Origin of the sequence: Vibrio sp. 10N.222.52.C12 (assembly GCF_041474215.1) — a bacterium.
GTDB classification, from domain to species: Bacteria; Pseudomonadota; Gammaproteobacteria; order Enterobacterales; family Vibrionaceae; genus Vibrio; species Vibrio crassostreae_C.
Genome location: NZ_JBFRTR010000049.1, coordinates 1 through 96,621, shown reverse-complemented (window position 1 = coordinate 96,621; position 96,621 = coordinate 1). Strand labels below are relative to the sequence as shown.

At 45.9% G+C, this 96,621-nt stretch carries 75 protein-coding genes and 2 pseudogenes; 59 read left to right on the top strand and 18 right to left on the bottom strand.

Annotated features, from left to right (window positions below):
* The 33 genes and pseudogenes from fliI to AB4623_RS09585 form a co-directional block, all read left to right on the top strand.
* Nucleotides 1–308: pseudogene (gene fliI / locus AB4623_RS09745) on the top strand (flagellum-specific ATP synthase FliI); the annotation flags it as partial.
* Between the two features lie 19 nt (nt 309–327).
* Nucleotides 328–765, top strand: coding sequence for a flagellar export protein FliJ (fliJ, locus tag AB4623_RS09740; protein ID WP_017060679.1), 438 nt, complete (start codon nt 328–330; stop codon nt 763–765).
* A gap of 182 nt (nt 766–947) precedes the next feature.
* The gene (locus tag AB4623_RS09735; RefSeq protein ID WP_372146282.1) at nt 948–3,077 is read left to right on the top strand and encodes a flagellar hook-length control protein FliK; all 2,130 of its coding nucleotides are present in this window, start codon (nt 948–950) and stop codon (nt 3,075–3,077) included.
* Nucleotides 3,078–3,167: 90 nt separating this feature from the next.
* Complete coding sequence (gene fliL, locus AB4623_RS09730) at nt 3,168–3,656, top strand: flagellar basal body-associated protein FliL (protein ID WP_017060677.1); 489 nt, start codon at nt 3,168–3,170, stop codon at nt 3,654–3,656.
* 7 nt (nt 3,657–3,663) lie between these two features.
* Nucleotides 3,664–4,710, top strand: a complete 1,047-nt coding sequence (gene fliM, locus AB4623_RS09725; protein ID WP_017060676.1) for a flagellar motor switch protein FliM — start codon at nt 3,664–3,666, stop codon at nt 4,708–4,710.
* A 29-nt stretch (nt 4,711–4,739) separates the two neighbouring features.
* A complete protein-coding gene (gene fliN / locus AB4623_RS09720; RefSeq protein WP_004739851.1) occupies nt 4,740–5,150 on the top strand; it encodes a flagellar motor switch protein FliN in 411 nt (136 codons plus the stop codon).
* Entirely contained in the window at nt 5,150–5,590 is a 441-nt protein-coding gene (fliO, locus tag AB4623_RS09715) for a flagellar biosynthetic protein FliO (RefSeq protein ID WP_017060675.1), read from the top strand. The genes fliN and fliO overlap by 1 nt, the downstream gene beginning before the upstream one ends.
* Nucleotides 5,577–6,506, top strand: a complete 930-nt coding sequence (gene fliP, locus AB4623_RS09710) for a flagellar type III secretion system pore protein FliP (protein ID WP_372146280.1) — start codon at nt 5,577–5,579, stop codon at nt 6,504–6,506. Before fliO ends, fliP begins: the two co-directional genes overlap by 14 nt.
* An 11-nt stretch (nt 6,507–6,517) precedes the next feature.
* Nucleotides 6,518–6,787, top strand: coding sequence for a flagellar biosynthesis protein FliQ (gene fliQ / locus AB4623_RS09705; protein WP_029235191.1), 270 nt, complete (start codon nt 6,518–6,520; stop codon nt 6,785–6,787).
* Between the two features lie 6 nt (nt 6,788–6,793).
* Nucleotides 6,794–7,576 (top strand): flagellar biosynthetic protein FliR, encoded by a 783-nt coding sequence (fliR, locus tag AB4623_RS09700; protein WP_017060672.1) that lies wholly within the window; start codon nt 6,794–6,796, stop codon nt 7,574–7,576.
* A gap of 9 nt (nt 7,577–7,585) precedes the next feature.
* A complete protein-coding gene (gene flhB, locus AB4623_RS09695) occupies nt 7,586–8,716 on the top strand; it encodes a flagellar biosynthesis protein FlhB (protein ID WP_017060671.1) in 1,131 nt (376 codons plus the stop codon).
* Nucleotides 8,717–8,926: 210 nt separating this feature from the next.
* The gene (gene flhA, locus AB4623_RS09690; protein WP_372146278.1) at nt 8,927–11,026 is read left to right on the top strand and encodes a flagellar biosynthesis protein FlhA; all 2,100 of its coding nucleotides are present in this window, start codon (nt 8,927–8,929) and stop codon (nt 11,024–11,026) included.
* 27 nt (nt 11,027–11,053) lie between these two features.
* Nucleotides 11,054–12,616, top strand: a complete 1,563-nt coding sequence (gene flhF, locus AB4623_RS09685; protein ID WP_029235190.1) for a flagellar biosynthesis protein FlhF — start codon at nt 11,054–11,056, stop codon at nt 12,614–12,616.
* A 13-nt stretch (nt 12,617–12,629) separates the two neighbouring features.
* The gene (locus AB4623_RS09680) at nt 12,630–13,517 is read left to right on the top strand and encodes a MinD/ParA family protein (protein WP_017060668.1); all 888 of its coding nucleotides are present in this window, start codon (nt 12,630–12,632) and stop codon (nt 13,515–13,517) included.
* Complete coding sequence (locus AB4623_RS09675; RefSeq protein ID WP_017060667.1) at nt 13,510–14,244, top strand: RNA polymerase sigma factor FliA; 735 nt, start codon at nt 13,510–13,512, stop codon at nt 14,242–14,244. Before AB4623_RS09680 ends, AB4623_RS09675 begins: the two co-directional genes overlap by 8 nt.
* Before the next feature lie 42 nt (nt 14,245–14,286).
* A complete protein-coding gene (gene cheY / locus AB4623_RS09670; protein WP_016767062.1) occupies nt 14,287–14,655 on the top strand; it encodes a chemotaxis response regulator CheY in 369 nt (122 codons plus the stop codon).
* A 105-nt stretch (nt 14,656–14,760) separates the two neighbouring features.
* Entirely contained in the window at nt 14,761–15,492 is a 732-nt protein-coding gene (locus tag AB4623_RS09665; protein WP_017064113.1) for a protein phosphatase CheZ, read from the top strand.
* Between the two features lie 9 nt (nt 15,493–15,501).
* Nucleotides 15,502–17,694, top strand: a complete 2,193-nt coding sequence (locus tag AB4623_RS09660; RefSeq protein ID WP_372146276.1) for a chemotaxis protein CheA — start codon at nt 15,502–15,504, stop codon at nt 17,692–17,694.
* 13 nt (nt 17,695–17,707) lie between these two features.
* On the top strand, nt 17,708–18,832 hold the full coding sequence (locus AB4623_RS09655) for a chemotaxis response regulator protein-glutamate methylesterase (RefSeq protein WP_017060664.1): 1,125 nt from the start codon (nt 17,708–17,710) through the stop codon (nt 18,830–18,832).
* Nucleotides 18,833–18,842: 10 nt separating this feature from the next.
* Nucleotides 18,843–19,625, top strand: coding sequence for a ParA family protein (locus tag AB4623_RS09650; protein ID WP_017071206.1), 783 nt, complete (start codon nt 18,843–18,845; stop codon nt 19,623–19,625).
* Entirely contained in the window at nt 19,612–20,742 is a 1,131-nt protein-coding gene (locus AB4623_RS09645; RefSeq protein ID WP_372146275.1) for a chemotaxis protein CheW, read from the top strand. The genes AB4623_RS09650 and AB4623_RS09645 overlap by 14 nt, the downstream gene beginning before the upstream one ends.
* Before the next feature lie 72 nt (nt 20,743–20,814).
* The gene (locus AB4623_RS09640; RefSeq protein WP_017064109.1) at nt 20,815–21,309 is read left to right on the top strand and encodes a chemotaxis protein CheW; all 495 of its coding nucleotides are present in this window, start codon (nt 20,815–20,817) and stop codon (nt 21,307–21,309) included.
* Nucleotides 21,309–21,821 carry a DUF2802 domain-containing protein gene (locus tag AB4623_RS09635; protein ID WP_017071208.1) on the top strand — a complete coding sequence of 171 codons (513 nt, stop codon included), beginning with the start codon at nt 21,309–21,311 and terminating at the stop codon, nt 21,819–21,821. The genes AB4623_RS09640 and AB4623_RS09635 overlap by 1 nt, the downstream gene beginning before the upstream one ends.
* Before the next feature lie 278 nt (nt 21,822–22,099).
* On the top strand, nt 22,100–22,717 hold the full coding sequence (gene ccmA / locus AB4623_RS09630) for a cytochrome c biogenesis heme-transporting ATPase CcmA (RefSeq protein ID WP_017060659.1): 618 nt from the start codon (nt 22,100–22,102) through the stop codon (nt 22,715–22,717).
* A gap of 1 nt (nt 22,718) precedes the next feature.
* A complete protein-coding gene (ccmB, locus tag AB4623_RS09625; protein WP_017060658.1) occupies nt 22,719–23,387 on the top strand; it encodes a heme exporter protein CcmB in 669 nt (222 codons plus the stop codon).
* A gap of 148 nt (nt 23,388–23,535) precedes the next feature.
* Nucleotides 23,536–24,276: a heme ABC transporter permease gene (locus AB4623_RS09620; RefSeq protein WP_372146273.1), complete on the top strand. Its 741-nt coding sequence runs from the start codon at nt 23,536–23,538 to the stop codon at nt 24,274–24,276.
* A 14-nt stretch (nt 24,277–24,290) separates the two neighbouring features.
* Nucleotides 24,291–24,497, top strand: a complete 207-nt coding sequence (gene ccmD / locus AB4623_RS09615) for a heme exporter protein CcmD (RefSeq protein WP_009848525.1) — start codon at nt 24,291–24,293, stop codon at nt 24,495–24,497.
* The gene (ccmE, locus tag AB4623_RS09610) at nt 24,494–24,976 is read left to right on the top strand and encodes a cytochrome c maturation protein CcmE (RefSeq protein WP_017064106.1); all 483 of its coding nucleotides are present in this window, start codon (nt 24,494–24,496) and stop codon (nt 24,974–24,976) included. Before ccmD ends, ccmE begins: the two co-directional genes overlap by 4 nt.
* Nucleotides 24,973–26,943 carry a heme lyase CcmF/NrfE family subunit gene (locus AB4623_RS09605; protein ID WP_017060654.1) on the top strand — a complete coding sequence of 657 codons (1,971 nt, stop codon included), beginning with the start codon at nt 24,973–24,975 and terminating at the stop codon, nt 26,941–26,943. Before ccmE ends, AB4623_RS09605 begins: the two co-directional genes overlap by 4 nt.
* 5 nt (nt 26,944–26,948) lie before the next feature.
* The gene (locus AB4623_RS09600; protein WP_017060653.1) at nt 26,949–27,500 is read left to right on the top strand and encodes a DsbE family thiol:disulfide interchange protein; all 552 of its coding nucleotides are present in this window, start codon (nt 26,949–26,951) and stop codon (nt 27,498–27,500) included.
* Nucleotides 27,497–27,988: a cytochrome c-type biogenesis protein gene (locus AB4623_RS09595; protein ID WP_065583667.1), complete on the top strand. Its 492-nt coding sequence runs from the start codon at nt 27,497–27,499 to the stop codon at nt 27,986–27,988. The genes AB4623_RS09600 and AB4623_RS09595 overlap by 4 nt, the downstream gene beginning before the upstream one ends.
* Complete coding sequence (ccmI, locus tag AB4623_RS09590; RefSeq protein WP_017071950.1) at nt 27,988–29,208, top strand: c-type cytochrome biogenesis protein CcmI; 1,221 nt, start codon at nt 27,988–27,990, stop codon at nt 29,206–29,208. The genes AB4623_RS09595 and ccmI overlap by 1 nt, the downstream gene beginning before the upstream one ends.
* A 124-nt stretch (nt 29,209–29,332) precedes the next feature.
* The gene (locus AB4623_RS09585; RefSeq protein WP_372146271.1) at nt 29,333–30,118 is read left to right on the top strand and encodes a VacJ family lipoprotein; all 786 of its coding nucleotides are present in this window, start codon (nt 29,333–29,335) and stop codon (nt 30,116–30,118) included.
* Between the two features lie 89 nt (nt 30,119–30,207).
* Here AB4623_RS09585 and AB4623_RS09580 read toward each other — a convergent pair whose 3' ends face one another.
* From AB4623_RS09580 to AB4623_RS09565, 4 genes are all read right to left on the bottom strand, one after another.
* A complete protein-coding gene (locus AB4623_RS09580; protein WP_372146269.1) occupies nt 30,208–31,485 on the bottom strand; it encodes an outer membrane protein transport protein in 1,278 nt (425 codons plus the stop codon).
* Between the two features lie 296 nt (nt 31,486–31,781).
* On the bottom strand, nt 31,782–33,077 hold the full coding sequence (locus tag AB4623_RS09575; protein ID WP_372146267.1) for an outer membrane protein transport protein: 1,296 nt from the start codon (nt 33,075–33,077) through the stop codon (nt 31,782–31,784).
* Nucleotides 33,078–33,374: 297 nt separating this feature from the next.
* Nucleotides 33,375–34,103, bottom strand: a complete 729-nt coding sequence (locus AB4623_RS09570; protein WP_017060647.1) for a DUF3379 domain-containing protein — start codon at nt 34,101–34,103, stop codon at nt 33,375–33,377.
* A complete protein-coding gene (locus AB4623_RS09565) occupies nt 34,096–34,644 on the bottom strand; it encodes a sigma-70 family RNA polymerase sigma factor (protein WP_017060646.1) in 549 nt (182 codons plus the stop codon). Before AB4623_RS09565 ends, AB4623_RS09570 begins: the two co-directional genes overlap by 8 nt.
* A gap of 571 nt (nt 34,645–35,215) precedes the next feature.
* Here AB4623_RS09565 and fadI point away from each other — a divergent pair.
* Both fadI and fadJ read left to right on the top strand, forming a co-directional pair.
* Nucleotides 35,216–36,523, top strand: coding sequence for an acetyl-CoA C-acyltransferase FadI (fadI, locus tag AB4623_RS09560; RefSeq protein WP_372146265.1), 1,308 nt, complete (start codon nt 35,216–35,218; stop codon nt 36,521–36,523).
* Nucleotides 36,523–38,739: a fatty acid oxidation complex subunit alpha FadJ gene (gene fadJ, locus AB4623_RS09555; RefSeq protein ID WP_102332825.1), complete on the top strand. Its 2,217-nt coding sequence runs from the start codon at nt 36,523–36,525 to the stop codon at nt 38,737–38,739. Before fadI ends, fadJ begins: the two co-directional genes overlap by 1 nt.
* Before the next feature lie 303 nt (nt 38,740–39,042).
* On the opposite strand, the gene AB4623_RS09550 is transcribed toward fadJ, so the two are convergent.
* Entirely contained in the window at nt 39,043–41,820 is a 2,778-nt protein-coding gene (locus tag AB4623_RS09550; protein ID WP_372146263.1) for an insulinase family protein, read from the bottom strand.
* Nucleotides 41,821–42,125: 305 nt separating this feature from the next.
* Here AB4623_RS09550 and sixA point away from each other — a divergent pair, with 305 nt between their 5' ends.
* The gene (gene sixA / locus AB4623_RS09545; protein WP_372146261.1) at nt 42,126–42,590 is read left to right on the top strand and encodes a phosphohistidine phosphatase SixA; all 465 of its coding nucleotides are present in this window, start codon (nt 42,126–42,128) and stop codon (nt 42,588–42,590) included.
* 111 nt (nt 42,591–42,701) lie between these two features.
* On the opposite strand, the gene smrB is transcribed toward sixA, so the two are convergent.
* Nucleotides 42,702–43,232, bottom strand: coding sequence for an endonuclease SmrB (smrB, locus tag AB4623_RS09540; RefSeq protein ID WP_017064096.1), 531 nt, complete (start codon nt 43,230–43,232; stop codon nt 42,702–42,704).
* A 62-nt stretch (nt 43,233–43,294) separates the two neighbouring features.
* Between smrB and prmB the strand changes: the two genes are divergently transcribed.
* The 10 genes from prmB to hflX all read left to right on the top strand — a co-directional run bounded on the left by prmB (nt 43,295) and on the right by hflX (nt 55,584).
* On the top strand, nt 43,295–44,227 hold the full coding sequence (gene prmB, locus AB4623_RS09535; protein ID WP_017060640.1) for a 50S ribosomal protein L3 N(5)-glutamine methyltransferase: 933 nt from the start codon (nt 43,295–43,297) through the stop codon (nt 44,225–44,227).
* 253 nt (nt 44,228–44,480) lie between these two features.
* On the top strand, nt 44,481–45,122 hold the full coding sequence (locus AB4623_RS09530) for a LysE family translocator (protein ID WP_017060639.1): 642 nt from the start codon (nt 44,481–44,483) through the stop codon (nt 45,120–45,122).
* Between the two features lie 535 nt (nt 45,123–45,657).
* Entirely contained in the window at nt 45,658–47,115 is a 1,458-nt protein-coding gene (locus AB4623_RS09525) for a protein adenylyltransferase SelO (protein ID WP_065583674.1), read from the top strand.
* A gap of 159 nt (nt 47,116–47,274) precedes the next feature.
* On the top strand, nt 47,275–48,003 hold the full coding sequence (locus AB4623_RS09520; protein WP_017060637.1) for a response regulator: 729 nt from the start codon (nt 47,275–47,277) through the stop codon (nt 48,001–48,003).
* 45 nt (nt 48,004–48,048) lie between these two features.
* Nucleotides 48,049–49,494 carry an ATP-binding protein gene (locus AB4623_RS09515; RefSeq protein ID WP_372146259.1) on the top strand — a complete coding sequence of 482 codons (1,446 nt, stop codon included), beginning with the start codon at nt 48,049–48,051 and terminating at the stop codon, nt 49,492–49,494.
* 111 nt (nt 49,495–49,605) lie between these two features.
* On the top strand, nt 49,606–50,853 hold the full coding sequence (locus AB4623_RS09510; RefSeq protein WP_017066147.1) for an ABC transporter substrate-binding protein: 1,248 nt from the start codon (nt 49,606–49,608) through the stop codon (nt 50,851–50,853).
* A 181-nt stretch (nt 50,854–51,034) separates the two neighbouring features.
* Nucleotides 51,035–51,973: a carbohydrate ABC transporter permease gene (locus tag AB4623_RS09505; protein WP_372146257.1), complete on the top strand. Its 939-nt coding sequence runs from the start codon at nt 51,035–51,037 to the stop codon at nt 51,971–51,973.
* The gene (locus AB4623_RS09500) at nt 51,970–52,827 is read left to right on the top strand and encodes a carbohydrate ABC transporter permease (protein ID WP_009848502.1); all 858 of its coding nucleotides are present in this window, start codon (nt 51,970–51,972) and stop codon (nt 52,825–52,827) included. The genes AB4623_RS09505 and AB4623_RS09500 overlap by 4 nt, the downstream gene beginning before the upstream one ends.
* A gap of 6 nt (nt 52,828–52,833) precedes the next feature.
* Nucleotides 52,834–53,946 (top strand): ABC transporter ATP-binding protein, encoded by a 1,113-nt coding sequence (locus AB4623_RS09495; RefSeq protein WP_372146255.1) that lies wholly within the window; start codon nt 52,834–52,836, stop codon nt 53,944–53,946.
* 270 nt (nt 53,947–54,216) lie between these two features.
* Nucleotides 54,217–55,584 carry a GTPase HflX gene (gene hflX / locus AB4623_RS09490; RefSeq protein ID WP_017064091.1) on the top strand — a complete coding sequence of 456 codons (1,368 nt, stop codon included), beginning with the start codon at nt 54,217–54,219 and terminating at the stop codon, nt 55,582–55,584.
* Nucleotides 55,585–55,697: 113 nt separating this feature from the next.
* Here the strand turns inward: hflX and pfaD are convergent, their stop codons facing one another.
* The 4 genes from pfaD to AB4623_RS09470 are packed head-to-tail and all read right to left on the bottom strand — an operon-like array spanning nt 55,698 to nt 73,206.
* Nucleotides 55,698–57,335, bottom strand: coding sequence for an eicosapentaenoate synthase subunit PfaD (gene pfaD, locus AB4623_RS09485; RefSeq protein WP_136974228.1), 1,638 nt, complete (start codon nt 57,333–57,335; stop codon nt 55,698–55,700).
* 30 nt (nt 57,336–57,365) lie between these two features.
* Nucleotides 57,366–63,308 (bottom strand): beta-ketoacyl synthase N-terminal-like domain-containing protein, encoded by a 5,943-nt coding sequence (locus AB4623_RS09480; protein ID WP_372146252.1) that lies wholly within the window; start codon nt 63,306–63,308, stop codon nt 57,366–57,368.
* Nucleotides 63,305–65,353, bottom strand: coding sequence for a PfaB family protein (locus tag AB4623_RS09475; RefSeq protein WP_372146250.1), 2,049 nt, complete (start codon nt 65,351–65,353; stop codon nt 63,305–63,307). The genes AB4623_RS09480 and AB4623_RS09475 overlap by 4 nt, the downstream gene beginning before the upstream one ends.
* The gene (locus AB4623_RS09470; RefSeq protein ID WP_372146249.1) at nt 65,353–73,206 is read right to left on the bottom strand and encodes a phosphopantetheine-binding protein; all 7,854 of its coding nucleotides are present in this window, start codon (nt 73,204–73,206) and stop codon (nt 65,353–65,355) included. The genes AB4623_RS09475 and AB4623_RS09470 overlap by 1 nt, the downstream gene beginning before the upstream one ends.
* A 721-nt stretch (nt 73,207–73,927) precedes the next feature.
* Here AB4623_RS09470 and AB4623_RS09465 point away from each other — a divergent pair.
* A complete protein-coding gene (locus AB4623_RS09465) occupies nt 73,928–74,740 on the top strand; it encodes a 4'-phosphopantetheinyl transferase superfamily protein (RefSeq protein ID WP_017060627.1) in 813 nt (270 codons plus the stop codon).
* 75 nt (nt 74,741–74,815) lie between these two features.
* Here the strand turns inward: AB4623_RS09465 and AB4623_RS09460 are convergent, their stop codons facing one another.
* Nucleotides 74,816–75,223, bottom strand: coding sequence for a thioesterase family protein (locus AB4623_RS09460; protein ID WP_004736070.1), 408 nt, complete (start codon nt 75,221–75,223; stop codon nt 74,816–74,818).
* A gap of 346 nt (nt 75,224–75,569) precedes the next feature.
* Here AB4623_RS09460 and AB4623_RS09455 point away from each other — a divergent pair, with 346 nt between their 5' ends.
* The 3 genes from AB4623_RS09455 to AB4623_RS09445 all read left to right on the top strand — a co-directional run bounded on the left by AB4623_RS09455 (nt 75,570) and on the right by AB4623_RS09445 (nt 78,749).
* Complete coding sequence (locus AB4623_RS09455) at nt 75,570–76,565, top strand: TRAP transporter substrate-binding protein (protein WP_017071719.1); 996 nt, start codon at nt 75,570–75,572, stop codon at nt 76,563–76,565.
* 64 nt (nt 76,566–76,629) lie between these two features.
* Entirely contained in the window at nt 76,630–77,385 is a 756-nt protein-coding gene (locus AB4623_RS09450) for a TRAP transporter small permease (protein WP_372146247.1), read from the top strand.
* 2 nt (nt 77,386–77,387) lie between these two features.
* Complete coding sequence (locus AB4623_RS09445; RefSeq protein WP_017060625.1) at nt 77,388–78,749, top strand: TRAP transporter large permease; 1,362 nt, start codon at nt 77,388–77,390, stop codon at nt 78,747–78,749.
* 54 nt (nt 78,750–78,803) lie between these two features.
* On the opposite strand, the gene AB4623_RS09440 is transcribed toward AB4623_RS09445, so the two are convergent.
* The 3 genes from AB4623_RS09440 to AB4623_RS09430 form a co-directional block, all read right to left on the bottom strand.
* A complete protein-coding gene (locus AB4623_RS09440; RefSeq protein ID WP_017060624.1) occupies nt 78,804–78,977 on the bottom strand; it encodes a hypothetical protein in 174 nt (57 codons plus the stop codon).
* A gap of 78 nt (nt 78,978–79,055) precedes the next feature.
* Nucleotides 79,056–80,405 carry a sigma-54-dependent transcriptional regulator gene (locus tag AB4623_RS09435; protein WP_372146245.1) on the bottom strand — a complete coding sequence of 450 codons (1,350 nt, stop codon included), beginning with the start codon at nt 80,403–80,405 and terminating at the stop codon, nt 79,056–79,058.
* 29 nt (nt 80,406–80,434) lie between these two features.
* Entirely contained in the window at nt 80,435–82,255 is a 1,821-nt protein-coding gene (locus AB4623_RS09430) for an ATP-binding protein (RefSeq protein ID WP_372111867.1), read from the bottom strand.
* A 163-nt stretch (nt 82,256–82,418) separates the two neighbouring features.
* Between AB4623_RS09430 and AB4623_RS09425 the strand changes: the two are divergent.
* From AB4623_RS09425 to AB4623_RS09390, 8 genes and pseudogenes are all read left to right on the top strand, one after another.
* Nucleotides 82,419–82,601 (top strand): annotated as a pseudogene (locus tag AB4623_RS09425) (hypothetical protein); the annotation flags it as partial.
* Nucleotides 82,602–82,895: 294 nt separating this feature from the next.
* The gene (gene tig, locus AB4623_RS09420; RefSeq protein WP_017065881.1) at nt 82,896–84,194 is read left to right on the top strand and encodes a trigger factor; all 1,299 of its coding nucleotides are present in this window, start codon (nt 82,896–82,898) and stop codon (nt 84,192–84,194) included.
* 105 nt (nt 84,195–84,299) lie between these two features.
* Entirely contained in the window at nt 84,300–84,926 is a 627-nt protein-coding gene (gene clpP / locus AB4623_RS09415) for an ATP-dependent Clp endopeptidase proteolytic subunit ClpP (protein WP_004736080.1), read from the top strand.
* Between the two features lie 81 nt (nt 84,927–85,007).
* Nucleotides 85,008–86,288 (top strand): ATP-dependent protease ATP-binding subunit ClpX, encoded by a 1,281-nt coding sequence (gene clpX / locus AB4623_RS09410; RefSeq protein ID WP_009847283.1) that lies wholly within the window; start codon nt 85,008–85,010, stop codon nt 86,286–86,288.
* A gap of 132 nt (nt 86,289–86,420) precedes the next feature.
* Nucleotides 86,421–88,772 carry an endopeptidase La gene (gene lon, locus AB4623_RS09405; RefSeq protein WP_229647710.1) on the top strand — a complete coding sequence of 784 codons (2,352 nt, stop codon included), beginning with the start codon at nt 86,421–86,423 and terminating at the stop codon, nt 88,770–88,772.
* A gap of 168 nt (nt 88,773–88,940) precedes the next feature.
* Complete coding sequence (locus tag AB4623_RS09400) at nt 88,941–89,234, top strand: HU family DNA-binding protein (protein WP_012604504.1); 294 nt, start codon at nt 88,941–88,943, stop codon at nt 89,232–89,234.
* Nucleotides 89,235–89,452: 218 nt separating this feature from the next.
* Nucleotides 89,453–91,318 carry a peptidylprolyl isomerase gene (ppiD, locus tag AB4623_RS09395; RefSeq protein WP_017060618.1) on the top strand — a complete coding sequence of 622 codons (1,866 nt, stop codon included), beginning with the start codon at nt 89,453–89,455 and terminating at the stop codon, nt 91,316–91,318.
* Between the two features lie 224 nt (nt 91,319–91,542).
* Nucleotides 91,543–91,842: a ComEA family DNA-binding protein gene (locus AB4623_RS09390; protein WP_372146243.1), complete on the top strand. Its 300-nt coding sequence runs from the start codon at nt 91,543–91,545 to the stop codon at nt 91,840–91,842.
* Here AB4623_RS09390 and rrtA read toward each other — a convergent pair.
* Complete coding sequence (gene rrtA / locus AB4623_RS09385; protein ID WP_017060616.1) at nt 91,833–92,381, bottom strand: rhombosortase; 549 nt, start codon at nt 92,379–92,381, stop codon at nt 91,833–91,835. The two genes, AB4623_RS09390 and rrtA, sit on opposite strands and share 10 nt — an antisense overlap.
* Nucleotides 92,382–92,390: 9 nt before the next feature.
* Here rrtA and AB4623_RS09380 point away from each other — a divergent pair, with 9 nt between their 5' ends.
* Nucleotides 92,391–92,990 (top strand): tRNA-uridine aminocarboxypropyltransferase, encoded by a 600-nt coding sequence (locus tag AB4623_RS09380; protein ID WP_017060615.1) that lies wholly within the window; start codon nt 92,391–92,393, stop codon nt 92,988–92,990.
* Nucleotides 92,991–93,016: 26 nt separating this feature from the next.
* Here the strand turns inward: AB4623_RS09380 and AB4623_RS09375 are convergent, their stop codons facing one another.
* The 3 genes from AB4623_RS09375 to AB4623_RS09365 all read right to left on the bottom strand — a co-directional run bounded on the left by AB4623_RS09375 (nt 93,017) and on the right by AB4623_RS09365 (nt 96,576).
* On the bottom strand, nt 93,017–94,360 hold the full coding sequence (locus tag AB4623_RS09375; protein ID WP_017060614.1) for an anti-phage deoxyguanosine triphosphatase: 1,344 nt from the start codon (nt 94,358–94,360) through the stop codon (nt 93,017–93,019).
* Nucleotides 94,361–94,414: 54 nt separating this feature from the next.
* On the bottom strand, nt 94,415–94,999 hold the full coding sequence (yfbR, locus tag AB4623_RS09370; protein ID WP_372146241.1) for a 5'-deoxynucleotidase: 585 nt from the start codon (nt 94,997–94,999) through the stop codon (nt 94,415–94,417).
* A gap of 344 nt (nt 95,000–95,343) precedes the next feature.
* Nucleotides 95,344–96,576 carry a pyridoxal phosphate-dependent aminotransferase gene (locus AB4623_RS09365; protein WP_017060166.1) on the bottom strand — a complete coding sequence of 411 codons (1,233 nt, stop codon included), beginning with the start codon at nt 96,574–96,576 and terminating at the stop codon, nt 95,344–95,346.
* Nucleotides 96,577–96,621: the final 45 nt, after the last annotated feature.

The following is a 96,621-nucleotide window of genomic DNA, read 5'->3' as shown; positions in this document are numbered from 1 at the left end:
CTCGTGAGATGGCCGATGCCGGTCACTACCCAGCGATTGACGTTGAGAAATCCGTCAGTCGTGTTATGCCGCAAATCACCACTGAAGAACATGTCTTGATGTCGAAAGCGGTAAGGCAAGTGCTGTCTATCTGCCGTAAAAACCAAGATTTGGTGTCGATTGGTGCTTACAAGCCAGGAACGGATCCAGCAATCGATAGTGCCTTCACGTTGAAACCAAAACTGGATGAGTACTTGCAGCAGAAGATGAAAGAGACCGTCCCATACGACATGTGCGTCAACATGTTGAAACATGTATTGGGTGGCTAACGGGTGAATAAGGTTAGTCATGGATAACGCATTAGAATTTTTGCTCGATCAAGCCAAAGATCAAGAGAACCAAGCGGTACTTGCGCTCAACAAAGCGAACTCTGAGCTGCAAGGCTACTATGAGCAGGTTGCGCAGATTGAAAAGTATCGACTGGATTACTGTCAGCAGCTCGTTGACCGCGGCAAGGCAGGCTTAACGGCGAGCCAATATGGTCACTTGAACCGCTTCTTAACTCAGTTGGATGAAACATTATCCAAACAGAGAGAAGCCGAGCACCACTTTAAAAATCAAGTCGACAACTGCCAAAGCTACTGGATGGAGTTACGCAAAAAACGTAAATCCTACGAGTGGTTGATGGAGAAAAAGCAGAAAGAGAAAGCAAAGCTGCAAGATCGAAGAGAACAAAAGCAAATGGATGAGTTTTCGACTCTGTTATACAGCCGAAAGAAGATGTGATCCTAAGCCACGAATGACGTCAGTGCTGTTCTCTATATTGTGAAAACCGAACTTATAGGCATGTTTCTTGCTACGTTTTATATAAAATTGCGCGTTATGCCCACCAAAGGCATGAAAAGCATCCGACTTTCTTTTTGTTGCCTGATTCATGGCAGCAAAGCTAGTAGATAGAGCTTGTATATATGAATGTTAGTCTTTCCTCAAATTCAGCGACCAACAAAATGTCATCGTTGTTGGACACCGGTTCTGCCTCTTCCAAGGTAGAAGAAACCGGCGACTCTAAAGGTTTCTTTGAGTCCTTTAAAGAAGCGCTCGGCTTTGAAGAAAGTGACAGTAAAGTCGCAGCAAAAGACACAGAAAGCACTGCGAAACCTGATACTAAACAGACATCTACCGAAGGTGAAGCGTCAGCCGAAGAGAACAAAGGTGATTCCGCTGAATCAAAGGCTACTGACGAAGTGAGCGAAGCGCAAAGCAAGCAAGCAGCTTCAGAAGTAGAAGGCGAGAAAGCTGCTGATAAAACATCAGCAGAGGCTGCGTCTGGATCTGAGGCTCAGCTCAAAGCCAATTCGGGCACTGATAGCACTGTCGCTGATAAGACTGTTGCAGATAAGGCAGATGGTAAAGATGCGCAGGATACGACTAACGAATCTAAAGAACATATTGCTCAATCCCAAACTCAGGGTCCATCAGCGGTAGATGGTGCTACGCAGGCATCGCAAGCCAATGCAGCGATGAGCGAAGGCAATAAATTGCTTGGTCAATTGGATGAGGCAAACAAAACCCTAAATCAAGCGCCAAACGGCAAAGGCTTGCCTCAGCAAGGTCAGGTAGAACAAGCCCAAGGTAATATCACCGGTGCTTCTGTTGCAGGAGTTTCCGTTACGGATAAGGCGACACAACAAGCTAAGGCTGCAAATCAGGAGAAGAGCCTTGAAGTCGATTCTGAAATCGCTGTACTTACCGGAGGTAAGGGTGTTTCTCAGCTAACTGATACTGAAATTCGACAGTTGATGGATAAAGGCGTCACTCCAGAACAAATTGAAGCCAGTATGAGCCGAGAGCTGAGCCAAAAGAATGCAGCTAGTGCGGTTGCTGCCGAGCAGAGCCAAGCATTGTCAGCCGTGGATATTGAACTGGCAAAGCAAGTAGATACCCATACCAAAGCGCTAAACCAATTGAATGGACAAATCGAATCAGAGCAGTCTGTTGTCGATAGCTTGCTTGATAAGCAACAAAGTGGCGCTAAGTTGACGGTTGATGAGCAAGCCGCTTTGGCTAAAGCGACCTCTAACCTAGACCTGTTGAATCAACAGCTCGCTAACGTTCAACAACAAGTAACAGCTTTGCTAAGTCAAGCTCCGGCTGCGAACAGTGCGTCTGGTGAACCCACTGCTATCGATTGGGATAATACGGATTCAAGCGAAACTAAAGCCTTAGCTGCGGCAGCATCAACAGCAGCTGTAGCGACGGCTACACAACAAGTGTCAGCGCAGGCCGCTTCTCAATCAGCAAACAATGCTCTTACGGACAAGGCGGCAATGCTGCACGCCAATAATGCACATGCAGCCCAACAGGCCGCAGCTCAACAAGCTAATGTGGCTTCACCTCAGCAGCAAGCAACGTTGGATCCAGCTTTAACCGCGCAAGGAATGGCGATGAATGCAACGCCAGCTGCCACAAAAGCAGGCTCGACTGATACGCTTCTTAAAGCGGGCGCCGGTGCAGCAGCACTGTCTGGTTTGGGTAAAGCGGGTGCTAAAGAAGATTCTAAAGATTCGACCTTTGCTCAGCAGATCGCTTCTGCGGCTGGTGCACAAGGTACGGCAACGGTGGGTTCAGCACCTACGCGAGCTGAAATCCAAGCTGCTCAACAAGCGCCCTTACAGCTCACCAAAGAGCTAGCCAATGAGCAAGTGGCTGAAAAAGTACAAATGATGATGTCTAAGAACCTTAAGAACTTGGACATTCGTCTCGACCCACCAGAATTGGGCCAAATGAAAATCCGCATAACCATGAATAATGACGTGGCAAACGTGCACTTTACGGTGAGTAATCAGCAAGCGAGAGATGTGATTGAACAAACCTTACCTCGCTTGAGAGAGATGCTTGCTCAGCAAGGTCTGCAGCTTGCCGATTCGTCTGTTCAACAACAGAACTCCGGTCAGGGACAAGATAGATACAACAATGGTGAGCAACAATCCGGCGCTAACCGCACAAATGATACGCAAGGTGATGAAAACCTTGATAGTGGCAGCAATCTTGAATTGAATGTCGCATCAAAGCGTGATGGAATTAGTTATTATGCCTAATATCAGGCTAAGAACGCTTGGTTAATAGAAAAAAACAGTTAATAAAAAGAACCATCAGTTAATCGCAAGAACAGGAAGTTAGAGTAAGATATGGCCGAAGAACAAGATGCACCTAAAGGGAAGAGCAAGCTCCTTATAATTATTATTGCCGTAGTTGTGTTACTGCTTGGTATAGGTGGTGCGCTGTACTTTTTCTTAGGTTCTGACGATAGCGCCTCTGAATCTCAGTCTCAGCCAGCAACGGCTGTGGTCGCTGCAGAGCCGGTTATGTATGTTAATATTCCTCAGCCCTTCTTGTTTAATGTGACAGGTGACAAAAAAGATCGCCTAGTTCAGATAAAAGCACAGCTCATGGTACGTGGCAGTAAGAATGAAGACCTGGCTCGTTACCACTCTCCACTTGTAGAAAGTACGCTACTGGCCACGTTCGCTTCGGCAACGGTTGATCAATTGCGCTCACCAACAGGCCGCGTGGAACTGCGTAATAAGGCAACAGAAGATATTAAAGCAAGCCTGGCTCAAGCTGTTGGCCAGCCTGTGATTGAAAAAGTGTTATTCACTGACTTCGTAATTCAATAGGTAATTTGTGACCGATTTATTAAGCCAAGACGAAATTGATGCGCTGTTACATGGCGTTGATGATGTTGAAGAAGTTGAAGATGTCTTAGAAACCGAAAATGACAATGCGGTCAATTTCGACTTCTCATCTCAAGATCGAATCGTCCGTGGTCGAATGCCGACCCTTGAACTTATTAACGAGCGCTTCGCACGTCATATGCGTATCAGCTTGTTTAATATGTTACGTAAAACGGCTGAAGTGTCGATCAACGGCGTACAGATGATGAAGTTTGGTGAGTACCAAAACACATTGTATGTACCCACCAGTTTAAACATGGTTCGTTTCCGTCCATTGAAAGGTACGGCACTCATCACCATGGAAGCTCGTCTGGTTTTCATTCTCGTAGAGAACTTTTTTGGCGGTGATGGTCGTTTCCACGCCAAGATTGAAGGTCGTGAATTCACGCCTACTGAAAGACGAATCATTCAGTTACTGCTGAAAATTGTTTTTGAAGATTACAAAGAAGCTTGGTCGCCAGTGATGGGGGTTGAGTTTGAATACTTGGATTCCGAAGTGAACCCAAGTATGGCGAACATTGTGAGCCCAACCGAAGTGATTGTTGTGAGTTCGTTCCACATTGAAGTGGATGGCGGTGGTGGTGACTTCCACGTTGTCATGCCTTACTCCATGGTTGAGCCGATCCGTGAACTGCTTGATGCGGGTGTTCAATCAGACAAGATGGAAACCGATGTTCGTTGGAGTACCGCACTGCGTGATGAGATCATGGATGTGCCCGTCAATTTCCGCGTGAATTTGCTAGAGCAAGATATTTCCCTTCGTGATCTGATGGAGCTGCGCCCTGGTGATGTTATCCCAATGAACATGCCTGAGCATGCAACCATGTTTGTCGAAGAACTGCCGACTTATCGTGTGAAAATGGGCCGTTCTGGTGAGAAGCTTGCAGTACAGATTTCGGAAAAAATTCAAAGACCACATGTGGTTAAAACTGATCTCGCTTTTCTAGGTAAAGACTTATTGTCTGAGCTCGAAAACAGTGATGATGACGACGAATAGTAAAATAGATAAAAGTATAGGAATTGGTAATGGAACCTAGTGAAGATCAAAAGCTAGCAGACGAATGGGCTGCAGCACTTGGTGAAGATCCTTCAGCGCCGTCAATTGATGTTGATGATGTGCTTGCGGCACCACTTGATGAGCTAACCGATTCATCATCTCCGATTTCTGAAGATGAGCGTCGTAAGCTGGATACCATTATGGATATCCCCGTGACTATTTCGATGGAAGTTGGCCGCTCTCAGATCAGTATCCGTAATTTACTTCAGTTGAACCAAGGTTCGGTTGTTGAGCTAGATCGAATCGCTGGTGAGTCACTAGACGTGATGGTCAACGGAACTCTGATTGCTCACGGTGAAGTGGTTGTAGTAAACGACAAGTTTGGTATTCGTTTGACTGACGTTATTAGCCAGACAGAACGAATTAAGAAGCTGCGTTAATGAGCTTTTTGTCTCAAAGACTTGCGGGCTCTTTTCTCGGAATGACAGGTTTGTTACGAGGAATCTTGGGAGTAGGGCTATTAACGGCTCCTTCCATTGCCTTTGCAGCAACACCGCCTTCTCTCGATTTAGCGACCACCTTTGGGTCGCTAATTTTCGTTATAGCCTTCATTTTATTTATTGCTTGGCTACTCAAGCGAATGCAAGTACCTGCGATGTCGAATCAACAAGGTTTGGCGATTGTTAGGCAAATCCCTGTTGGTACTAAAGAGCGTATCGCTATTGTGCAAGCGGGTGATGAACAGTTCTTGGTAGGGATTACCACACAATCGATTCAGCTGATCTCTAAGCTCGATAAACCTCTTACTCAGGAGATGCTGGAAAAAAGTACATTTTCAAGTCAGCTTTCCCAGCTAATAAAAAAAGATGCAAACAAGTAACGGACTTTTGAACTCCTCTTACTTTCACCAAGCCGGAGCTTTCCGAGCGGTGAAAGTGTGGTTGGTTCAGCTTATTCTCCTATGCTCAATCGTATTCAGTGTGTCGGTATTTGCACAAGCTGAAGACGGCACCGTCATTCCTGCGAATATCGCTGGCTCGGAATCGGTCACTATCAGCACGATGGAACAAGACCAAGCCAAATCGACAACCATGACCACGGGCAGCTTGACTGGCAATGGTGGCGGCATACCTGCCTTTACCATGACAACCAATGCCAATGGCGGTGAAGACTACTCGATTAACCTGCAAATTCTCGCGTTAATGACCATGCTTGGCTTCTTGCCGGCGATGGTGATTTTGATGACATCGTTCACTCGTATTGTGGTTGTGATGTCTATCTTGCGTCAGGCGATGGGTCTACAACAAACACCGTCTAACCAAGTCATTATTGGTATCGCGATATTCTTGACCTTCTTCATCATGTCGCCAGTGATTAATCAAGTTAACGAACAAGCAGTTCAGCCTTATCTTAATGAACAGATATCGGCACGACAGGCATTTGATGTTGCCCAAAAACCGATTAAATCCTTCATGCTCAAGCAGACTCGAATCAAAGATCTTGAAACCTTTGTTGAGATTTCTGGCGCGGAAGTGACTAACCCTGAAGATGTTTCGATGGCGGTTCTGATTCCAGCATTTATCACATCGGAATTAAAAACGGCTTTCCAAATCGGATTTATGCTGTTCTTGCCTTTCCTAATCATCGACTTGGTGGTGGCATCGGTATTGATGGCTATGGGTATGATGATGTTGTCACCGATGATTGTATCGCTGCCGTTTAAGTTGATGCTGTTTGTTCTTGTTGATGGCTGGAACTTGATACTCTCCACACTCGCCGGCAGTTTTGCCTTGTAGCTGGGGGAATAATGAATCCTGAAATATTCGTAGAGTTGTTCCGAGATGCCCTTTGGATGGTATTAATCATGGTTTGCGCCATCATTATTCCTAGCCTGCTGATCGGTTTGGTTGTGGCTGTTTTCCAAGCTGCGACCTCAATCAACGAACAAACCCTGAGTTTCCTGCCGCGTTTGATCGTAACTTTGTTGGCGTTGATGCTATTCGCACACTGGATGACCCAGATGATGATGGAGTTCTTTTTTGAGCTCATCGAACGCTTGCCGCAAGTTCTGTATTAAACCGATATGGAATACCCAACGAGCCTTGTACTAGAGTGGTTAGCCAATTATTTTTGGCCATACACTCGCATCTCAGCGATGCTGATGGTGATGACGGTAACAGGGGCACGCTTCGTGTCGCCGCGTATTCGTCTGTATTTAGGCTTGGCGATCACTTTTGCGGTGATGCCTGCGATTCCGGCCGTTCCCAAAGAGATTGAACTTCTGTCCTTTCAAGGCTTCCTGACTGTCTTCGAGCAAATTGTGATTGGCGTGGCCATGGGTTTTGTTACCCAGTTCATGATTCAAACCTTTGTTATGCTGGGTCAGATCCTCGGTATGCAATCGAGCTTGGGTTTTGCATCAATGGTCGACCCGGCTAACGGGCAAAACACGCCGGTACTTGGTCAGCTGTTCATGCTGCTAGCGACCATGTTTTTTTTGGCGACCGATGGTCACTTGAAAATGCTGCAGCTGGTGGTGTTTAGTTTTAAGACCTTGCCGATTGGCAGTGGCTCTCTAACCTCTGTGGATTTTCGAGAGCTCGCGTTGTGGCTCGGCATCATGTTCAAAACGGCATTAGCGATGTCATTGTCGGGGATTATTGCGCTGCTAACGATTAACCTTTCTTTTGGTGTAATGACGCGTGCGGCACCTCAATTAAACATCTTTTCTTTGGGTTTTGCATTTGCGCTACTCGTGGGTCTGTTACTTTGTTGGTACATCCTTGGCGGCTTGTATAGTCACTATGAGCTATTCTGGATGCAGGGCGAACAACAGATATGTCGTCTAATCCGGTTAGATTGCTAGGAGACTGAAATGGCAGAGTCAGACGGTCAAGAACGCACAGAAGACGCCACGCCCAAACGCTTGCAACAGGCCAAAGAGAAAGGGCAGGTTGCAAGGTCAAAAGAGCTAGCGTCAGCATCGGTATTAATTGTCGGTGCGATTGCTTTAATGTGGTTTGGCGAATCGATGGCGAAGGCTTTGTTCGAGGCGATGCAACGCCTGTTCTCTTTGAGTCGCGACGAGATCTTTGACACTAACAAACTCCTAGAAATCGCTGGTGGTGCACTGGTGAACCTGCTGTTCCCGCTGTTTTTGATACTGATAACTTTGTTTGTTGCTGCCGTCATCGGCGCTGCGGGTGTCGGTGGGATTAACTTCTCAATGCAAGCGGCGATGCCAAAGGCGTCTAAGCTCAACCCGCTCAGTGGTATCAAGCGTATGTTTGGCCTGCAAAGTTGGGTTGAACTGCTCAAGTCTATTCTTAAAGTAGCGCTCGTATCGGGGATGGCGATTTATCTGATTCAAGCCTCTCAGCATGATTTAATGCAGCTGAGTATGGATGTGTACCCACAGAACATCTTCCATGCCTTGGATATCTTGCTCAATTTCATCCTGTTGATCAGTTGCTCGCTGCTTATTGTGGTGGCGATTGATATCCCGTTCCAGATCTGGCAACACGCCGATCAATTGAAGATGACCAAACAAGAAGTCAAAGACGAATTCAAAGACACTGAAGGTAAGCCGGAAGTGAAAGGCCGAATTCGTATGCTTCAAAGGGAAGCGGCTCAGCGTCGCATGATGGCAGATGTTCCTCAAGCGGATGTGATTGTGACCAACCCGGAACACTTTTCAGTGGCGCTGCGCTATAAGCAGAATCAAGACAAAGCACCAATTGTGGTTGCTAAAGGTGTCGACCACATGGCGATGAAGATCCGAGAGATTGCGCGTGCAAACGACATCTATATAGTTCCAGCGCCGCCATTGGCGAGGGCGCTTTATCATACCACTGAGCTAGAACAACAAATTCCTGACGGTCTGTTTACAGCAGTTGCACAAGTGCTTGCATATGTTTTCCAGCTTAAACAGTACCGAAAACGAGGTGGTGAGCGACCAAAGCTGCAAGATTCTAATATGCCGATCCCACCTGATTTACGTCATTAGATCAATTGCTTGAGCTCTGCGTGATGAACCCTGATAATAGCGAGCTAGCTAATCTTCCTTTTATAGAGGTGATGGCGATAATTTGACGTGAGATGTTGGTACAGTGTTTGCTGTAGTAGCCTGAACATTATAAGCCCATAGCAAACAGCCCTGACTAAGACCTAATCCACTTGTTCAGAGAGCTACAACATAGCGAAACTGTCTAGATTTATGAAATTCTCCCTGCCTTTTGTGGACAAGCTACCTAAAATCCCTAACCGTGCCATGCCTGCGATTGGTGCACCTGTTATGGTACTTGCAACGCTTGCTATGGTGGTGTTGCCCATTCCAGCTTTCTTGTTGGATATGTTCTTCACCTTCAATATTGCACTGTCTATGGTTGTGCTATTGGTATCGGTTTATACCCGCAGGCCTTTAGATTTCGCTGCATTCCCGACCGTCCTGCTGATTGCGACTCTACTTCGATTGGCCTTGAACGTTGCTTCGACACGTGTGGTATTGCTCCATGGTCACGAAGGTGGCGACGCGGCAGGTAACGTGATTGAAGCCTTCGGTAACGTGGTTATCGGTGGTAACTACGCGGTTGGTTTAGTGGTGTTCTTGATTCTTATGATCATCAACTTCATGGTTGTAACCAAAGGTGCGGGTCGTATCTCGGAAGTAAGCGCGCGTTTCACGTTAGACGCCTTACCGGGTAAACAGATGGCAATCGATGCCGACTTGAACGCAGGTTTGATCGACCAAGACCAAGCGCGTCTGAGACGTTTTGAAGTCACCAAAGAAGCTGACTTCTACGGTTCGATGGACGGTGCTTCTAAGTTTGTTAAAGGCGATGCGATCGCTGGTATCTTAATCTTATTCATCAACATCATTGGTGGCTTGAGCATTGGTATGGCTCAGTTTGATCTTGGTTTTGGTGAAGCAATCGAAATCTACACGCTACTGACTATCGGTGATGGTCTGGTTGCACAAATTCCATCTCTATTACTGTCTATTGCAGCTGCGATGATGGTAACGCGCCAAAATACTGATGAAGATATGGGTGAGCAACTTGTCTTCCAGATGTTCGACAATCCAAAAGCCTTGATGATCACCGCCGCCATCCTTGGCATCATGGGTATTGTTCCGGGTATGCCACATTTCTCGTTCTTGAGCCTTGCCATCGTTGCAGGCGCGGGGGCGTATTACATCGATAAAAAGAACAAGAAGAAGGCGGAAGAGCCTAACCTTCCGGCGACAGTTGAAGCGAATGGAGAAGTAGGCTCTCAGAAGGAGCTCTCTTGGGATGATGTTCAACCTGTCGATATTATTGGTTTAGAAGTGGGTTACCGTTTAATTCCTTTGGTTGATAGAGACCAAGGTGGTGAATTGCTTGAACGCGTTAAAGGTGTGCGTAAAAAGCTGTCTCAAGACTTTGGTTTCTTGATCCCAGCGGTACACATTCGCGATAACCTAGAACTGACACCAAACAGCTACCGTATTACCCTGATGGGTGTTGCTGTGGGTGAAGCTGAGATTAAGCCAGACATGGAGCTCGCGATTAACCCGGGCCAAGTCTATGGCATGATCGATGGCGAGCCGACGATTGACCCTGCCTTTGGCCTTGAAGCGGTTTGGATTCGTGAAGAGCAGCGTGAACACGCACAAGCTCTAGGTTATACCGTTGTAGATTCTTCTACAGTACTGGCGACACACCTTAGCCAGCTGCTAACCAACAACGCATCGCAGCTCATTGGCCACGAAGAAGTTCAGAACTTACTTGAGATGCTCAGCCGCTCAACACCTAAGCTGGTGGAAGGTTTTGTACCGGAGCAATTGCAGTTGGGTGTGGTTGTGAAAGTGCTACAGAACCTGCTGAATGAAGCGATTCCAATTCGTGACATTCGAACCATAGTCCAAACTTTGTCGGAGTATTCAGGTAAGAGTCAAGAACCTGACATACTTACTGCGGCGGTTCGCATCTCATTGAAACGATTAATTGTTCAGGAAATCAATGGTATAGAGCCCGAGTTACCAGTGATAACCTTGATTCCTGAGCTGGAACAAATCTTGCATCAAACCATGCAGGCATCCGGCGGAGAATCTGCTGGTATTGAACCTGGTTTAGCCGAACGTTTACAGACCTCTCTCAGCCACGCTACACAAGAGCAAGAGCTGAAAGGTGAGCCCGCGGTACTATTGACCTCTGGCGTGTTGCGTTCGACTCTGGCTAAGTTCGTGAAGAACACGATCCCAAGCTTGCGAGTCTTGTCTTACCAAGAAATACCGGACGAAAAGCAGATACGTATAGTACAAGCTGTTGGTAATTAAGCCGCCTAATTAGAACGGACAATCGAATTGAAAATTAAACGATTTTTTGCAAAAGATATGCGAACGGCTCTGCTCCAAGTTAAAGAAGAACTTGGTTCAGAAGCGGTGATCATGTCTAACAAAAAGGTCGCAGGTGGCGTGGAAATTGTTGCCGCTATTGATGGCGAATCCAGCCCGTCGACAGCGAGCCAGAGATTAAATAAACCTCAGCAGCCTGCACAAAGCCAATATACGCAAATGGCCGCGCCCGCAGCTCCTGCTGGGCGACGTCAACTAGACGATGACAAGGTTAGCCTACAGTCGAATGTTGAAGGTGGACGCTCAATGACTAAGCGCTTTGCGAATATGCTTAAGCAATACAGTCATGGCGCCGATGATGAGCCACAGCATCGTGCAGAAAATGAAGATTCATTGTCAGCATTGCTCAATCGCCAATCAAGCACGGGCCATAAGCCTCATAGTCATCAGACTCAAAGCAATTTGCAGTCTCATGGCCATCAGCAATCTCACGGTAACCAACAGTCTCACGGAAATCTTGATTCTGCATTTGCTCGTGAAACGGGTTTGTCTAAGTTGATTGCTGAAGACCGCAGAGTAGAGCGCCCGACACCTCGCTTGGATCCTACCCGTTATGATCGTGGTCGAGAGAACACTCAGTCCAAAGGTTCTGATACTGAAATGGAAACGATGCGCGAAGAGATGACCTCAATTCGTCGTCTGTTAGAGCATCAAGTTTCTGGGTTGATGTGGCAAGAAGTTGAGCGCCGTGAACCACTGAGAGCCATGCTTATTAAGCGCCTTGAACGTATGGGTGTATCTGCAGAGCTTGCCGATCAAATGGCTTGCTACATTCCTGAAGATACTAAACCTGCACGTGCATGGAAGGCTCTGTTAGCTCTGGTTGCTGACCAAATCTCCGTTACACAAAAAGATATTTTAAAACGCGGCGGTATTGTGGCTCTACTTGGCCCAACCGGCGTGGGTAAAACAACGACTGTTGCAAAGCTAGCTGCACGTGCTGCCATGGAATATGGCGCTGATAACGTCGCACTAGTGACAACTGACACATATCGTATAGGTGCACATGAGCAGTTATCGATCTACGGCCGAATTATGGGTTGTCCTGTAAGAGTTGCTAAAGATTCTAGCGAACTGGCCGATGTAATATATCAGTTACGTAATCGTCGCCTGATTCTGGTCGATACTGCAGGCATGGGACAACGAGATGTTCGCCTATCTGAGCAGTTAGACACATTGATGCAAGAGAGTGGTTCCGTTATCAATAGCTACCTTGTGTTGCCTGCAACCGCGCAACGCAAAGTGCTGCAAGAAACAATTGAACACTTTAGAAGAATCCCGTTGTCGGGATGCATCATGACTAAGCTGGATGAATCCCTAAGTCTAGGTGAATTCATCAGTGTCGTAATACAAAATGCATTACCAGTTGCTTACATAGCAAATGGTCAACGAGTTCCTGAAGATATCGTTATAGCTCAGCCAAAGTACATGATTGCTAAGGCTAATGAGCTATTAGAAAAATCTACAGAGAATGAACCTCATTACTGGAATAGCGATTCTGAAGGGCTCTAGGCGGCGGATAAATATGAATGAAAATATGATACATGACCAAGCTAGCGGCCTCCGTCGCTTAACCAAGCCTTCACTCACAAAAGTTATCGCTGTAACCGGTGGTAAGGGAGGCGTTGGTAAATCTAATGTGACGTTAGGTATGGCTATTTGCATGGCGCGCCAAGGCAAAAAAGTCATGGTGCTAGATGCCGATTTAGGACTAGCGAACGTCGATATCATGCTAGGTATTCGTTCTAAACGAAACCTTGGGCATGTGTTGGCTGGCGAATGTGAACTTAAGGATGCGATTGTCGAAGGGCCGCACGGAATTAAAATTATTCCAGCGACATCGGGCACTCAAAGCATGACTGAACTTTCACACGCACAGCATGCTGGTTTGATTCGCGCATTCGGTTCGCTTGAAGACGAGATGGATATCTTGTTGGTTGATACCGCAGCCGGTATTTCGGACATGGTGATCAGCTTCTCAAGAGCGGCGCAAGACGTGGTTGTCGTGGTATGTGATGAACCTACCTCGATCACGGATGCATATGCTTTGATTAAGCTTTTAAGCAGAGAACACCAAGTTCAGCGATTCAAAGTTGTTGCAAATATGGTCAGAAGCTACCGCGAAGGCCGAGAATTATTTGCAAAGTTGACTTTGGTCACAGAGCGCTTCTTGAATGTGAGCCTCGAACTCGTAGCATGTATTCCTTTAGATGATAAAGTACGTCAATCAGTCAAGAGACAGAAAATCGTAGTCGATGCGTTTCCTCGCTCTCCAGCTGCATTGGCAATCAGCTCTTTGGCTAACAAAGCCTTGACCTGGCCAATACCAAAAACACCGAGCGGACACTTGGAGTTCTTTGTTGAAAGGCTGCTGAATCGTACTGAATTTATAGAGGAACCATTTGGTGAATAAAGCGCTTACTTACGACCAACACGCTAATCACAATAGCCAACAGGCTTTTTTTGAGAAGTACTCTGTGTTGGTTAAACGTATCGCTCATCACTTGTTGGGGCGATTACCGCCTAATGTATTGGTTGATGACTTAATTCAAGCTGGCATGATCGGCTTGATTGAAGCGCAACAAAACTATGATGGTACCAAAGGCGCAAGCTTTGAGACGTATGCTGGTATTCGGATTCGCGGGGCAATGTTGGATGACATTCGCCGTGGGGACTGGGTGCCGAGATCGGTTCATAAGAACAATCGAGAAATCAGCAGTGCAATTGCGGAATTAGAGGGTATCCTCAACCGCGACCCGAGTGATGCCGAAGTGGCAAAACACATGGGGCTCAGTTTAGAGCAGTATCACAGTGCTTTAACTGACATTAATTGCTCAAGACTGGTTGGAATTGAAGATTTAGGCGTCTCAGATGATGTAATATCTCCGAATGAAGACTCTCAAGATAATACGCCTTTTCAAGGGGTTGCTGATGAGTCATTCCGCCAAGCTTTGATCGATTCGATAAAACAACTTCCGGAAAGGGAAGGCCTTGTGCTTTCGCTTTATTACGACGAAGAACTCAATTTAAAAGAGATTGGGGAAGTGTTAGGTGTCAGCGAATCTCGTGTCAGCCAAATACTGAGCCAATCTATGCAGCGTTTACGCACTAAGTTAAGTGCTTGGACACAGAACGACTAACAACACTGATCCTATTCAGTGGAGGCTAATTTGAACAAAAACATGAAAATTCTCATTGTTGATGATTTTTCAACGATGCGCCGAATTGTTAAAAACCTACTTCGCGATTTAGGTTTCAACAACACTCAAGAAGCAGATGATGGCTTGACCGCGTTACCTATGCTGAAAAAAGGCGAATTTGATTTCGTGGTAACTGACTGGAACATGCCAGGCATGCAAGGGATTGACCTGCTTAAACACATTCGCGCAGACGCAGAACTTAAGCACCTTCCAGTGCTTATGATCACAGCTGAAGCGAAGCGTGAGCAGATCATCGAAGCTGCGCAAGCGGGTGTTAATGGTTACATTGTGAAGCCTTTCACTGCTGCAACGCTGAAAGAGAAACTTGATAAGATTTTTGATCGCTTATAAGCATCAATAAATTTAGGCACTTCTAGGTAAACACTGACTGATAAGTTATCTGTTTATCTCGATAGCCTAAGCGCACAAAGTATGCGGAGTAAGGCCGAATTCAGGATGATTTCATTAGAACAAGCAAAAAAATTAGTAGAGCTGCTTGAGAACGATGAGCAGCAAAATGCTGATTCTCTTGTGAGAAGCATTTATGAAGATAACTTTAGTCTTCAAGACAATCCAATGCTTCAAGAAATAGGAAGTCTGACACGCGACCTCCACGACTCTTTGACTCAATTCAATTTCGATGAACGCATCAGCGTTATCGCAAATGACGAAATCCCTGATGCAAGGGATCGCCTTCAGTATGTCATTGATAAAACGGAAGTTGCGGCAAATAAGACGATGGACGCTGTCGATCGCTGTATGCCAATCGCAGACAACCTACACGAGTGTTTACTTCAAGTAAGGCCTCAATGGAATGAACTGATGCATGGCCGCATTGAGCTGGCACAATTTAAAGCTTTATGTCACCGCATTGATGGATTGCTTGTCCAAGTAGAAGGCGACAGTACTGAACTACGCGGACAATTGACTGAAATCTTGATGGCTCAGGATTTCCAAGATTTAACTGGGCAGATAATCAGCAAAGTTATTACCTTGGTGAATGAGGTGGAAGGACGTTTGGTCGAGATTCTCACGGTATTCGGTGCGAATCAAAAAGAGCCAACTCCAGAGTCAGAGAAGAAAGCATCGATTGCGCCTGAAGGTCCAATTATGAACCCAGAAGAGCGCGAAGACGCTGTCGCATCTCAAGATGAAGTCGACGATTTGTTATCCAGTCTTGGATTTTAAAGGTAACGTATGAGCTACGATTTAGACGAAGATATTCTTCAGGACTTTTTAGTCGAAGCAGGAGAGATCCTTGAACTCCTATCAGAACAACTGGTAGAGCTTGAGAATAACCCTGACGACAAAGACCTATTAAATGCTATTTTCCGTGGTTTCCATACAGTAAAAGGTGGTGCTGGTTTCCTAGCATTAACTGAGCTGGTGGATACTTGTCATGGTGCTGAGAATGTGTTCGACATTCTGCGAAACGGCCAACGCAGCGTAACATCAGGTTTGATGGATACCATGCTGCAGGCGCTAGATACAGTCAATGTACAGTTTCGCGCCGTGCAAGATCAGGAACCTTTAGTGCCAGCCGACCAATCTTTATTGGATGAACTTCACCGTCTCTGTAAACCAGAGTCTGCGGATGAAGTGGCACCAGTAGAAGCGCCTGCACCTATTATCCCTGAACCTGTTGTTGCAGCGCCTGAGCCTGTTATTGCTCCGGAACCTACTGCTGAAAGCTCAAACATCAATGCATCTTCAGTCGATGATATCTCTGAAGATGAGTTTGAACGCTTGCTTGATGAGCTTCACGGTAAAGGTGGTTCACCAACAGCGCCTTCTGCACCAACAGCGCCGCCAGCACCCGCTGCACCTCAGTCTGTTGCTGACAGTGGTGATATTACTGATGACGAATTTGAAAAGTTATTAGATGAATTGCACGGTGCGGGTAAGAGCCCGACAGCGGCAAGTTCAACGCCTCCTCCACCGCCAACGCCGCCAGCAGCACCTGTTTCGGCGATGTCTGAAGGCGATGATCTGATGACTGACGAAGAGTTCGAGAAGTTACTTGACCAACTACATGGCTCAGGTAATGGACCTTCGATTGAAGAATTGGATGCCGCGACTAAGCCAGCAGAAGTTAAGGCAGTAGCACCTCAAGCTGCGCCTAAACCTGCTGCGCCAGTTGCCGTTAAAGCTGAGCCAAAACCGAGCGCTCCAGCAAAAGCTGAAGTTAAAGTGCCGGCTAAGAAGCAACAAGCTGAAGCGACAGTTCGTGTTGATACATCAACACTGGACACCATCATGAACATGGTGGGTGAACTGGTATTGGTGCGTAACCGACTAGTCAGCCTAGGCCTCAACAGCAACGACGAAGAAATGTCGAAAGCTGTCTCTAACTTAGATGTTGTTACTGCAGACCTTCAAGGTGCGGTAATGAAGACTCGTATGCAGCCGATCAAGAAAGTATTTGGTCGCTTCCCACGAGTTGTCCGTGACCTTGCTCGTAGCTTGAAGAAAGACATCGTTCTTGAAATGCGTGGCGAAGAAACGGACCTTGATAAAAACTTAGTAGAAGCACTTGCTGATCCCCTGATTCACTTGGTGAGAAACTCTGTCGATCATGGTATTGAAATGCCAAACGACCGTGTTGCTGCGGGTAAATCACAAACGGGTAAAGTGATTCTGTCTGCCTCTCAAGAAGGTGACCACATTGAACTGGCTATCGTTGATGACGGTGGCGGTATGGACCCTGATAAGCTTCGTGCTATCGCGGTTAAACGTGGCCTGATGGATGAAGATGCAGCGTCTCGCTTATCAAATAAAGAGTGTTTCAACCTGATTTTTGCTCCTGGCTTCTCAAGCAAAGAGCAGATCTCGGATATCTCTGGTCGTGGTGTGGGCATGGACGTTGTGAAAACAGCGATCAACACACTGAACGGCTCTATTGATATTGATTCAGAAATGGGACAGGGCACCAAGATCACCATCAAGGTTCCACTAACCCTAGCGATTCTACCAACCTTGATGGTCGGTGTTGCCGGTCATCCATTTGCATTGCCATTGGCTTCTGTAAACGAGATCTTCCACCTAGATTTAAGCCGCACAAACGTGGTTGATGGCCAGCTGACGATTATCGTTCGCGATAAGTCTATTCCGTTGTTCTACTTGCAAAACTGGCTTGCTCCTAAAGCGGGTATTGTTGAGCTGCGTAAAGGGCACGGCCATGTTGTTATCGTACAACTTGGTAGCCAACGTGTTGGTTTTGTTGTCGATACGCTTATCGGTCAAGAAGAAGTCGTGATCAAGCCGCTTGATAAGCTTCTGCAAGGCACGCCAGGAATGGCAGGTGCGACAATTACAAGTGACGGACACATTGCATTGATTCTAGATGTGCCGGACTTGTTGAAGCAGTACGCAGCTGCGTCAAGAATTTAATTTAAGGATAAATATGGCGATTAAAGTATTAGTCGTTGATGATTCGAGTTTCTTTCGTCGTCGCGTTAGCGAGATCATCAACTCAGAGGCTCGCCTAGAAGTCATTGATGTAGCAGTAAACGGTAAAGAAGCCGTTGAAAAAGCGAAACAGCTAAGACCTGACGTAATCACGATGGATATTGAAATGCCTGTCATGGACGGTATCACTGCCGTTCGTGAAATCATGGCCGCGTCTCCAACGCCTATTTTGATGTTTTCATCGTTAACGCATGATGGAGCGAGAGCAACGTTAGATGCGTTAGATGCAGGTGCTCTCGACTTCCTTCCTAAGAAGTTTGAAGACATTGCACGTAACCGCGACGATGCAGTTGCATTGCTTCAACAGCGTGTGATTCAGATTGCAGCGAAGCGTGCGTTTATGCGCCGTGCTCCTATTGCGCCGAGAGCGACTGCGACGACTGCAACATCTACGCCATTGCGCCAACCGATTTCAACAGCAGCTTCGACTTCGACAGCGAAGCCTGCGGTTGCATCAACGGCGAAATTCAGAGCGTCAGGTAAGAAGTATCAATTAACAGCAATTGGTACGTCGACTGGCGGCCCTGTTGCTCTACAGAAGATTTTGACTCGCATCCCTGCTAACTATCCACACCCAATTGTGTTAGTTCAGCATATGCCAGCAACATTCACTGCTGCTTTTGCGAGCCGATTGAACACCTTGTGTAAGATTGAAGTTCGCGAAGCGCAAGACGGTGATGTGTTAAAACCTGGCGTGGCGTATCTTGCTCCGGGTGGTAAACAGATGATGGTGGATGGCCGCGCAGGGTCTGCACGTCTAAGAATTATCGATGGCGGCGACCGCATGAACTACAAGCCTTGTGTGGATGTCACATTCGGCTCTGCAGCGAAGATCTACGGCGACAAAGTGTTGTCTATGATCCTGACTGGTATGGGCGCAGATGGTCGAGAAGGTTCGCGTATGTTGAAAACTGCGGGCTCGACAATTTGGGCACAAGACGAAGATAGCTGTGTTGTATATGGTATGCCTCAAGCTGTAGCAAAAGCTGGCATTTCTACTGAAGACCTCCCTCTAGACCGTATCGCGGAAAGGATCTTGGTCGAAGTTGGGTTAGCTTAGGTAAATCGAAATGATTGTTTGGAGTGTTGCAAACCAAAAAGGTGGTGTTGGTAAAACGACCACGACCGTGACTCTAGCAGGTTTACTTGCGTTGAAGGGGCACCGTGTTCTGTTGGTTGATACTGACCCACATGCATCACTGACCACCTATCTGGGTTACGATTCAGATACGGTGGAATCGAGCCTGTTTGATCTGTTCCAGTTGCGTGAGTTTAACGTGCAGACGGTAAGACCTTTGCTTTTACAAACAGAAGTCGAAGGTATCGATATTATCCCTGCGCACATGTCTTTGGCGACATTAGACCGTGTAATGGGAAATCGAAGCGGCATGGGGTTGATCTTGAAGCGTGCTTTAGCCGCTTTGAAAGACGACTATGACTATGTATTGATCGATTGCCCGCCAATTCTGGGTGTGATGATGGTCAATGCATTGGCTGCTAGCGATCGTATATTGATTCCGGTACAGACTGAGTTTTTGGCGATGAAGGGCTTAGAGCGCATGATTCGCACTTTGACCATCATGCAGAAGTCTCGTAAAACACCGTTTAAGGTTACGATTGTCCCAACGATGTACGACAAGCGAACCAAAGCCTCACTGCAAACATTAACGCAGCTCAAAGATGATTACCCAAACCAAGTTTGGACGTCTGCTGTGCCGATTGATACCAAGTTTCGAGATGCGAGCCTAAAGCGCTTGCCAGCCTCTCATTTTGCATCGGGTAGCCGTGGTGTATTTGCTTATAAACAGTTGCTTATTTATCTCGAAAGGTTGGCGATAAATGAGCGCGAATAAAGAATCAACATTGGCGCAGCCAAGTCTCTCCAGTGAACAAGCACTGGATGATTATTTTACTGCGCTGTTAGGTGATGAAAGCTTTGAATCTGACGATTTTTTTGTTGACGAGTCGAGCGACGAATCGCAATCTGAAGAGCCAGAGCCAGAGCCAGAGCCAGAGCCAGAGCCAGAGCCAGAGCCAGAGCCAGAGCCAGAGCCAGAGCCAGAGCGCCAATTTTCGAGTCACCACTCAAGCTACGCAGAAATACGCGCGGCTGAGTTTGAGGTTCCTAACCTTGAAGATGTTCAGAAACTACTGAGTCGTTTAGAGGCGACCAATGTTGTTGATGAACTGAACCTTGATGAGTTGATGGATCAGAACACCCAGAAAATTGCCGAGCAAGCTGACATGCAAATGTTTGATGCCGCGGTTGAGTCTGTTCAAGTGTTCGAAGAGCCAGAGATTCAGGATTGGAATCTTCCAGAACCCGATTTATCAATTGTTGTAGAGCCACCTGTTGAATCGCAGCAAATTGAAGAGTTACAAGCTGAATCGTTGGAAACGGAACAAGCAGAAGTTAAGGCTGTTGAGCCTGAACTTGACGTTCCTGAGCCCGAGACAGTTATTGAACCAGAAACTCAAGCCGGAGGTGCTGACCAGTTTACCTCTTGGGAAAGTACGGTTCGCAAAGAAGACTTTCAAGTCTTGTATTTTGATGTAAACGGCGTGACCTTTGCGGTGCCACTTGATGAGCTTGGCGGCATCCATCGCCTTGAAGAGTTAAGTCATATCATTGGTAAGCCAGCTTGGTATTTGGGTTTACAAACCAACCGTGATAGTCAGCTAGATGTGGTCGACACCGCAAAATGGGTGATGTCTGAGAAACTATCAGGTGACGAATACAAAGAAAACTATCAATATATAGTGATGCTTGGAGAGAGCTTGTGGGGCCTTGCGGGCACCGAGCTCAAAGGCACCGAGCTACTTAATACAGACAAAGTACGTTGGCGAGAAATGGCAGGGAAACGCCCATGGCTCGCTGGTATGGTAAAAGAAAAAATGTGTGCTTTGATTCATGTTGAAGCATTAATCGCCATGCTAAACGCAGGGCTAGATGTAAAAGCATTAAGCTAGTCATAAGCATTAGGCTAACAATAAGCATCAAGTTAATAATAGTGGTCGGTAACGACGGCAAGAGGATTATCTATGTCTCATATGAGTGAAGTTGAAGTAAGAAAAGAGCAAACGAATGATGAAGTACTTCAATGGGTGACTTTCCAGCTAGAAGAAGAAACTTACGGCATCAATGTAATGCAAGTACGTGAAGTACTGCGTTACAGCGAAATTGCTCCAGTACCGGGTGCTCCAGATTACGTTCTAGGTATTATTAACCTACGTGGTAACGTTGTTACTGTTATCGACACTCGTTCTCGCTTTGGTTTGATGCAAGGTGAAATCACAGACAACACTCGTATCATCGTTATTGAATCTGAGCGTCAAGTAATTGGCATTCTAGTAGATAGCGTTGCTGAAGTGGTTTACCTACGTTCTTCCGAAATCGACACAACGCCAAGTGTTGGTACTGATGAAAGTGCTAAGTTCATCCAAGGTGTAAGTAACCGAGATGGCAAGCTGCTTATCTTAGTAGATCTAAACAAACTACTAAGCGAAGACGAATGGGATGAGATGGCTCACCTGTAATGTTTGAAGCGCTTCCTTTAAGCCCTGTCGCTCTGATATCAGGCGTTGGGGTTTTTACGTTATTTATCCTGATTTTGATTAGCAAAGTAAAACGTGCGATTCAAAAGCAGCTCGATCAGTCACGCCTGCAAGTTCGTAACTTGGACAAAGAGCTTCAAAAATCGAGTAAGCAATTACTTGAGGTTCGCTCTGTTGTGGTTGGCCTTGGCCAAAAAGTAACTGAACAGCAAGATCTGATAAAGCACTTGAATGAACGTATTGTTGAGTTGGAACATGCTGACACCGATGGACGCTTGTACACACGTGCAACGAAAATGGTTCAGCTTGGTGCCGGGATTAACGAACTGATCGAAGAGTGTGAATTACCTAAAGCGGAAGCTGAGCTAATGATGTCTCTACAGAATAAGCTCGCGGGTAAGGAAAAAATCCCTTCGTTGAGAAGTGACCCTTCATCGTACGATGATCAACCCGATGCCTCTCGCGATCGCAGAGACCCGCCTCGACGTCGTTAAATTGAGCGCTTAATTCGTATTGAGCAATTGATGTTTATTACGTATTCCTCTTAAAAGAAGCTTCGGCTTCTTTTTTTATGCCTGCCCGGTCTATATAGAACGATGTTTATAAGTGCTTGTATCTACGACAATATCTTGTTTGTTGATGAAAATGTGTAAATTGTGATGAGGTGGTAACAGTTTCTTACCGACTTTGTTCTATCGAAAACGCCTAGTCCTGTTTTGTCACCATGTTGGTGTGCTACTATAGCGCTCTCATTACTCGACTAAATTTACCTATGCTAGAAGTCTCAAATTTAACTGCTATTCGTGACGACAGGATTCTGTTTGAATCGTTGTCTTTTCAATTGAAACCAGGTGAGCTGGTTCAAGTTGAAGGTCGTAACGGTACCGGGAAAACGACACTCCTTAGGATTATTACTGGCTTAGGCGATCGCGATGACGGCACTATCTCTTGGGATGGTGAGTCTATTGAATCGAGTCGAGATGTTTATCATCAAAATTTACTTTTTCTTGGTCACCAAACAGGTGTAAAGCGCGAACTTAGTGCTTATGAGAATCTGAGCTTTTATCAGTCTATTCACAGTGGCGGTACCAGCAAAGAAGAGCTTTATCACGCGCTGGCTCAAGTGGGGCTTGCGGGCAGAGAAGACGTACCTGCGGGGCAACTTTCAGCAGGCCAACAGCGCCGAGTAGCGTTGGCTCGCCTGTGGTTGAGCAAGCAAATGTTGTGGATTCTCGATGAGCCGCTGACTGCCATCGATAAGCAGGGCGTGAAAGTTCTCGAATCTCTTTTTTCTCAGCATGCAGACAACGGTGGCATTGTGTTGTTAACCACACACCAAGATATGTTTGCTGATAGCCCGAAACTAAGAAAAATAAAGTTGGGTGAGTAATATGATCTCTTCAATGACCACGATTATCCGACGCGAACTGCTTATCGCGTTTCGACGTCAAGCGGATATCTTTAACCCTTTGTGGTTCTTCATCATTGTTATAACTCTATTCCCTTTGAGTATCGGCCCTGAGCCAAACCTACTTGCGCGTATTGCTGCGGGTATTGTTTGGGTGGCCGCTTTGCTCTCTGCACTGCTCTCTTTAGAACGTCTTTTTCGCGACGATTTTCAAGATGGTGCGCTTGAGCAGATGATGCTGATGCCCATCCCGTTGCAGTTGGTAGTATTGTCCAAGGTCATAGCACACTGGTTGTTGACCGGGTTACCATTGATTTTAATCAGCCCATTATTGGCTGTTTTGTTGTCTTTAGATTTTGATACATGGCTCTCAGTTGTGTTGACCTTGCTGGTAGGAACACCCGCATTGAGTTTTATTGGTGCAATTGGTGTTGCGTTAACCGTTGGGTTACAGAAGGGCGGAGTCCTGTTAAGCCTGTTAATCTTGCCGCTTTACATCCCCATTTTGATTTTCGCGACGTCAGCGATTGACGCTGCGGCTTTGGGCGTTGCGTACAACGGCCAATTGGCGGTGCTTGGGGCAATGTTAATGGGTGCGATGACTATGACGCCTTTTGCGATCAGTGCCGCACTTAGAGTGAGTGTGAACTGATTGGGGTTCCGTTATCGTATAGCCAATGTGAACCAAATGTGACGATTGGACTCATAGAGTCAATAAAACTGAAAGCAAGACAAATAAAATTATTATAATTATAGCTTTAATAGCTGTAAGCAATATGAAGTAAGAGTGAGATTACAACATGTGGAAATGGCTCCATCCCTATGCCAAAGCAGAAACCTCTTATCAGCTTGCTGGTAAACTTTTGCCATGGTTTTCGATCCTAGCGCTATTGTGTCTATCCGTCGGTACCGTGTGGGGGCTTGCATTTGCGCCTTCTGATTACCAACAAGGCGATAGCTTCCGTATCATCTACATCCATGTACCGTCTGCAATCTGGTCTATGGGCGTTTACATGTCGATGGCGATTGCTGCCTTTATCGGTTTGGTATGGCAGGTAAGGCTATCAGACATGGCCGCACTGGCGATGGCACCGATTGGTGCTGTGTTTACCTTCATTGCGTTACTAACCGGCGCTGTTTGGGGTAAACCAATGTGGGGCGCCTGGTGGGTTTGGGATGCGCGTTTAACCTCAGAGCTGATTCTTCTATTCCTATACTTGGGTGTGATTGCACTACACCACGCTTTTGACGACCAAAAAACAGCAGCAAAAGCGGCAGGCATTTTGGCTATCGTTGGTGTCATCAACCTACCTATCATTCACTTTTCAGTAGAGTGGTGGAACACACTTCACCAAGGCGCGACGATCACTAAGTTCGACAAGCCTTCTATTTCAAGTGACATGTTATGGCCGCTTCTTCTTAACATCTTCGGCTTCGCCTTTTTCTTTGGTGCTGTGACTATGGTTCGTTTCCGTAACGAAATCATCAGTAAAGAAAGTCACCGTCCATGGGTTCGCAAGCTTACGGCTGAAAAAGCGTAGTAGGGTAGGTAATTATGTATTTTGAATCTTTGAGTGATTTCTTTGCCATGGGAGGCTATGCCTCCTATGTATGGAGTGCATTTGGAATCACATTTCTCGCGATGATCATTTTACTGGTCGTAAGCGTTCGTCGTGGTAAGCAATTACTAAATGAAGTACAAGCTAAGATTGATCGTCAAGCTCGTATCGATGCAGCAAAAAATATGGAGAACACTCTATGAACCCAAGACGTAAAAAGAGGCTGGGCATTGTCTTAGCGATCTTTTTTGGTATCAGTGCGACTGTTGGATTGATGGTTTATGCACTTAACCAGAACATGGATCTGTTCTACACACCAACTGAGCTGGTCAACGGCAAAGATGGTAAAAAACCTGAAGTTGGTCAACGCCTACGTATTGGTGGCATGGTCGTAGTCGGCTCTGTAAGCCGTGACAATGAATCACTACGTGTAAGCTTTGATTTGCAAGATGTAGGCCCTAAAGTAACAATTCTATACGATGGCATCCTTCCTGATCTTTTCCGTGAAGGCCAAGGTATTGTTGCTCAGGGTGTGCTTAAAAATGCAACGACAATCGAAGCGTTTGAGGTGTTGGCAAAGCACGATGAAGAGTACATGCCTTCTGAAGTTGCGGAAGCAATGAAGAAAACCCATGAGCCTTTGCAATACACGACTGAACAAAAAGAAGGAAATGCTCAATGATAGCCGAGATCGGCCATTTTGCGATGATCCTGTCCTTGGGACTTGCATTGCTGCTAAGCGTGCTCCCATTGTATGGAGCCGCTCGAAATAACACATTATTGATGAACAGCGCACGACCGTTGTCGTGGGGTATGTTCGGATTCTTAGCGATTTCGTTCTTTATCTTGTGTTACGCGTTCTACACCAATGATTTTACGATTCAATACGTAGCAAGTAACTCGAATAGCCAACTGCCTTGGTACTACCGAATTACGGCGGTTTGGGGCGCTCACGAAGGTTCATTACTGCTTTGGGTTCTTATCCAAGCGGGTTGGACGGTTGCTGTAGCGACGTTTAGTCGTGGTATGCCTCAAGAGTCTGTGGCTCGCGTACTGGCTATCATGGGTTTGATTACTGTCGGCTTCTTGCTGTTCATTATCGTAACGTCTAACCCGTTCCTACGTACATTGCCTTTCTTCCCTGTAGATGGCCGTGACTTGAACCCACTACTGCAAGACCCGGGTTTGATTATTCACCCGCCAATGCTTTACATGGGTTATGTAGGTTTCTCTGTTGCGTTCTCTTTCGCAATCGCTTCTCTAATGAGTGGTCGTCTTGATACGGCATGGGCTCGTTGGTCGCGTCCTTGGACAATCGCAGCTTGGTTATTCCTAACGGTAGGTATCGCACTAGGTTCATGGTGGGCTTACTACGAACTTGGCTGGGGTGGCTGGTGGTTCTGGGATCCAGTAGAAAACGCTTCATTCATGCCTTGGTTGGCTGGTACTGCTCTAATGCACTCACTAGCGGTAACTGAAAAGCGTGGCACATTTAAAGCTTGGACAGTATTGCTGGCTATCTCTGCATTCTCGCTAAGCTTACTAGGTACATTCTTAGTTCGTTCGGGCATCTTGGTATCTGTTCACGCATTCGCGTCGGATCCTGCTCGTGGTATGTTTATTCTAGGTTTCCTAGTCTTTGTTATTGGTGGTTCACTGCTGTTGTTCGCGGTTAAAGGCGCATCGGTTCGTGTTCGCGGTAACTTCGATTTGGTTTCTCGTGAAAACGCACTGCTTGGTAACAACATCTTATTGATTGCAGCGCTTGTCGTTGTATTAGTCGGTACGCTACTGCCATTAGTTCACAAACAGTTAGGCTTGGGCTCGGTATCTATCGGTGCACCATTCTTTGACATGTTGTTCTTTTGGTTAATGATCCCGTTCTCGTTCCTGCTTGGTATCGGTCCTCTGATCCGCTGGAAACGTGACAACCTATCTAAGCTTGTTAAACCAATGCTGATTTCAGGTGCATTCTCACTTGGCTTGAGTGCGCTAATGGTTGCTCTATTGGCCGACCGCTTCAGTGGTACTGCGTTTGCTGGTTGGGTAATGGCGTTCTGGATTATCTTCATGCACGGCTTTGAGTTGCATGAACGTGCGACTCACCGTCACACATTCCTGAAAGGTCTAACTAAGCTACCTCGAAGCCACTGGGCAATGATGTGTGGTCACATTGGTTTAGCCGTGACAGTGATTGGTATCGCGATGGTGCAAAACTACAGCATCGAACGTGATGTGCGTCTGGCGCCAGGTGAAAGCTACCAGCTTGAAGAATACAGCTTCCTGTTTACAGGGGTTCGTGACAAAGATGGTCCTAACTACGATGGTTACATTGCTGACTTTGAAATTACTAAAGAAGGCAAATACATCAACACGCTCCACGCTGAAAAACGTTTCTACACCACAGCTAAGTCTATGATGACAGAAGCAGCGATTGACCGTGGCGTAACGCGCGACCTTTACATTGCAATGGGTGAACGTTTAGACGACAACAAATCTTGGGCTGTACGTATCTACTACAAACCATTTGTACGTTGGATCTGGGCTGGTTCTTTGATCATGTCGATTGGTGGCGCTATTGCTATCAGTGACCGTCGTTACCGTTTCCGTAAGCCAACAAAAAAGTCGGCTGAAGAGCAGGAGGCTTAATTCGAATGAACAAGAAGATTTTATTCATTCCATTGATTGCGTTCATGGTTCTAGCTGGAATCTTTGCAACGCAATTAATGCGCAACCAGTCGGGTGATGACCCGACTAAGCTTGAATCAGTATTGATTGGTAAGCCTGTTCCTGAGTTCGGTCTAGAAGACTTAGAACAACCAGGTAAGTTTCATGATCAAGCGATCTTTAAAGGCGAGCCACTGCTTCTTAACGTGTGGGCGACTTGGTGTCCTACTTGTTATGCAGAGCACTCTTACCTGAACAAGCTTGCGGATCAAGGCGTTAAGATCATTGGTCTTAACTACAAAGATGATCGCAACAAAGCGGTTGGTTGGCTAAAAGAGTTGGGTAACCCGTACCTAATTAGCCTGTTTGATGGTAATGGCATGCTAGGTCTTGACCTTGGCGTGTATGGCGCGCCTGAAACTTTCCTAATCGATGCTAACGGCGTAGTTCGCTACCGCCATGTTGGTGACGTGAACCCAACCAACTGGGCATCGACGCTTGAGCCGATGTATCAAGAGTTGTTGGAGGAATCGAAATGATTAGAAAGGCACTGATTACTCTATTCGCTACGTTCGCAATTTCAGCGACTGTTTCTGCTGCGCCTATCGAGTTCCATGAATTTGATACCGTAGATCAAGAACAGCAGTTCAAAGAGTTGAGTAATACGCTACGTTGCCCTAAATGTCAGAACAACACGATTGGTGATTCGAATGCTGAGCTAGCGGTCGACTTACGCCAAAAAGTGTACGAGATGACAAAAGACGGCAAGTCTGAGCAAGAAATTATTGATTACATGATTGCTCGTTACGGTAACTTTGTAACGTACAACCCGCCACTGACCTTAGCTACATCGATCCTTTGGATTGGTCCGTTTGCGGTTGTTGTGTTTGGATTTGGTTTGATTATTTTACGAAGCAGAAAGTCAAAATCAAAAGCAGCAGTAGAGTCAGATAAAGACTGGGATGCAGACAAAGAAGCTCGCTTAAAAGCGTTACTCGATGAAGAGAACGACGGAGATAAGAAGTAATGACTCTATTTTGGATTTCTACCATTATCCTTTCGCTAGCGGCAATTTTCTTAATTGTTCTGCCTTTCATTAACAAGAAGGCAAACAATGACGAGATGCTTCGCGACGAGTTGAATAAAGCGTTCTATAAAGACCGTCTTGTCGAGTTAGAAGTAGAAGCAGAGGAAGGTCTTGTTGATAACCAACAAGAACTGATCGCTGATTTGAAACAGTCTCTGCTTGATGATGTTCCTGCACAAGAAGAAATGAAGAAAACTCAAATCTCTACGCTTGGTGTGGTTGTACCGTCGATCATTCTTGTCGTGGCTGTGACTTATGGTATGTACTTTAAGTTCGGTGCATTGGACAAAGTTCAACACTGGCAAGAAGTGAGCTCGAACCTTCCTGAGTTGTCTAAAAAGCTAATGTCATCGGAAGGTGGTGCACTAACGGATGATGAACTGGAAGATTTGACTCTGGCGCTTCGTACTCGTCTGCATTACCAACCAAAAGATTCAACAGGTTGGTTACTACTCGGTCGTATTGCACTGGCTAACCGTGATGCTGAAACAGCAAAAGATTCTATGGAGCGAGCTTACAAGCTTGAACCTAAGAATGAAGATGTTCAGTTAGGTTTCGCACAAGCACTGATGCTTTCACCTGATGAAGCGGATCAAAACCAAGCTCGTTTGATTTTGAGCCGTTTGATTCAAAACGATTACGTTGACCTTCGTGTGTTCTCACTGCTAGCGTTCGATGCATTTGAGCGTCAAGACTACCCGGGTGCTGTGAAGTACTGGAGCATCATGCAACAGATGATTGGTCCACAAGACAGTCGCTATGAAATGCTTTCGCGCAGTATTGAAAGTGCTCAGAAGAAAATGGGCGACACTATGGGTGTCGACCAAGGTAAGACTGTTGCTGTAACGCTCGATCTATCTGCAGACGTGAATGCTGACCCTAACTCAGTGTTAATTGTGTCAGTACACAGAGCTGATGGTTCTCCAATGCCTATCGCAGCGGCACGCTACCCACTAGGGACTTTCCCTCGTACGGTTGTGCTAGATGACGGCAACAGCATGCTGGAAGGGCAAGAGCTGTCTAGCCTTGAAACACTGATGGTTAGAGCTAGGCTTGATACAGACGGCAACGTTTCAACTCGCGAAGGTGATTGGTACGGTGAAAGTGAAGTGGTTGAATTGGGCGCTCCAGTTACCATTGATATCAATAAGCAATATTAATCATCACTTTGCATAGGTGTTATCTATTCCGATTTGCAGATAAACGGTATAGACTTAGCCAAACAATTGAGGCCAGCGATTGCTGGCCTTTTTTATTATTTGAATTCCTTATGGAAAAGGTGATATGTCTGTCAGTGTTTTAAGACTCTCGAGTTTACTTTTTATCGCAAGCTTAACGGTTGGGTGTTCAAGTGCGCCGGACGAAAGTGTTAACGATGATAACCTCGAAACCTCTGAATACGTCGAAGAGTCCCACTCCAATGATCCTTTTGAAGGTTTCAACCGAGCGATGTGGGATATCAACTACGAATATCTAGATCCTTACTTAGTTCGCCCTGTTTCCCTCGCTTATGTTGACTACACCCCTGTGCCAGTACGTTCTGGTATATCCAATTTTCTAGCCAACTTAGACGAACCATCAAGCATGGTGAATAACCTTATTATGGGCAATGGTGAAAAAGCACTCGACCATTTCAATCGTTTTTGGATTAACTCAACGATTGGTTTGTTAGGCTTAATCGATATTGCCAGCGAAGCGGGGATCACCAAATACGATGATAAGTCGTTCTCTGATGCGATTGGTCATTACGGGGTAGGGAATGGTCCCTACTTCATGGTGCCGGGTTATGGCCCAATAACAACGCGTGAAGTAACTGAAACCGTTGATGGTATGTATGTGCCTCTGTCTTTCTTGAACTTCTGGGCTAGCTTAGGAAAGTGGGCATTCGAAGGCATGGAAACTCGTGCTCAGTTAGTGTCACAAGAAGCGCTGTTGGATGACTCGCCAGATCCATATGCGTTAACGCGAGATGTTTATATTCAACGTCGTGACTTTAAAGCCGAGATCGAGCCTGAAGAGGTCGACCTTGAAGAAGAAGATTTGATCGATGGTTATCTAGAAGATTACTAGAAACATGATTTAGAAAATCGATAAAAGAAAGGCTCGATGTTGATGCAACATCGAGCCTTTTTAATGCTTTCTACTTTTAGGGAGGTAGATTAGAAGCGGTAGTTAGCTTGGATACCTACTAGCCAGATGCTACCTGTTACTTCACCTTCGAAGTCACCACCAAATGGTGCAGAACTTGCGTCATCTTCAACCATTTTTGCGTCTTTAGCTAGAATGTAAGTGAAGCCAGCATCTAGAGTTAGTTGCTCAGACCATTGATATCCAGCACCAATGCTTAACCAAGTGCGGTCTGTTTCTGGGATCGTTGCCGTACGGTGCTCATCGCTTACCGCTGAAGTATCGTATGCGATACCAGAGCGTAGAGCTAACTTAGGCGTCATTTGGTAAGTCGTACCAACTGCAAAACGGTAGTTGTCTTCCCAGTTCTCTTGTTTGATTTCTACGCTGTTTTCACCCGGAAAATCAGCAACAAGCTCTTTAAAACTGCTCCAGTTTGTCCAGTTAATGCTTGCGTGAACCGCGACTTTATCTGTCAATTGGTGGAAACTTGCAAGTTCTGCTGTAGCAGGAAGCGCAAGATCCATAGAGCCTGCATCTTTCTTATTTGGTTGACCGAAGTTAAAACCGTGACCGTTAGCATGACCTGATAGAGTTAAATCAACTTCTGATTTGTAGGTAAAACCAAGGCGGTTGTTTTCGTTGATTTGCCAAGCCGTACCGACTTGCCAACCCCATGCGGTGTCATCGCCTTCCATGTATTTCAGAGCGTCGCCTTTTGATACTCCAATCTGTTGAATAGAAGTTGCTGATACCGCACCAAAACTGCCTTCAGCCATGATGTAACGAACACCACCACCAATAGATACATTCTCAAGTACTTGGTATGCCGCGTTTAAGTTTAGCTCCATTGTGGTAACACTGGCTTCGTTACCGTGGTTAGCACCACCGAAGTCTGTACCTAGGTCTGTTTCCATACCGTAGTTAGTACCAGCAGCAAAACCTAATGCAAACTTGTCGTTGTACTTATGAGAAACATAAAAGTTTGGAATCACTGCACTATGAGCGAAATCGCTAGAATTTGAAGGTGTAGATGTGCTACCTGATGTTGAAGTACCGTCGATATCAATATTTGGATCAACATAGATAGCGCCAACAGAAACCTGTGTGCCTTCTAGATAAGTAAGAAGGGCTGGGTTGCGCCATTGTGAACCAGCGTTGTCTGCGATTGCAGCTTCACCAGCGTATGCGCGGCCTAGGCCTGTTGCCGAGTATTCTGCTAGTTGAAAACCTGCCGCGTGAGTTACGGTAGAAGTCGAAAGTAGTCCAACTGCCACAGCAGCAGATAGAAGAGTCTTATTCATTTTCATTATTATGTTCGCTGAATCATAAGTATTTAGTGGCGTGATTCTACTTTTAGAGTCATTACTTTAAAAATGAAATTCGAATAAAACAGTGTTTTAGGGATTTAATGAGTAAATGTGTTTAATTATTAGAGAAATAATCTAAATGTTTCTGCTGTGTTGCGAAGTTTGAGCGTACACTTGTAGTCATATATTGACCTTGCAGGCTACAGTTGTAAGCTTAAATTGATGTAGGTCAGTGGTTTAGGTAATAAAAAAGGGTCGCATAATGCGACCCTTTGGGGATTACTTATTAGCTTATATTAGAAGCTACGGCTGTATTGAAGACCAACTAAGATAGCATCAGCATGAGTTGTTGCTTCTATTGATGAAATTGTAGTTCCTGATATTTCAGTAGTTTCATTGACTTTTACATCATCACCCAGTAGGTAAGTGAAGCCGAAATCTACGTTTGAAGCTGTATCAATGTGGTATGTGAAGCCAGCAGAGAACCATTGACGATCAGAATCTGGTACCGAAACTGATGTAATACTATCTTGGGCACTTGTGTCGTACATGTAACCGGCACGTAATGTCCAATCTTGATTCATGTAGTAAGTTGTACCAAGAGCGTAATGCATCCCATCTTGCCATTTATACTCATTTAACTCACCGGCTTTGTCAGCCTCTAGTACGTCAAATGCGCTCCAACCAATCCATTGAACGCTGTAGTGAACAGCAAACTTAGAGTCTGGTAGCATATGGTAACCAGAGAACTCAATCATGCTAGGTAACGGCATGTTTAATGTATCGTTTTTGTATGTTGCGTTAACAACATCTCCTGTTGCTGGGTTCACTCCAATACCAGTAATATCACCTTCAGCTTCTAGAGTTGGGCTGTAACGATATGCTAAGCCAAATCTATTGTCTTTATCTAGCTCGAAAACTGTACCCAAGTTAAAGCCTACAGCCCAACCGTCAGCGTCTGCATCTAGAGCTGTGTATTCTTGAACACCTGTAGGGTTTGCTACATTATTAGGCAGCGTAATTTTACGCTCAAGCTTACCTTGTCCATAGATGAAGTCTAAACCTGCACCAAAGCTCCACTGTTCATTCAAACGGTATGAGCCAGCTACCCCTAAGTTCATACTTTTAACGTCAGTTAGGCCACCATATTCAGAACCTGCAAACGAATCGTCAAACTCAGTTTTAGTACCAAAGTTAGTGTAGGCATTGACGCCCCATGCAAATTGGTCATTAACAGGCACAATTAAGTGGATGTTAGGTGCGATAGAAGTATCACCCGCATCATCATAGTTTGAAGGTGTTAAACCAGTTAATGCGCTAGTGTAAGTGGCATCTTTGACTTCAATTTTCGAAGTGATCGAAGTGAAACCTAAAGATAGTTCAACTTTATCAAACAGTGCCATTGCCGCTGGGTTACGAGCCATTACTGACGCGTTATCTGCGATTACTGCATCACCAGCAAAAGCACGGCCAAGGCCGGTAGCTGATTGTGCGTTAAGTTGGAAACCTGCTGCCATCGCTTGCGAAGACGCCAGTGTAATTGTTACTGCTAAAAGAGACTTTTTAAACAGACGCGTGTTGTTGGTAGTCATTCATTTATTCCTTTATATATCCGCCTCTACAGGGCGATTAATTTGAGCAATTGCTCAATGGTGGCTGATCCTATTCGCAAGTATACGATATACAAATCCGACCATTGGGAATTTTGAGTGGAAAATTATGGAAATGACGCCTATCTGGCACGAAAATGGTGTGAAATGCTGTTTTTTAGAGTTTTAACTCTAGAGGTATTGGTGGTGTGAATGGTTTTGTGGTTTATTTATAAATAAAGCCCAGCAATATCAGTAATATAATTGCTGGGCCTTTTGTGACGGGGCTTTAAGAGCGAATTAGCTCATTGGTTTGATCATTTTTGTCAGCTTTTCGGCGATTTTGGAAACATCCTCACCATTTTCACCCACAAGGATTAAGCTGCTGCCATCTACGGGTGTTACCGAGCCGGACATGCCTTTTTCATCAAAATCGATAGGTTTGTCTGTTGGAATACCGGTTAAAAACAGTGTTACTTTGCCTTTTGCGCCTTGGAAGACCATATGTACTGCGTTGGATTTACCAAAGCCACAGTGGTTTAGGTAATAAACATGGTAAGGGAAAGCGTCATCAAACTGAAAAGCAAATGGGTTCATTTTTGCGTTGATCTGCTGCGATGTAACCTGTTCATCGATGCTACTAACAAAACTCTTCTCATCAACAACATGCTTCATCGCTGTATCAACTAAACTAGCTTGCGCAGGTGAAACGAATGCATTTCCCCAATTCACTTGGCCAACTAATAAACCTGCAACGAATGCTACTGAGGCGGCCATTGCCATTGCTCGTCTCGCAAACGTTGGCCTTACTACTTTGCTTTCTTCGCTTGAGGTCTGATTGAACAGAATACGATCAGCAAGATCGTCTGGCACATCCACATTCATCGCAGAGTGGATCTGTTTATCAAGCGCTAGTACATCGTCTAAGAAGTTACTATTGGCTTCGCTATTCGCGGTCGCATCAACAATATCTTGTGTACGTTGTTTAGGTTCCGACAATACACGACGACGAAATTCCAAATCATCCATTATGTTGCCCCCTCTCTGCCTCTTCTGTATCCAACAGCTCTTTCAACTGATTTCGAGCTCTGAATAAACGTGTCATCACCGTGTTTTTGTTGAGATCGAGAATATCGGCAATCTCATCACCACTAAAACCACCAATCACTTGCAAGAAGAGAGGTTCACGGTAATCAATTTCAAGTTTCATGATCTGGGCTTGCAACCACTGATGCTGATGGTGCGGGTCATCACTGACACTAGCATCGTTACCGTGATCGTCGATATCAACCAGATCAAACTGTTTGCGTTCAAAACGTCGAGCGTTCTCGCGTCTCAAGATGGTAATCAGCCAAGATTTGGCGGCTTTTTCATCTTGAAGGCTATCGAGTGACTTCCATGCACGAAGGCAAGTTTCTTGAACTAAGTCTTCGGCAATGCTTTTGTCTTTGCATAACCAATAGGCGTAGCGAAAGAGGTCACGATGATAGGCGCGCACAAGTGCTTCGTATTTTCTTTGTTTGTCCATATCAGAGTTGACCGGACGCTTGGCTGTTTTCTTTCCAAACATTTTTATTATTGACACACGAGCCTCCATAATTGCTCTGCGTATAGCTGTCCTCTATACGTTGTGCTTCGTTTTTATATTTTTAGAGCTAACGATCGGCAGGAAATCGTAAAATCACATTAAAATTGATCTACTTCAAAATCTAAGGCCTCGAACCCGTTATAGTACACCTTGTCGTCTAGTTAGTCATTCGTGGCTAGCATGTTGAGCAAGACGACACTTCCTTTTGAAGGCTGACTTTACTTTCTCCTAATCAGGAAACTGATTATTTCAATTGGCGCTAAGTTAATTGCTTTATATACATTCCAACCACACAGCTTTGTGTGGTTTTTTTTTGCCTTCAGAAAATACTCTGATACAAAACCATCGACTCTTTACCCACACATAACAGTCTCAACTAGCAATAGTTTAGTCTCTTAGGACAACCTTTCCCCCAAAAAGGTTCGCCTGAATGTGCAGTTATATTTTCAAACAGTGAGATACTCGTATCACGTTTATTTAAACGCTCGTTTGATTTAATTAACAACTTCTTTACAATGCTTCAGGTCAGACCTCTTAACTTTAAGGAGAAAGCATGGGCAAACAGGAAGTCAAAACGCGTTCTGGAGAACGTGTTGCCGTTGTCGCTGGATTACGAACCCCATTTGCTCGTCAGAGCACAGAATTTAGCCAAGTGCCTGCGGTTGACCTAGGCAAAATGGTTGTGAGCGAAATGCTTGCAAGAACGGATGTCGATCCTGCGCTTATCGAACAAGTTGTGTTCGGCCAAGTAGTGCAAATGCCAGAAGCGCCGAACATTGCGCGTGAAATCGTGTTGGGCACAGGCATGAACATCAATACCGATGCCTACAGTGTCACACGAGCATGTGCGACCAGCTTCCAAGCGGCAGTTAACGTGACCGAAAGCATTATGGCTGGCACGATTGATATCGGTATTGCGGGCGGTGCGGACTCTTCTTCTGTATTGCCTATCGGTGTTTCGAAAAAGTTAGCGGCAAATCTATTAGCGCTGAGTAAAACGAAAACTATGGGTCAAAAGCTGAAAATTCTTAAAACACTTTCCGTAAAAGATTTGATGCCAGTACCACCTGCAGTTGCTGAATACTCGACCGGTTTATCCATGGGACAAACGGCTGAGCAAATGGCTAAGACGCATGGTATTACTCGCGAAGCTCAAGATGCACTTGCTCACCGTTCTCACTCTTTGGCTTCTCAGGCATGGAAAGAAGGCAAGATTAAAGACGAAGTGATGACGGCATTCCCGGCACCTTACAAAAAGTATCTAGCGGAAGACAACAACATTCGCCACGACTCAACGGTTGAAGGATACGCCAAGCTACGTCCTGCTTTTGATAGAAAGTACGGCAGTGTAACGGCAGCCAATGCTACGCCACTGACTGATGGCGGTGCAGCAGTGATGTTGATGCGCGAAGGTAAAGCGAAAGAACTAGGCTTAGAAGTGCTTGGTTATATTCGTGGTTATGCGTTCTCAGCGAATGGTGTTGAAACAGATATGTTGATGGGCCCGACTTACGCGACCTCACAAGTATTAAAGAACACCGGTTTAGAGTTGTCAGACCTTACACTGATCGAGATGCATGAAGCATTCGCTGCCCAAGTTTTGGCTAACGTTAAAATGTTCGCGAGCGATGAGTTTGCACAGAAGAATCTTGGCCGCGACAAAGCGATCGGTGAGATTGATATGGAGAAGTTCAACGTGCTGGGTAGCTCGATTGCTTACGGACATCCGTTTGCAGCGACTGGCGCGCGCATGATGACTCAAACATTACGTGAACTGAAACGTCGCGGTGGCGGCTTGGCATTGAACACAGCTTGTGCGGCTGGTGGTTTAGGTGCAGCAATGATCTTGGAGGTAGAATAATGTCTACGACTCTTGATGCAACAACAGAAAAAGAAACAGTCGCTCAACCAGATTCAACCTCTGCGACTGAATCAACCAAAAAGAAAGCGACAGCATTTACTCTCAATATCGATGAGCAAGATATTGCTTGGTTAGCGATTGATGTACCAAACGAGAAAATGAACACGCTGCAAGCGGCTTTTGCTGAAGAAATGAAAGCCATCTTCGAGCAACTCAAAGAAAAGCAAAGCCGAGTTAAGGGCCTAATCGTTCATTCTCTTAAGCCAGATAACTTTATCGCTGGTGCTGATGTAAGAATGCTTGATGCGTGTAAAACGGCTGACGAAGCACAGTCTCTGGCTCGCCAAGGGCAGGAGATGTTCCAAACGCTTTCTGAACTACCGTACCCAGTAGTCGCAGCGATTCACGGCCCATGTTTAGGTGGTGGTTTAGAGCTTGCACTGGCGTGTGATTACCGTGTATGTACCGATTCAGATAAGACTCGCGTTGGTCTGCCAGAAGTACAGTTAGGTCTGTTACCAGGCTCTGGCGGTACACAGCGTCTACCTCGCCTTATTGGTTTGCTGCCATCTCTTGACCTAATCCTTACGGGTAAGCAACTGCGCGCTAAGAAAGCGAAATCGCTCGGTGTTGTCGATGCTTGTGTGCCTGAAACTATCCTGCTTGAAGTCGCTAAAAGCTTTGTTGAAAAGAATACGGGCAGTAAAAAAGGTAAGCGCCTTGCGTCGAAAAGCCAAGCGTCGACCAAAGAAAAGCTGATTTCACGTAACGGCCTTGGTCGTAAAGTGATTTTTGAACAAGCTTCTAAGAAGACCAATCAGAAAACACGCGGCAATTACCCAGCAGCGGATGCGATTTTAGACGTGATTCGTTATGGCCTTGAGAACGGCTTTGATAAAGGTCTTCAGTATGAAGCGAAGCGTTTCTCAGAACTGGTTATGACTTCAGAGTCTAAAGCCCTTCGTTCGATTTTCTTTGCAACCACGGAAATGAAAAAAGAACACGGCGCAGACGCAGAACCCAAAGCGGTTAAGCGTGTTGGTGTGCTAGGCGGTGGTCTTATGGGCGCAGGCATCAGCCATGTCAGTGTTGCTAAGGCGAAAGTGCCTGTACGCATTAAAGACGTATCAAATGAAGGTGTACTGAACGCGCTTAACTACAACTTCAAGTTGTTCGATAAGCAGCGTAAGCGTCGCATTCTGAGCCGAGCGGGCCTTGAAAGTAAGATGCTTCAACTGTCTGGTGGTATCGACTTTACGAGCTTTAATCACACCGATGTGGTGATTGAAGCGGTATTTGAAGACCTCGACCTTAAGCAGTCAATGGTTGCGGACATCGAAGCCAATGCCAAGCCAGAGACTATTTTCGCGACGAATACGTCTTCATTGCCGATCCATAAGATTGCGGAGAAGGCGCAGCGACCAGAAAACGTGGTCGGTCTTCACTACTTCAGCCCAGCCGAAAAAATGCCGCTAGTAGAAGTTATCCCTCATGAAACTACGTCAGAAGAGACGATTTCTACGGTTGTTGCATTAGCGAAGAAGCAAGGTAAAACGCCGATTGTTGTGAAAGACACGGCTGGTTTTTATGTGAACCGTATTCTTGCTCCGTACATGAACGAAGCAGCGCATTTACTGCTAGCGAACGAGCCGATTGAAAAGCTCGACAGCACGTTATTGGACTTCGGTTTCCCGGTTGGTCCTATCACTTTATTAGATGAGGTGGGTGTTGATATCGGTGCGAAGATCATTCCGATTTTAGTGAATGAGCTTGGCGATCGTTTCCAAGGTCCTGATGTGTTCGATATTCTTTTGAATGACAATCGTAAAGGCCGCAAGAGTGGTAAAGGTTTCTACACTTACAAAGGCAAGAAGAAGGAAGTGGATAAGTCAGTTTACAAGCTGCTTAAGCTGCAACCAGATCCTAAGTTGAGCGATAACGATATCGCGATGCGCTGTGTGTTACCTATGCTAAACGAAGCGGTTCGTTGTCTAGACGACGGCATTATCCGCAGCCCTCGTGATGGTGATATCGGTGCGATTTTCGGTATCGGTTTCCCGCCATTCCTAGGTGGTCCGTTCCGTTATATGGATCAAATCGGCATTAAGTCACTGGTTGAGATGATGAACGATTTCGCTAAGAAGTACGGTGATCGTTTCGCGCCATGTGATGGCCTACTGACACGTGCTGGATTGGGTGAGTCTTTCTACAAGTAACTCTCTAACTCATTGATTAAGAAGCCCGTATCAAGCAATTGATGCGGGCTTTTCTGTTTTATGAACGAGTGTGAAAGGAATGAGATTCCCGACTCAGTCGTTCCTCCTTCTCGGGAATGATGATTGAGAGATAAAAAGTAAGTTATTGCGTTGATTAGAAAGGTGGTCAAACACACGTCAATCAAAACTACCGTCATCTCCTAAAGCGACGAAGGAGCGTAATAGGAGATCTGCTTTTGGACTGCATCCAATAAAAAAGGTTGATGCTTTCACATCAACCTTATGATTTTCATTCCAGCTTTATCAGCCTAGCTCAGTATCTTTCGGGCGTAACTGAAACTCATCAATAGAGCCAATTTCAACACCTGCTGACAGCTTCTCTTCCTCATTATGAGCATTACCGTGAGCATGCATAATCAGGCGATTTGCCGTGCGTGGTTTTAGCTGGCTAACCACAAAACGCATCATGTCTGAGCGAGTTAACCCCTTAAGGTCTTCCAATACGCGCTCTCTCTGGTTGAACTCAACATCCTTATTGCCTATCGCAACCCATAAGCGCTGAGCTCGCCCTCGCAAAGTCGTATCTGGTGCCGAAATCTGATTCCAGAGACCGCGCTTACTGCTGTGCCATTGATAGTCGTTAAGCTCCAACAGCACCATGTAAAAGGCATTGAGGAACTCATCTATTGAAGCTAACAAGTCAGCAGGGGCGGCATTCGGTGATTGCACATACAACACAATACCAGGGTGTCGGTTGAGCGGCATATTGCCAGTACCGACCATGTAACCTAGCTGCTGCTTGGTTCGTATCTCATGGAAGAAAGTGGCCGACATCAAATGGTTTGCCAATGAATACAGCGCGATATTTTTAGGTGAAATATCAGGGCATTGGTAATAAACCAAAATTGCTGAATCATCTTGGTTACACACCACTTCACGTTGGAAGCTGCCGTTTTCACCGAGCATGATGAGCGGACGCAGTGATTCTTCGTAAGCCTGATCTTGAACACGCAGTGCATCTTTTAGCGTTTCAGCCATCTTGTGTGCATCGGCTTTTTTCCAGTCGCCATACACAAACATCTCAACATGAAGTTCCGCCAAGATTGCTTGAACAAAAGAGGAGAGCTCATCGACCTCTATCGTTTCTAGGGCTTCAATTAACACGGAATAGGGCGGGTTATTTGGTTGAAGTATCCCAGTCATTGCATTAAACAACTGCGAAATAGGGCGATCTTGCGACGCGTTGTTCCAGTTTCTGAGCAATTGATGCTTGATGGTTTCGAAGCGTGTTGGACTAAAGTCGCGTGCTTGGAAACGTTCAAGAATCATATTGAGCAGTTGTGGCTGTTTCTCGCTAAACCCGGACAGAGTGAGCGTTACACCGCCCTGATGGGTGTACATGTTGTAGCCCATTCCGGCGATTTCAGCCTGATACGTATCTTTTTCGAGTGAGTCTAAGAACATTTCTACACACAAGCGTGTTTTAACGATATTTCTTGGGCTAGCGACTGAGTGCGGGCTATCGATAGCAACATACACCACACCTTTTGGCACCCGGAATTGATGGTCTTGCAGATGCCATAGCTTAAAGCCATCGAGCTCTTCTAACAGTTGTGGGAACTTAGCGTCACCTTCGAGTTCAGTCGGGTCTAGATCGTAGCAAATAAACGGGTTTTTGCTTGGGAGTTCAAACTGCCAACCGGGGTTAATGCACGTAAAGCATTGAACTTGTTCAGCGCTAAAAGGTGTGACCGAGTAGGGAGTAAAGTACCACTTCGCTTCCCTGTCATACTCGAATCCCTGAGCAACAATGGTCGCTCGCATGTTGTCTACGGTTAAGTAAGGCAGCAAAGAACGCTGTAATTCGTCATCGAAATGCGACATTTTGTAATCGCCATACACCACATCTTGCTCTTGGTAGTGCTGCATGTTGATGACGAGGTGGCTGACGACATCAAGCGGTCTTGCTGGCTCTTGAAAGCGGAAAGCAGACTCTAAAACGGCGCGTTTTTCTAGGTAGCGCCACTCTTCTATGCCTTGTTGTTCGACTAACTTGATGTACTGAAATATCGCTTGGATGATGTTATCGGTTTTGGTTAAACCTTCTATGGTCAATGAGCAACTGACTGTGAAATCACGGTAGTTACTGCCACTCGCGCCACCACCTGCAGAGAGAGATGTTATCCAGCCTTTCTCTTTGAGTTGCATCATCAAACTGCCTTCACCTTCGTAACCTAAAAGGTGGGCAAAGAACGACAAAGGCTTAACGCCGTAGTGTTCGTCCATGCTTGGCATCGGGAAGGTTAAGATCAGTTTGCGCACTTCTTTAATCGGCTCAACGCGGACTTGTACACCCGTACTTAACTCGCCGACAATCGGAACTTCAACCTTTTTGCCTTGTAGGTTGTGATTGGTGATTGAGCTAAAGCGATCCTCAACCCAGCTTTGCATCTCATCTAACGACTGATTGCCAGACAGTGTCAGTGTCATCAAGTCAGCAGAGTATTGTTGCTGGTGGAAAGCCAAGATCTCTTGTCGAATCGTCTCGCCGTTTCTGTCACCCAACGTATCGATATTACCGACAGAAAACTTCGAGAATGGGTGATTGTGATTCACCAGTTCTTTGGTAACTTGGTACAAGCGTCGTGAGTCGTCGTTGAGTTTCATCTTGTATTCGGAGTCAACGGCTTGGCGTTCTTTGTCTAACGCTTCTTCGTTGAAAAGGGGAGCGGTAAAAAATTGGCTGAAGCGATCGAGTGCGGTTTCAAAGGCATTCAATTCAACATCAAAAAAGAAGCAGGTGTGCTCTGTTCCTGTCCAAGCGTTGTTGCTACCGCCATGCTGGCTGATAAAACTTTGGAACTCTCCGACCTTTGGATACTTTTCAGTTCCCAAAAATAGCATATGCTCTAAGTAGTGAGCTAAACCCTCTCGGTCTCTAGGGTCATCAAAATGCCCCACATTGACGGCTAATGCGGCTGCTGCTTTTTGAGCATTTTGATCCTGAACTAACAGTACACGTAACCCGTTATTTAAGGTTATGTAGCGGTATTGATGTTCATCATTTGGGCTTAAGTGCACAGGAGCATCTCCAGAGAAGGTGGTTTTTAAATTATGTACCCGATGATTCGGCGTGCAAACCTTGTGATCATATTTTGGGATATGAAGTGCTTTTTGGCGATTTCTAAATCACTTTTATCGATTTTTATCAGTAATTTATTTTCTTTTAACAAGATTGTTAAGAAAGTCGAACTCTTTGGCAAGTGACTTGATATAATTATTTATATTGACTGCGGTTTCTCTGGATTGAGAGCCAAACCTAAGTAGCGTTTCGCTGATATATGGGATATATCGACTTTCGACATGTTACGAAGACAGGATTGAACATGAAAATATTCATTATGCGCCACGGTGAAGCAGAACATTTTGCCAACTCGGATGCAGAAAGAGCGTTGACCAAGCGCGGGAAAATGGCTTCTCTTGCCGTGGCACAAGCTGCAAATGAGCAGGGGATTAGTCAATTCGATAAAGTGCTGGTGAGCCCATATTTAAGGGCACAAGAAACGTGGTTAGAGATCTCTCAGGCGTTTTCTGGAAAGAAAGTAGAAACCTTTGATGATATTACGCCTTATGGAATGTCCGACGATGTGTTTGATTTGACCTTAGCAATGGCTGAAGTAGAAAAACTAGAGACCATTTTATTTGTTTCTCATTTACCTCTAGTTGGCTACCTAACTGCAGAGTTTGCAACAGGCATGGCGCCGCCTATGTTTCCCACTTCGGGCCTAGCGTGTATCGACTTCAACCTTGAGACACAAAAAGGTGAGTTGCTTTGGAACATCAATCCATAAGCTCGTTGAGCTCTGTTTGATGACAAAGTTGCAGACAATTAGAAAGGGCATCTCAATATGATTGGGATGCCCTTTGTTGTTTTTTGGTGAGAGAGAGTTTGTTAACCAGAATTACTTCTCAGGAACCGAAAGCAAGACTAACAGCGCGCCATTGCCGCCAAACTCTAACGGCGCTTGGTGGAAAGCCATCACGTCTGGGTGCTGTGCTAACCACAAAGGCACCTTCTGTTTAAGGATGTGTTTACCGATACCGTGTTGAACACAGGCACACGCCACGCTCTCTTTCACGCAGTGCGCAATCATCGCGCCAAGCTCACGTTTGGCTTCTTGTTGAGTCATACCATGCATATCGAGATACACGTCAGGCACGTAGACACCACGACGGAGGCGCTTGACCTCATATTTAGAGACATCATCACGCGCATAACGCGTCGGACCGTCTTCGCTAAGATGCGGAATGAACTCATCCGAGAAATAAAACTCGCTATCACTGGCTTGTCTTGCCGTTCGAGTAATTTCTTTTTGCTTGGCATTTCTTTTTGGCTGCTGGACTATGGTATCCTGTTGCAACTTTTTAACGCCCTTTACTGCATCGTTGAACAGGGCGAAATCGTCATCGAAGTCGGTGTCTTTTTTGCTCATCAGGTTATGAATTCTAATTAGAAACGTAATTAGCAGTATTGTAGCGCTTTTCGGAGACAATTTTGGATAAGATTTTTGTAGAAGAAGCGGTATCAGAACTACACACGCTTCAAGATGTGATTCGTTGGACTGTTAGCCGCTTTAACGCAGCGGGCCTATTTTATGGTCACGGCACTGATAACGCGTGGGATGAGGCAGTACAACTTATCTTACCTACTCTTTATCTGCCGATTGATGTTCCTTCGCATGTGATGAACTCTCGTCTAACGAGCAGCGAACGTCTACGTATTGTTGAGCGCGTAATCAAGCGTATTAATGATCGTACACCAACGGCTTACCTAACCAACAAAGCTTGGTTCTGTGGTCTTGAGTTCTTCGTTGATGAGCGCGTTCTTGTGCCTCGTTCTCCAATTGGTGAGCTGATCGAAGCTCAATTCCAACCTTGGTTAACTGAAGAGCCAACTCGCATCATGGATATGTGTACGGGTAGTGGTTGTATCGCTATTGCTTGTGCTCACGCATTCCCAGACGCTGAAGTAGATGCGATTGATATCTCTACTGACGCATTGCAAGTTGCAGAGCAGAACGTTCAAGATCACGGCATGGAGCAGCAAGTGTTCCCAATCCGTTCAGATCTTTTCCGTGATTTGCCAAAAGAGAAATACAACCTGATCGTATCTAACCCACCTTACGTGGACGAAGAAGATATGAACAGCCTGCCAGATGAGTTTACTCACGAGCCAGAACTTGGCCTAGCAGCGGGTACAGACGGTCTGAAATTGGTTCGTCGCATCTTAGCTAATGCACCAGACTACCTAACTGACGACGGTATTCTTATCTGTGAAGTTGGTAACTCAATGGTTCATATGATGGATCAGTACCCAGAGATTCCATTCACTTGGATTGAATTCTCTAACGGTGGTCATGGCGTATTCATGATCACTCGTGAGCAGCTTGTTGCTTGCGCTGATGAGTTCTCTATCTACAAAGACTAGGTTTCAATTATTAGGTTAGTGCCCCTATCTTAGGGCTGTAAGCTTAGAACCTGACATCTAGTAAGACGTTCGATTTGAAACGTTTTTATTTAAACGCCATGCAGCAATGCATGGCGTTTTTTATTGCCTAGATTAAAGATGTTTGCATTTATATCGAAGACGTTAAGCGCAATATTTAGTTGATTAATATGAGGGCTTATTACATATTGGTGTTTAATATTTAGTCGTTTTAGTGAGTTAAGGAGGATTCACGATGAGCTTTGATACATGGATTTATTATTTATTAGCGGTGCTAATTTTAACGGCATCACCAGGCCCAAGTTCTTTATTGTGCATGACCAAAGGTGTGCAATCTGGCTTTAAATTATCGATATTTACTGCCTTGGGGAGCTTAACTGCGATTACTGGTATTTTAACTTTATCGTTTACCGGGCTAGGGGTAATTATTGCTTCGTCTGAAGTGGTATTTAATGTCATAAAATGGACTGGTGCAGCTTATCTGATCTTCCTCGGTTGGAAGTCTCTGCGCTCTAGCCAACAAGATTATGACAAGTTATCGGATCAACAAGGCGGTGCTCAATCTGTCAAAGAAAGCGCTGCGCAGCATTACTTAAGTGGCTTTATTGTTGGCGCGAGTAACCCCAAAGCTATCTTGTTTTTTACTGCACTTTTCCCACAGTTTATTGATCCCTCAATTGCGCTATTACCACAGTTTACCGTGTTTGCTTTTACCTTCGCAGTGATGGAATTGTCTTGGTTATTGGTGTATGCCTACTTGGGGGCGAAGTCGTCAAATTGGTTGTTTGCGAAAGGTCGAGCCAAGGTCTTTAATCGTGTCACTGGAGGTGTCTTTATTGGGGCTGGCGCACTGCTTTCGACGACCAGTCGAGCATAACTTTCTGTTTTATCAGAGAGGTGAATGGTTACAGAATATTCTTGATGCTGTCATAAAAGGTTAATATTAATGTGCTTGCTGCTTTTGGCGAAAAGCCGATATATTGTAGTTACACCATCACGTTCTCAAGGAGAGACATATGCAGCATCAAGAAATGATTCAACACAGTAACTTTGGCGTAATCAGTCGTACTTGGATTTTCTCTACCCTTTCTCTAGTGGGTATTCTTGCTCTAATGTAGTCAGCTTCATGGCTCTATAGTTTTAGTTTTTATTATGAAATCACTTGTTAAAAAGTCTTCAAAGTCAGAACTCTTTCTCTTATAAATGTGGCTTTTCTCATCAGGCTAGCCACTTAACTTTTTCTTAGTCATCTTCTTCTAGCAAGCATCCCCCAGTAATTTACTCCTAGTCACCACTTTCTTCTTGTGGAATGGTTTATCACCTTACCTCTATAAACAAGCGCCATCGCACTTCTGAAGTTGTTACGAAACTGTGATAATCTTAAGTTATCTTTTATCTACAGTGTATCTCTCATGTCTGTCTGGGATTCTATTTCATTTAACAATCGATTTACTGCATTACCTCGACTGTTCTATACCCCAATTCAACCTACACCGCTCAGCAATGTCCAATGGCTCGCATGGAATCATAAGCTTGCGGATGAACTCGGTTTTTTGTCATTTGATGATGCTTCCGAGGAATTGCTTGAAACGTTATCTGGCAATGTTGAACCTGAGCAGTTTTCGCCTGTAGCAATGAAATACGCAGGCCACCAGTTTGGTTCTTATAACCCGGATTTAGGTGATGGAAGAGGGCTGTTATTAGCTCAAATTGTCGCGAAAAGTGGCGAAACGTTCGATTTACACCTTAAAGGTGCCGGTAAAACGCCCTATTCACGTATGGGCGATGGACGCGCTGTTATTCGATCAACCGTTCGTGAGTACTTATGTAGCGAAGCGATGGCAGGGCTCAATATCCCAACCACTCGCGCGTTGGCTATGATGACCAGCGACACACCGGTATATCGAGAGAAGCAAGAGTGGGGCGCATTGTTGGTGCGTGCTGCCGAATCACACATCCGTTTCGGTCACTTTGAACATCTGTTTTATACCAATCAGTTGGCTGAGCATAAGTTGCTGGCCGATAAAGTCATTGAATGGCACTTCCCTGAGTGTCTCGATGAAGAGAAACCCTACGCTGCTATGTTTAATCAGATTGTTGACCGTACCGCGGAGATGATTGCGTTGTGGCAAGCGAATGGTTTTGCTCATGGCGTGATGAACACCGATAACATGTCGATCATCGGGCAAACTTTCGATTATGGTCCGTTCGCGTTTCTTGATGAATATGACCCAAGATTGATCTGTAATCACTCGGATTACCAAGGTCGTTATGCTTTTAACCAGCAGCCAAGAATAGGGCTTTGGAACCTGTCGGCACTGGCTCACTCACTTTCTCCGCTGGTGGATAAGGCCGACTTAGAGGCGGCTTTAGAGCAGTACGAACCGCAAATGAACGGTTACTTTAGTCAGATGATGCGTCGTAAGTTGGGGCTACTTTCGAAACAAGAAGGCGACAGTCGTTTGTTTGAATCTATGTTCGAGCTGATGTCGCAAAACAAAGTCGACTACCCAAGGTTCTTTAGAACGCTATCGAACCTAGACACCTTGTCGCCACAAGAAGTGATTGATCTGATAATTGATCGAGAGGCAGCAAAACTGTGGGTAGATAACTACTTACAACGCTGCGAATTGGAAGATAGCTCAGTGGTCGAGCGCTGCGAAAATATGAGACAGGTAAACCCGAAATACATCCTCAGAAACTACCTAGCTCAGCTAGCGATAGACAAAGCAGAGCGCGGTGATAGCAGCGATATTGACGCTTTGATGGTGGTACTGGCAGACCCTTATGCGGAACACCCGGATTATGAATACCTTGCGGCTCTACCTCCTGAGTGGGGTAAAGCCATGGAGATCAGCTGCTCTTCATAACCAACCAATAGCGGATTAAGCCCTAAAGATTCAGATAGAGGTCACTAAGTTGTGATCTTTATCTGTTTGTGCTTCTAACTTTACAAACATGTCAATAATCAAACAATCGGCCAGCCTATACACTATGTGAATAAGTTGTAAATTTAATAGGTTTGGGCGATGCCAACAAATACTCGAATTCTCGTGGTGGATGATGATCAAGAAATCCGCGAGCTGCTGGAAGAGTACCTCACAAAATCTGGTTTCGATGTTTCTTCTGTGGGAGATGGTGTTGAACTAGAAGCTCATCTGCAAAACCAAGGTTATCCAGATCTGATTCTGCTTGATGTGATGCTACCCGGTGACGATGGTTTTACCTTGTGTCAACGCGTCCGTAAGCAATCGAATGTGCCTATCATCATGCTGACTGCCGTATCGGATGAAACCGACCAAATTATCGGCTTAGAAATTGGTGCTGATGATTACATTGCCAAGCCGTTTAGCCCTCGTCAGTTAATGGCGCGTATCAAAGCGTTGTTGCGCCGCGTTCAAGTGGTGGATGACAAGACAAGTGATGCATTGCCAAAACAGATTGTTTTTGGTGATTGGACGCTTGATACGTTAGCGCATCGAATTTCCCACAATGAAAACTCGGAAGAGATGGATTTGTCGGGCAGTGATTTTTCTCTGTTGATGTTGTTCTTAACTCGCCCTAACGAAGTTCTCGACCGTGACACTATCTCATTCGCGACCAGAGGCCGTGAAGCGTTGCCTTTTGAGCGAGGCATTGATGTGCAGCTTAGTCGTCTGAGAAGCCGATTGGGCGACAGTGGCAAGTATCCTCACTACATCAAAACCATGCGCGGTAATGGCTATATCCTCGCTGTGCCTGTTCAGTATGAACACTGATAATCAAGTGATGTTAATGAGCACCTCGGCAATGAAGTATTTCCTATGAACGGGTTGAGTCGGTTAAAGCCAAACTCTTTGGTTGCCAGAACATTGTTACTGACCTTGTTAGCTGTGGTGATAGCTCAAGGTATCGCAACGTCTATTTGGTATAGCGAATCCAAACACAAAGAACTGGAGGGGATTCGTTCTGCCTCTTCAAGCATGGCCAATATGTTTGCCTCGACGGTGACTTTCTTCCAGTCTCTGCCCGTTAAATATCGCCATATCGTGTTGGATCAAATCCGCAATATGGGCGGTACGCGCTTCTTCGTTTCTTTCAATAAAGAGGCGTTGATTGTCGAACCGATCCCTGATACCCGTTTAAAAACCGCCTCGATTGAAGCGATAGAAAGTGTTTTGAGTAGCAAGCTCAATAAAGTCGAATCAGTGCGGGTTGATTTCTCTCGCCCTGAACATCTTCGTTTGCTTAAAAATGACATCTACTTGAGCGATCTCCCACGATCGTGGGCACATCATACTTTAACCTTAGAACCTCTTAACCCTCCTATTCTGGTTGTTCAGATAGAATTAGCCAGTCATGAATGGGTGTATATCGCCGCGTTGTTGCCTGCGCCTTACGTCAAACTCGACGATACGATTCTCGGCAGAGAACAGGTGATCTTCTTAGTTTCCTCGACCCTCATTCTTTTGGTTTTGACTTACTTGATGATTCGTCGGCAAGTACGCCCTCTTAAAAAATTAGCAAGAGCGGCCAATGAGATGAGTATGGATATTCAGCAGCCGCCACTTAACGAAGAGGGGGCTACTGAGCTGGTGACGGCGACCCGAGCGTTTAATCGAATGCAGCAACGGATTCGTCGCTATGTTGCCGACCGTGAGCACCTTTTCTCTGCAATCTCACATGATTTAAAGACACCAATAACACGGCTTAGACTACGAGCCGAGCTATTGGAAAGCGAAGTAAAGAAAGACAAGTTCAATAAGGATTTGGATGAGCTTGAGATGATGGTTAAGGGCGCTTTACAAGCGGTAAGAGATACCGACCTTCACGAAAACAACGCCATTATCGACCTCAATGAGATGATGCTCTCCGTGATTGAACTGCACAACCAACATCAAACCTTGGTTGAGTTTGAGCCCATTGTGGTTGACCCGTTAGTCGCCAAACCATTAGCCATTAAACGTGTGCTGACCAATCTTATCGACAACGCTGTGAAATATGGGACATCAGCTGAAGTCGATATTAACAGTGATTCGGTGTGGGTTATCGTGACTATTCAAGATCACGGAAAAGGTATTCCTGAAGACAAGTTAGAGTTGGTGTTTGAACCTTACTTCAGGCTCGCCACTGACGACCAAGGACACGGTTTAGGGCTTGGAATCTGTCGAAACATCCTACACGGACACGGCGGAGATCTCATTATTCGTAACTCCCCTCAAGGCGGCTTAGAAGCTAAAGTCTATATTCCACACGGCCTAGAAGTTTAATGTAACAATTGTGTTACATTGAGCTTACCTTTTGTTTCAATCTTACAAATCAGAATAAGTAGACTCTGTATTGAACCGGACGTCGAGTCCGCTAAAACATGGAAGATAATAATGAAAATCAATAAAACCCTACTTACTCTATCTCTTCTTGCTGCCTCAACATTTTCTCAAGCTGGTGAAGTGGAAGTGCTTCACTGGTGGACTGCCGGTGGCGAAGCGAAATCCGCAGCTGTACTGAAAGAGATGATTGAAGAACAAGGCCATACTTGGAAAGATTTCGCTGTTGCTGGTGGCGGCGGTGAAAGTGCGATGACTGTTTTGAAAACTCGAGCAGTGTCGGGCAATCCTCCATCTGCGGCGCAGATTAAAGGTCACGATATTCAAGAGTGGGGTGGTTTAGGTTTTCTAACGTCTCTCGATGCAACTGCGAAACAAGAAAAATGGGATGAGTTACTGCCAGAGGTGGTAACCAAAGTCATGAAGTGGGACGGCGAATATGTGGCGGTTCCTGTCAACGTTCACCGTGTTAACTGGCTATGGGCGAACCCTGTTGTTTTAGAAAAATCAGGCGTGACGGTTCCAACTACGTTAGATGAGTTCTTCGTTGCTGCAGACAAGATTAAAGCGGCTGGCTTCATTCCACTGGCTCACGGTGGTCAACCTTGGCAAGACGCAACCGTATTCGAAGCGGTGGCTCTCGATGTACTAGGCAGTGAAGATTACAACAAAGCGTTCGTTGATCTTGATATGGACGTATTATCGGGCGACAAGATGGTGGAAGTGTTCACCAAGTTCAAAAAGATGCGTGACTACATCGACAGCAACTCGCCAGGTCGTGATTGGAACGTCGCAACTTCAATGGTTATCAATGGCGAAGCCGCGATGCAAATCATGGGTGACTGGGCGAAAGGTGAGTTTACTGCGGCAGGTAAAGTGCCGGGTAAAGATTACATCTGTGCCCCAGCTCCGGGTACTGACGGCCAATTTACCTTCAACATCGATAGCTTTGCGTTCTTTGAGTTAAGCGATAAAGAGAACCAAAAAGCGCAGCAAGATCTAGCGAAAACCATTCTTACTAAAGATTTCCAAGAAGTCTTCAACCTTAACAAAGGTTCTATCCCTGTACGTCTAGATATGGACATGTCTAAGTTCGACCAATGTGCGTTGGATTCAATGGCAACCTTCAAAGCGAGTGCGAAATCTGGCGATCTTGTTCCGAGTATGGCTCACGGCCTAGCGACAACAAGCTACGCTCAAGGCGCGATTTACGACGTGGTAACCAACTTCTTCAATGAAAAAGATGCCGATCCAAAACAAGCGGCGGCTAAGTTAGCGAAAGCTGTGAAAGCGGCTATCTAATATAACTTGATAAGCGACACACAACGCACGTGAGTGACGGGTTGTGTTGCTTTACCAAACCCCCAGGGTGGGTAGGCTCGTAGGGAGCCTATCTACTCTTCACTCCCAATTCTGATATGCGTGATGCTGATGTGGTGCCGAAAGGTAAGCCATTGGCTCGATTGTGCAACAAGGATAAGTTATGGAGCATGTTTTGACTGAGTCGACTCCAAAACCCACAAGGAGCCAGCCTGCACCGAAACCGAGTTTTGCTGACAGGTTACAACATTGGTTACCTAAAATTGTACTGGCGCCGACCGCGTTAGTGACCGTGGTGTGTATCTACGGCTATATATTCTGGACGGCGGCGCTGTCGTTTACGAATTCTCGATTTTTACCGAGCTTCAACTTTGTTGGTTTAGCTCAATATGAAAAGCTGATGGACAACGATCGCTGGATCACCTCAATCACCAACCTCGGTGTGTTTGGTTTTCTGTTCATGGCGATTGCTATCTTGTTGGGTGCGGGTTTGGCGGTATTGCTTGACCAGAACATCCGTCAAGAAGGCGCGATTCGTACCATTTATTTATACCCAATGGCCTTGTCATTCATCGTGACGGGTACCGCTTGGAAATGGATTCTCAATCCGGGTCTTGGCATTGAAAAACTGATGCAAGATTGGGGCTTTACCGACTTCAAATTCGATTGGTTAGTCGACTCTGAAATGTCGGTCTATACCTTGGTTATCGCAGCACTTTGGCAGTCGTCAGGCTTCGTGATGGCGATGTTCTTAGCCGGCCTTCGTGGCATTGATTCTTCAATCATCAAAGCCGCTCAAATTGATGGGGCAAGCTTACCCACTATTTATCTGAAAATCATTCTACCTTGCTTGCGCCCTGTGGTTTTCAGCGCGGTGATCATCACCTCACACATTGCGATTAAGAGTTTCGACCTTGTGACCGCGATGACAGCGGGTGGCCCAGGTTATTCATCGGATCTTCCTGCGCTATTCATGTACGCACACTCATTTACGCGTGGACAAATCGGCCTTGGTGCTGCCAGTGCCATGATGATGCTTGCTGGTATCTTAGCGATTCTCGTGCCTTATCTTTACTCTGAACTTAGGGAGAAAAAGTCATGATGAATAACATCAATTTTGCTCGAATCTTTATTTATTCAGCACTGCTTTTCTTCTGCTTGGTGTATCTAATGCCATTGTTTGTCATGGCGCTGACCTCATTCAAAACTCTGCCAGACATCAAGGCAGGTAACTTGATGAGCTTACCGAAAGAGTGGGTGTTTGATGCTTGGTATAAAGCGTGGGACACCGCCTGTACGGGCGTGAAATGTGAAGGCATCAAAGGCTACTTCTGGAACTCGTTCCAAATGGTGATTCCTGCGGTTGCGATTTCAACATTGCTCGGTGCATTCAATGGTTATGTAGTGACGAAATGGCAATTCCGAGGCTCGAATCTGTTCTTCAGCTTACTGTTGTTTGGTTGCTTCATTCCGTTCCAAGTGGTGCTACTACCAATGGCAACCATGCTCGGCAAGATGGGGCTAGCGAACACAACCATCGGCTTGGTGATTGTGCACGTTATCTACGGCATGGCGTTTACAACTCTGTTTTTCCGTAACTTCTACATCTCGATTCCGGATGAATTGATCAAAGCAGCAAAACTGGATGGTGCAGGCTTCTTTACCATTTTCTTCAAGATCTTATTACCGATCTCTACGCCTATCATCATGGTGACGGTGATCTGGCAGTTCACCGCAATCTGGAACGATTTCTTGTTCGGGGTGGTGTATTCCGGCTCAGAGACTCAGCCAATCACCGTAGCATTAAATAACTTAGTCAACACCAGCACGGGCGTTAAAGAATACAACGTCGACATGGCTGCCGCGATCATCGCCGCACTGCCAACGCTGTTGGTGTATGTCTTCGCAGGAAAATATTTTGTTCGTGGCCTAACGGCAGGATCAGTAAAAGGATAATTACCCATGGCAACATTAGATTTAAAACAGATCCGTAAAACCTATCGCAACGCGGACAACGAAACGTTAAAGGGCATCGACATCAGTATCGATTCGGGGGAATTTTTGATACTTGTCGGCCCTTCGGGGTGTGGGAAATCCACCTTGATGAACACCATCGCTGGGCTAGAGAGTATTAGCTCGGGTGAGATTGTAATTGATGGCATAGACGTGGCGCAGGTTGAACCTAAAGATCGCGATATCGCGATGGTATTCCAGTCGTACGCGCTTTATCCAAACATGACGGTACGCGGCAATATCGCTTTCGGTTTGAAGATCCGCAAGATGCCGCAACAAGAGATCGATGCTGAGGTTAATCGAGTGGCTGAAATGCTGCAAATCGAACAACTGCTTGATCGCAAACCGTCGCAACTTTCTGGTGGTCAGCGTCAACGTGTCGCTATGGGGCGCGCTCTAGCTCGTCGTCCTAAGCTGTATCTATTTGATGAGCCGCTTTCTAACTTGGATGCCAAGCTGCGTGTTGAGATGCGTCATCAGATTAAACGTCTGCACCAGAAGCTGAATACCACGATTGTTTATGTAACCCATGATCAAATCGAAGCGATGACTCTGGCGGATCGCATTGCGGTAATGAAAGATGGTGAATTGCAGCAACTCGGTACGCCGCAAGAGATCTACACCAAGCCAAATAACATGTTCGTGGCGGGCTTTATGGGTTCACCATCTATGAACTTCATTAAGACCATGGTGGATTTGGATGATGAGCAGAATCCGATCATCAAAGTAACGGGTACAGCTGAGCAAGAGCACCACATTCGATTACCACAAAGCATGCGTGAGCAAGATGGCAAAGAAGTGGTGATTGGCCTGCGCCCTGAACATATTACCGAGCAGGAAAGTGAAGATGTGTCGGCAACGACCAAGCTAGACTTGCAGTTAGAAGTGCTAGAACCAACAGGGCCAGATACGATTGCGATGGTGAAAGTGAACGACCAAGAAGTGGCATGTCGCTTGTCGCCAGAATTTGAAGTGTCAGTTGGGCAAATGGCGCCGCTGCATTTTGACTTATCAAAGGCGGTATTCTTTGATGCTCAGACTGAAGCGAGAATTGATTTTTAGTTTTTGAGACAGTAGCTCAATGAGAGTCTAAGCTTAAGCAAAGGCAGTATCACTAATTACTAATAAGTAACGTGATGCTGTCTTTTTTGTTGTTTTAGCCTGTTTTATTTCCTCACGAAAACAGAGGGATAAACGAGATAAATGGATTAACTGCAATAATATCGCCAAATAGCCTCCGTTAGCTCTATAAAGCTGACCGAGAACAGCGTAGGATCGCGCTACTTTAGACCAAATACTAGGTTGCACATTAGTGCATAAACAGAAGAATACATGAAACTAACAGCAAAACCCTCAGCTAGTAACGCTTTACTTATTTCTATTACGACACCGGACTTCAAAGGTGACGAAGCAAAAGAGTCTCTTGCCGAACTTGCTCGCTTAGTAACAACCCTAGGGTTTAAAGTGGTCGGTACACAATCACAGCACCACAGTTCAACACAACGACAAAACGTGTTGGGCGCAGGTAAGCTTGCAGAAATTGCACACCTCACCGGTTACCAAGGTTCGATTGAAGAAGCAGAAGATGAAGATTTTATCGATGAATCTTTTGATTTTCGCGCTAGTATCGATGAATTAGATTTTGATGATCTTCCATCTGAAGATGTGGAGTTTGGTACTGCTGATGTTGTGGTATTTGACTGTGATTTGAGCCCTTCTCAACTGCGCAATGTTGAGGCTCACTTAGGTGTCGAAGTGTTTGACCGCACCGGTATCATCATCGAAATTTTCAGTCGCCACGCTCGCACTCGTACCGCACGTCTGCAAGTAGAAATTGCTCGCCTAAACTACTTAGTACCTCGACTTCGTGAAACAGCAGACGGTGACAAAGAACGTCAAATGGGTCAGGGTGCTGGTGAAACCTCACTAGAGCTTGACCGTCGTAAAGTACGTGACCAAATTGCTGCGCTTAAGCGTGAGCTGGTTGGCGTACAAGATGAAATGAAGAACCGACGCACACAGCGTTCGGAACTTTTCACTGTTGCTCTGGTTGGTTACACCAACGCGGGTAAATCTTCGATGATGCGTGCAATGACCGCAACCGAAGTGAGTGGTGAAGACAAGCTGTTCGCAACCCTAGATACCACGGTTCGTGCACTTCAGCCGATCACTCAGCCGCGTATCTTAGTGTCAGATACGGTTGGTTTTATCAAGAAGCTGCCACATGATCTGGTTGCTTCATTCCACTCAACGCTTGCAGAAGCACACGACGCGTCACTACTGCTTTATGTGGTTGATGCTTCTGACGTTTCATTCCGCGCACAGCTTGATGTGGTACACGAAGTATTAGCGCAAGTGGGCGTTGAAGGCAGCGAAAAACTATTGGTACTGAACAAGTGCGATAGATTGAGCGAAGAAGAACAGTTAGAGCTGATTGAAGAATTCCCAGATGCAATGCTGACCTCGACTCGTGACCCGCTCGATATCACCAAACTACACAAGTACATTGTGGGTGTGGCTGAACAAGGCATGATCGAAGAAGAGATCACGATTCCTTATTCTGGACAAGGCATTATCGGTGAGATTCGCTCAAACATGAGTGTGGTGAAGGAAGAATACGACTACGAATGCATCAAGCTTACTGTACGCTCAAGTGCAATTGATTTAGCGCGCTTGAAAAAGCGTATGCAGAAGTCTTAATTTTGTAGCGAGCCTGGCAAGAACAACCAAAAGAAAAGCGACCCGATAAGGTCGCTTTTTTGTTTCCTGTCGCTGAGTAATTAGTTACTCGTCAACCAGTCCATTTAGGTCATTTACGCCATTCTTTGAGTTGGCTTCCATCGTGCTAGTTCTGGATCAAGCTTGATGCCTTGCGAAGTCAGCAGGTTAACACGTGCTAAGTAAGCCGCACCGTGCATCAGGTGCTTAGCAAGGTCGACCGCATTACGCTGCTGGTAATCATCTAGGTAGCTGTCTTTTGCCCACGCGTTGAATGCGCCAAGTGCAGGGCCAGCCCATACTTGATAATCCATTTCACGACCTTGTTCGCCCGTGTTTGACCAGCGGCTAGAAAGCCCCAAGTACCAGCGGAAAATCAACGCCATTTTACGCTTCGGGTTGCCTTCAGCGCGTTCGATCTGTTTAGGGTCGCGCTCGTTAAAGTGAGCAACAGTACCTGCCCAGATGTCATCCAATGTTGAACGGAATACCTGCTTCTCTAGCTTTTGACGTTCTTCAACTGGAATCGCTTCAATGGAGTCGTAGCGTGTGTAGATCTCGTAAAGCTTGTTTGCACGCATTGGGAACAAGGTACCGCGCTTAACCACTTGCAGCTTCACGCCCATTTCGAACATGTCTGCTGCCGGAGCCATAGTCACGTCAGCCATTTCAGTTGTCGAAAGCAGCTTACGTGTGTGTTCGCTCGCGCCAGCTTCAACACAGGCTTGGTTAATAGAACCAGTAACAATGTATGCCGCGCCCATGTTAAACGTTGCTAGAGCTGCGTCAGGCGTGCCGACGCCACCACCACAACCAACACGCAGCGGTGTTTTGAATTGGTACTGAGCTTGGATCTGTTCTTTCAACGCAAGAATCGTTGGTAACAGGGTAACTAGAGGGCGGTTATCGGTGTGACCACCAGAATCCGCTTCTGCAGTAATGTCATCCGCCATTGGAACCAACTGTGCTAGCTCCATCTGTTCTGCTGTGATTCGACCTTCATCAACCAAAGCTTGCAGCATTTTCACAGGAGCAGGCTGCATGAACTTGCTTGCGACTTCAGTACGGCTCACTTTTGCGATGACTTTGTTGCCAATCTGGATTTCGCCTTTTGCATCACGGCTTAGACCAGCAGCACGATAGTGAACAATTTGCGGTGTTAAACCTAAGAAGGCTGAAGCCTCAACCGTTTTCACTTTGTGCTTCAAAAACAGCTCTACACTGCCGCGCTCTAGTGCAGGTTCACTTGGGCTGTGAATCAGGTTAAACGCGTAAGGGCCGTTTGGTAGCGCTGCTTGAATACGGTTGATCGCTTGCTCAACGCGAGACGGGATTAAGCCTGCCGCGCCAAATGAACAAAGAATGCCTGCCTGACCAAGCGCAATTACAAGCTCTTCAGATGAGATGCCGTTGGCCATTGCGCCTGCGTAGTACGCGTATTTTACGCCATGACAGCGACGAAACTCTTCGTCGCCCAAGCTTTGTGTACCGAGTGCAGGAGCAAATGCGCTAACAGGTTGGCTGTTCGCTGCACTTGCTGAATCACCCGATGTAATTTCAGCTTGTTGGCTGACGCCTAAGCCTTTTTCTGGGTGGCTCACTACGTAACAAGCAAGGCTTAAGTCTTTTAAGATGGTCGACATTGCCGCGCTATCAAAATGAGTTGTGTTCTCTTCAATCTGCCAAGGCCACGGAGATAGCTTTTCGTTATTGATAGTAGTTTGAGTTGTCATAATTATTTCTTTCCTAGTTCCGTGTCAGGCTTATGCTTCTTCGATACAAATGGCGATGTCTTTCACTTCGTAAATACGCAGACCATCTTTGCTCAGGTTTGCGTCACCAACGATGGTGCGTTTGCCGTCTTCGTCTTTAACCGCTGTGATATGTACATCGAGAGACATCTGTTTGTTCAGAGGGTTAATCTGACCACGGTATTTCCATTTCACTTCAGATTGGATTTGACCGAACTTTGGATTGCGGAAGTCAGCGCCAAGATCTTTGTTTAGCGCATAGGTTTGCATCAGCTCGATGATCGCTTCGACACCTAGAGAACCTGGCATTACAGGATCTTGATGGAAGTGGAATTGGAAGAACCAATCACTTGGGTCAATCGTACGCTCAGCGTATAGGTAACCAAGACCGTCTTTACCACCATCGCTAGTGATCTGCACGGTATCGATAAAGTTCAAACGACCGCCGGCCAATTTGTAGTGCTCTTGTACTTCACCAGTAGACGAGACAGGTGCATTGAAGTAACGCGTCGTTTTGTCTAGCAGGTTGATGTTTACATCCGGCGTGCGGTTGTTATCAACGTGCCAAGGATGAGTCACCTTACCGTTGTCCAAACCCAGTTGGTCTTTCAGTGCTGCGCCTTTGAAGTAACCAAATACCGCTGTACCTTCGTAGAATGGCACGCCGTCAGTGCTCAGTTCGAAGCTAAAGCTCTGTACGATGTTTGTACCCATCATTACGGTTGAAAGCAGGCGAGAATCGTTGGTGATCGTTTTGCCACGCAAGTCGACGTTACGCAGCATTTTGCCGCTGCCGTCTAGGTTACGGAAAAACAGTTCTTCACCTGGGAAGCCTAGTGTGGTGCCCATGTAGCCAGAGATGAAGCCGTTTGGCTGCAGTGAAATCTCCATCAACACCGAGTAAGGCATCAAGGTATGGTGGCTGTTTTCATCAAAGTACCATGCATTTTCTGGCACTTCGTATTCAGCGATACACGATGAAGGTTTCTTGAAGTCGCCACGCTTGCCGTCGATCTCAACGACACGAGTGGTTAACTGCAAGTCGCCACACGGAGTACGTGGTGGAATCATCCCACGGTAGATAGAGAAATCAGGGCCGAAACATTTTTCGATGTCGCCGGTTGCGAATTCGAACATGTGGTAAGGCGTGAACGGAACCGTATCGGGTGTGCGATTTGGGTAAGCTGGAGTCACCGGCGCTTCAACGTGTTGAAGAGGAACGACACCCTTGTTTGGCGCCGTTTCTAGGTCTTCAATTTGAGCCATAAGTGGCGCATTTGCTGAAGCTTGTTGATTCACTGCTGGTGTATGGCCCAAGCTTTTATGGTCCAAGCTTTCGATAACAGGAGTCGCGACAGCTGTTTCTAAAGAAGGTAGGTAACGAGTACATTCATCGTCTTCTTTGATCATCACACCCAAGTTTTGGAAATCAACAATCACTTTGCCATTCAGCAAAATATCGATGTTAGCTTTCGCGTATGGGCGAGGGCTTAGACCAATCTCGGTCACTTCCATGCGGTAAGTCAGTTCTGCCGATTGTGGTAGAACTTGACCACGACAGCGTACTTGTTGAGGGGCATTTTCAAGCGGTTGGAAACGACCATTTTGAACAAGCGTGTGCATGCCAAGGTGCATCATGAAGAATTGCAGCAGTTGACCACAACCTTCTGCCATCAAAGAGCCAGCCATTACTGAGTCATCTTTGAAGTGACAAGGGAAGTACCAGTGCTCAGGCTCTAGCTGTTTGTGACCTTCAATCAGACCAAGTCCCCATGTGCCGCCTTGCGGTTCAACACGGCTAACCTTTTCGATCATCATGAACTTCTCTGAGCTGAAGCACAAAGAAGGCTGGTGGCGATCAGATTGGTGAGTCGGGCCAAAACACTCTGCGATGTTGGCAGTCAGCAGGTGGCGCAGTTCTTGGTGGTTAAACTGGGTTTTAGGGCAGTGCAACATAGGGTCGAAGCGTTGCTTAGTTGCCAGCTTACGAGCCTTGATTTCATCTTCAGTGTGAATAACACCTTTGCCGTCTGCTAGCTCTTCGTCAGTGAAGAAGCCTGCACAACCGTTATCCATTTTCAGGATCATCTTGTCGCCAACGAAACATTCGTACGAGAAGAAGAACAGTAGCGTGTCGCCATTGCGAGCAAAGCTGTTGATTGAGATGTCGTAACGCAGCGTATCGCCACCACGAGGCAAGTCGCCAAGGAAGGTCAGCGTACAGTCAAGTAAGCGATAAACACGCTCGCCTTTGTTTTCAAAATCGATACCTAAGTAGCTGATCAGCATTAGGTCGCACTGACCAGATTCTACCGCTACAGCCCAAGGGATTTGACCATCAACAAGATACGGTGCATCAACTGGGATGTCGTACTCTGTGGTCATGGTGCTTGGCTTGTATTCGTTCACTGTCGCGTTGAGCTTGGTTACACGAGATACCAATAGGTAGTCTGTGGTTGGTAGGCGAACGCGGCGCGAGTAGCTATCGATGATCGCGTAGTCAGGGCCAAATACATTGGCGATGTCGCCTTCAGCGTATTCAACCAGGTCATCGTAATCCCAGATACATGGTTTACGGATAGGTTTTACTGGTGCTGGTGTCGCAAGTGCGTTTACTGGCGCTGACTGAACCTGAGCTGGTTGAGCTTGCACAGGCTGAGTTGATGTTTCGGCTGAGCTATCTAAACCAGACGTAATTGCGTTTAACTGTGCTTTTAATAGCGCATCAGCCATCTGCATGCCTTGGGCTCGAGTGTGCAGGAATGCTTTGTGTACCTGTTGAGCTGCTTGCTGATTTTGAGCAAAAGCTTGGTTGTGTGGTGTTACAGACGGCTGTGATGCTGCATCCGTATTAGCGTCGATATTTGATACGCCATTTTTAGCGGATAGGACATGAGTCATATTGCTGTGGTTACCTGTTAGCTGACTGTGGCGAGTTGGCGCCAGAGTAGGGGATACTGATGTAGGAGTTTCGATGACTGGCTCTACCGCGTTCTGCGCTAATGCCTTCTTCTCTAACTCTTTTTGCGCAAGGGCTGCTTTGATGTTTGCTGTCGTTGGAATCGACGTCACTTTTGCTGCTTGTTTGCCAGAAGCTTTCTGCTGAATCGTTGCCAAGTTAGTCACTGGGGTTTGGGCAATATGTTGATAGATATCGCGACCACCAAGAGTCACTTGCTTAACCAATTGACGTTTAGCATCGCTCGCCAGTTCATTGCTTAAACGAACGGAAAGTGACTGAGATTCAACACTCGACTGGCTTAGTAGCAGCTGTGAACATTGTCCTTCGCTGATGTTGGCAACAATCGCGCTCTTAGAGCTGATATTTGGATTCAGAGACTCAAGGTTCAGGTTGAGGAGACCGTGTAGCAGGCTTGCCATGCCAGAAGCTGCAGAGCAGTGACCAACACGTTGGCTCGCTTGAGTGGTCTTGGTAACTTCTAAGTTGAGAGATACAAGCTCGTGTGACAAAGACTCAGGTGCATGGTTAAGCTCAAGCAGAGAAACATCGTTTGAGCTCATACCGACTTGAGTCAGTAACTCATCAACAACGGCGTTGTTACGCTCGCTTGAGCCAAAGGCCAAGGCGTTAATGCTGCCGTAAGCTGTGTCTTGGTTGCTCGCTACTCGACCTTCTTCCACAAGAACAATTGCACCTGCGCCTTCGCCCACATTCCAACTGCCGTCTTGCGGTTGTCCGAATTTTGGATCAAGCGACACTGGGCTCACGCTGTTCTTCAGAATCACATGTTCCGCACTGCCGCTTAGGTCGACGGCTGCAATCACGACTGCATCCATGGATTCTTGCGACATCAGGTTTTGCGCGACATCGACACAACGAGCAACTGACTGTTCAGCGGCTGAAATCGTAAAGGCAGGGCCATTAAAGTCCCATAATGAAGAGATGCGCGAAGCCATGATATTGCCGATGAAACTGGTGTATTGGTTCAGTTTGGCTGCGTCCATCACACTGTCCATCGCGATGGTTTCTAGCGATTGGTATTCGTCTTGTGTTAGCTCAATACCCATGTTGGCAAAGCTGTCAGCCAATTGGCTATGCAGGTTTACGCGTCCACGGAATTGGTGCATCTCAAGCTCAGTTTCCATCGCTACCAGTACTGCAACCTTTTGGCCTGCCACAAGCTTGGCATCTTTGATCGCTTCGTCTGCAACTTTCATCAGTAGCAACTGCTGAGAGATCAAACGGTCATCTTCATTCGGCGGTACTTTGAAGCGTAGGAAATCGAGGTCGAATTGATCGATGTAAGCCCCGTTTGGAATGCCGTGTAAACCAAACTGATTCAGCAGTTCTGGATGTTGGTCTAAACCTTTCCAGCGCTTCTTAGGCAAAGCAATGAAAGCATCGTTGTTGGTTTCAATCGCAGTGCTCAGCGCGTTGATGCTTTGCAGAGAACCGAAGTGAGACGCTAGGCCAGTAATGCTTAAATTAGACGGCTGTAGGCTTGGAGATGCCGACTCTAGAGTCTGGTTTACATGACTCTTATCTGAGTACGCTTCAAGCAGTAAGTGTGCGTTACAACCACCGAAACCAAATACAGAAACACCCGAACAGCGCTCTGAGTTGCCCGCTTTACTTGGCCAAGGTTGAACTTGCGTTGGTAGCGTCTGTGAGCCAAATAAACCTTCTGGCGACGATAGCGGCTTGTCCAAATTAATACTTGGCGGAAGAACACCTTCTTTCATCGCAAAAATCATCTTCATGATCCCCGGCATACCCGCCGCAGTCAGTAAGTGACCGAGGTTGGACTTCGCAGAGCCAATCAATGGCGGGTTAGAACCATTCAGTTTGTCAGCAAAGAAACGTTCCATTGAGGTTAGCTCAACCTTGTCACCTAACGGTGTGCCGGTTGCGTGACACTCAATTACTTCGATGCTGTCTGGTGTTAGGTTAGAAGCTTCGTAAGCGCGTTCAAAGGCTTGGACTTGTCCTTTGCTATTTGGGCTTAATACGAACTGACCACGGCCATCGTTCGACAAGCCGATTCCACTGACGACTGCGTAGATGTTGTCGCCATCACGCTCTGCATCAGCCAAACGTTTTAGGACTAAAACACCGGCACCTTCGCCAGCAAATAGACCTTTACTGTTGCTATCAAACGGAACCGACACACTGTGGTCAGGGTAAGCGTGGAAGATGGAAAAACCCATGTTGATAAAGAATGGGTCAGCACCGGATACTGCGCCCGCCAACATCATGTCGGCTTTGCCCGTGTTCAAGTAATCACACGCTAACTTCAATGAATACACGGAACTTGCACATGCGGCATCTAGGCTAAGTTGGACGTTGCCTAAACCCAATGCATCAGCCACTAACTTAGAGGCGTTGTGTGCTGCCGCACCGTTGATCGGGTTGAGGTCTTGCACGGTTTCATTGGTTGGCAGCAGTGAAAACTGGTCATTAGCCAATTTAGCTTGTAGTGCTTTCTCGACCACCGAGTGATACATCGGCAGAAACAGATCGTTTGAGCGTGTGGTTGGGAACGAAAGGGCACCCATGATCACGCCTGTGCGCTCTAAAACATCGGCATTCAGATCAATGCCAGCGTCGACTAAAGCCTTACGACTGGTGTCCAAAGCCCATAGGAAACTTTGGTCAACACCGTTGAATGACTCAGCTGTTAAGCGGTAGCCATTGCTGTCGAAATTGAAGTTTTCGATGTAGCCGCCTTTATCACAGTAAAAGCGGTCTGATTCGCCTTGCACGCCCTGATAGCTTTCAGGTTTAGCACCTAACTTTTCAGCGCTTAATGTGGTGCGAGAATCTTTTTTATCTAGCAAGTTTTGCCAAAAGTCTTTTGGCGTATCCGCTTCTGGATACTGGTTAGCAATACCAACAATCGCGATCTTATTGCACTTCACTTGCTGCTTATTCTTAGTTTGAGTTTGAGTTTGAGCTTGAGCTTGATATTGAGATGGCTTCGATTGAGAACTCATACTAGCTCTCCTTGATGATTCACTGCGCTGCCTTGAGGCACACCACGTAATTGTTTAGCGGCGGTGATCTGTTGTTCTAGCCCTTGAATAAGTGGCTCGACAGACAGTGGAATTTGATGAGTAATGAGCTGGCCAATACACTTGATGAGCGTGACAATATCGTCACCGCCTTTGGCATTGGAAGCGATTGTGCAGTATTGGTCTGCTACGTTGTCGCTACGATTGATCTTGTCGATCAATGTGCTGGTTTGACGATCGGCACCCACTTCGACAAACAGACGCGCACCTTGTTGACGTGCACTTTGGATCAACGCGGTGAAATCCAGCGTCGAACAGAAAGTGTCGGCAATCGAAAGGGCGATGCTGTCGCTGTCGATATTGATTGGTGCGCCCGTCGTTAGACCTGCTGCGCTGATAAAGCGGATATGCTTTGGCAATTCGTCGAACAGTGGTTGCGTGTAAAACTTACGCACTTGGCTATGTTGGCTCAATGCTGGTGTGGTGTGCATTGCGGTAACACGATTCGCGGCAATGCCACGTTTACCCAGTTTTTTGAGCAATGCACGACATGTGCTTTCACAACCTGCCAGTACGCAAGTGTCACCTTGGATGATAGCGAGATAAGCGCGTGGAAACTCTGGTAACAGAGCCTCAATCGCTTGCGCATCACTGCGAACCACAAAGCTGTTCCATTGGATGCTTTCGTCGCCGTTCAGCTGCCAATCTTGACGCACTGCAGTGAGTTCGCCAGAAATTGCCGTGGTGAAAATAGGGCTAGTTTGAGTCATCTCAATCAGCGCATGTGGGTTTTTCCAAACATTTAAGCTGGCCCACATGGAAGCCTCACCCTTGGAGTAACCCAAAGCGAAATCTGGCTGCACTTTGAATTCATCACATAGCAGTTGTGTTAACAGGTAACTACTGCCTACACCGGCAATTGCCAATTCACTAAGCGACATTTCTTGCGAATCTTCAGCGTAGGTTTTCTCTGCCTGCAGCATCTCTTTCAAGTTACCCTCACGTTCTAAACGAGCAAATAACTGTGGGAAATGGTGGTGAAAATCGCGCAACATACCGGGATAAACCGTGCCAACACCAGGGTAAACAAATGCAACGCCTCCTTTGCTTTGAGGCTTTGGTGAGAAACAACTGCCTGCTGGAGTCTTGTATTGGCTATTGTCAGCCATTATTTTTGGCAACGCATTTTCTAGCGCTGTGATCTCTTGCAGTGCAGCATCGATTGAAGCCGCCTGAATCACGATATTCGCACCACAGTCAGCATTGTGTTGAGCGCTTTGGAAATGACTTAGGTTTGAATACATCAAGCTGGCGATAGCAAGTTCTCTGTCTGCCGAATCACTAACGCATTTAAGCTCAGCTCTTAGTGAGGCCAACTGAGAAACCAATTCAGTTTGCTCGCAGCCAGAAACCACAAACATCAAACTCTCGCTGGATAGCAATGGCTTTGGCTCGTGCAAACCGGTCGCTTGAGTCAATATCAGGCTGGTGGCTTTTGGGCTATCGTCACTGAAAGTTAACGCAGCAACACGTGCTTTGTTTGGCTCAGTGAACCAGTAATGGTTAGGTAATGAATGGCTCGGTAATGAACGGCTCGATATCGCATTAACTATATTCAACAATTCATCAAACTGCTGCGAAGCCGATAAGTCAGAGTGTTGCTGTTGATGACTTAAATCTGAAGCGGGGCGGCGTGCAATATCCAGAGCTAGCTGAATGCTATTTCCGGTAGCTGTATCTACAAAGCTCGCCAAATTCGCGTGTGGGTGAATCTTATTCTGAGCAGCATTCAGCGCACTTAACATCAACAATGATGGTGAGTGATGATCCAAACAGAGCTTAACGACATTACCTTGATTGACTGTCTCGATGGCGTGAGCAAGTGCTTGATTAAAATTGCCATCAACCACAACAGTTATCATCTCTGGGAACGAGGGAAATAAGTCGGCAGAAAGCTCAGCCGCGTTTGCTGGCTGAGCTAAAAGAGCGATGCGCAATGGCATCGCTTTATTAGTAGGAACAGTCACTATGACAATTGCTCCTTTTCTGGGTTCTTAGTCGCTTCTTTCTTCGGCACTGCTGAGCTAGATTTTGGCAAAAATGCGTCATTTAAGCTCTTGCTGATGGTGACTTTGGCACCTTTCATTACTGCGCTTAAACGACCATCTTGGTGGTAAAGCGAGATATCAGCTTGCAGTGAACGAGTCGTGCTTTTTATCACGCTCAGTTCTAGCCAACCTTGGTCACCATTGTGCATCGGTGCGTAACACACAAACTCACCGATTGCAGACGGTAGGCTTGCCGCGCCGTATTTCAATCGAGCCCATACCAACATGGCTTGCAACAGATAATCTTCAGCAAATGGTTGGCTATCGCCAAAGCCTTGCTTAGGAATAAATGATCCGCAGTCGCTGTTTTCAATCTGAGGCAACTGGCACTGAGCCAATAAGCCTAAGTCGTCAAAGCGCTCAACTGAGGTAATACCTTGCAATCTTGGTCCATGAAACAGAGTGCCGTCACTGTATAGAGCTTGTGCTGTTGTTACTGGTGTTGAAGTGCTGGCTTCAAAGCGTTTTGTCGACGCTTGTTGAACATCTTCATACACTTGCACAGAGGCAACTTGCAACTGAGCTTGATACTGTGGTCGCCCTTGGCAACTGATCACTGCTTTTAGCTGCTCTTTTGATTTAGCATCAGAGGACGGCTTCTTAGTGTCTGCAGACAAGACAAGCGTTAGCTCTTGCACTTCATCAGTATCAAAAATCACACCTTTCAGCAGTTTGTAGTTGTGAACGCTAACGTTCACCCCTAACAGTTGCTCTGCGACTTCACGCATCCAGTGGATGGCACACACTGTCGGTAACACAGGGTTACCGGCAATGCAGTGATCTTGAATGAAAGGCAATGCCTTTGGATCAAGATGACGTGTCACAGTGATGCTTGTATTCAGCGGACTCTTTGCAAGATGCACAGACTCCGCATTAAGCTTTTTTACAGCAGCTTCCTTGTTGTCAGAACCTTGCATGCTCGTACCAACCAGCAGTTGAATGCCAGTTTCGTTCAGTAGTTGAGAACTAAACAGCTCTGCACCCGCTTGAAGAGGAATTACGTACACACCACGCTCTGTGAACATACGTTTCAGTGCTGCGTTGACCATGCCACCGTCCCACGGTCCCCAGTTGAAGCTCATTACTTTCGCTTGAGGGTTACGCGCTGACAATTGTAGAGCCGCTTTGTTTAGGATCTCGTTAGACATCGAGTAATCGCTTTGGCCTGTGTTTCCGTAGAAACCCGCCGCCGAAGAGAACATCGCAATCAGTTTTAGCTTGCTGCTATCAAGACCGCCAAGAACTGCTTCTAGTCCGCCCACTTTCGTGCCGTAAACCATGTTCAGTTCATCAAGCGTTTTATCTTGAATGTGTTTGTCAGCCAGTACACCTGCACCATGGATAAGACCTGTAATGTTGTCGAAGTTTGCCAGCGTTTTCGCTACTGACTCATGGTTCGACACATCTAAGCTTAGGTATTCAGCGCTCGCGCTAATCTCGTTGAAAGCGGCAAGTGCTGCATTGATTTCAAGGCTGCTTAATACTGGTTTTAGCAGAGCATCAACTTTCTTCGGCGTTGGTTTGTCACCTGTTGCTTGTAGGTGAGCGATAGCCGCTGGTTTTAGCTCTTTCTCTTGTTTGCCTTGTGCCCACTGAGGTAGCTCAGCTGAAGTAATATGCTTACTACGACCTGCAAGAATGAAATGAGACTTACATTGCTTAGCAAGCGTCAGTGCGCATTCAAACGTCACGCCTTTAGCACCACCCGTCACAAGAACTTTGTCGCTCTTGGTGAGTTGAGCGCCTGTGTTTTTGGTTTGTGCAGCACCTGGTGTTGCAGCAATCAATGTTGCACGACCAGATTCACCGTTTTCCGCATGGCTAAGGCCGATTTCAACCGTGTTGGTATCGACATCGAACAGTTCGCCTGTGATAGCTTCAGCTAGGTGACGAGCATCAATCGAAGCGTCAGTATCCAATGCACGGCAGAATACGTTTGACCATTCATGGCTCAGTGTCTTAGTGAGACCAGACAGCGCGGCTTGGTTAAGTTCTGCGTTCGCTAATTGCTTAGTATCTAGGTAACCAAAGCCACCATCGATACGGCTTAGTGTGAAGAACACACTGCGACCAGAAACGGCATTCAGCTGACCATTTAGGTGCTTGGCGAATAGGAACGCTGTTGTCAGTGAAGCTCTTGAGTCTGCATTCAAGTTAACCGCTTGCTCACTGCTTTGTTTTGCATCAACGATAGCTTGTAGGTGAATGAAGCCAGCAATCACTTTCTTCGACGTTTTAAGGTCTGCTTCGATGTCGTTAATAACCGCAGTCACACCAGCATCATCGACGCTGTTGAGTGTGTAGCTTGCGATTTCACTGTTTAAAGGTGACGCGGCAGAAAGAGCACTACGCACTACAGCAACTTGAATGCCGTTAGCGGTCAACTTTTCTGCTAGAACACCGGCGTTGTGACCATCATCTGTGATCACGACACAAGCGTCTTTTGAGAAACAATCGACGAGTTTATCTGCCGCTGGTAGCTTTTTTAGCGCTACCTCATTGTGTGGAGGAAGTTCCGCTGTCGCTGTTTCTGCGATAGGCGTTACTGATTCAGCTTTAGCAGTCGCTACAGGTGCAGCAACGGATAGCTTGCTTTGCATGTAGGTAACGATTTCACCAAGAGTACGACACTCAGCTAAGTCTTCAGGGTTTAGCTCTGGCAGCGTTGGTAGCTGGTCTTGAACCGTACCCAAGATCTCAACGCGTTTAATCGAATCGATACCAAGGTCAGCTTCCATGTCCATCGCTAGGTCGAGCATTTCTGCTGGGTAGCCTGTTTTGTCGGCAACCACTTCCATCATAGTTGATTGAACGTGAGCAGGGTTTAGGTCGTTGCTCGTGCTTTCTACAGCGGCTTCTGGAGCAGGAGCTACTGTCGCTGCTTCCGAATTCGGAGCTAGCTTGCTGTTCATGTAGTCTACAATTTCACCCAGAGTACGACACTCAGCTAGGTCTTCAGGGTTTAGCTCTGGCAAGGTTGGTAGTTGGTCTTGAACCGTACCAAGGATCTCAACACGTTTGATTGAGTCGATGCCAAGGTCAGCTTCCATGTCCATTGCTAGGTCGAGCATTTCTGTTGGGTAGCCCGTTTTATCCGCTACTACGCTCAACATTGTGCTTTGAACTTGTTCTGCGTTTAAACCGTTTGATACTGCTGGCGCAGATGCTTGAGCTGCTACTGGAGCAGAAGCTGGAAGCTTGCTGTTCATGTAGGCTACGATTTCGCCTAGAGTGCGACATTCAGCTAAGTCTTCAGGGTTTAGTTCTGGAAGAGTCGGTAGTTCATCTTGAACCGTACCAAGAATCTCAACACGCTTGATTGAATCGATACCAAGGTCGGCTTCCATATCCATTGCTAGATCTAGCATTTCAGTCGGGTAGCCCGTCTTCTCTGCTACCACTTCTAACATCGTCTTCTGAACAACAGCTGCATCTAGTCCGCTAGTTGCTTGCACTGAAGTTGTTGCAGTTTGAGCGACTACAGGAGCCGAAGCTGGAAGCTTGCTGTTCATGTAGTTAACGATTTCGCCAAGAGTGCGACACTCAGCTAAGTCTTCAGGGTTTAGATCTGGAAGAGTAGGCAGTTCATCTTGAACCGTACCAAGAATCTCAACACGCTTGATTGAATCGATACCAAGGTCAGCTTCCATATCCATTTCTAGATCAAGCATTTCCGTTGGGTAACCTGTCTTCTCAGCAACCACTTCTAGCATGGTTTGTTGAACGACTTTCGCATCAAGGCCATTTGCTGCTTGAACAGGAGCGGCTGCGCTTGGCTGTGCTGCCACAGGCGCTGATGCTGGCATCTTGCTGTTCATGTAGGTAACGATTTCACCAAGAGTGCGACACTCAGCTAAATCTTCAGGGTTCAGCTCAGGTAGGTTTGGCATCTCGTCTTGAACGGTACCAAGGATCTCTACGCGCTTGATTGAGTCGATACCAAGATCTGCTTCCATGTCCATTTCTAGATCAAGCATCTCCGTTGGGTAACCCGTTTTCTCAGCGACCACTTCCAGCATCACTTTTTCAGCATCTGCTGATTGTACTGCTACTGGTGCCGCCACAGGAGCCGGTTGTGCTTTAACTGGCACAGGTTGAGCTGCAACAGGCGCTGCCGCTTGAGCCGCTACTTGTGGGGCAGGAACGGCTTTCTGTACCGGAGCTTGTTGAGCTGTTGTATTTTGAACTGGCGCCGCTTGTACAGGAGCTGTTTGCACTTGAGCTACAGGCTGTTGAACGATAGCTGCTGGAGTAGTTTGAGTAGCTGGAGCTTGAATCACTGGCTGAGCATTTACTGGCGCAACGAAGGTTGGTTGTACCGTTTGTACTGAACCTTGTGTCAGCATATTAAGTGCTGAGTTGTTGCTGTGCGCTTGCATTTCTAGGTAATGAGCGTGAGCTTTTAGCGTTTCAGCTTGGTGCTGGTGGAACATCTCCATAGAACGCTGTAGGTTCTCAGGAATTGCTACGCCTGCTGTTGCCATTTTCGCTTGCTCAGACATTAGGGTGTTGAACGTGTCACCGTATTGCTGAGGAATCGCAAGGAACTGCTGATGTACTTCTGCTGCTTGTTGTTGAGCATTGAAGAATGATTGCAGTGAAGACTCATCAACCGTTACTGAAGCTGTTGGTTGAATAGTCGCTGGTGCAGGTTGCGCCACTTGAGGCTGCTGAGCTGCTGTTACTATTTGTGCACTTGGTGCTGGAGCAGCTGACTGTTGAACATTTGAAGCTTGAGGAGCAGGCACATGTACTTCAACGATTTCTGTTTTGATCACTTCTTTTTCCACGATTTTCTCGACTTCAACTTTCACTTCAACAATCTCAGTTTTTTCGGTGACGTTGCCCGAAGCCAGTGATTGATCCATTTTCTTACGAGTAGCAGGGCTGATGTAGTTGGTTGCATTCAGCTTAATGTTCATTGGTGATGCCTTTGCAGGTTCAGCAATGTCAGCTTGGTAAGGGTCAATGTTGTCTAATGAAACACCAGCCACGCACAGTTGAACGGCAGCTAAACGAAGCTGTTGGTCACTGTCGCCTTTAGGGTTTGGGTTGATGCTGATTGCATAAAGTTCTTCGTTCTTATCAGCCAGTGTTTTTTCAACCAGCTTTTGAAGAATGTTCTTGGGACCGAACTCAACGAATACACGCGCACCGGCTTCGTACATCGCTTCAATTTGCTCGCTAAAACGAACCGATTGCAGCATGTGTTGCTTGAACGCTTTCTTGATCGCTTTAGCGTCTTTGCTGTGCAGCTTGCCCGTTGCATTTGAGTAAAGCGGCAGCGTTGGAGCGCTAAATGAAGCTTTATCAATTGCAGCTGCAAATGGCTTTTGAGCATGAGCAACAAGCGGGGTGTGGAAAGCACCAGATACTGGCAGAGCAATCGCTTTGAAGCCTTGTTCTGTCAGCGCTTGTGCTGCTTGTTGAACCGTCGCAGTTGGACCTGCAATAACCAGTTGAGTCGGAGCGTTGTAGTTGGCAATACTCACGCCTTCGAATTGGCTGATGCAGCTTTCAACGGCTGGAAGTTTGTCTGCGTCTAGGATGACCGCAAACATCGTACCGCTGTCGCCTTGTTCAGGTGTCGCTGCCATCGCATCGCCACGAGCGAAAGCTAGCTGGTAGTAATCGTCTTGCGAGATAACACCTGAAGCACATAGTGCACTTAGCTCACCAAAGCTGTGGCCTGCGACCATGTCAGCTTTGAAGCCAGCTTGAGTCATGATGTCGAACTGACCCATAGACACAGTACCAATCGCACTTTGCGCATTGGCCGTGTTGGTTAACACCGCTTCTTGAGCTTTGGTTGCCTCTGGTGTGAAGGTTGGAATTGGGAACAGAATTTGCGACAGAGCCGTTTTCTTGTGTTGACCAAATACTTGATCCGCTTGAGAAAGCTGTTGGCGCATTTCAGGGTAGTGACACGCAAGCTCGCGAGCCATGTTTAGGTATTGCGAACCTTGACCTGCAAATAGCGCTGCCACTTTACCAGCACCGTTTTCAGCAATCAGTGCCGACTCACGATAGCTAGTACCGCTTGGCATCTGCCAATGTGTTTTGGTTTGGCTCTCAAGCATAGAAACCGCTTGAGTCAGTTGCGCTTGAAGGTCTGCTTGGTCAGTGACAACTAAGCCAAGACGAGCATGCTTAGCGTCAATTTCGCGCAGAGCGTGTTTCTCAGCAAGCGCTTCCAGTTTGAACGCAGCGTCTGCAGCTTGAGTTGAAACTTGTTTTAGCTCATTGATCAGTGCTTGACGAGATTCTGCGCTGAATAACAGAGTTTGCGGTACTTGGCGTTGACGGTATTTGTCACCGCGAGCGTGCTCTGGCGTGTACTCTTCCAATACCACGTGGAAGTTAGTGCCACCAAAACCGAATGAGCTGATACCTGCACGGCGTGGTGTGCCGTCGACACGTTTCATCCAAGGGCGCGTTTGTGTGTTTAGGTAGAACGGCGAGTTTTCGATATCCAGTTTAGGATTCGGAGCCGATACGTTAATCGTTGGCGGCAGTACTTTGTGGTGCAGTGCTAAGGCAGCTTTGATTAAACCTGCAGTACCCGCGGTTGATTTAGTGTGACCAATTTGAGATTTCACAGAGCCTAACGCAATGTGCTGCTTCTCTTCATTGTTCTCACTGAATACCGAGTTTAAGCCACCAAATTCAGCCACATCACCCGCTGCAGTACCTGTACCGTGCGCTTCTAAAAGACCAAGCGTGTGCGGTGCGAAACCTGCATCATCATAAGCACGTTTGAGTGCTTTTGCTTGTCCTTCAGGGCGAGGCGCGTAAATACTCTTGAACTTACCATCCGAAGAAGAACCGACACCTTTAATCACTGAGTAGATTCTGTCGCCGTCACGTTCAGCATCTTCAAGGCGCTTAAGAGCAACCATGCCGATGCCTTCACCAATCATCATGCCTTTTGAATCGATGTCGAAAGGTTGAATGGTTTCGTTTGTAGTGAATGCTGGGGTTTTAGAGAAGCTCATGTACATGGTTGGTGAGTTATCAGTACACACACCACCAGTGATCATCATTTCACTGCGGCCTTCAACCAGCTCGCTCAGTGCCATGCGCATTGCGGCTAGAGAACCTGCACACGCAGCATCTACTACACAGTTGATGCCACCAAGGTCAAAGCGGTTAGCAATACGACCTGAAATTACGTTACCTAATGAACCAGGGAATGAGTTCTCTTCCCAGTGGATGTATTGGTCTTGGAATTTTTTGATCAGCATTTCGCTGTCTTCGTCGTTGATGCCACTGCTCTTGAAGACTTTTTTCAAAACAGGGTATTGAAGACGAGCATTCAAGCTTTGAGCGATCTTCTGACCACCGCCTACACCGAGTGTAATACCGATCTTATCGCGATCGTAACCTTCAGGAAGTTTCGCATCTTCAAGTACTTCTTTTGCCACGATCAGAGATAGCAGCTGTGACGTATCAGTCAGTTCTAGGATATTTGGCGGAAGGCCGAATTCCATAGGGTTGAAGTCAACTTCTGGGATGAAGCCACCGCGCTTACAGTAAGATTTGTCTGGCGTAGTACGATCTGAATCGTAGTAATCTTCTGGGCGCCAGTGTGTATCAGGCACTTCGGTAATTGCATCGATCTTTTCGCTGATCAAATCCCAGAATTTGTTTAGGTAGCGAGAGTTCGCAAACATGCTTGCCATACCAACGATAGCAATAGGCATGTCTTTAAGACGTTTATTAAGTCGAGTGTCGTCGACTGATTCCGGTGTATTTTTTTCGGGTTGGCTCATTATGAGTCTCCACTTGAAATCACTGAGGGCGATGTCGTGTTTTGAGGCTGCGCTTTTAATTGAATCGAAAATAAATCTGAAACAGATTTGGGCAAACGCAGCTGAAGAGTAAGGCTGCCGAAAGTTGGCCACCTGACTGAAATAGGGGGTGCGAAGTTCATTGACTTGCAGACGTTGAGAACGTGTTTCATGCGTGAAGGGGGTATTCGAATGTGAGGTTAATGTCCATTTAAATCCTGTCCAAAGTACTGCTTTATGCAAAGCAGGTATCCGCAATAAAAACGTGTGAATTTGTTTAATGGTTGAGCAGGCTACCCGAGGTGAGTGGCCGATACAATGCTCCCAGAGGCCACTATGATCTGTTCAGACCAGATGATTTTACTGAACTTTTATTTTTTGTATTTTTAATGCAATTAACTTATTGATAATTAATGGATATGAGTGGTTTTTTAGTGTTTATGCTCTATTTTTTGACTTGGTGAGATCTATGTCAGATTTTTGTAAGTAACATTTAATAGATGCCTGTTCCGTAAGGCTAAGTGTGATCTGTGTTTTAATTTGTTATTATTTGAAAAATTAGTTTTAAGTCCGCATATGAAGGGTGTTTCCTGCCCAAATTCTCTATGTTTCTCTCAAAATATAGGTGAGTTAAATTTGTTCGTTTTGATGTTTTATTGATGGCTTTATGAATAGTGATTTTTAAGAAGTGAGTGCTCAAAAGATGGAAACACCAGTCGTTGATTTGTGGCTTTGTTCTCTAAGCAATTTGGATGAAGGTACTGATCATGTGTCGTGCCTTAAACAGAAACTGACCGACGATGAAGTCGCTAAGGTTGAGCGTTATCGAATGCCTTCATCTCAGATCCAAGCGCTCTATGTTCGTAACTACTTACGAGAGGTTCTGTCGATCTACTCTGATTTGACGGCTGAAGAGTGGCGATTTGAGTATGGTGAAAAAGGCAAACCAAGCTTGATTGCAGAGCAGCAACACAAAACCGGACTGAATTTCAATATTAGCCACAGTCAAGATCATTTACTGATTGCTGTCTGCCGAACGAAAGGGCAACCACTACAGCTTGGGGTGGATATAGAACATGCAAGAAGCTCGACCAACATCGCGGCGATCATGAAGCATTACTTTTCGGAATTTGAGATTAACGATTTACTCGAGCTGGATGAGGTATCTCAAAGAGAACGTTTTTTTGATTTGTGGGCACTGAAAGAGTCGTACATCAAAGCGACAGGTAAGGGGTTGGCCACATCATTGAAAAGTTTTTCGTTCGATTTTTCCAATCTAACTCAACAAACGCTGCCAGTTCATTCGTCGGGTTTACGACCAGAGTTACATGGAGGAATCATTGTCCATAACGGTGTAGGGTTGGATGCTGCTGAAAATGACAATACTTCAACAGATTGGCAATGCAGTTTAGGAAGGCTGGATAACCAGTTTCGATTTGCCGTGACGCTTGGTGGTGCAACGCTTCCTATGCAATTAGAGATTAAGTGCTTCCCCAAATCGAAGCTACTTGGCTGAGTTTACGTTCGTTACACTAGAACCTTTAGCTTCTAATCTTGAACACGGCTCGCTCTCAGCCATTCGTAATATTGGCTAACTCGTTTCGCCAAGCATCGCTTTTAATACTTCTGCGGGTACAGGCTGAAGTTGTTTGTCTTTATCTAGGCAAACCATCTCGATATCACCAATCACGGCAGGTTTGGTTGCATCTTTACGCCAAACCTCTTGTCGCCATAAGGTTTTGTATTTTCCATCGAGTTCAAAAGAGGTTCGGATGTCGCAGATCTCAGCGAACTCAACCCCATCTTGAAAAGTCATGTTGGCTTTATAGACTGCAAAACCTAGTCCGTGCTCATTCCACAACTCCGCCAGTTTATCGCTGCCCAAGACATGTTCGCGCGCACGCTCGAAGTATTTAAGAAAGTTAGGGTGATAAACCACACCAGAGTGATCGGTATCTTCATAGTAAATTTGTACTGGGTGATGGTAGATCTGACTCATGGGTATCAACTCTTGGTAAGTAGTGGGACAGTAAATCTGGCTAAGTTGTGCAGCACTCTACAGGATAGGTCGAAATTACTTCAAGGCATCATCGGTAATGTGGCTTTTGGTCAGACCTCATTCATTACTATTACATTGGTCAGCTTCCACCCATTTACAAATATTCTATGTGTCATTTTCCACCCATTAATTTTTGTAGCGAGTTAGCGGCAACTGCAGGCAGATCTGATGAAGCCTTGCGGTTAAAGGCTTGTTAATGGATTGTGTCAATGTGGCGCGCTAATTGCCTTAGTGAAAGCACGCAGTTCCCATTGAAGGGCTGCTTTGTTTACTAAGGAGAATAATAATGTTTAAGCCTCTTACCCTGCTGTCTGTATCTGCTCTGGCGCTCACAAGTTTTAATGCTGCTGCAAACTGTGACCCTGGTGAAATCGTGATTAAATTCAGTCATGTAACCAATACCGATAAGCACCCGAAAGGCATCGCCGCTTCTTTACTGGAAGAGCGAGTAAACACAGAAATGAATGGAAAAGCTTGTATGCAAGTTTTCCCTAACTCAACACTTTACGATGATAATAAGGTACTGGAAGCCCTGTTAAATGGTGATGTTCAAATGGCGGCGCCATCGCTGTCAAAATTTGAGAAGTTCACTAAGAAATACCGCATTTTTGACCTTCCTTTCCTATTTGAAGACGTAGAAGCCGTTGACCGTTTCCAAAACTCAGAATCTGGTGAAAAGCTGAAGAACGCGATGAAGCGTCGTGGCCTGCAAGGTCTTGCGTTTTGGCACAATGGCATGAAACAGATGTCGGCGAACAAACCTCTTATCAGCCCTGAAGATGCAAAAGGTTTGAAATTCCGTGTTCAAGCATCGGATGTATTGGTGGCTCAGTTTGAACAACTGGGTGCTAACCCACAGAAGATGTCTTTCAAAGAAGTATACGGTGGCCTACAAACTAAGGTTATCGATGGCCAAGAGAACACATGGTCAAACATCTACGGTAAGAAGTTCTTTGAAGTACAAGACGGCGTGACAGAAACTAACCACGGTATCCTTGATTACCTGGTAGTAACGTCGAACGACTTCTGGAAAGACCTACCTGAAGATGTACGTACGCAACTTGGCACAATCGTTCAAGAAGTGTCTGAGACTCGTAACGCAGAATCTTCAAAAGTTAACCTAGCGAACAAAAATAACATCATCGAAGCGGGTGGTGAGGTTCGTACGCTTACGCCTGAACAGCGTGAAGCATGGGTAACTGCGCTTCAACCAGTATGGAAGAAGTTTGAAAAAGACATCGGTTCAGACCTTATCGATGCAGCGTTAGCTTCAAACCAATAACACCGCTAAGGGAGTGGCGAGTATTCGTCACTCCTTATTAAAACAATTATAAGCGGAGTCAATTATGGAAAAGCCTCAAATGGAACAACCAAATTCTAGCGAATCAGCACTGGAAACCTCTCTTTTTTCCAAAGTCGGAAGAATTACGGATGTGATTGAAGAGTCACTAATCGCATTTTTCCTTGGCGCAATGACGCTACTTACTTTTGCCAACGTGGTATTTCGATACGCATTCAATGACAACATCTTATGGGCACTGGAACTGACCGTGTTCATGTTTGCTTGGATGGTGTTAGTGGGCGCATCTTATGGCGTTAAAAAACACTTCCACATTGGTGTTGATGTGATCATCAACCTTGCCCCAGAAAAGCTACGCAAAGTGTATGCGCTCATCGCCGTGACAAGCTGCCTAGCATTTTCAATCTTACTTCTTATCGGTTCTTGGAATTATTGGTACCCATTCGCGACCGATCGCGCATGGTACGAGACCGACGATATTCCAATGCCAGAGATGCTTCAGTTTCTTGCTGACTGGCTGAATGAAGGCGAGCGATACGAGAAACTGCCACGTTTTATTCCTTATATGGCGCTGCCGATTGGTATGGCAATGCTGACGTTCCGATTTATCCAAATCGCTTATCAAGTGGCGACGGGAAAGCTTGACCGCATGATTGCAGGCCATGAAGCCGAAGAAGAGCTGGATGCGTTGAAAGCAGACGTGCTAGCGGGCTCTGACGAAGATGCGACAGCGGTATTGAATTCGACTCCGCAGAACAAAGCGAATGAGTCGAGTACAAAATCTAACGGTAAGGAAGACTAATCATGGCAATGTTATTTCTATTTTTAATGGTAATTGCTTTCATGTTGGTCGGTGTACCAATTGCAATTTCCCTCGGTTTATCGAGCGTAATATTCTTATTGATGCACTCAGATGCGTCATTAGCTTCAGTCGCACAAACGCTGTTTAATGCATTTGCAGGCCACTACACACTCTTAGCGATTCCTTTCTTTATTTTGGCCTCTAGCTTCATGTCTACTGGTGGCGTGGCGAAACGTATTATCCGTTTTGCTATCGCGATGGTAGGTTGGTTCCGCGGCGGCTTGGCGATGGCGTCGGTTGTGGCATGTATGATGTTCGCAGCCCTTTCTGGTTCATCTCCTGCAACGGTAGTGGCGATCGGTAGTATCGTTATCGCAGGTATGATCAAAAACGGTTACTCAAAAGAGTTCGCGGCAGGGGTTATCTGTAACGCGGGTACTTTGGGTATCTTGATTCCGCCGTCCATCGTGATGGTGGTTTACGCGGCTGCGACCGATGTATCGGTAGGTCGTATGTTCTTAGGTGGCGTTATTCCTGGTTTGCTGGCGGGTGTGATGTTGATGATTGCTATCTACATCGCAGCACGTATTAAGAAGATTCCGGCACAGCCATTTGTGGGCTGGGGCGAGATGTTCGCAGCTGCGAAAGATGCGAGCTGGGGCTTGCTGCTGATTGTCATCATTCTAGGTGGTATCTACGGCGGCATCTTTACTCCGACAGAAGCGGCGGCAGTGGCTGCGGTGTATGCCTTCTTCATTGCCAACTTTATCTATAAAGATATGGGGCCTTTCGCTGACAAGAACAATACAAAGCCTGCTTTGGTTAAGGTGTTCCAAACGTTTTTCCATAAAGACACCAAAGACACACTTTACGATGCAGGCAAGCTGACGATCATGCTGCTGTTTATCATTGCCAATGCTCTGATTCTTAAGCATGTACTGACCGAAGAACGCATTCCTCAAATGATCACTGAGTCTATGCTATCTGCGGGCTTGGGTCCGATCACCTTTTTGATTGTAGTAAACGTTTTACTCTTGATTGGTGGGCAGTTCATGGAGCCATCAGGCTTGCTGATCATCGTTGCTCCTTTGGTATTCCCAATTGCAATTGCGCTCGGTATCGACCCAATTCACCTAGGTATCATGATGGTGGTGAACATGGAGATAGGGATGATAACGCCGCCTGTCGGGCTCAATTTGTTTGTGACCGCAGGTGTCGCGAAGATGTCGATGATGAACGTGGTAAAAGCCGCATTGCCGTGGGTTGGGGTGATGTTCTTATTCCTGATTATCGTCACTTACGTACCTTGGGTATCAACATGGTTACCAACCACCTTGATGGGACCAGAGATCATAACCAAGTAGCTATTTGAGTCATTCACTGACATGGAATTTAATCCATAAAAAATGAGGAGGTCGCTAGACCTCCTCATCTATATTTCTGCCACGATTTGAATGAGGCTTTATCTGCTCATACAAAGCGCGTTTTGCCTCTAATTCTGGCGTGTGTAGATCGACATGATTGTCAGCATAAAAAATACCATCTATCTCGAAAGTATCGGTAATCGATGGCACTTTTGTTTTCTCACCCATAACCACTTCCTTATTATATTTATTGCATAACATCCTGTTGTCGAAATAAGTATAGGTGATCTTGCTCCCAAATCTAATTTAGTTTGGTTCTACCTTATAAGATTCTTTCGTTAGTTGGTGCTTTTGCATCTTATCGTAGAGGGTTTTCCTCGGTAATTGCAGCCTCTCCATGGTCTCTTTTATACTGCCATTGCATTCAATAAGTGCCTGCTTCAACGTGTTTTTTTCAAAGTCAGATACCAATTCTGCCAAAGACAGTTCTTGAGTAGTTTCAGTGGCGCTGTCTGATAAGTGAGAAAGCTTACCTAAAAGTACAAAACGCTCTGCAGTATTACGTAATTCTCGAACATTTCCCGGCCAATCATGAGCCAAAAGTGCGTGCAGCTCCTTTTGTGGAAGGGCAGGGGCAGTCTTGCCATAACGCGCCGCAGCGACCAGTAAGAAGTGGTGGAAGAGTGCTGGGATATCTTCTTGTCGGCTTCTTAACGGCGGTAAATCTAAGGTCACAACATTGAGTCGATAATAGAGATCTTGGCGGAAAGAGCCTTCTTCAGCGGCTTTCTTTAGGTCGACTTTAGTTGCCGCAATCACTCGAATGTCTAGAGGGACTAAACCATTAGACCCAACCCTTTCGATGACGCGTTCTTGCAAGACGCGCAACAGGCGAATTTGTGCCTGCATTGGCATGGACTCAATTTCATCTAAGAATAGAGTTCCGCCCTGAGCAAATTCAAATTTACCGACACGTTTGCTTTCTGCGCCAGTGAATGCCCCTTTCTCATGGCCATACAGTTCACTCTCAATCAGATTTTCAGGTACTGCGCCGCAGTTGACTGCGACGAAGTTTTGTTCTCGCCTGCTGCTTTGTTCATGCAGAGAGCGTGCAACTAATTCTTTGCCAGTGCCTGTTTCGCCAAATAGCAATATGTCGGCATTGGTATCGGCAACGTGAGTGATGATAGACCGCAGCTCCGTCATTGATTGCGTGTCACCAATGATCCTTGGACCAAGTGCTTGGCTGGCTTTAAGTGAACGTTTTAACTCAAGGTTCTCGAGGGTGAGCTGACGTTTTTCTATCGCTCGCTTAGTGGTTTCGACTAGGCGTTCATTAGCGAAAGGTTTTTCAATGAAGTCATAGGCGCCGTATTGGATGGCTTGAACGGCCATTGAAATATCGCCGTGACCAGTAATCATGATCACAGGGATCTCTTTGTCTTTGTGCATCACGGTGTTGAGCAGATCATGCCCGGATAGACCTGGTAGACAGATATCAGTGATGATCACGTGAGGTAAGCCGTTTTCTTGAATCGCGAGCAGAGCAGACTCCGCATCGGGAAAGAATTCGGCATCAATGTCGGCGAGCTCGAAGCTCTGTTCAATCGCCATTCTTAGATCGGATTCATCATCAATGAAATAGACGTGACACATAGTGATTCCTTTACTTCTTTGTATTCTGGTTATTGCTGATTTTTTGTTTGCTGTTCATGTCCAACAAGGGGCAACTCTATGCTGATTCGAGCACCGCCTTGAGGGCTACTACCGGTAACGAGCTTGCCATTTATTCCGTTGATTATTTGTTGAGAAATCGATAGCCCAAGTCCAAGTCCGTTTTTCTTGGTGGTATGGAAGGGTTCAAAAAAGTTTCCGCTAGAAGGGGAGGTGAAGCCGGGGCCGTTATCATCGACATGAATTAGCAAGGTATTGGCTTGTTGATGGTCGGACTCTCTAATCTCTAACAGAATAGCTAATTGTTTGTCATCTTGTTGTTCCACCGCCTGAATCGCGTTGGTCAGCAGGTTAATGATCACCTGTTCCAGTTGAATGGCGTTGGCGAGCACGCAAGCATCAAAGGTCTCAGGGAGTTCGTTGACCTTAACTCGCTCGCTCTTGAGTTGTGGCTTCATCAGCTCTTTCGATGAATGTAAAACTGGGAGTATTTGTAAGGTGTGTAGCTCTTCCGCAGTAGATTTTTTGGCGAACGAGCGAAGCTGGTGGCTGATTTTCGCCATACGATCAGTGAGTGCCGAGATTCGCGATAGATTGTCATCGACACGATCGGTTTTTTCTTTGGCAAGAAACAATCGGCCGTTGTCGGCATAACTGCGAATCGCGGCAAGCGGGTTATTCAGTTCGTGACTGATGCTCGCTGACATCTGCCCTAGCACTGCTAGTTTGGCGGCTTGGATGAGCTCGTCTTGGGTTTGCCTCAGAACATGCTCGGTTTCGATACGGTGTTTGATCTCAACATGTAACTCCGATGTACGTTCAAGCACTTGAAATTCGAGTTTTTGCTTGGCTTCGGATTGCAGCCTGTCTATCTGTGCTCGTCTTTGTTGTCTATGGTGGTTGAGCTGCATTGTTAGATAAATAATCGCAAAGATTAGGCTCAAAACCACAAGGTAAGCAACCAAGTCCCACCAAACTAAGTGGGTTGGAGAAAATACCCGTATGGTGAGTCTTGGTTCGGCTAGGAAACGCGAAGAACTAAAGAACTGCTCTTGGACGAGTTTGTGTGGCGACTCAATACGACTGGTGGCACTGTCTAAATCGCCGGAGAAGTGCAGGCTTTCTATTTTTGTATCGAGATACTGCCTGCTTTCTTGAATTCGAGTGTGTTGTACTTCGCTTAGCGGCTGAAGGCTTTTGAACAGCCACTCAGGGTTACTCGACATAAATACAATTTGATCTTTATCGTCAGCAACAAAAAAACTCTGTTTGCCTTTCCAACTTGCTTCAATCAGCGATAAATCCATCTTTACGACAATGACGCCAATAATCTCGGCGGCATAGGAGACGGGGTAAGAATAATAATAGCCTCGCTTTCCAGAGGTTGAACCTAGCGCAAAATATTGATTTTCATTGCCAATAATCGCTTCTTGAAAGTAGGGGCGGAAAGCAAAGTTACGACGAATAAAAGAACGCGGTTGATTCCAGTTACTGGCTGCAATGGTGGTGCCGATACTGTCTAGTAGGTAGGTGTCGGATGCTTGAATCACCGAGTTTACGTGCTCTAGATAACGATTAGTGAGTTCGATTTGCGCAGAGTTACTTGGAGAGTGCAGGGCATCGACCAGCTCTTTGTCTTTTGAAAGCAGCTCGGGAATGTGCGCGAACTTATCCAATTGGCTTGAAATATGAACAGAAAAGCGGTCCAGCTTAGATTGATGATCATTTAACAAACTTTCATGGCTCGTGCTCCACACCCAATGACCGCCAAACACCATCAGTAAACTGTATGTGACCATTAACAGTATTGGGATTTTAAAAGCTTGAAACATGAAGGCTCTCCGCTGATTTCTTTGGTAAACAATCAAGCCTGTCTTCTCTCGTTTATGGTAGCAAATAGCGGTAGTTTTTGCTGAAAGCAGAGAGTGAACAGATGGATGTAGGTTAAGGGTTTGTAACGGGGATTGTTGAAAAAGTTATCGACTCTGAGGGGTAAAACAAGAGCAAGATCTCTTTTTAAGGTTTTTAGCAAAAAAAGCCCTCGATTCCCTTGAAAAAGTCGCTATTGTCCCCATTTCTGTTGTGCTAAGTGATGATTTGATCGTTTTTGTATCACTTAGTTGGACGAATTTAGAGCATTCATCATCATGCAGAGGTGAACGGCTCGACAGAGATTAAACAGATCGCTAGAATGTCGCGTCTAAAATTTCTGTCCTGAGGCTAATCGGAGATACCTTTCTTGTTTCTGAAAACAAGCTTTATTGCGTTTTAATCGACGTGTGAAGAACGAAGATATCGCTGATTAGTCTGGTGTTTGGTTGAATAATCAATTCAGACATCAATGCTCGATTTTAAATTAGGTGTTCGGATAGAGCACTACACAAGGATGCAGCCAACAACGTCTGCTTTTGAATTAAAGCTAAGTTACGGCTCATATGCTCAGATTACTGAGCCAGTTTTGAGGTTTATATAATGCAAGTTACTGTTGAAACGCTAGAAGGCCTAGAGCGCCGTCTTAATATTACTGTTCCTGCTGCTAACATCGAAGATGCAGTTACAGCTGAACTACGCAACATCGCGAAAAACCGTCGTTTCGATGGTTTCCGTAAAGGCAAAGTGCCAATGAAGATGGTTGCTAAAATGTACGGCAAAGCAGTACGTCAAGACGTGATGGGCGAAGTAATGCAACGTCACTTCATCGAAGCGATCGTTAAAGAGAAAATCAACCCAGCTGGCGCACCTACTTTCGCACCAGTTGAAAACAACGAAGGCGCTGACCTAGTATTCAACGCAACTTTTGAAGTTTACCCAGAAGTTGAGCTGAAAGGTCTAGAAAACATCACTGTTGAGAAACCAGCAGTAGAAGTTAAAGAAGCTGACGTTGAAGAGATGATCGAAACTCTACGTAAGCAACAAGCAACTTGGACTGAAGTTGAAGCTGCTGCTGACGCTGGTTCTCGTGCAACTATCGACTTCGTTGGTTCTATCGACGGTGAAGAGTTTGAAGGCGGCAAAGCTGAGAACTTCCCACTAGAGATGGGCGCTGGTCGCATGATCCCTGGCTTCGAAGACGGTATCGTTGGTAAAACAGCAGGTATGGAATTCGAAATCGACGTAAACTTCCCAGAAGATTACCACGCTGAAAACCTAAAAGGTAAAGCAGCTAAGTTCTCTATCAAGCTGAACAAAGTTGAAGCTCGTGAACTTCCAGAACTAAACGAAGAATTCGTTGCTAAGTTCGGCGCAACTGACGGCGTTGAAGGTCTTAAAGCTGAAGTTCGTAAGAACATGGAGCGTGAGCTTAAGCAAGCTGTTAAGAACCGCATCAAAGAGCAAGCTATCGACGGTCTAGTTAACGAAAACAACATCGACGTACCTTCTGCTCTAATCGATCAAGAGATCGGTGTTCTACGTCAACAAGCTGCTCAACGTTTCGGTGGCAACACTGAAGCTGCTGACCAACTTCCACGTGAGCTGTTCGAAGAGCAAGCTAAACGTCGCGTAGTTGTAGGTCTTCTACTTGGTGAAGTAATCAAGACTGAAGAGCTAAAAGCTGACGACGAGAAAGTTAAAGCTATCATCGAAGAGATGGCTACAGCATACGAAGATCCAACAGAAGTTATTGCTTACTACGAGCAAAACGAGCAAATGATGAACAACATGCGCAACGTTGCTCTAGAAGAGCAAGCTATTGATGCAATCATCGCTAAAGCTCAAGTTTCTGATAAAGAAGTTAGCTTCAACGAGCTAATGAATCAGCAACCTGCTTAATATAGTAATATCTGACGTAGAAGGTTGACGTACGGTCAACAATTCTGCTAACAATGGTCCGTATGATTTAATCATTCGGGCCATTTATTTTAGGGACATAAGAATATGAGCTACCAAGAAAAAAATACAATGCCATCGATTATGGACGCACTAGTTCCTATGGTGGTTGAACAGACTTCCCGTGGTGAACGTTCTTACGATATTTATTCTCGTCTATTAAAAGAACGTATCATTTTCTTAACAGGTCAAGTGGAAGACCACATGGCAAATCTTGTCGTGGCTCAACTGCTTTTCTTGGAATCAGAAAACCCAGACAAAGATATCTATCTTTACATCAACTCACCTGGCGGTAGCGTAACAGCAGGCATGTCTATCTACGACACAATGCAGTTCATCAAGCCAAACGTGAGCACAGTATGTATGGGTCAAGCTTGCTCTATGGGTGCATTCTTACTAGCGGGTGGTACTCCTGGTAAGCGTCACGTGCTTCCAAACTCACGTGTAATGATTCACCAGCCACTTGGCGGCTTCCAAGGCCAAGCGTCTGATATTCAAATTCACGCGCAAGAGATCCTAACGATCAAACAAAAGCTAAACAAACTATTGGCAGAGCACACTGGTCAGCCTCTAGAAGTTGTTGAGCGCGATACAGATCGTGATAACTTCATGTCTGCTGATCAAGCAGTAGAATACGGCTTGGTGGATTCAGTTCTTAATCACCGCGGTCAATAATTGCAGGGCAATTGTTTAACGCAAAGTGATTCAAATTGATATACACTCAAGCATAGAGAGTTAAGGCTAAGAGGTTAGCGAATGACAGATAAAAGCAAAGAGGGTGGTAGCGGTAAACTGCTTTACTGCTCTTTCTGTGGCAAAAGCCAACACGAAGTTCGCAAGTTAATCGCAGGTCCTTCTGTTTACATTTGTGATGAATGTGTCGATCTTTGTAACGACATTATTCGTGAAGAAATTAAAGATGTTCTTCCTAAGAAAGAATCGGAATCGCTGCCAACGCCGCGTGAGATTCGTGAGCATCTTGACGACTATGTAATCGGTCAAGAATACGCGAAGAAAGTGCTAGCAGTTGCAGTTTATAACCACTACAAGCGTTTACGTAATGGTGATACGACAGCTGAAGGCGTAGAGCTAGGTAAGAGTAACATTCTTCTTATCGGTCCTACTGGTAGTGGTAAAACACTACTGGCTGAAACATTGGCTCGTTTCCTAGACGTTCCTTTCACAATGGCAGACGCAACAACACTAACCGAAGCGGGTTACGTGGGCGAAGATGTTGAAAACATCATCCAGAAGTTGCTTCAGAAATGTGATTACGACGTAGCGAAAGCGGAACGCGGCATTGTTTACATCGATGAAATCGACAAGATTTCTCGTAAAGCTGAAAACCCATCAATCACGCGTGACGTGTCTGGTGAAGGTGTACAGCAAGCTCTACTAAAACTTGTTGAAGGTACAGTAGCTTCAGTTCCACCTCAAGGTGGTCGTAAGCATCCACAGCAAGAGTTCTTGCAAGTGGACACGTCTAAGATCTTATTTATCTGTGGTGGTGCGTTTGCAGGCCTAGATAAAGTGATTGAACAGCGTGTAGAAACAGGTTCAGGTATCGGCTTTGGCGCAGAAGTGCGTTCAAAAGATGAAACCAAAACTATCGGTGAATTGTTCACTCAAGTAGAACCTGAAGATCTAGTGAAATATGGTCTGATTCCAGAATTCATTGGTCGTCTACCTGTGACAACAACACTGACAGAGCTTGATGAAGAAGCGCTAATCCAAATCCTATGTGAGCCAAAGAATGCACTTACAAAACAGTACGCAGCATTATTTGAGCTTGAGGATACAGAGTTAGAATTCCGTGAAGATGCTTTACGTGCCATTGCTAAGAAAGCAATGAACCGTAAAACAGGTGCTCGTGGTCTACGTTCTATCTTGGAGGGTGTTCTACTAGAAACTATGTACGAACTGCCATCTTCAACTGATGTAAGCAAGGTTGTGATTGATGAGTCGGTAATTAATGGTGAGTCAGAACCACTATTAATTTACAGCAACTCAGATAACCAAGCAGCTGTTGCAGAGTAGGTCTTTTTTAGACAAGTCACTCAAATTGAAAAAGGAGGTAAGCAATTACCTCCTTTTTTTTATTCTTCCATTGAATCCAGTCGTTTAAGCCCCATATACTGCTTTATAAGTTAAAGCGGAAGAGAGAAATATATGAACTTGGAACGTTCCGAGCGTATCGAAATCCCCGTGCTACCTCTACGTGATGTAGTGGTTTACCCACACATGGTTATTCCATTGTTTGTTGGTCGTGAAAAATCGATTACTTGCCTTGAATCGGCAATGGAAGCTAACAAACAAGTACTACTTGTAGCGCAGAAAGAAGCGGACACTGATGAGCCTTCAATTGACGACCTATTTAAAGTAGGAACTGTCGCTACCATTCTTCAGTTACTAAAGCTCCCTGATGGTACTGTTAAAGTGCTTGTCGAAGGTCAGCAGCGTGCAAAAATTCACCAATTCAAAGAAAGTGAGTTTTTCTTAGCGGACGCAGAATACGTTGTAACCTCAGAACTTGACGAAAAAGAACAAGAAGTGGTTGTTCGCAGCGCGATCAATCAATTCGAAGGCTTTATTAAGCTGAACAAAAAGATTCCACCAGAAGTTCTAACATCTCTGAACGGTATTGATGAGGCAGCTCGCCTTGCTGATACGATTGCTGCACACATGCCACTTAAACTGGTAGACAAGCAGCACGTTCTAGAAATCTTAGATGTGACTGAACGTCTGGAATTCTTGATGGGCCAAATGGAGTCAGAAATTGACATCTTGCAAGTTGAAAAACGCATTCGTGGCCGCGTTAAGAAGCAAATGGAAAAATCTCAGCGTGAGTACTACCTGAATGAGCAAATGAAAGCGATTCAGAAAGAACTTGGCGAGATGGACGACGCTCCTGATGAATTCGAGACTCTGAAGAAGAAGATCGAAGACTCTAAGATGCCTCAAGAAGCTCGTGAAAAAACCGAGCAAGAACTGCAAAAACTGAAAATGATGTCGCCAATGTCTGCTGAAGCAACAGTAGTACGTAGCTACATTGATTGGATGGTGGGCGTTCCTTGGGCTAAGCGTTCAAAAGTGAAAAAGAATCTAGCGAAAGCGGAAGAGATCTTAAACGAAGACCACTACGGCTTAGAGCGTGTTAAAGAACGTATTCTTGAATACTTGGCAGTACAAAACCGTATCAACAAGCTAAAAGGCCCAATCCTTTGTCTTGTTGGTCCTCCTGGTGTAGGTAAAACCTCGCTAGGTCGTTCGATTGCTGCGGCAACGGGTCGTAAGTACACGCGTATGGCACTTGGTGGCGTTCGTGATGAAGCTGAGATTCGTGGTCACCGTCGTACGTACATCGGTTCACTTCCGGGTAAACTGATCCAGAAGATGTCTAAAGTTGGTGTTAAGAACCCACTGTTCCTATTAGATGAGATCGATAAGATGTCTTCTGATATGCGTGGCGACCCATCTTCAGCACTTCTAGAAGTTCTAGATCCAGAACAAAACAACGCATTTAACGATCACTACCTAGAAGTAGATTACGATCTGTCAGATGTTATGTTCGTGGCAACATCGAACTCGATGGACATTCCTGGGCCTCTACTGGACCGTATGGAAGTGATTCGTCTATCTGGTTACACAGAAGATGAGAAGCTGAACATTGCTAAGAGCCATTTACTGGACAAGCAAGTTCAACGCAACGGTCTTAAGCCTCATGAAATTGAGATTGAAGACTCTGCAATCATCGGCATCATTCGTTACTACACGCGTGAAGCGGGTGTACGTAGCCTAGAGCGTGAAATCTCAAAGATCTGTCGTAAAGCAGTGAAGAACATCTTGCTAGACAGCGATCTTAAGTCTGTAACGGTTAACATTGATAACCTGAAAGAGTACTTAGGTGTTCAACGCCACGACTTCGGTAAAGCGGATGAAAGCAACCGTATCGGTCAAGTAACAGGCCTAGCGTGGACTCAAGTGGGTGGTGATCTACTGACTATCGAGACCGAAGCAATGCCGGGCAAAGGTAAGCTAACGCAAACTGGCTCACTTGGCGACGTGATGAAAGAGTCGATTCAAGCGGCAATGACAGTGGTTCGTTCTCGTGCTGAAAAACTGGGTATCAACTCAGATTTCTACGAAAAACGTGACATTCACGTTCACGTACCAGAAGGTGCTACACCGAAAGATGGCCCGAGTGCGGGTATCGCAATGTGTACTGCACTTGTCTCTAGCTTGACGGGTAACCCGGTTAAAGCAGAGGTCGGTATGACAGGTGAAATTACCCTTCGTGGTGAAGTTTTACCTATCGGTGGCTTGAAAGAAAAACTGCTTGCTGCACACCGTGGCGGCATCAAAACTGTACTGATCCCTAAAGACAATGAGCGTGATTTGGAAGAGATTCCAGACAACGTAATCGCTGACTTGAAGGTGATCCCGGTTCAGTGGATTGAAGAAGTACTCAAAGTCGCGCTAGAACGAGATCCGTCAGGGGTCGAGTTTGACGTGAAAAAATAGTGATGCATAGCAAAAATAAGTAAAGAATTACGCTGATAGGCCCGAAAAGGCTTGTCAGCGTTTTTTTTGGACGCTAAGTTATTGAACAAAGCGGCAGCCCTTTTGCAATAAGGCTTGCGGCTAAATTAAAACCAAAATGGAACGTACAGTCATCAGAAGTAGTCACAGATGACACATAGGGGAAAAACAGTGAATAAAACACAACTAGTAGAATCAATCGCAGAAAACGCAGACATCTCTAAAGCTTCAGCTGGCCGCGCTCTAGACGCATTCATCGAAGCAGTTGGCACAACGCTACAATCTGGTGACCAAGTTGCACTTGTTGGCTTTGGTACTTTCAGTGTTCGTACTCGTGCTGCTCGTACAGGTCGTAACCCAAAAACTGGTGAAGAGATCCAAATCGCAGAAGCTAAAGTACCTGGCTTCAAAGCGGGTAAAGCACTTAAAGACGCATGTAACTAATTTTCACTGCTGAAACCTCCATTTAAGAGGGGAAGGCAGTAAAATGCGTTTACTGTTTGAAAAATGATGTTTCATTCTTAAACAGTATGTGTACAAAGCACATTGAACTTATTTAAATTATGCGCATCCTACTGATGCGCATTTCTTTTTCTGATAATATCGCGTGAATAGATTTTTATTTTGAAGCCAATGCTTCATATCCGGAGAGCACTTAAATTATGATGGATCGATTACGCGAAGGCGTGAATAGCATCGCGGTAAAAATTATCCTTGGGTTGATTATCCTGTCATTCGTATTCGCAGGTGTAGGCAGCTACATCACCGGTGGCGGTAACAACGCAGCAGCTAAAGTTGGCAACACAGAAATTGCTCGTGGTGAGTTCGAACAGGCTTACCAAAACGAACGTAATCGTATGCAGTCTCAACTTGGCGATTACTTCGCGCAAATGCTTGCAGACCCTGCTTACGTAGAGTCTTTCCGTAAATCAGTACTTGATCGCATGATCAATGACGTACTGCTTGAGCAGCAAGCTGAGTCTCTAGGCCTACGAATCAGTGATTCTCAAATCCGCACCATGATTCTAGAAATGCCTCAGTTCCAAACGGCGGGTCAATTCGACCAAGAAGTTTACCAATCGGCACTACGTCGTGCAGGTTTCAGCGCAGAGAGCTTCGCTGAATACATGCGTCGTGACCTAATGCGCAACCAGCTTGTGACTGCACTTCAAGGCAGTGAATTCGTTCTTCAGGGCGAAATCGATACTCAGAGCAAGCTTATCGCACAAACTCGTGACATTCGCACAGTGACACTGTCTGTTGCTGACCTTGCAAAAGACATCGAGTTAACTGACGAGCAAATCGAACAGTACTACCAAGAGAACCCAGCAGCTTACACTCGTCCAGAGCAAGCTAAGGTATCTTACATTGAGCTTTCTGCTGAAGCGCTTAAGTCTCAGCTTGAAGTAAGCGATGAAGAAGCACAGAAATACTACCAAGAGCACCTAGACAAGTACTCAACGGAAGAGCAACGTAAAGTTAGCCACATCCTAGTTCAAGGCGATGACGAAGCGAAAGCTCAGGCAATCCTAGACGAGCTAAATGCAGGCGCTGATTTTGCTACGCTAGCGGAAGAGAAATCTGACGACTTCGGTAGTGCAGATGTTGGTGGTGATTTAGGTTGGATTGAACGCGACGTTATGGACCCAGCATTCGAAGATGCGGCTTTCGCTCTTGAGAATATTGGTGATACGACTGGCCTAGTTAAATCTGATTTCGGCTACCACATCATCAAGCTAGACGAACTAAAAGCGTCTCAAGCTCAGCCTTACACTGAAGTAGCGGCAGAGATTAAGACAGAGCTTCTAGACCAACACGCAGTTGATCAGTTCTACGAGCAACAAACTGAGCTAGAAAAAGTAGCGTTTGAATTCCCAGATTCTCTAGATGATTCTGCAGAAGCTATCAACGCGAAGATCACAACGACAGATTTCATCTCTCAAGTTGACGCTCCAGAAGTTCTGATGACGCCTGCAGTTATGCAAGCTATCTTGAGCCCTGAAGTGAAAGAAGACGGTCTAAACTCGGAAGTTATCGAAGTTGCACCTGAGCACGTAATTGTTGTTCGTGTAGAAGAGACTCGTGATGAGACAGTTCTTCCTCTAGCTGAAGTGAAAGATCAAGTTGTCGCTGCACTGTCTGCTGTACAAGCAGAGCAGCAAGCGGTTGAGCTAGGTGTTTCTCTAGTGAACGAACTTGAGCAAGGCAATGAAGCAGTACTAGCGGACAACAACCTTGAGTTCACTGAACTTGAAACGATTGACCGTAACTCGCCATTAGCGGCATCTGTATTCGCTCTAGCGAAACCAGAAGCAGGTCAAGCTGTGTTCGGTCAATCTAAAGACCAAGACGGTAATATCGTTGTTGTTGAGCTTTCTAAAGTAACGGCTGAGATCAACCCAGCCTACAGCACTCAAATTGGTGCACAGTTGGAGCGAGTTGGTAACCAGCAAGACCTGACTAACGTATTAAACGTACTTCGTAAAAACGCAGACGTTGAATACTACGTAGTGGGTCAAGGTCAGTAAGCGTTTGATTACCTCAGTAGCAAGCTCAAGTTAGAGCTTACTACTGAAATCAACACGTGATTGTTAGGCTTTAATTCAGATTTGTGAGCCAACAAACAAGCTGATGAAAATAAGATGTATAACGAAGCGGGTCACTTAGGTGATCCGCTTTATTTTTATCTGGTGATTGTGTTATCTAGCGCGGCAAATGCATAAGTTACGTTTTTTGAACAAAGGAACTATTTATGCGCACGATATATTCAACACTAATTCTTTCATTTCTGATGCTCTTAAGCCCTGCCGTGTTTGCAGACAGCCCAACCAAGGCTGAGCTTTACGAAGGCATTGAGATTACGGTCAACATCAATACCGCGACGGCAGAAGAACTTTCAGCACTATTGGTTGGCGTGGGTGACAAGAAAGCCAAAGAAATCGTCGATTACAGAGATCAGAACGGGGCATTTACTACTGCTGATGATTTGGTGAGTGTCAAAGGGGTAGGTGAAGCGACGGTTGAAAAGAACCGCGAAAGAATTCAACTTTGACCCGTTTTTCTACTTGTTAGAAATGAAGCGATAGATATGAAGCCTCCGGCCAATGCACCTGCTAGGTGGGCTTCAATCGCGATACGAGCATTAATCAGTTCACCAGTCGTGCTAGAAGGGCCAATAAGCTGCTCCCAAGCGATTTTAGCGACTAATCCGAATACTAACAGCCAACTAGACTTCCTGCCGTTTAAAGCCTCTCTGAGCGCGAATAAGCCAAACAACCCATGCAAAGTGCCCGATAGGCCAACGTAGATCTGAATACTTGAAAACAACAGAGCGACGCCAGTCACTAAACTGATCACAAGCAAAGCAACAACAAGCTGTTTTTTACTCGGTTGAAACAGGTAGCTGATGATCCACAAGCCTGCTAGATTCATCAGAAGATGCGAGTAGTTGGTATGTGAAAAGTTTCCTGTTAGGATTCGCCACCATTGCCCATCGGCAATCGCATTGCTATCCCAAACGACCCAAGCTTGTATTGGCTCAAATTGGAATAAGACGCATAAAAGTGAAATGAAAATTAAAACAGGGTACACATTAAATCCATGTCTCGTTATTGCCCCCAATGCAGCAAGGCTTTGAAAGCTTGTATTTGTCAGTGGGTTACACCACTCGAATCGAATGTTGAGCTTATCATTCTTCAGCACCCATCAGAAGAGCATCGTCCGATGGGAACAGCGCGTATTCTCTCGTTATCTCTTAATAACAGCGTGACGTTTGTTGGCGAAGACTTTTCAGACAACGAACAACTCAACGCATTGTTGTGCGATGAACAGTATCAACATGTGATTTTATACCCAAGCGAAAACTCTGTTTCAGTTGAGTCGGCGACATCTCCCAATAAGAAGCTGCGTGTGATTTTATTGGATGGCACGTGGAAGAAAGCATTCAAGATGTGGCAAGTATCGAGTAACTTGCATGCGTTGAACACGGTTCATTTACCGAAAGATCTCAAGGGTAATTACCGAATTCGCAAAGCACCCAGTGAAAATAGCCTTTCAACCGTTGAAGCTGGCTATCATTTACTTAGCTTGTTAGAGCGTGATGGCGACTTTAGCCCTTTGCTAACGGCATTTGACCAAATGATTCAGTTTCAAATCAATCAAATGCCGCCGGGCGTGTTTGAGAAAAACTACTTAGATTAAGCCGTTTTAGTAAAGTGAGTCAGGAATTAAAACTCGGTATGAGCTGAGAACAGTTGCTGATGCATTTTCTGCGCAAGATCATCAGTCATCGATGAAATGTAATCGGCTATCACGCGCATTTTTCGAGACTCATCTTGATGTTGTAGCCATTGCTTCTTGATGGGCAGTGGCAGCAAGCGTTCAGGATCTGCGCTGAATGCTTCAAACATATCCATGATGATCTGTTGACCTTTGTATTCGATGACCTGAACCTGTGGCACTTGAATAACGAACTCGCTGACAAAGTGTTTCAGCTTATCGAGTGTGCCGTCCATGCTCGGCTCGAGCACCGCATTGTAAGCCAACAGTACATTCTCAAAGTTAGCCTCCACTCGCTTAATCGAGATACTGGTCAACAGTGCGTTGACTATCCCACCAATCGCATCCTTTCGACGATACTGTTCACCAGAGAAAAGCATCTCTGTAATTGAATCTAGGTGTTCACAAATCCATGGGTCGGCCATCTCTTTCAGTTGAGGGTAAGCCGATTCGACCCACTGAGCTTTGGTCACAGAGCCAAGCACAATCGCATCTTCTAAATCGTGCACGCCATACGCGATGTCGTCAGCAAGTTCCATGATCGAACAATCCAGTGACTTATATTTGGTCTTGTTGTGCTCAAGTGGCTCGGTATGCGTTTTTCTTTTCTGTTTTAGGAGCTGTTGGTCGCTGCTTGAAAGCGGTTCAAGCACCCAGTTAAACAACTCTTCATCATGATCGTAGATGCCTTTTGCTGGCATCCAATCTTTAGCTCGGAGTTGTCGTTGATGCTTAACGGGTTCAGACTGCAATTTAGCTTGAACCTCACTCAGCAGAGAAGGGTACTTAATTAGACCTAACAAAGTGCGTCGAGATAGGTTCATCCCGTGATGTTCAGTGTAAGGTTCTAGCTGTGTGACTATGCGAAACGTTTGAGCGTTGCCCTCAAAGCCGCCGTGGTCGCGCATCATGTAGTTGAGTGCGACTTCGCCGCCATGTCCATAGGGTGGATGACCGATGTCGTGAGCCAAACACAGTGAATCAATCAAACTGTCTGAGGGTAATAGGTCTCGAAATTCGGGCTGCTTTTTCTTCAGTTGAGCGACGATACCGGTGCCAAGCTGAGCGGCCTCAAGAGAGTGAGTAAGGCGCGTTCGGTGAAAGTCGTTGACCGTGGTGCCATGGATCTGGGTTTTCGCTTGTAAGCGACGGAAAGCAGCAGAGTGAAGCACGCGCGCACGGTCACGCTGATACGGGCTGCGGTGGTCATCCCGTCTTATTTTATGTTCATCGTCATTTCGATGCTGCCATTCTTGTTCGAGTACAAAGGGTGGTTCGAGTTGAGAATTCAAAATAGCACCTATCAAATTGATTTATTTAGCTAATTAAAAACAACTTATACCCAGCTAGCTTATCTCGTCTAGTGATAATTCAAAGCTCGGTGCGAATGTGGTGAGAAAGTAGTCCATTTCTGGGCTTTTGCGTTGTTCGAGTGTCTCTTCCAATCGGCGCTTGGCTTGCTCGTATTCATGATTGCCCGCACTGAGCTCTTCCAAGCATTTCAGGTACGCACAGATAGTATCTGCCTGCTTGATGATGCTTTGCTCTTCTTTACTCGCAGTACCAGATATTAAGAAGGGGGCGAAGTCGTCTCTGAACTCTTCTGGCAACATCGAAAGCAGTCTTTGTTCTGCCGCGGCTTCTATCTTCTTATACTCTTGTGCAATATCCGGGTTGTAGTATTTAACTGGCGTTGGCAAATCACCCGTCAGTACCTCACTGGTGTCGTGGTACATGCCAAGCAGAGCAATGTGCTCGGGGTTAAGCTGACCATCAAACTTCTTGTTTTTGATCAGTGCCAAGGCGTGTGCCACGAAAGCAACCTGTAGGCTATGTTCTGAAATGTTCTCGCTTGATACCGAACGCATCAGGGGCCAGCGTTGAATTAGCTTCATGCGTGCGAGATGGGCAAAGAAATGGCTCTGTTTCATAAATGTCCTTATAGTACCAATCGTAGTAAATAACTGGTCATCCTAGCTTGTTAAAAAACTCGATAACTATGTTAGAATTTTTGATTGTAGAATAACTACTTATCGAAGCTGCTTGTCGAAAATAGCTGCCTTGTTCTCAAGCTTTTTCCCTACGCTATTTCTGAACACTTACTTACTGTGATTGGTATAAACAATACTCCACTCGTATCTTGTGTTTGCACAGGGATACGAGACAGCGGATACAAAAAAGGCTCCTAAACAGGAGCCTTTTAAGCATAGAAGTGAATGAATACAAGTTAAAGTCTTTTAAAACAGCAAATTGTAGCCATCTTTCTTTGTGCTCATTAACCTTCGATGAGGTCGTCTTGGCTGTAAGTCTGTAAGAAGCGCTCTAAACGACCAATTGCGATTTCTAGATCTTCGATGTGCGGCAGAGTCACGATACGGAAGTGATCCGGTTTCGGCCAATTGAAGCCCGTACCTTGAACCAATAGCACCTTCTCTTGCTTAAGGAAGTCGAGTACAAACTTCTGATCGTCTTTGATGTTGTACATGTTGGTGTCGATTTTAGGGAACAGGTACATTGCACCTTTCGGTTTCACACAAGAAACGCCAGGGATCTTGTTGATCAGTTCCCATGCACGGTCACGCTGTTCAAGCAGTCGACCGCCTGGAAGAATCAGCTCATTGATACTCTGATAGCCACCGAGTGCGGTTTGGATAGCGTGTTGCATCGGAACGTTGGCACACAAACGCATTGAGGCCAGCATTTCTAGCCCTTCTACATAGCCTTTCGCTAGGTGTTTAGGGCCTGTTAAGAACATCCAACCACCACGGAAACCACATACACGGTAAGCTTTAGATAGGCCGTTGAACGTGACCATTAATACGTCTTCAGCAAGCGTTGCCACTGAAGTGTGTACCGCACCGTCGTAAAGTACTTTGTCGTAGATTTCATCGGCGAAGATGATCAAACCGTGCTCACGAGCAATCTCAACCACTTGTAATAGGAAATCACGGCTGTATACCGCGCCTGTTGGGTTGTTCGGGTTGATAAGAACGATGCCGCGCGTCTTTGGTGAGATCTTCGCGCGCATGTCGTCTAAATCTGGATACCAATCAGCATCTTCATCACACATGTAGTGAACCGGTGTACCACCAGAAAGCGCAACAGACGCTGTCCATAGTGGGTAATCCGGAGCGGGAACTAAGATTTCATCACCATTATCCAGTAGCGCTTGCATAGACATAACGATAAGCTCTGATGCGCCGTTACCAATGTAAACGTCTTCTACATCAAGGTTACGTAGGCCTTTTTTCTGGTAGTGCTGAACAACCGCTTTGCGGGCTGAATAGATGCCTTTTGAGTCGCAGTAACCTTGAGATGTCGGTAGGTTACGGATTACGTCAACAAGGATTTCATCAGGGGCGTCAAAACCAAATGGGGCGGGGTTACCAATATTAAGCTTCAGTATTTTATGCCCTTCTTCTTCCATGCGCTTAGCATGTTTGAGTACAGGCCCCCTGATTTCGTAGCATACGCTGTTGAGTTTTGACGACATCCCGATATTTTGCATTGCCGATTTCCTGAAATTAATTTAAATACTTTATTAAAGTACCGC

What these genes read in the sequence shown, in the direction of transcription:
- fliJ (WP_017060679.1), top strand. Translation starts at nt 328, where the DNA reads ATGGATAACGCATTAGAATTTTTGCTCGATCAAGCCAAAGATCAAGAG.
- AB4623_RS09735 (WP_372146282.1), top strand. Translation starts at nt 948, where the DNA reads ATGAATGTTAGTCTTTCCTCAAATTCAGCGACCAACAAAATGTCATCG.
- fliL (WP_017060677.1), top strand. Translation starts at nt 3,168, where the DNA reads ATGGCCGAAGAACAAGATGCACCTAAAGGGAAGAGCAAGCTCCTTATA.
- fliN (WP_004739851.1), top strand. Translation starts at nt 4,740, where the DNA reads ATGGAACCTAGTGAAGATCAAAAGCTAGCAGACGAATGGGCTGCAGCA.
- fliO (WP_017060675.1), top strand. Translation starts at nt 5,150, where the DNA reads ATGAGCTTTTTGTCTCAAAGACTTGCGGGCTCTTTTCTCGGAATGACA.
- fliP (WP_372146280.1), top strand. Translation starts at nt 5,577, where the DNA reads ATGCAAACAAGTAACGGACTTTTGAACTCCTCTTACTTTCACCAAGCC.
- fliQ (WP_029235191.1), top strand. Translation starts at nt 6,518, where the DNA reads ATGAATCCTGAAATATTCGTAGAGTTGTTCCGAGATGCCCTTTGGATG.
- fliR (WP_017060672.1), top strand. Translation starts at nt 6,794, where the DNA reads ATGGAATACCCAACGAGCCTTGTACTAGAGTGGTTAGCCAATTATTTT.
- flhB (WP_017060671.1), top strand. Translation starts at nt 7,586, where the DNA reads ATGGCAGAGTCAGACGGTCAAGAACGCACAGAAGACGCCACGCCCAAA.
- flhA (WP_372146278.1), top strand. Translation starts at nt 8,927, where the DNA reads ATGAAATTCTCCCTGCCTTTTGTGGACAAGCTACCTAAAATCCCTAAC.
- AB4623_RS09680 (WP_017060668.1), top strand. Translation starts at nt 12,630, where the DNA reads ATGAATGAAAATATGATACATGACCAAGCTAGCGGCCTCCGTCGCTTA.
- cheY (WP_016767062.1), top strand. Translation starts at nt 14,287, where the DNA reads ATGAAAATTCTCATTGTTGATGATTTTTCAACGATGCGCCGAATTGTT.
- AB4623_RS09665 (WP_017064113.1), top strand. Translation starts at nt 14,761, where the DNA reads ATGATTTCATTAGAACAAGCAAAAAAATTAGTAGAGCTGCTTGAGAAC.
- AB4623_RS09660 (WP_372146276.1), top strand. Translation starts at nt 15,502, where the DNA reads ATGAGCTACGATTTAGACGAAGATATTCTTCAGGACTTTTTAGTCGAA.
- AB4623_RS09655 (WP_017060664.1), top strand. Translation starts at nt 17,708, where the DNA reads ATGGCGATTAAAGTATTAGTCGTTGATGATTCGAGTTTCTTTCGTCGT.
- AB4623_RS09650 (WP_017071206.1), top strand. Translation starts at nt 18,843, where the DNA reads ATGATTGTTTGGAGTGTTGCAAACCAAAAAGGTGGTGTTGGTAAAACG.
- AB4623_RS09645 (WP_372146275.1), top strand. Translation starts at nt 19,612, where the DNA reads ATGAGCGCGAATAAAGAATCAACATTGGCGCAGCCAAGTCTCTCCAGT.
- AB4623_RS09640 (WP_017064109.1), top strand. Translation starts at nt 20,815, where the DNA reads ATGTCTCATATGAGTGAAGTTGAAGTAAGAAAAGAGCAAACGAATGAT.
- AB4623_RS09635 (WP_017071208.1), top strand. Translation starts at nt 21,309, where the DNA reads ATGTTTGAAGCGCTTCCTTTAAGCCCTGTCGCTCTGATATCAGGCGTT.
- ccmA (WP_017060659.1), top strand. Translation starts at nt 22,100, where the DNA reads ATGCTAGAAGTCTCAAATTTAACTGCTATTCGTGACGACAGGATTCTG.
- ccmB (WP_017060658.1), top strand. Translation starts at nt 22,719, where the DNA reads ATGATCTCTTCAATGACCACGATTATCCGACGCGAACTGCTTATCGCG.
- AB4623_RS09620 (WP_372146273.1), top strand. Translation starts at nt 23,536, where the DNA reads ATGTGGAAATGGCTCCATCCCTATGCCAAAGCAGAAACCTCTTATCAG.
- ccmD (WP_009848525.1), top strand. Translation starts at nt 24,291, where the DNA reads ATGTATTTTGAATCTTTGAGTGATTTCTTTGCCATGGGAGGCTATGCC.
- ccmE (WP_017064106.1), top strand. Translation starts at nt 24,494, where the DNA reads ATGAACCCAAGACGTAAAAAGAGGCTGGGCATTGTCTTAGCGATCTTT.
- AB4623_RS09605 (WP_017060654.1), top strand. Translation starts at nt 24,973, where the DNA reads ATGATAGCCGAGATCGGCCATTTTGCGATGATCCTGTCCTTGGGACTT.
- AB4623_RS09600 (WP_017060653.1), top strand. Translation starts at nt 26,949, where the DNA reads ATGAACAAGAAGATTTTATTCATTCCATTGATTGCGTTCATGGTTCTA.
- AB4623_RS09595 (WP_065583667.1), top strand. Translation starts at nt 27,497, where the DNA reads ATGATTAGAAAGGCACTGATTACTCTATTCGCTACGTTCGCAATTTCA.
- ccmI (WP_017071950.1), top strand. Translation starts at nt 27,988, where the DNA reads ATGACTCTATTTTGGATTTCTACCATTATCCTTTCGCTAGCGGCAATT.
- AB4623_RS09585 (WP_372146271.1), top strand. Translation starts at nt 29,333, where the DNA reads ATGTCTGTCAGTGTTTTAAGACTCTCGAGTTTACTTTTTATCGCAAGC.
- AB4623_RS09580 (WP_372146269.1), bottom strand. Translation starts at nt 31,485, where the DNA reads ATGAAAATGAATAAGACTCTTCTATCTGCTGCTGTGGCAGTTGGACTA.
- AB4623_RS09575 (WP_372146267.1), bottom strand. Translation starts at nt 33,077, where the DNA reads ATGACTACCAACAACACGCGTCTGTTTAAAAAGTCTCTTTTAGCAGTA.
- AB4623_RS09570 (WP_017060647.1), bottom strand. Translation starts at nt 34,103, where the DNA reads ATGGATGATTTGGAATTTCGTCGTCGTGTATTGTCGGAACCTAAACAA.
- AB4623_RS09565 (WP_017060646.1), bottom strand. Translation starts at nt 34,644, where the DNA reads ATGTTTGGAAAGAAAACAGCCAAGCGTCCGGTCAACTCTGATATGGAC.
- fadI (WP_372146265.1), top strand. Translation starts at nt 35,216, where the DNA reads ATGGGCAAACAGGAAGTCAAAACGCGTTCTGGAGAACGTGTTGCCGTT.
- fadJ (WP_102332825.1), top strand. Translation starts at nt 36,523, where the DNA reads ATGTCTACGACTCTTGATGCAACAACAGAAAAAGAAACAGTCGCTCAA.
- sixA (WP_372146261.1), top strand. Translation starts at nt 42,126, where the DNA reads ATGAAAATATTCATTATGCGCCACGGTGAAGCAGAACATTTTGCCAAC.
- smrB (WP_017064096.1), bottom strand. Translation starts at nt 43,232, where the DNA reads ATGAGCAAAAAAGACACCGACTTCGATGACGATTTCGCCCTGTTCAAC.
- AB4623_RS09530 (WP_017060639.1), top strand. Translation starts at nt 44,481, where the DNA reads ATGAGCTTTGATACATGGATTTATTATTTATTAGCGGTGCTAATTTTA.
- AB4623_RS09525 (WP_065583674.1), top strand. Translation starts at nt 45,658, where the DNA reads ATGTCTGTCTGGGATTCTATTTCATTTAACAATCGATTTACTGCATTA.
- AB4623_RS09520 (WP_017060637.1), top strand. Translation starts at nt 47,275, where the DNA reads ATGCCAACAAATACTCGAATTCTCGTGGTGGATGATGATCAAGAAATC.
- AB4623_RS09515 (WP_372146259.1), top strand. Translation starts at nt 48,049, where the DNA reads ATGAACGGGTTGAGTCGGTTAAAGCCAAACTCTTTGGTTGCCAGAACA.
- AB4623_RS09510 (WP_017066147.1), top strand. Translation starts at nt 49,606, where the DNA reads ATGAAAATCAATAAAACCCTACTTACTCTATCTCTTCTTGCTGCCTCA.
- AB4623_RS09505 (WP_372146257.1), top strand. Translation starts at nt 51,035, where the DNA reads ATGGAGCATGTTTTGACTGAGTCGACTCCAAAACCCACAAGGAGCCAG.
- AB4623_RS09500 (WP_009848502.1), top strand. Translation starts at nt 51,970, where the DNA reads ATGATGAATAACATCAATTTTGCTCGAATCTTTATTTATTCAGCACTG.
- AB4623_RS09495 (WP_372146255.1), top strand. Translation starts at nt 52,834, where the DNA reads ATGGCAACATTAGATTTAAAACAGATCCGTAAAACCTATCGCAACGCG.
- hflX (WP_017064091.1), top strand. Translation starts at nt 54,217, where the DNA reads ATGAAACTAACAGCAAAACCCTCAGCTAGTAACGCTTTACTTATTTCT.
- pfaD (WP_136974228.1), bottom strand. Translation starts at nt 57,335, where the DNA reads ATGACAACTCAAACTACTATCAATAACGAAAAGCTATCTCCGTGGCCT.
- AB4623_RS09480 (WP_372146252.1), bottom strand. Translation starts at nt 63,308, where the DNA reads ATGAGTTCTCAATCGAAGCCATCTCAATATCAAGCTCAAGCTCAAACT.
- AB4623_RS09470 (WP_372146249.1), bottom strand. Translation starts at nt 73,206, where the DNA reads ATGAGCCAACCCGAAAAAAATACACCGGAATCAGTCGACGACACTCGA.
- AB4623_RS09465 (WP_017060627.1), top strand. Translation starts at nt 73,928, where the DNA reads ATGGAAACACCAGTCGTTGATTTGTGGCTTTGTTCTCTAAGCAATTTG.
- AB4623_RS09460 (WP_004736070.1), bottom strand. Translation starts at nt 75,223, where the DNA reads ATGAGTCAGATCTACCATCACCCAGTACAAATTTACTATGAAGATACC.
- AB4623_RS09455 (WP_017071719.1), top strand. Translation starts at nt 75,570, where the DNA reads ATGTTTAAGCCTCTTACCCTGCTGTCTGTATCTGCTCTGGCGCTCACA.
- AB4623_RS09450 (WP_372146247.1), top strand. Translation starts at nt 76,630, where the DNA reads ATGGAAAAGCCTCAAATGGAACAACCAAATTCTAGCGAATCAGCACTG.
- AB4623_RS09445 (WP_017060625.1), top strand. Translation starts at nt 77,388, where the DNA reads ATGGCAATGTTATTTCTATTTTTAATGGTAATTGCTTTCATGTTGGTC.
- AB4623_RS09440 (WP_017060624.1), bottom strand. Translation starts at nt 78,977, where the DNA reads ATGGGTGAGAAAACAAAAGTGCCATCGATTACCGATACTTTCGAGATA.
- AB4623_RS09435 (WP_372146245.1), bottom strand. Translation starts at nt 80,405, where the DNA reads ATGTGTCACGTCTATTTCATTGATGATGAATCCGATCTAAGAATGGCG.
- AB4623_RS09430 (WP_372111867.1), bottom strand. Translation starts at nt 82,255, where the DNA reads ATGTTTCAAGCTTTTAAAATCCCAATACTGTTAATGGTCACATACAGT.
- tig (WP_017065881.1), top strand. Translation starts at nt 82,896, where the DNA reads ATGCAAGTTACTGTTGAAACGCTAGAAGGCCTAGAGCGCCGTCTTAAT.
- clpP (WP_004736080.1), top strand. Translation starts at nt 84,300, where the DNA reads ATGAGCTACCAAGAAAAAAATACAATGCCATCGATTATGGACGCACTA.
- clpX (WP_009847283.1), top strand. Translation starts at nt 85,008, where the DNA reads ATGACAGATAAAAGCAAAGAGGGTGGTAGCGGTAAACTGCTTTACTGC.
- lon (WP_229647710.1), top strand. Translation starts at nt 86,421, where the DNA reads ATGAACTTGGAACGTTCCGAGCGTATCGAAATCCCCGTGCTACCTCTA.
- AB4623_RS09400 (WP_012604504.1), top strand. Translation starts at nt 88,941, where the DNA reads ATGACACATAGGGGAAAAACAGTGAATAAAACACAACTAGTAGAATCA.
- ppiD (WP_017060618.1), top strand. Translation starts at nt 89,453, where the DNA reads ATGATGGATCGATTACGCGAAGGCGTGAATAGCATCGCGGTAAAAATT.
- AB4623_RS09390 (WP_372146243.1), top strand. Translation starts at nt 91,543, where the DNA reads ATGCGCACGATATATTCAACACTAATTCTTTCATTTCTGATGCTCTTA.
- AB4623_RS09380 (WP_017060615.1), top strand. Translation starts at nt 92,391, where the DNA reads ATGTCTCGTTATTGCCCCCAATGCAGCAAGGCTTTGAAAGCTTGTATT.
- yfbR (WP_372146241.1), bottom strand. Translation starts at nt 94,999, where the DNA reads ATGAAACAGAGCCATTTCTTTGCCCATCTCGCACGCATGAAGCTAATT.
- AB4623_RS09365 (WP_017060166.1), bottom strand. Translation starts at nt 96,576, where the DNA reads ATGCAAAATATCGGGATGTCGTCAAAACTCAACAGCGTATGCTACGAA.